The 101,920-nt window shown below is 66.6% G+C and carries 80 protein-coding genes and 1 riboswitch; of the genes, 63 read left to right on the forward strand and 17 right to left on the reverse strand.

The window, feature by feature from the left end; genetic code table 11:
* Positions 1–132 precede the first annotated feature (132 nt).
* The 12 genes from hutC to V9K97_RS21355 all read left to right on the forward strand — a co-directional run bounded on the left by hutC (position 133) and on the right by V9K97_RS21355 (position 12,759).
* On the forward strand, positions 133–870 hold the full coding sequence (gene hutC / locus V9K97_RS21300) for a histidine utilization repressor (protein ID WP_281149069.1): 738 nt from the start codon (positions 133–135) through the stop codon (positions 868–870).
* 59 nt (positions 871–929) lie between these two features.
* Positions 930–2,483: a histidine ammonia-lyase gene (hutH, locus tag V9K97_RS21305; RefSeq protein WP_337320471.1), complete on the forward strand. Its 1,554-nt coding sequence runs from the start codon at positions 930–932 to the stop codon at positions 2,481–2,483.
* A gap of 24 nt (positions 2,484–2,507) precedes the next feature.
* Positions 2,508–4,226 carry a urocanate hydratase gene (gene hutU / locus V9K97_RS21310; RefSeq protein WP_337320472.1) on the forward strand — a complete coding sequence of 573 codons (1,719 nt, stop codon included), beginning with the start codon at positions 2,508–2,510 and terminating at the stop codon, positions 4,224–4,226.
* Positions 4,227–4,367: 141 nt separating this feature from the next.
* The gene (locus V9K97_RS21315) at positions 4,368–5,099 is read left to right on the forward strand and encodes an IclR family transcriptional regulator (RefSeq protein WP_337320474.1); all 732 of its coding nucleotides are present in this window, start codon (positions 4,368–4,370) and stop codon (positions 5,097–5,099) included.
* Positions 5,100–5,151: 52 nt separating this feature from the next.
* The gene (locus tag V9K97_RS21320; protein ID WP_337320476.1) at positions 5,152–5,904 is read left to right on the forward strand and encodes a transporter substrate-binding domain-containing protein; all 753 of its coding nucleotides are present in this window, start codon (positions 5,152–5,154) and stop codon (positions 5,902–5,904) included.
* 12 nt (positions 5,905–5,916) lie between these two features.
* Complete coding sequence (locus tag V9K97_RS21325; protein ID WP_337320478.1) at positions 5,917–6,585, forward strand: amino acid ABC transporter permease; 669 nt, start codon at positions 5,917–5,919, stop codon at positions 6,583–6,585.
* Positions 6,586–6,727: 142 nt separating this feature from the next.
* Positions 6,728–7,300, forward strand: coding sequence for a HutD/Ves family protein (locus tag V9K97_RS21330; RefSeq protein ID WP_337320480.1), 573 nt, complete (start codon positions 6,728–6,730; stop codon positions 7,298–7,300).
* A gap of 24 nt (positions 7,301–7,324) precedes the next feature.
* Positions 7,325–8,575: an imidazolonepropionase gene (gene hutI, locus V9K97_RS21335; protein WP_337320482.1), complete on the forward strand. Its 1,251-nt coding sequence runs from the start codon at positions 7,325–7,327 to the stop codon at positions 8,573–8,575.
* Complete coding sequence (locus V9K97_RS21340; RefSeq protein ID WP_337320485.1) at positions 8,572–9,957, forward strand: formimidoylglutamate deiminase; 1,386 nt, start codon at positions 8,572–8,574, stop codon at positions 9,955–9,957. The genes hutI and V9K97_RS21340 overlap by 4 nt, the downstream gene beginning before the upstream one ends.
* Positions 9,958–9,961: 4 nt before the next feature.
* Positions 9,962–10,777 (forward strand): N-formylglutamate deformylase, encoded by an 816-nt coding sequence (hutG, locus tag V9K97_RS21345; RefSeq protein WP_337320486.1) that lies wholly within the window; start codon positions 9,962–9,964, stop codon positions 10,775–10,777.
* A gap of 48 nt (positions 10,778–10,825) precedes the next feature.
* Positions 10,826–11,875, forward strand: coding sequence for a homocysteine S-methyltransferase family protein (locus V9K97_RS21350; RefSeq protein WP_337320488.1), 1,050 nt, complete (start codon positions 10,826–10,828; stop codon positions 11,873–11,875).
* An 83-nt stretch (positions 11,876–11,958) separates the two neighbouring features.
* Entirely contained in the window at positions 11,959–12,759 is an 801-nt protein-coding gene (locus V9K97_RS21355; protein ID WP_337320490.1) for an SH3 domain-containing protein, read from the forward strand.
* Here the strand turns inward: V9K97_RS21355 and V9K97_RS21360 are convergent, their stop codons facing one another.
* Positions 12,760–13,677: a LysR family transcriptional regulator gene (locus V9K97_RS21360; protein WP_337320492.1), complete on the reverse strand. Its 918-nt coding sequence runs from the start codon at positions 13,675–13,677 to the stop codon at positions 12,760–12,762.
* A gap of 105 nt (positions 13,678–13,782) precedes the next feature.
* Between V9K97_RS21360 and V9K97_RS21365 the strand changes: the two genes are divergently transcribed.
* From V9K97_RS21365 to V9K97_RS21385, 5 genes are all read left to right on the forward strand, one after another.
* Positions 13,783–14,244, forward strand: coding sequence for a PACE efflux transporter (locus V9K97_RS21365; protein ID WP_337320494.1), 462 nt, complete (start codon positions 13,783–13,785; stop codon positions 14,242–14,244).
* Positions 14,245–14,292: 48 nt separating this feature from the next.
* A riboswitch (S-adenosyl-L-homocysteine riboswitch) is annotated at positions 14,293–14,399 on the forward strand.
* A gap of 60 nt (positions 14,400–14,459) precedes the next feature.
* The gene (gene metH, locus V9K97_RS21370; protein ID WP_443303915.1) at positions 14,460–17,174 is read left to right on the forward strand and encodes a methionine synthase; all 2,715 of its coding nucleotides are present in this window, start codon (positions 14,460–14,462) and stop codon (positions 17,172–17,174) included.
* A gap of 52 nt (positions 17,175–17,226) precedes the next feature.
* Positions 17,227–19,044 (forward strand): ArnT family glycosyltransferase, encoded by a 1,818-nt coding sequence (locus V9K97_RS21375; RefSeq protein ID WP_443303917.1) that lies wholly within the window; start codon positions 17,227–17,229, stop codon positions 19,042–19,044.
* A complete protein-coding gene (locus V9K97_RS21380; RefSeq protein WP_337320500.1) occupies positions 19,041–20,015 on the forward strand; it encodes a glycosyltransferase family 2 protein in 975 nt (324 codons plus the stop codon). The genes V9K97_RS21375 and V9K97_RS21380 overlap by 4 nt, the downstream gene beginning before the upstream one ends.
* The gene (locus V9K97_RS21385; protein ID WP_337320502.1) at positions 20,012–20,401 is read left to right on the forward strand and encodes a GtrA family protein; all 390 of its coding nucleotides are present in this window, start codon (positions 20,012–20,014) and stop codon (positions 20,399–20,401) included. The genes V9K97_RS21380 and V9K97_RS21385 overlap by 4 nt, the downstream gene beginning before the upstream one ends.
* A 123-nt stretch (positions 20,402–20,524) precedes the next feature.
* Here V9K97_RS21385 and V9K97_RS21390 read toward each other — a convergent pair whose 3' ends face one another.
* From V9K97_RS21390 to V9K97_RS21400, 3 genes are read right to left on the reverse strand one after another with little or no spacing between them, the layout of a single operon-like run.
* Complete coding sequence (locus tag V9K97_RS21390; protein ID WP_258503340.1) at positions 20,525–21,724, reverse strand: amidohydrolase family protein; 1,200 nt, start codon at positions 21,722–21,724, stop codon at positions 20,525–20,527.
* Positions 21,679–22,437, reverse strand: coding sequence for a TetR family transcriptional regulator (locus tag V9K97_RS21395; protein ID WP_337298696.1), 759 nt, complete (start codon positions 22,435–22,437; stop codon positions 21,679–21,681). Before V9K97_RS21395 ends, V9K97_RS21390 begins: the two co-directional genes overlap by 46 nt.
* Positions 22,438–22,456: 19 nt before the next feature.
* Positions 22,457–23,230, reverse strand: a complete 774-nt coding sequence (locus V9K97_RS21400) for a ferredoxin--NADP reductase (protein WP_258503341.1) — start codon at positions 23,228–23,230, stop codon at positions 22,457–22,459.
* A 315-nt stretch (positions 23,231–23,545) separates the two neighbouring features.
* Between V9K97_RS21400 and V9K97_RS21405 the strand changes: the two genes are divergently transcribed.
* The 12 genes from V9K97_RS21405 to V9K97_RS21460 all read left to right on the forward strand — a co-directional run bounded on the left by V9K97_RS21405 (position 23,546) and on the right by V9K97_RS21460 (position 38,755).
* A complete protein-coding gene (locus V9K97_RS21405) occupies positions 23,546–25,180 on the forward strand; it encodes a 6-hydroxynicotinate reductase (RefSeq protein ID WP_337320505.1) in 1,635 nt (544 codons plus the stop codon).
* A gap of 167 nt (positions 25,181–25,347) precedes the next feature.
* Positions 25,348–26,265 carry a UPF0280 family protein gene (locus V9K97_RS21410; protein ID WP_337320507.1) on the forward strand — a complete coding sequence of 306 codons (918 nt, stop codon included), beginning with the start codon at positions 25,348–25,350 and terminating at the stop codon, positions 26,263–26,265.
* 20 nt (positions 26,266–26,285) lie between these two features.
* Positions 26,286–26,927 carry an amino acid synthesis family protein gene (locus tag V9K97_RS21415; protein WP_126746691.1) on the forward strand — a complete coding sequence of 214 codons (642 nt, stop codon included), beginning with the start codon at positions 26,286–26,288 and terminating at the stop codon, positions 26,925–26,927.
* Positions 26,928–26,961: 34 nt separating this feature from the next.
* Complete coding sequence (locus V9K97_RS21420; RefSeq protein WP_337320509.1) at positions 26,962–27,546, forward strand: amino acid synthesis family protein; 585 nt, start codon at positions 26,962–26,964, stop codon at positions 27,544–27,546.
* A gap of 82 nt (positions 27,547–27,628) precedes the next feature.
* Positions 27,629–28,834 (forward strand): ABC transporter substrate-binding protein, encoded by a 1,206-nt coding sequence (locus tag V9K97_RS21425; RefSeq protein WP_443303919.1) that lies wholly within the window; start codon positions 27,629–27,631, stop codon positions 28,832–28,834.
* A gap of 23 nt (positions 28,835–28,857) precedes the next feature.
* A complete protein-coding gene (locus V9K97_RS21430; protein ID WP_337320514.1) occupies positions 28,858–30,780 on the forward strand; it encodes an ABC transporter permease in 1,923 nt (640 codons plus the stop codon).
* Positions 30,777–31,592, forward strand: a complete 816-nt coding sequence (locus V9K97_RS21435) for an ABC transporter ATP-binding protein (RefSeq protein ID WP_337320516.1) — start codon at positions 30,777–30,779, stop codon at positions 31,590–31,592. Before V9K97_RS21430 ends, V9K97_RS21435 begins: the two co-directional genes overlap by 4 nt.
* A 58-nt stretch (positions 31,593–31,650) precedes the next feature.
* A complete protein-coding gene (locus V9K97_RS21440; protein ID WP_337320518.1) occupies positions 31,651–32,385 on the forward strand; it encodes an ABC transporter ATP-binding protein in 735 nt (244 codons plus the stop codon).
* Between the two features lie 48 nt (positions 32,386–32,433).
* Positions 32,434–33,156, forward strand: a complete 723-nt coding sequence (gene pncA / locus V9K97_RS21445; RefSeq protein ID WP_258503351.1) for a bifunctional nicotinamidase/pyrazinamidase — start codon at positions 32,434–32,436, stop codon at positions 33,154–33,156.
* 65 nt (positions 33,157–33,221) lie between these two features.
* Positions 33,222–34,382 carry an ABC transporter substrate-binding protein gene (locus tag V9K97_RS21450; RefSeq protein WP_258503352.1) on the forward strand — a complete coding sequence of 387 codons (1,161 nt, stop codon included), beginning with the start codon at positions 33,222–33,224 and terminating at the stop codon, positions 34,380–34,382.
* Complete coding sequence (locus tag V9K97_RS21455; RefSeq protein ID WP_337298688.1) at positions 34,360–34,860, forward strand: (2Fe-2S)-binding protein; 501 nt, start codon at positions 34,360–34,362, stop codon at positions 34,858–34,860. Before V9K97_RS21450 ends, V9K97_RS21455 begins: the two co-directional genes overlap by 23 nt.
* A gap of 145 nt (positions 34,861–35,005) precedes the next feature.
* Positions 35,006–38,755 carry a molybdopterin cofactor-binding domain-containing protein gene (locus V9K97_RS21460; RefSeq protein WP_337320521.1) on the forward strand — a complete coding sequence of 1,250 codons (3,750 nt, stop codon included), beginning with the start codon at positions 35,006–35,008 and terminating at the stop codon, positions 38,753–38,755.
* A gap of 29 nt (positions 38,756–38,784) precedes the next feature.
* Here the strand turns inward: V9K97_RS21460 and V9K97_RS21465 are convergent, their stop codons facing one another.
* Complete coding sequence (locus V9K97_RS21465) at positions 38,785–39,606, reverse strand: alpha/beta fold hydrolase (RefSeq protein ID WP_337320523.1); 822 nt, start codon at positions 39,604–39,606, stop codon at positions 38,785–38,787.
* A gap of 346 nt (positions 39,607–39,952) precedes the next feature.
* On the opposite strand from V9K97_RS21465, the gene V9K97_RS21470 reads away from it, so the two are divergent.
* From V9K97_RS21470 to V9K97_RS21485, 4 genes are all read left to right on the forward strand, one after another.
* On the forward strand, positions 39,953–40,975 hold the full coding sequence (locus V9K97_RS21470; protein WP_337320525.1) for an alpha/beta fold hydrolase: 1,023 nt from the start codon (positions 39,953–39,955) through the stop codon (positions 40,973–40,975).
* A 13-nt stretch (positions 40,976–40,988) separates the two neighbouring features.
* A complete protein-coding gene (locus tag V9K97_RS21475; RefSeq protein ID WP_337320527.1) occupies positions 40,989–42,419 on the forward strand; it encodes an aldehyde dehydrogenase family protein in 1,431 nt (476 codons plus the stop codon).
* Between the two features lie 97 nt (positions 42,420–42,516).
* Complete coding sequence (locus tag V9K97_RS21480) at positions 42,517–44,049, forward strand: sensor domain-containing diguanylate cyclase (protein WP_337320529.1); 1,533 nt, start codon at positions 42,517–42,519, stop codon at positions 44,047–44,049.
* Positions 44,050–44,186: 137 nt separating this feature from the next.
* Positions 44,187–45,860 carry an alpha-amylase family glycosyl hydrolase gene (locus V9K97_RS21485; protein WP_337320531.1) on the forward strand — a complete coding sequence of 558 codons (1,674 nt, stop codon included), beginning with the start codon at positions 44,187–44,189 and terminating at the stop codon, positions 45,858–45,860.
* Here the strand turns inward: V9K97_RS21485 and V9K97_RS21490 are convergent.
* Genes V9K97_RS21490 through V9K97_RS21505 form a run of 4 tightly spaced genes read right to left on the reverse strand, consistent with a single transcriptional unit; the run spans position 45,845 to position 52,547 of the window.
* On the reverse strand, positions 45,845–48,106 hold the full coding sequence (locus tag V9K97_RS21490; protein WP_337320533.1) for a CocE/NonD family hydrolase: 2,262 nt from the start codon (positions 48,104–48,106) through the stop codon (positions 45,845–45,847). The genes V9K97_RS21485 and V9K97_RS21490 overlap by 16 nt on opposite strands.
* Positions 48,103–49,863, reverse strand: coding sequence for an ABC transporter ATP-binding protein/permease (locus V9K97_RS21495; protein ID WP_258503359.1), 1,761 nt, complete (start codon positions 49,861–49,863; stop codon positions 48,103–48,105). Before V9K97_RS21495 ends, V9K97_RS21490 begins: the two co-directional genes overlap by 4 nt.
* Before the next feature lie 3 nt (positions 49,864–49,866).
* A complete protein-coding gene (locus V9K97_RS21500) occupies positions 49,867–51,255 on the reverse strand; it encodes a glycoside hydrolase family 15 protein (RefSeq protein WP_258503360.1) in 1,389 nt (462 codons plus the stop codon).
* Positions 51,252–52,547: a glucoamylase family protein gene (locus V9K97_RS21505; protein ID WP_258503362.1), complete on the reverse strand. Its 1,296-nt coding sequence runs from the start codon at positions 52,545–52,547 to the stop codon at positions 51,252–51,254. The genes V9K97_RS21500 and V9K97_RS21505 overlap by 4 nt, the downstream gene beginning before the upstream one ends.
* 132 nt (positions 52,548–52,679) lie before the next feature.
* On the opposite strand from V9K97_RS21505, the gene V9K97_RS21510 reads away from it, so the two are divergent.
* Positions 52,680–54,824 (forward strand): glycoside hydrolase family 3 N-terminal domain-containing protein, encoded by a 2,145-nt coding sequence (locus tag V9K97_RS21510; protein ID WP_337320536.1) that lies wholly within the window; start codon positions 52,680–52,682, stop codon positions 54,822–54,824.
* A gap of 99 nt (positions 54,825–54,923) precedes the next feature.
* Here the strand turns inward: V9K97_RS21510 and V9K97_RS21515 are convergent, their stop codons facing one another.
* The gene (locus V9K97_RS21515) at positions 54,924–55,304 is read right to left on the reverse strand and encodes a VOC family protein (RefSeq protein ID WP_337320539.1); all 381 of its coding nucleotides are present in this window, start codon (positions 55,302–55,304) and stop codon (positions 54,924–54,926) included.
* 261 nt (positions 55,305–55,565) lie between these two features.
* Between V9K97_RS21515 and V9K97_RS21520 the strand changes: the two genes are divergently transcribed.
* The gene (locus V9K97_RS21520) at positions 55,566–57,212 is read left to right on the forward strand and encodes an ankyrin repeat domain-containing protein (RefSeq protein WP_337320541.1); all 1,647 of its coding nucleotides are present in this window, start codon (positions 55,566–55,568) and stop codon (positions 57,210–57,212) included.
* Positions 57,213–57,271: 59 nt separating this feature from the next.
* Here V9K97_RS21520 and oxlT read toward each other — a convergent pair whose 3' ends face one another.
* The gene (gene oxlT / locus V9K97_RS21525) at positions 57,272–58,630 is read right to left on the reverse strand and encodes an oxalate/formate MFS antiporter (RefSeq protein ID WP_337320543.1); all 1,359 of its coding nucleotides are present in this window, start codon (positions 58,628–58,630) and stop codon (positions 57,272–57,274) included.
* A 217-nt stretch (positions 58,631–58,847) separates the two neighbouring features.
* Between oxlT and V9K97_RS21530 the strand changes: the two genes are divergently transcribed.
* The gene (locus V9K97_RS21530; protein ID WP_258503372.1) at positions 58,848–59,309 is read left to right on the forward strand and encodes a carboxymuconolactone decarboxylase family protein; all 462 of its coding nucleotides are present in this window, start codon (positions 58,848–58,850) and stop codon (positions 59,307–59,309) included.
* A gap of 92 nt (positions 59,310–59,401) precedes the next feature.
* Entirely contained in the window at positions 59,402–60,487 is a 1,086-nt protein-coding gene (locus V9K97_RS21535; protein WP_337320546.1) for an alpha/beta fold hydrolase, read from the forward strand.
* A 33-nt stretch (positions 60,488–60,520) separates the two neighbouring features.
* On the opposite strand, the gene V9K97_RS21540 is transcribed toward V9K97_RS21535, so the two are convergent.
* Entirely contained in the window at positions 60,521–61,306 is a 786-nt protein-coding gene (locus V9K97_RS21540; RefSeq protein ID WP_337320548.1) for a hypothetical protein, read from the reverse strand.
* Positions 61,307–61,467: 161 nt separating this feature from the next.
* Between V9K97_RS21540 and V9K97_RS21545 the strand changes: the two genes are divergently transcribed.
* The 16 genes from V9K97_RS21545 to V9K97_RS21620 all read left to right on the forward strand — a co-directional run bounded on the left by V9K97_RS21545 (position 61,468) and on the right by V9K97_RS21620 (position 81,549).
* Positions 61,468–62,655: a fumarylacetoacetate hydrolase family protein gene (locus V9K97_RS21545; protein WP_337320550.1), complete on the forward strand. Its 1,188-nt coding sequence runs from the start codon at positions 61,468–61,470 to the stop codon at positions 62,653–62,655.
* Between the two features lie 134 nt (positions 62,656–62,789).
* Positions 62,790–63,872, forward strand: a complete 1,083-nt coding sequence (tssA, locus tag V9K97_RS21550; protein ID WP_337320552.1) for a type VI secretion system protein TssA — start codon at positions 62,790–62,792, stop codon at positions 63,870–63,872.
* Positions 63,873–63,979: 107 nt separating this feature from the next.
* Positions 63,980–64,549 (forward strand): type VI secretion system contractile sheath small subunit, encoded by a 570-nt coding sequence (tssB, locus tag V9K97_RS21555; RefSeq protein ID WP_126746717.1) that lies wholly within the window; start codon positions 63,980–63,982, stop codon positions 64,547–64,549.
* A gap of 27 nt (positions 64,550–64,576) precedes the next feature.
* Entirely contained in the window at positions 64,577–66,085 is a 1,509-nt protein-coding gene (tssC, locus tag V9K97_RS21560) for a type VI secretion system contractile sheath large subunit (RefSeq protein WP_337320554.1), read from the forward strand.
* Positions 66,086–66,132: 47 nt separating this feature from the next.
* Positions 66,133–66,615, forward strand: coding sequence for an Hcp family type VI secretion system effector (locus V9K97_RS21565; RefSeq protein WP_126746719.1), 483 nt, complete (start codon positions 66,133–66,135; stop codon positions 66,613–66,615).
* Positions 66,616–66,734: 119 nt separating this feature from the next.
* Complete coding sequence (locus V9K97_RS21570) at positions 66,735–67,601, forward strand: type VI secretion system accessory protein TagJ (RefSeq protein ID WP_258503380.1); 867 nt, start codon at positions 66,735–66,737, stop codon at positions 67,599–67,601.
* 29 nt (positions 67,602–67,630) lie between these two features.
* Positions 67,631–68,161 carry a type VI secretion system baseplate subunit TssE gene (tssE, locus tag V9K97_RS21575; protein ID WP_258508188.1) on the forward strand — a complete coding sequence of 177 codons (531 nt, stop codon included), beginning with the start codon at positions 67,631–67,633 and terminating at the stop codon, positions 68,159–68,161.
* The gene (tssF, locus tag V9K97_RS21580) at positions 68,161–70,032 is read left to right on the forward strand and encodes a type VI secretion system baseplate subunit TssF (RefSeq protein ID WP_258503381.1); all 1,872 of its coding nucleotides are present in this window, start codon (positions 68,161–68,163) and stop codon (positions 70,030–70,032) included. Before tssE ends, tssF begins: the two co-directional genes overlap by 1 nt.
* Entirely contained in the window at positions 70,029–71,177 is a 1,149-nt protein-coding gene (gene tssG / locus V9K97_RS21585) for a type VI secretion system baseplate subunit TssG (protein WP_337320558.1), read from the forward strand. Before tssF ends, tssG begins: the two co-directional genes overlap by 4 nt.
* A complete protein-coding gene (tssH, locus tag V9K97_RS21590) occupies positions 71,174–73,921 on the forward strand; it encodes a type VI secretion system ATPase TssH (RefSeq protein ID WP_337320560.1) in 2,748 nt (915 codons plus the stop codon). The genes tssG and tssH overlap by 4 nt, the downstream gene beginning before the upstream one ends.
* Positions 73,922–73,936: 15 nt before the next feature.
* Positions 73,937–76,327 (forward strand): type VI secretion system Vgr family protein, encoded by a 2,391-nt coding sequence (locus V9K97_RS21595; RefSeq protein ID WP_337320562.1) that lies wholly within the window; start codon positions 73,937–73,939, stop codon positions 76,325–76,327.
* A 2-nt stretch (positions 76,328–76,329) separates the two neighbouring features.
* On the forward strand, positions 76,330–76,728 hold the full coding sequence (locus V9K97_RS21600; protein WP_337320564.1) for a hypothetical protein: 399 nt from the start codon (positions 76,330–76,332) through the stop codon (positions 76,726–76,728).
* 10 nt (positions 76,729–76,738) lie between these two features.
* A complete protein-coding gene (locus V9K97_RS21605) occupies positions 76,739–79,384 on the forward strand; it encodes a DUF2169 family type VI secretion system accessory protein (RefSeq protein ID WP_337320566.1) in 2,646 nt (881 codons plus the stop codon).
* Entirely contained in the window at positions 79,381–80,442 is a 1,062-nt protein-coding gene (locus V9K97_RS21610; protein ID WP_337320568.1) for a pentapeptide repeat-containing protein, read from the forward strand. Before V9K97_RS21605 ends, V9K97_RS21610 begins: the two co-directional genes overlap by 4 nt.
* A gap of 45 nt (positions 80,443–80,487) precedes the next feature.
* Positions 80,488–81,135, forward strand: a complete 648-nt coding sequence (locus V9K97_RS21615) for a DUF3540 domain-containing protein (protein WP_337320570.1) — start codon at positions 80,488–80,490, stop codon at positions 81,133–81,135.
* 33 nt (positions 81,136–81,168) lie between these two features.
* Entirely contained in the window at positions 81,169–81,549 is a 381-nt protein-coding gene (locus tag V9K97_RS21620; RefSeq protein WP_337320572.1) for a DUF4150 domain-containing protein, read from the forward strand.
* Positions 81,550–81,558: 9 nt separating this feature from the next.
* On the opposite strand, the gene V9K97_RS21625 is transcribed toward V9K97_RS21620, so the two are convergent.
* The 3 genes from V9K97_RS21625 to V9K97_RS21635 are packed head-to-tail and all read right to left on the reverse strand — an operon-like array spanning position 81,559 to position 84,686.
* Positions 81,559–82,371, reverse strand: a complete 813-nt coding sequence (locus tag V9K97_RS21625; RefSeq protein ID WP_337320574.1) for a PP2C family protein-serine/threonine phosphatase — start codon at positions 82,369–82,371, stop codon at positions 81,559–81,561.
* Complete coding sequence (gene tagH / locus V9K97_RS21630) at positions 82,364–84,328, reverse strand: type VI secretion system-associated FHA domain protein TagH (RefSeq protein ID WP_337320576.1); 1,965 nt, start codon at positions 84,326–84,328, stop codon at positions 82,364–82,366. Before tagH ends, V9K97_RS21625 begins: the two co-directional genes overlap by 8 nt.
* 58 nt (positions 84,329–84,386) lie before the next feature.
* Entirely contained in the window at positions 84,387–84,686 is a 300-nt protein-coding gene (locus tag V9K97_RS21635) for a TssQ family T6SS-associated lipoprotein (protein ID WP_258503395.1), read from the reverse strand.
* Positions 84,687–84,923: 237 nt separating this feature from the next.
* Here V9K97_RS21635 and tssJ point away from each other — a divergent pair, with 237 nt between their 5' ends.
* From tssJ to V9K97_RS21665, 6 genes are all read left to right on the forward strand, one after another.
* The gene (tssJ, locus tag V9K97_RS21640) at positions 84,924–85,439 is read left to right on the forward strand and encodes a type VI secretion system lipoprotein TssJ (RefSeq protein ID WP_337320579.1); all 516 of its coding nucleotides are present in this window, start codon (positions 84,924–84,926) and stop codon (positions 85,437–85,439) included.
* A gap of 158 nt (positions 85,440–85,597) precedes the next feature.
* Complete coding sequence (gene tssK / locus V9K97_RS21645; RefSeq protein WP_157611342.1) at positions 85,598–86,977, forward strand: type VI secretion system baseplate subunit TssK; 1,380 nt, start codon at positions 85,598–85,600, stop codon at positions 86,975–86,977.
* 8 nt (positions 86,978–86,985) lie between these two features.
* Positions 86,986–88,383 carry a DotU family type VI secretion system protein gene (locus V9K97_RS21650; RefSeq protein ID WP_337296651.1) on the forward strand — a complete coding sequence of 466 codons (1,398 nt, stop codon included), beginning with the start codon at positions 86,986–86,988 and terminating at the stop codon, positions 88,381–88,383.
* The gene (tssM, locus tag V9K97_RS21655; protein ID WP_337320581.1) at positions 88,383–92,018 is read left to right on the forward strand and encodes a type VI secretion system membrane subunit TssM; all 3,636 of its coding nucleotides are present in this window, start codon (positions 88,383–88,385) and stop codon (positions 92,016–92,018) included. The genes V9K97_RS21650 and tssM overlap by 1 nt, the downstream gene beginning before the upstream one ends.
* Position 92,019: 1 nt before the next feature.
* Positions 92,020–92,742, forward strand: a complete 723-nt coding sequence (gene tagF, locus V9K97_RS21660; protein WP_258503400.1) for a type VI secretion system-associated protein TagF — start codon at positions 92,020–92,022, stop codon at positions 92,740–92,742.
* Positions 92,743–92,773: 31 nt separating this feature from the next.
* Entirely contained in the window at positions 92,774–94,858 is a 2,085-nt protein-coding gene (locus tag V9K97_RS21665; RefSeq protein WP_337320583.1) for a serine/threonine protein kinase, read from the forward strand.
* Here V9K97_RS21665 and V9K97_RS21670 read toward each other — a convergent pair.
* Both V9K97_RS21670 and V9K97_RS21675 read right to left on the reverse strand, forming a co-directional pair.
* Positions 94,851–96,083: an MFS transporter gene (locus V9K97_RS21670; protein ID WP_337320585.1), complete on the reverse strand. Its 1,233-nt coding sequence runs from the start codon at positions 96,081–96,083 to the stop codon at positions 94,851–94,853. The two genes, V9K97_RS21665 and V9K97_RS21670, sit on opposite strands and share 8 nt — an antisense overlap.
* A gap of 10 nt (positions 96,084–96,093) precedes the next feature.
* Positions 96,094–97,641 (reverse strand): YifB family Mg chelatase-like AAA ATPase, encoded by a 1,548-nt coding sequence (locus tag V9K97_RS21675; RefSeq protein WP_337320587.1) that lies wholly within the window; start codon positions 97,639–97,641, stop codon positions 96,094–96,096.
* 215 nt (positions 97,642–97,856) lie between these two features.
* Between V9K97_RS21675 and V9K97_RS21680 the strand changes: the two genes are divergently transcribed.
* The 4 genes from V9K97_RS21680 to V9K97_RS21695 all read left to right on the forward strand — a co-directional run bounded on the left by V9K97_RS21680 (position 97,857) and on the right by V9K97_RS21695 (position 101,828).
* Positions 97,857–98,681, forward strand: coding sequence for a TorF family putative porin (locus tag V9K97_RS21680; RefSeq protein WP_258503407.1), 825 nt, complete (start codon positions 97,857–97,859; stop codon positions 98,679–98,681).
* Positions 98,682–98,750: 69 nt separating this feature from the next.
* The gene (gene glnK, locus V9K97_RS21685) at positions 98,751–99,089 is read left to right on the forward strand and encodes a P-II family nitrogen regulator (RefSeq protein ID WP_007833403.1); all 339 of its coding nucleotides are present in this window, start codon (positions 98,751–98,753) and stop codon (positions 99,087–99,089) included.
* A gap of 21 nt (positions 99,090–99,110) precedes the next feature.
* Complete coding sequence (locus tag V9K97_RS21690) at positions 99,111–100,649, forward strand: ammonium transporter (protein ID WP_337320589.1); 1,539 nt, start codon at positions 99,111–99,113, stop codon at positions 100,647–100,649.
* 246 nt (positions 100,650–100,895) lie between these two features.
* Positions 100,896–101,828, forward strand: a complete 933-nt coding sequence (locus V9K97_RS21695) for an SMP-30/gluconolactonase/LRE family protein (protein WP_337320591.1) — start codon at positions 100,896–100,898, stop codon at positions 101,826–101,828.
* Positions 101,829–101,920 lie beyond the last annotated feature (92 nt).

Consider the following 101,920-nt stretch of genomic DNA (forward strand, 5'->3'; position numbering starts at 1 on the left):
GCAGCGAAATAAAGGAGGAGGGCGAAGCCCGGGGGACATTCGCGGAGGGGAGTACCCGGTGGCCTTTGCACGCGCCCTGAACAACAGCGCCAAAAACAGCGCCAAGAACAACAGCGTGGTTGGAGCGCCGACATGAAGCGCGACCTCCCCTCCCTCGCGCTCTATGCGCAAGTCAAGGATCACATCTCCCGCAAGATCCAGGACGGCACTTGGCCGGCCGGCCACCGCCTGCCCTCCGAGAGTGAATTGGTTGCTCAGTTCGGCATTTCTCGCATGACCGTGAACCGCGCGTTGCGCGAGTTGATGGAGCAGGGTCGCATCGTGCGCATGGCCGGTGTCGGCAGCTTCGTGGCCGAGAACAAACCCCAGTCCACGTTGCTGCAGATTGCCAACATCGCCAGTGAAATCCGCCAGCGGGGCCACGACTACCGCTGCGAAATGCTGGCCGTAGAACGCATTGCCGCCTCACCCGACGTGGCGGCCTGGCTCGACATGCGCGCGGGCACCTCGGTGTTCCACAGCGTGTGCCTGCACCTGGAGAACGACACGCCGGTGCAGCTCGAGGAACGGTACGTCAATCCGCAGGTCGTGCCCGACTTTCTCGAGCAGGACTTTGCCGCCGTTGCGCCCAGCGAATACCTGGTGCGCAACGTGCCCTTCGACCAGATCGAGCATGTCGTCGATGCCGTGCTGCCCACTGCCGAGCAGGCCGGCCGGCTGGCGATGGAACCCACCGACCCCTGCCTGTTGCTCACGCGCCGCACCTGGACGCGCAACACGCCCGTTACCTGGGTGCGGTGCCTCCATCCCGCCTCGCGCTACAGCCTGGGCAGCCGTTTCAAAGCCGACGGCAACCCCTCGTTCGGCTGATTTTTGTGTCGCGGAAACCGCAGGTCTTCTCTTGCAACCACTTGTATAGACAGGTTCATATGCCAACAAACAATCACACTCCCGCCACCCTGACTCTCACGCCCGGCAAGGTGGATCTCGCCATGCTGCGCCGCATCCAGGCCGGCGGCGTGCGGCTGGCGCTCGATCCGTCGGTGCAGGACGGCATGGCGCGCGCCGAAGCGGCGGTGCGCCACATCGTCGAGAACGACCAGGTGGTCTACGGCATCAACACCGGCTTCGGCAAGCTCGCGAGCACGCGCATCGGCAACGACCACTTGGCCGAGCTGCAGCGCAACCTCGTGCTTTCGCACAGCGTGGGCACCGGCGAGCCGCTGGCCGCGCCTGTCGTGCGCATGGTGCTGGCCACCAAGGCCGTGAGCCTGGCGCGTGGCCACTCGGGTGTGCGGCCCGCGCTGGTCGACGCCTTGCTGGCCCTGTTCAATGCGGGCGTGATGCCGCGCATTCCGTGCAAGGGCTCGGTCGGCGCCTCGGGTGATCTTGCGCCGCTCGCGCACATGGCCTGCGTGCTGATCGGCGAGGGCGAGGCGACCACTGCGGACGGTGCCGTGGTCAGCGGTGCCGAGGCCATGCGCCTCGTCGGCCTCGAGCCCTTCGTGCTCGGCCCCAAGGAAGGCCTGGCGCTGCTCAACGGCACGCAGGTGTCGACCGCGCTCGCGCTGGCCGGGCTGTTCGGCGCGGAAGACGTGTTCGCCTCGGCATTGATGTCGGGTGCGCTCTCGCTCGAGGCCATCCAGGGTTCGATCAAGCCGTTCGATGCGCGCATTCACGCCGCACGCGGCCAGCCGGGGCAGATTGCCGTGGCGGGCGCGGTGCGCGCGCTGCTCGAAGGCAGCGAGATCGTGCCGTCGCATGCAGCGTGCGGCCGCGTGCAAGACCCGTATTCGGTGCGCTGCATTCCGCAGGTCATGGGTGCCTGCCTCGACAACCTCGCGCATGCCGCGCGCGTGCTGGTGATCGAGGCCAATGCTGCATCGGACAACCCGCTGGTCTTCACCGACACCGGCGAAGTGATCTCGGGCGGCAACTTCCACGCCGAGCCGGTCGCCTTTGCGGCCGACATCATTGCGCTGGCCGTGAGCGAGGTCGGCGCCATTTCCGAGCGGCGCCTCGCGCTCTTGCTCGACACCGGAATTTCGGGCCTGCCGCCGTTCCTGGTGCGCGACGGCGGCCTGAACTCCGGCTTCATGATCGCGCAGGTCACGGCGGCCGCGCTGGCATCGGAGAACAAGTCGCTCGCGCATCCCGCCAGCGTCGACAGCCTGCCCACTTCGGCCAACCAGGAAGACCATGTGTCCATGGCCACGTTCGCGGCGCGGCGCCTCGGCGACATGGTCAACAACACCGCGGTCGTCGTCGGCATTGAAGCCATGGCGGCCGCGCAAGGCATCGAACTGAACCGAAACCTCAAGAGCTCGCCGCTGGTCGAAGCCGAGTTCGCCAACATCCGCAAGAAGGTCGCGTTTCTTGAAACCGACCGCTACCTCGCGCCCGACATCGAAGCCATGCGCCAGTGGGCGCTCAAGGCCGAGTTGCCCGCCGCGCTTTTGAACATCCTGCCCAGCCACGCCTGAACACCGATCAAGGAGAACCTCGCCATGAACGCACCCGAAAAGCTCCCGCTGCAAAACACCGACCCGCGCCATGACCCCACGCGCGTGATCCGCGCGCCGCGCGGCAGTGAGCTGAACTGCAAGAGCTGGCTCACCGAAGCCCCGTTTCGCATGCTGCAGAACAACCTCGACGCCGAGGTGGCCGAGCGCCCGCAAGATCTTGTGGTGTACGGCGGCATCGGCCGCGCCGCGCGCAACTGGGCCTGCTACGACCAGATCCTCGCTTCGCTGAAGGAACTGAACGACGACGAGACGCTGCTCATTCAATCGGGCAAGCCGGTCGGCGTGTTCAAGACGCACGAGAACGCACCGCGCGTGCTGCTCGCCAATTCGAACCTGGTGCCCAAGTGGGCCAACTGGGAGCACTTCAACGAGCTCGATCGCCAGGGCCTCTTCATGTACGGCCAGATGACCGCGGGCAGCTGGATCTACATCGGCAGCCAGGGCATCGTGCAGGGCACCTTCGAAACCTTTGTCGAAGCCGGCCGCCAGCACTACAACAACAGCCTCGCGGGCAAGTGGATCCTCACGGCCGGCCTCGGCGGCATGGGCGGCGCACAGCCGCTCGCGGCCACGCTGGCGGGTGCCGTGTCGCTCAACATCGAGTGCCAGCAGACCAGCATCGACTTTCGCCTGCGCACGCGCTACGTCGACAAGCAGGCGCGCGACATCGACCATGCGCTCGAGCTCATCAAGCAGCATTGCGACGCAAAGGAAGCCGTGTCGATCGCGCTGCTCGGCAACGCGGCCGACGTGTTGCCCGAGCTGGTCAAGCGCGCGAAGGCCGGCGGTATCAAGCCCGACCTCGTCACGGACCAGACCTCGGCGCACGACCTCATCAACGGCTACCTGCCTTCGGGCTGGACCGTGCCGCAATGGCAGGCCGCGATGAAGGACGCCTCGCAGCATGACGCGCTCAAGAAAGCCGCTGCGAAGTCGTCCGCCGTGCATGTGCAGGCCATGCTCGACTTCCAGGCCATGGGCATTCCCACGGTCGACTACGGCAACAACATCCGCCAGGTCGCTTTCGACGAAGGCGTGAAGAATGCGTTCGACTTTCCGGGCTTCGTGCCGGCCTACATCCGCCCGCTGTTCTGCGAAGGCAAGGGCCCGTTCCGCTGGGTGGCGCTGTCGGGCGACCCCGAAGACATCTACAAGACCGACGCCAAGATCAAGGAGCTGTTCCCCGAGAACACCCACACGCATCGCTGGCTCGACATGGCGCGCGAGCGCATCGCATTCCAGGGCCTGCCGGCGCGCATCTGCTGGCTGGGCCTGGGCGAGCGCCACATCGCCGGCCTGGCCTTCAACGAGATGGTGAAGAACGGCGAACTCAAGGCGCCCATCGTCATCGGCCGCGACCACCTGGACACCGGCTCCGTGGCCAGCCCCAACCGCGAGACCGAGGCAATGAAGGACGGCACCGATGCCGTGAGCGACTGGCCGCTGCTCAACGCACTGCTCAACACAGCGGGCGGCGCCACCTGGGTCAGCCTGCATCACGGCGGCGGCGTGGGCATGGGCTATTCGCAGCACTCGGGCGTGGTCATCGTGTGCGACGGCACCGATGCAGCCGCCAAGCGCATCGAGCGCGTGCTGTGGAACGACCCGGCCACCGGCGTCATGCGCCATGCCGATGCGGGCTACGACATTGCCGTGGCCACGGCAAAGAAGCAGGGCCTCAAGTTGCCGATGGTGCGCTGACCCGGAGCGAAGCAGTAAGACGAAGGTAAAAAGAAAAAACGCGCCGATTCCCACTCAGTGGGAATGAAGGCTTGGACGTGGGAACGGCCAACAAGATACTGCACGCCGCACCCACTTTTCGACCTCTCGCCGCCGCTCCCGATGACGCCGCCCGAAGCTTCCGCCCACAACGACCGAGCCCTGCTGGTGCTGTCGGTGCTGGCGCAAAGCAAGGCGGCCATGTCGGCAGCTGAGCTGATGCAGGCCACCGGCCTTTCGCAGAGCACGCTGTACCGGCAGATCGCAACGCTGCGGCGCTGGGGCTTCGTCATGGAGGCCGAAGGGCGCTACTCGCCCGGGCCCGTGAGCGTGCAGCTTGCAACCGGCTTCGACGGCAACTCCGACCTCGTGATGGCGGCGCGCGCCGACATGCGCGCGCTCGCACAGCAGAGCCGCGAAAGCGTGGCGCTGGTCACGGCCGTGAACGATCGCGTGGTGTGCCTCGAGATGATCGACAGCGAACAGTCGCTGCGCTGTTCGTTCGACCGGGGCCGCAGCGTGCCGGCCCGTGACGGCGCCAGTGCCAAGTGCCTGCTGGCCCACTTGCCGACCGACCAGCGCGATGCATTGCTCGACGCATTCGGCGAAAGCGCCGAGCGCCGCGCACAGCGCGCCGCAGAGCTCGACGCCATCCGCGAAGCCGGCCATGCCGTGACGCATGGCGAGGTCGACGCCGGCGTGTGGGGCGCGAGCGCACCGGTGCTCGCATCGGGCCGTCGCCTGCGCGGCGCGATCACGCTCATGGCCCCGCTCACGCGTGTCGAAGGCATGGAAGCTGCATTGCTGCACATGACCGTCGTCACGGCGGCGCGCATTTCACGCGCGCTGCAGTAGCCAGCCATTGCGCACGGTTTTCTTTTCTTTTTCAACCCACGGAAGCTTTCACATGAACACCCGCCGCACCCTCATTGCCGCCGCACTCTCCAGCCTTGCCTTCTTCGGCTTTGCCGCCACCGCGCAAGCGCAGGGCGAGCCCCTGCGCGTGGCCACCGATGCCACCTTTCCGCCGATGGAGTTCGTCGAGAACGGCAAGCGCACGGGCTTCGACGTGGAGCTGGTCGAGGCCATCGGCAAGACGCTGGGCCGCAAGATCGAATGGATCGACATCGACTTCAAGGGCCTGGTGCCGGGCCTCATCTCCAAGCGCTTCGACATGGCCGTCTCGGCCATCTACATCACCGACGAGCGCAAGAAGGTCGTCGACTTCACGGTGCCCTACTACGCGGGCGGCCTGGTGGTGATGGTGAAGGACGGCAACACCGCCATCAAGACGCCGGCCGACATCAACGGCAAGAAGGTCAGCGTGCAGGTGGGCACCAAGTCGGTCTCCTACACCAAGGAAAAGTATCCGCAGGTGCAGCTGATGGAAGTAGAGAAGAACCAGGAAATGTTCAACCTGGTGGACATCGGCCGTGCCGATGCGGCCGTGACCGGCAAGCCCGCCGCCTACCAGTACGTGCGCACGCGCGGCGGCCTGAAGGTGCTGCCCGAGCAGATCACCACCGAGGAATACGGCATGGCCATCCGCAAGGACACGCCCGAGCTCACCAAGGCAGTGAACGGCGCCATCGAGAAGCTCAAGGCTGATGGCACCTATGCGCAAATCGTCGCGAAGTGGTTCAGCGCGAACGCGAAGTAACCCGGTCGGCTCATGGATCTCGATTTCTCGCCGATCTGGCAAGGCTGGCCCGACCTGCTGCGCGGCGCGCTCGTCACGGTGGAAATTACCGCCTGCGCGCTCGCCCTCGGCTGCGTGCTGGGCCTCGTGGTCGGCATAGGGCGGCTCAACCCGAAGCGGCGCTGGCTCTACGGCCTATGCACGGCGTATGTGGCGGCGATTCGCGGCACGCCGCTGCTGGTGCAGCTGTTCATCTTGTTCTTCGGCCTGCCGCACTTCGGCATCTTGCTGCCGGCCTTCCTGTGCGGCGTGCTGGGGCTGGGCATGTATTCGGGCGCGTATGTGTCGGAGATCGTGCGCGGTGCCATCCAGTCGATCGACAAGGGCCAGACCCTCGCGGCCCAGTCGCTGGGCATGACACCCGCCACGGCCATGCGCGAGATCGTGCTGCCGCAGGCGGTGGTGCGCATGATCCCGCCGTTGGGCAACGAGTTCATCGCGCTCATCAAGAACTCGGCGCTGGTGTCGCTGCTCACCATTCACGACGTGATGCATGAGGGGCAGAAGATCATCAGCGTGTCGTACCGCTCGCTCGAGGTGTACCTTGCCATCGCGCTCGTGTACTTCGTGCTCACGGGCACGATGACGCTGGTTCTCAGGCACTTCGAGCAGAAGCTGCGGCAGGGCGGGCTGACGCGATGAACCTGCATTTCGTCTTTCTCCCTCCCCTGTCGGGGGAGGGTTGGGGTGGGGGCACGACGGCCTCGACCCGCGCTCGGCGCTCGCCGGGCACCGCCCCCATCCCGGCCTTCCGCCGGAAGGGGAAGGAGCAAGAGGGCCGGCCATGAATCGCGTGCAGCGCTTCTCCCGCGCATCGCTCCCAGCCAAACCATGGAAGAACGGCGGCGGCACCACGCAGGAAATCATCAGCTGGCCCGAGGGCGCGGGGCTCGACGACTTCAGCTGGCGCGCGAGCATCGCCACCATTGCGGCACCCGGGCCGTTCTCGGTGTTCGAAGGCGTCGACCGCAGCATCATGCTGCTCGAAGGCGACGGCGTGCGGCTCTTCACGCCCGACGGAAGAACGGACCACCGGCTCGACGCGCCGCACCGGCCGTTCACTTTCAGCGGCGACGAGGCGATCGATTGCGCGCTGCTCGGCGGCGCATCGAACGACTTCAACATCATGGCGCGGCGCGGCCGGTGGCGCGCTGAAGTGCAGGTGCTTGCCGAGCCCTCGGTGGTGGAGCCCGCGCCGCACGGCGTGCTGCTTGCGCTGCGCGGCACATGGCGCCTGAACGGCGAGGCGCGCGCCGAGGGCGAGGGCGTGTACTGGGCCGAAGACGCGCAGGCGTGGCAAGCCGTGCCGGAGGACGAAGGCGCGCGGTTGGCAGCGGTTCGCATCGTGCCGGCGTAAGCTCTGGAATACCGAAAGAGACCCATGACATCCGCAACCTCGTTCCCCTCGGCCGATGGCCTCTGGACTGGCCTTCGCCTCGCGCCCGATGCGGCGCCGGGCACCGCACCCGAAGCGGCTGCCGATGCCGCCATTGCGGTGGCCGGGGGCATGGTCCGCTGGGTAGGCGCACGCCAGGCGCTGCCCGCCGAATTTGCCGGCCTTGCACCGCACGACGGCGGCGGCGCGCTCGTCACGCCGGGGCTGGTCGATTGCCACACCCATCTGGTCTACGGCGGCCAGCGTGCCAACGAGTTCGCGATGCGGCTTGCAGGCGCGAGCTACGAAGAGGTGGCCAAGGCGGGCGGCGGCATCGTCTCGTCCGTGCGCGCCACGCGCGAAGCCGATGAAGACACGCTCTTTGCGCAGGCCGCGCAGCGACTCGAGCAATTGCTGGCCGACGGCGTCTGCGCCATCGAGATCAAGTCGGGCTACGGCCTTTCGCTCGAGCATGAGCGCAAGCAGCTGCGCGTGGCGCGGCGCCTTGGCGAGGTTTACGGCGTGACCGTGCGCACCACCTTTCTCGGCGCGCATGCGCTGCCGCCCGAATACGCAGGCCGCAGCGGCGACTACATCGACCTCGTCTGCAGCCAGATGCTGCCCGCGCTTGCCGCCGAAGGGCTGGTCGATGCGGTGGACGTGTTCTGCGAACGCATCGCGTTTTCGCTGGCTGAAACCGAGCAGGTCTTCAAGGCCGCGCAAGCGCTGGGCCTGCCGGTCAAGCTGCATGCTGAGCAGCTTTCCGACATGGGCGGTGCGGCGCTGGCCGCGCGCTACGGCGCGCTCTCGTGCGACCACATCGAGCACCTGTCGGCCGAAGGCATCGAGGCCATGCGCCGGTCAGGCACCGTGGCCGTGCTGTTGCCCGGCGCCTACTACACGCTGCGCGACACGCACCTGCCGCCCATCGAGGCGCTGCGCGCCGCCGGCGTGCCGATGGCCGTGTCGACGGACCACAACCCCGGCACATCGCCGGCGCTGAGCCTGCTGTTGATGATGAACATGGCGTGCACGCTGTTCCGCCTGACCGTGCCCGAGGCGTTGGCCGGCGTTACGGTGCACGCGGCGCGCGCGCTGGGCCTGCAGGACACGCACGGCGCCATCGCCGCAGGCATGCCTGCCAACTTCGTGCTGTGGAATGTGCGCGAAGCGGCCGAGCTGGCCTACTGGTTCGGCCAGCGCCCGGTGCGCACCGTCGTGCGGCAAGGCCGCATTGCCGTGGGAGCGGCCGCATGACGCGCACACTGTTCGCGGCCGATGCATTGCTGCCCGGCGGATGGGCCAGCAACGTTCTCTTGTCGTGGAACGATGCCGGCCAGCTCACGCAGGTGCAGTCCGCAGCTCAGCCGGCAGCCGGCGCGCAGGTGGCAAACGGCCCCGTGATCCCCGGCATGCCCAACCTGCATTCGCACGCCTTCCAGCGCGCCTTCGCGGGCCTCACCGAACACCGCGCCGAGCAGCACGACAGCTTCTGGAGCTGGCGCACGCTGATGTACCGCTTTGCCGCGCGCCTTGGTCCGCAGCACATGGAAGCCATTGCCACCTGGCTCTATGCCGAAATGCTCGAGGCCGGCTACACCAGCGTGTGCGAGTTTCAATACGTGCATCACGATGCCGACGGCCGCCCTTATGCGAACGACGCAACGCTGAGCCTCGCGCTGCTGCGCGCCGCGCAAAAGGTGGGCATCGGCTTCACGCTGCTGCCCGTGCTCTACCAGACCAGCGGCTTTGGCGGCCTGCCGCCCAACGAAGGGCAGCGCCGCTTCATCCGCTCGACCGACTCGATGCTGCGCCTGCTCGATGCGCTCAAGCCCGTGTGCGACGCACAGGGCGCTCGGCTGGGCCTTGCGCCGCACTCGCTGCGCGCCGTGCCGCCTGATGCCCTGCGCGAAGCCGTGGCGGGCCTCGAAGCCATCGAGCCCGCCGCCCCGATCCACATCCACATTGCCGAGCAGACCAAGGAAGTCGACGATTGCATGGCCTGGAGCGGCCAGCGCCCGGTGGCCTGGCTGCTCGACCATGCACCGGTCGATGCGCGCTGGTGCCTGGTGCATGCCACGCACATGGACATGGCCGAATACGAGCGCGGCGCAAAGAGCGGCGCGGTGGCCGGCCTGTGTCCCACCACCGAAGCCAACCTCGGCGATGGCATCTTCGACTTTTCGGCATGGCGGCACCATGGCGGCGCCTGGGGCGTGGGCTCCGACAGCCATGCCACCGTGAACGCGGCCGAGGAACTGCTGATGCTCGAATACAGCCAGCGCCTGGGCAAGCGGCAGCGCAACGTCGGCGCCAGTGCCGCGCAGCCGCACGTGGCTACCGCGCTCACGCTCGAAGCGGTGCGCGGCGGCGCGCAGGCCTCGGGCCGGCCCATCGGCGGGCTGGCGGTGGGGCAGCAAGCCGACGTCGTCGTGCTCGATGCCGCGCAGCTCGCGCTGCAGGGCTTGCCAGCGCCCGACATGCTGTCGTCGCACGTCTTTGCCAGCCACCGCACGTCGGCCATTGATACCGTGTGGGTGGCGGGCCGGCCGCGCGTGGAGGCGGGCCGCCATTCATTGCACAACGAGGCCGCCGCCGCTTTCGTCGCGGCGCGCAGTCAACTTCTTTCGGACAATTGAGCCCATGAGTTTCACCACCACCGAACCCGCATTCCGCTTTCGCCAGGGCACGCGTCCCTTGCTCATCTCCATGCCGCACGTCGGCACCTACGTGCCGCCCGCGCTGGCCGCCCGCTTTACCGAAGAGGCGCGCCATGTGCCCGACACCGACTGGCACCTCGAGCGGCTCTACGACTTTGCCGACGAACTCGGCGCCTCGGTGCTCGTTGCCACGCATTCGCGCTACGTGATCGACCTGAATCGTCCGCCGGACGGCGCGAGCCTGTACCCGGGCCAGAGCGTCACTGGCCTGTGCCCCGTCGACACCTTCGACGACACGCCCCTCTACGCGTCCAGCGACGATCTACCGGACGACGAGGAAGTCGCCGCGCGGCGCGAGGCAATCTGGCGCCCGTACCACCAGCAGCTGCAAGCCGAGCTCGACCGCCTGAAGGCGGCGCACGGCACCATCGCACTGTGGGACGCCCATTCGATCCGCTCGGTGCTGCCGCGCTTCTTCGAAGGCAAGCTGCCCGACCTGAACCTGGGCACCGGCAACGGCACCAGCTGCGACCCGGCGCTCGCAGCCACGCTGCTTGGCATCGCCGAATCGGCCCCCGGCTATTCCGGCGTGCTCAACGGCCGCTTCAAGGGCGGCCACATCACGCGCCAGTACGGCAACCCCGCGGCGGGCGTGCATGCGGTGCAACTGGAAATGACGCAGTCGAGCTACATGCAGGAGAAGCTGCCCTTCGACTACCTGCCCGAGGTGGCGGCGGGCGTGAAGCCGCATGTGCGGCGGATGATCGAGGCGGTGCTGGCTTTCGTCGAAAGCCGCTAAAGCACCGACGGCCGCGAGGGGCAGCCCCGCTTCCTACAATCGGGGTCTATGAAGCCCGTCATCTACACCCGCGGCCAGGCACTCGCCGGCATCCTCGAAAAGCGCATCGCCATCCTCGACGGCGCCATGGGCACGATGATCCAGCGCTTCAAGCTCACCGAAGAGCAGTACCGCGGCGAGCGCTTCAAGGACTTCGAGCGCGACGTGAAGGGCAACAACGAGCTGCTCTCGCTGACGCGGCCCGACGTGATCCGCGACATCCACGAGGGCTACCTTGCGGCGGGCGCCGACCTCATCGAGACCAACACCTTCGGCGCGACCACCATCGCGCAGGAGGACTACAAGATGGCGCACCTGGCGCGCGAGATGAACCTCGAATCCGCCAAGCTCGCGCGCGCGGCCTGCGACAAGTTCAGCACGCCCGACAAGCCCCGCTTCGTGGCCGGCGCCCTGGGCCCGACGCCCAAGACCGCGAGCATCAGCCCCGACGTGAACGACCCGGGTGCGCGCAATGTCGACTTCGAGCAGCTGCGCGCGGCCTACTACGAACAGACCGAGGCGCTGGTCGAGGGCGGCGCCGACGTGATCCTGGTCGAGACGATCTTCGACACGCTCAACGCCAAGGCCGCGCTGTTCGCGGTGGACGAGTACTTCGACAACAGCGGCCAACGCCTGCCGCTCATCATCAGCGGTACCGTGACCGACGCCTCGGGCCGCATCCTGAGCGGCCAGACCGTGACCGCCTTCTGGCACAGCGTGCGCCATGCGCAGCCGCTGGCCGTGGGGCTGAACTGCGCGCTGGGTGCGGCGCTGATGCGCCCCTATATCCAGGAACTGGCCAAGGTGGCGGGCGACACTTTCATCAGCTGCTACCCGAACGCGGGCCTGCCCAACCCGATGAGCGAAACCGGCTTCGACGAGACGCCGGACGTCACCTCGCGGCTGCTGCACGAGTTTGCGGCCGAGGGGCTGGTGAACATCGTCGGCGGCTGCTGCGGCACCACGCCGGACCACATTGCGGCCATCGGCCAGGCCGTGGCGCCAGTGCCCGGCCGCTTGTTGAACAGCAACGCCCGCTTCTACCGCGAAGCGGCCTGACCAGGCGCCCGGGGCTTCGCGCCCCCGGCTGATTGACGGCATCCGGGCCGCCGCCTAGGCTGGCGGCGCAAAGGAAGCCATTCATGAACAACAAACTTTCCATGCGCTGGGTCGGCATCGGCGCGCTTGCCCTGGCGCTGCCCCTGGCGGCCTCGGCGCAGCAGGCCTTCACGCGCGGCACCGTCAACATGCGCGCGGGCCCCTCAGGCGACTACCCGCTGGTGGCACGCCTCGCGCCGGGCCAGCCGCTCGATGTGATGGGTTGTACCGGCGGCTACAGCTGGTGCGACGTGGTGCTGCCCGACGGCGGGCGCGGCTGGGTCTGGGCGCGCAGCCTCGACTACGCCTACCAGGAGCAGCGCGTGCCGCTCTCGACCTACGCGGCCGTGATCGGCGTGCCGGTCGTGACCTTCGTGATCGGCAACTACTGGTCCAACTACTACCGCGACCGGCCCTGGTACGGCGAGCGGCGCTGGTGGGGCAGCCGGCCGCCGCCTCCGCCGATGCCCGGCTGGCGTCCGCCGCCGCCGGTGCGGCCGGCTTGGCAACCCAAGCCGTGGCCGGGCCCGGGCTTCAAGCCCGCGCCGGGGCCGGGCGTTCGCCCGCAGCACGCACAGGGCCACCGGCCACCGCAGCCCCGGCCGGACTTCCGCCCACCGTCGGACCCCGGCTTCAAGCCGCCGCGGCCGCAGCCGGCCTTCCGACCCGGACCGCCGCCCGGCCAGCCGCAAATGCATCCGGGCGGAGGCGGTGGCCGGCATGGCCGTGGTGACGGGGGCGGTGGTGGCGGAGGGGGCGGTCGCCACGGAGGCGACGGCGGCGGCAAGGGTGGAGGCCACGGCGGAGGCGGCGGCAAGGGCGGCGGACACGGCCACCGCGACTAGCTAGCCCGCGGACGGAATCCCCGCCGCGGCCTGCCGGTCACGCGCAATCAGCGCCACGAAGCGCTGCGCGCCCAGCCCCAGCGGCCGCTCGCGCGACCACACCACGTCGACCCACAGGTCGAGCCCGTTGCTCAGGTTTTCGAACGGAATCTCGACCAGCGCGCCGGCGGCCACGTGGGGCTTGGCAAAGTTGCGCGGCAGCCAGCCCCAGCCGAGCCCGGCGGTGATCAGGCTGAGCGCGGCCAGCGCGTTGTCGGTGCGCCAGACGTGGCGCGCGAACACGAAGCGCGGGTCGCTGGTCGCCAGGTCGCGCCCGGCCACCACGATCTGCCGGGTGTTGGTGAGGTGTTCTTCGCGCAGGCGCTCGCCGGCGGCCGCAAGCAGCACGGGATGGTGGGGCGCCATCACGGCCACCATGGTGTCGCTGCCCACTTCCTGAAAACCCTCCCGGCCGTCGAGGCTGGGGCGCTCGAACACCAGCGCCAGCTGCGCGCGCCCGCTGTGCAGCAGCGCCAGCGCGTCCGCCTGCGGAGCAGCCAGCACCTCGACCTGCAGCAGCGGATATTCCTCGGCCAGCGCAGCCAGCGGCGCACTCCATGGCGCGGCCAGCAGCTCGGGCGCAATGGCCAGCGTGAGGCGGTTCTCCAGCCCCTGCGTGAGCGCCAGGGCCTGCACCTGCAGCTGCTTCAACTGGGCCGCCAACAGCCGCGCCTGAGGCTCCAGCGAGCAGGCCGCCGCGGTCGGCTGAGGCTCGCGGCCGCTGCGGTCGAACAGCGGCAGCGCGAGCTCGGCCTCCAGGTTGGCAATGGCCATGCTCACGGCGGAGGGCACCTTGTGCAACGCGCGCGCCGCCGCCGAGAAAGAGCCGTGGTCGATCACGGACAGGAAGACTTCCACGGTGTCGCTGGAAAAGGCCATTCAGCCGCTCCGATCTATCAATTAAATTGAAATAACTTAACTTTTTATATCAGCACGGGGCAAATAAAGTCCAGCCATCACCTTCATTTGCCAGAGGAAACGTTCATGCAGGGGTTTCAGCGCCGCGTTGTCTACATCACTCTCTACGAGGGAATCGCCATCGTGGCCGCCAGTGCCGGCCTGGCGCTGATGACGGACGCCGGCCTGGGCCATTCCGGCGTGCTGGCGGTGGCGGCCTCGGTCATCGCGGTAGTCTGGAACCTGGCTTTCAACGCGTTGTTCGAGCGCTGGGAGTCGCGCCAGGCGGTTCGCGGGCGCAGCGTGCGCCGGCGCATTGCGCATGCCATCGGCTTCGAGGGCGGGCTGATCGCCTTCCTGGTGCCGCTCTTTGCCTGGGGCCTGGGCGTCTCGCTCTGGCAGGCGCTGGTGATGGACCTGGGGCTGGTGGTGTTCTTCCTGGTCTACACCTTCGTCTTCAACTGGGCCTTCGACCGGGTGTTCGGCTTGCCGGCCTCGGCCGCGCCCGTCAGCACTGCCGCAGCCGCCGCGGCCGGGCAAGGGGCCTGAACATCCCCCATGGCCGCGGCCCTTGCCGCAGCCGGTAAAATTGCGCTCCCTTCCAAGGAGCGTTGCAGCGGCGGCCCACGATCAATCGGCCCGCCGTCAGGCTTGGAAGGCGCCCCGTTGGCCGGGGCGCAAGCCGCAAACGACGCTCACCTGACGTTTTTTCCTGCACAGGTGAGCCCCCCATGAGCGATGTTCCCGCGCCCTCCGTTCCCCCGATGAAGTTGTCCGGCCTCGAACCGGTCGCCATCGATTCGGGGTCGCTGTTCGTCAACATCGGCGAGCGCACCAACGTCACCGGCTCCAAGGCTTTCGCGCGGATGATCCTGAACGGCCAGTTCGAAGACGCCCTGGCCGTTGCGCGCCAGCAGGTCGAGAACGGCGCCCAGGTGATCGACATCAACATGGACGAGGCCATGCTCGACAGCAAGGCCGCGATGGTCCGCTTCTTGAACCTGATTGCGAGCGAGCCCGACATCGCGCGCGTGCCGGTGATGGTCGACAGCTCCAAGTGGGAAGTGATCGAGGCGGGCCTGCGCTGCATCCAGGGCAAGGGCATCGTCAACTCCATCTCCATGAAGGAGGGCGTCGACAAGTTCAAGCACGAGGCCAAGCTGGTGAAGCGCTACGGCGCCGCCGCGGTGGTGATGGCCTTCGACGAGAAGGGCCAGGCCGACACCTACGAGCGCAAGATCGAGATCTGCGAGCGGGCCTACCGCATCCTGGTGGACGAGGTGGGCTTTCCGCCCGAGGACATCATCTTCGACCCCAACATCTTCGCGATTGCCACCGGCATCGAGGAGCACGACAACTACGCGGTCGACTTCATCAATGCCGTGCGCTGGATCAAGGCCAACCTGCCGGGCGCCAAAGTGTCGGGCGGCGTGAGCAACGTGAGCTTCAGCTTTCGCGGGAACGACCCGGTGCGCGAAGCGATTCACACGGTGTTCCTGTACCACGCCATCAAGGCGGGCATGGACATGGGCATCGTCAATGCCGGCATGGTGGGCGTGTACGACGACCTGGAGCCGACCTTGCGCGAGCGCGTGGAAGACGTGGTGCTCAATCGGCGATCCGATGCGGGGGAACGGCTCGTCGAAGTGGCCGAGACCGCCAAGAGCGGCGCCAAGGACGACAGCAAGAAGCTCGAGTGGCGCGGCACGCCAGAGAACCCGGTGCACGTGAACCAGCGCCTCTCGCACGCCATGGTGCACGGCATCACCGACTTCATCGTCGAAGACACCGAAGAGGCCTACCAGCAGATCCTTGCCAAGGGCGGGCGCCCGCTGCACGTGATCGAAGGGCCGCTCATGGACGGCATGAACATCGTGGGGGACCTGTTCGGCCAGGGCAAGATGTTCCTGCCGCAGGTGGTGAAGTCGGCGCGCGTGATGAAGTCGGCCGTGGCCCACCTCATTCCCTATATCGAGGAAGAAAAGCGCCAGGACGAGGCCGCGGGCCGCGACGTGCGCACCAAGGGCAAGATCATCATTGCCACGGTGAAGGGCGACGTGCACGACATCGGCAAGAACATCGTGACCGTGGTGCTCCAGTGCAACAACTTCGAAGTGGTGAACATGGGCGTGATGGTCCCGTGCCACGAGATTCTGGCCAAGGCCAAGGTCGAGGGCGCGGACATCGTCGGCCTCTCGGGCCTCATCACGCCCAGCCTCGAAGAAATGCAGTACGTGGCCGGCGAGATGCAGAAGGACGACCACTTCCGCATCAAGAAGATTCCGCTGCTCATCGGCGGCGCCACCACCAGCCGCGTGCACACGGCCGTCAAGATTGCGCCGCACTACGAAGGCCCGGTGGTCTACGTGCCCGACGCCTCGCGCAGCGTGAGCGTGGCGCAGAGCCTCTTGAGCGACCAGGCCACCGCGTACATCGACGAGATCAACGCCGACTACGAGAAGGTGCGCACGCAGCACGCCAACAAGAAGCAGGTGCCGATGTGGCCGCTGGCCAAGGCGCGCGCCAACAAGACGCCCGTCGACTGGACCCACTACACGCCGCCCGTGCCCAAGTTCATCGGCCGCCGCGTGTTCAAGAACTTCGACCTCACCGAGCTCGCGAAGTACATCGACTGGGGCCCCTTCTTCCAGACCTGGGACCTGGCCGGCCCGTTTCCGGCCATCCTGAAAGACGAGATCGTGGGCACCGAAGCCGTGCGCGTGTACGCCGACGGCCAGCGCATGCTCAAGCGCCTGATCGAGGGCCGCTGGCTCAGCGCAAGCGGCGTGGTCGGCTTCTGGCCGGCCAACACGGTGAACGACGACGACATCGAGCTCTACACCGACGAGACGCGCAGCGAAGTTGCCATGACCTGGTACGGCATGCGCCAGCAGACCGAGAAGCAGGTGATCGACGGCGTCACCCGGCCGAGCCGCTGCCTGGCCGACTTCGTCGCGCCGAAAGACAGCGGCCTGAAGGACTACGTGGGCGTGTTCGCGGTGACCGCGGGCCTGGGTGTCGAAAAGAAAGAAAAGTATTTCATCGACGACCTCGACGACTACTCCGCCATCATGCTGAAGGCGCTGGCCGACCGGCTGGCCGAGGCCTTTGCCGAGTCGCTGCACCACCGCGTGCGCACCGACCTCTGGGGCTATGCGCCCGACGAGGGACTGAGCAACGAAGACATGATCGCGGAGAAATACCGCGGCATTCGCCCCGCGCCCGGCTACCCGGCCTGCCCGGACCACAGCGTGAAGCGCCCGATGTTCGACCTTCTGAACTGCGCGGACATTGGCATGACCCTGACGGAAAGCCTCGCTATGATGCCCGCCGCCAGCGTCAGTGGTTTCTACCTGAGCCACCCCGACTCGACGTACTTCAACGTCGGCAAGATCGGGCACGACCAGCTGCAGGACCAGGCCGCACGGCGCAAGGAAAGCGAATCCGATCTCGAGCGCCTGCTGGCGCCGAACCTTTGAACCTGCCGGCCGGCATGGCCGACCGGCGCCGGGAGTTGTTATTCAGAAGTTGATATTTGCTGCCGCGCACTACGCGGCGCTGGCCGTCTTTGTCGTCGGCTGCTGGGGCTTTGGGCGCGCAGTGCTGGCGCGCCTTGCGCCGCCGACGCGTCGGGACGCCTGGCTCGAAGCCTCGATGGCCGCGGCCCTGGGCGTGGGCATCTTCATCTGCGGTTTCCAGGCACTGGCCATCTTCGGTGCCTTCAAGGTGGGCGCCACCGTCGCGCTGATTGCCGCCGGCGTGCTCGCAGCTGCCTTGCAGTTGCGGCCCTGGCTGCGCGAACTGCGCACGCTTCGGGCCGGCACCGCGCCCGCCGCGCCGTGGACCCGCGCCGACAAGATCGCCGCGATGGCATTGGCGCTGGTGGCGCTGCCCGCGCTGGTTGCGCCGCTTGCACCGCCCGCCGCCTTCGACGAGCTGATGTACCACCTGCCCTATGCACGACAGGTGGCGGAGCAAGGCGTATTGGGCATCCACGAGTGGCTGCGCTACCCCTGGTTTCCGTACAACTACAACCTGCTCTATGCCGCCGCGCTGCAGGTGGGCGACGACGTGCTGCCGCACTTCCTCAATGCGCTGGCCGGTGCGTTGTCGGTGGTGATGGTCTTCCGCCTTGGCATGCAGCATGCCAACCGGCTCACTGCCTGCGTCGGCGCGGCCATCTGGCTCGGCATTGGCGACTATTCGAATGCGCTCATCGACATGGGCGTGGCGCTCTTCGTGCTGGGCGCGTGCGTGGCGCTGTGGTGGTGGCGCGAATCGCAGCCGGTGCACAGCGGCATGCGGTGGCTCGGCGTGGCGGCGTTCTGCCTTGGCGTGGCCGCGGGCTCCAAGTACCAGGCGCTCACCTTTCTGCCGCTGGTGGCGCTGTTCGTCGTGTGGCATGAGCGCCGGCCCAAGGCCTGGGCGCTCGCGCTGCTTTGCTTTCTGATTCCGTGCGTGTACTGGTATGCGCGCAACGCCATCATGACCGGCGACCCGTTCAACCCGATCGGGGCGCGCGTGTTCGGCTTTACCGACTGGATTCCGGCCGACTATCTGCAGCAGCTGGCCGACGTGCGCGATCACGCCGCGCGGCCGAACGTGCTGATCTGGTCCGTGGTGCTGCTGCCTTTCAGCGCCATGTGGAAGCGCTCCGCCGCGGTGCGCGCCGCGGGCTGGTTCTGCTTCTACTCCGTGGCGGTGTGGCTTGTGACCTCGCGCTATCCCCGCTACCTCACAGCGTCGTTTCCGTTGCTCGCGTTCACGGCGGCGATCGGCTGGCAGGTGCTGTTCGGCTGGATTGCCACGGGTTTGCGCCGCGTGTTCGGCCCCAAGGCCGGGCAAATCGCCAACCCCGTCGTCAACCCCGTCGAGGGGGCTCCTTCGGGCCGCGCGGGCCTGGTCGGCGACTGGGTGGCCGTGCTGCTGCTGGCCGTGCTGGCCGCGGTGTCCGTGCGCCAGACTGCGGGCAAGGTTGCGATGATTTCGCCCACCCAGGAGCAGCGCGAGGCCTTCCTGCGCCAGCACGTGCCGGGCTATGCGGTCATGGACTACCTGCGCCGCACCGCCACCGGCCGCGTCTACCAGATCAACCTCAACGAGGCGATCTACTACGGCCCCAACCCCATCTGGGGCGATACCCTCGGGCCGTGGCGCTACACCGACTTCGGCCGCCTGTCCGGCAAGGACCTGGCGGGCAAGCTCGGCGGCCTGGGCTTCGTGGCTGTCGTTCTTCCGAATTCGGTGGTGCCGGTGTTCAGCGGCCGAACCGACTTCGACAAATATTTCGCCCTGCAGTACGAGAAAGACGGCAGCCGGGTCTACCGTATTCTTCCTCCCGCACCATGACCGATCTCGACCAACACGCGGCAGCCCGCGCGCCGATGCGCATTGCGGCGGTGATCCCCTGCTACAACGAGGCACTGTCCATTGCGCAGGTGGTCGCGCAGTTCCAGGCGGCGCTGCCCGAGGCCGAGATCCACGTCTTCGACAACAACTCGACCGACGACACGGCCGCCATCGCGCGTGCGAGCGGCGCATTCGTGACGCACGTGGCCGCGCCGGGCAAGGGCAATGTGGTGCGGCGCATGTTTGCCGATGTCGAGGCCGACGTGTACGTGACCGTCGACGGAGACGCCACCTACGACGTGGCCAGCGCGCCCCGACTTGTGAATGCGCTGGTGGCAGGCAACCTCGACATGGTGGTGGGCTGCCGCGTGGACGACGGGCAGAACGCGCTCACCTACCGCGCCGGCCACCGCTTCGGCAACCGGCTGCTCACCGGGGCCGTGTCGCAGCTCTTCGGCGGCGGCCTGACCGACATGCTCTCGGGCTACCGCGTGTTCTCGCGCCGCTACGCCAAGTCGTTTCCGGCGCTTTCGCACGGCTTCGAGATCGAGACCGAGCTCACGGTGCACGCGCTGGAGCTGCGCATGCCCTATGCCGAACTCGACACCGCCTACAGCACGCGGCCCGAAGGCTCGCACAGCAAGCTCTCGACGTACCGCGACGGCTGGCGCATCTTGAAGACCATCTGCAAGCTGTTCATCAGCGAACGGCCGCTGCAGTTCTTCTCGATCATTGCGGCGTTGCTGGCGGCGGGCGCCATCGCGCTGGCTTTTCCGCTGCTGCTCACCTACATGCACACCGGCCTGGTGCCGCGGCTCCCCACGGCGGTGCTGGCCACCGGTGCCATGCTGGCCGCCATGCTGTCGATGGTCTGCGGCGTGGTGATGCACGCCATCCGGCTCGGCCGCCGCGAGGCCAAGCGCCTGCGCTACCTTGCCACACCGGGCGTGCGCCACTGCGCACCCAGATGAAGCTCGGCCGGGAGTTCCTGTCGTTCGCCGTGGTGGGGGCGATCGGCTTCGTGGTCGACGTGACCGTGCTGTACCTTGCGGCGCCGCTGCTGGGTTGGTACGGGGCGCGGGTGCTGTCGTTTCTTGCGGCTGCCACCGCTACGTGGGCGTTGAACCGCCGCTATACCTTCGGCGCCCGAAGCGCCAATGCGTCCGTGCTGCGCGAGTACCTCGGCTACCTCGTGACGATGCTGGGCGGTGCGGTCGTCAACTATGGGGCGTATGTGCTTGTGCTGCATTGGTTCACCGGCCCTTGGGCACCGGCTGCCGGCGTGGCGCTGGGCAGCTGCGCGGGGCTGGTGGTGAACTTCCTGTCCGCGCGCTATCTGGTGTTTCGCGCGAAGTAGAGGTGTTGCTGCCTCCCCCTCTGGGGGAGGGCAGGGGTGGGGGCTCGCGGCGCATCCATCGGGCGCTCTGCCTGCCCCCATCCCGACCTTCCCCCAGCGGGGGAAGGAGCAAGAGAGCGTTGTTCAGTGCGCGCCGGAGACGACGACCGGAATCTCGGTCGCGGGCGGCGTGTTGCGGCTGCGGCCGCAGCGCACGATGCCGTCGATCATCACCATGCCCACGCCCGGAATGTCGCCGAGCTGCACGCTCTCCAGCAGGCCGGGCGCGGGCGAATGCTGCGCGCGGTCCATGAAGACGAAGTCGGCATCGCGGCCCACTTCGATGAGCCCGCAGTTGAGCTTGCGGATGCGCGCCGTGTTGCCCGTGGCAAAGCAGAACACCAGCTCGGCCGGAATGTTGGCAATGGACGAGAGCATGGCCACCATGCGCAGAATGCCCAGCGGCTGCACGCCCGAGCCGGCCGGCCCGTCGGTGCCCAGGATCACGCGGTGCGGGCACTTGAGTTCGAGCGCCGCCTTGGCCGCCGCAATGGCCACCTTCTCGTTGCCGTTGTGCACGATCTCGATGGCGCGCGAGCTTTTCTCGCACAGCTCGCACACATGCGCCTCGGGCAATGAGGTGTGGCCGCCGTTGATGTGGCCGATGATGTCGGCGTCGGCCTCGAGCACCACGTCCTTGTCGATCAGGCCCGAGCCTGGAATGGACGGGCCGCCCGTGTGAATGGTGCTCTGGATGCCGTACTTGCGCGCCCAGGCCACCATCTCCTTGGCTTCGTAGCCGGCCTTCACCGAGCCCAGTCCCACTTCGCCGAGCAGGCCCACGCCCGCTTCGGCAAGCTCCTTGAAGTCGCTCTCGACCATGCCTTTCTCGATGACGGGCGCTCCTGCCAGCACCTTCACGCCGCCGGGACGGAAGTTGTCGAACGCGCGCTGCGCCGTGATGGCCAGCGCCTTCAGGCCCACGATGTCTTTCGGGCGGCCCGGCAGGTGCACCTCGCCGGCCGAAATCATGGTGGTCACGCCGCCGTTCATCGTGGAATCGATCCAGCCGATCTGCCCCTGGCGCGGAGTCCAGTCGCCGAACACCGGGTGCACGTGGCTGTCGATCAGGCCGGGCGCCACGCAGGTCTTCTTCGCGTCGATGACGGTCTTCGCGCCTTCGAGGTCGCAGTCTTTCTCCTTGCCCACTGCAACGATCAGGCCGTCGTTCACCACGATGGTGTCCGCGTCGAGGATGGGCTTGTCGATGTCGCCCGAGAGCAAGAGCCCGATGTTCTTTATGACGACTTTGCCCGACTTGCCGCCGGCTGCGATTTCTGCCATTTCGTGTGGTCCTGGTCGTGGGGTGGGATGTTGTTGTCTTGCGCCTCGTCCGCGCGCACGGTGCGCAGCAGGGTCTCGATCACGAAGTCTTCCCAGTGCGTGATCGCCTCGGCCGATTCCAGCGGCTCGCCCAGAAACGCGGTGAGCGTGTGCCGGTTGGAGGTGTAGAAGTAGCCGGTTGATGCAATCAGCAGGTAGATGTCGCGCGCAATCAGGTCTTTGCGGAACAGCCCCTGCGCGGCGCCGCTCGCGAGGATCTCCGCAATGATCGCCACCGCCCGCGACGAGTATTCGCGCGCCCTGAGCGACTTGGAAATGTGCCGGCCCTTGTGCAGGTTCTCGGTGTTCAGCAGCGTCACGAACTCGGGGTTCTTGCGGTAGTAGCCCAGCACGAAGCGAATGACTTCGGTCAGCGCCTCCACGGGCCGCGAGGCGTCGAGCGCAATCGCGGCCTCGGCGTCGTCCATGCGCTGGTAGATGCCCTCGAGCACCGCAATGAAGAGGCCTTCCTTGCTGCCGAAGTAGTAGTAGATCATCCGGTCGTACGACTTGGCGGCCTTCGAGATCTTCTCGACGCTGCCGCCGTCGTAGCCGTACTTGGCGAACACCTTGGTCGCCGCCTTCAGGATGCTGTCGCGCGTGGCCTGCGCCGCCGCCTCGCGCACGCCGGTGCGGCGCTGGGGCTTGGTGCTGGCGGAGCGGCTGTCGGCCATTGTGCGCGTGAGGCTTGGCTTATTTTTCAGCGAACGCGCGCTCGACCACGAAGTCGCCTGGGGTCGAAGTGTTGCCTTCCTTGAAGCCGCGTGCCTCGAGGATGTGCTTCAGGTCGACCAGGAGGCCGGGGCTGCCGCACAGCATTACGCGGTCCTCCGCGGGGTTGATCGGGGGCAGGCCGAGGTCGTCGGTGAGCTTGTTGCTCGAGATCAGGTCGGTGATGCGGCCCTGGTTGCGGAACTCCTCGCGCGTGACCGTGGGGTAGTAGAGCAGCTGCTTCTCCACCATTTCGCCAAGGAACTCATGCTTGGGCAGGTGGTCGGTCACGAGGTCGTGATAGGCCAGCTCGTCGACCTGGCGCACGCCGTGCACCAGGATGACCTGCTCGAACTTCTCGTAGGTGTCCGGGTCGCGGATGATGCTCATGAACGGTGCGAGCCCCGTGCCCGTGCCGAACAGGTACAGGCGCTTGCCCGGCAGCGTGTAGTCGATGAGCAGCGTGCCGGTGGGCTTGCGGCCCACGATGATGGTGTCGCCCACCTGGATGTGCTGCAGCTTCGAGGTGAGCGGGCCTTCTTCCACCTTGATGCTCAGGAACTCGAGATGTTCCTCGTAGTTCGGGCTCACGATGCTGTACGCGCGCAGCAGGGGCTTGTTGTTCACCTTCAGGCCGATCATCGTGAAATGGCCGTTCGAAAAACGCAGCGCCGGGTCGCGCGTGGTGGTGAAGGTGAACAGGCGGTCGGTCCAGTGGTGGACGCTCAGGACGCGTTCTTCGCTGAATGCACTCATACGGAACTCAAGAGTTGGTTGGTAACTGGGGAAGGTGGCTGAGCCGAAATGCACGCCTTTGGGGCGCTAGCCGTCGGCCGGCTGCGAACTCTCCATTGTCGTTGGTCGGAAAAACCCCGATGAACACCGCGAGAAAACACCATTGCAAGCATCGGGCCTGTTTGCTACATTGACCGCGAATGTAGTGAACGCAACATGAAAGTGTAGGGAATGCTACACAAACGGCAGACGGGGCACAAGCGGGCAGACGGCACGTTTGTTGCAAACCCCGCCACACCGGATTGCCCCACACACACTGCCCACGAGATCGCCCCGATGACCGAACACACCAAGACAGACGGAATGCCCGGCATGGACATGCCGGTGGTCGCAGAAGCCGGCAGCAGCGCCTTCGGCAAGGCGCCGCCGCGCAACGAGCGCATGAGCACCGCCAAGGTCGAGTGCAATGCCTGCCCCGTGCTGTGCCAGATTTCCGACGGCCGCACGGGCGCCTGCGACCGCTATGCCAACCGCGAAGGTGTGCTGGTGCGCGTCGACCCCGTGGTGCTGCTGCGCCGCGAGATCGCCGGCGAGGCGCCCAAGCTGGTGCCCTTCGACCGGCCGGCCGCCGACAAACCGGAAACAGCGGAAGTGGCCGAATCAAACGCCCCCGACTGGAACGGCAACCTGCTGCACGCCGACGAGGTCTTCGTCACCGGCGTGGGCTCGTCCACCACCTACCCCGACTACAAGCCGGCCCCCTTCATCGTGGCCTCGAAAGCCCAGGGCGTCGACATGGTCACGGTCGTTACCGAAGGCATCTTCAGCTACTGCAGCTTCAAGGTGAAGATCGACACCGACCGTTTCCTGGGCTCCGAACAGGCCAACGTGCGCTACCGCGGCGAGGTGGTCGGCCACGTCACCACGGCCGAATACGGCTCGCAGATGCTCTCGCTAGGCGGCGTGCACCACCTCACCGGCGGCAGCAAGAAGGAAGGCCGCATGACGGCCGAGCTGATGCAGCTGCTGGGCAACAAGAAGGCGGTGGAGTGCACCATCGACGGCGGCTCCACGCTCGTCATCCAGGCCGGCAAGGCGCCCATCGTCAACGGGGTCGAAGAGCAACGCATGCGCGTGGGCTGCGGCTCGGCAGCGGTCGGTATCTTCGCGCGCCAGTTCGCGGGCGTGGCCGACGAGGTGGTGGTGGTCGACGACCACATCACCGGCGTGCTGACCGAGCATCAGGCCGGGCGCTGCCTCGACATGGCGCCTTCGGGCATCCAGATGCTGGGGCGCAAGTCCACGCCGGGGCGCTACTTCCAGGTGGCGAACCCAGGCAACGGCTGGGGCGGCACCGACATTGCCGATCCGCTCTCGATCATCGAAGGATGGGAAGAGGGCGTGGCGCGCCCGGGCCTGCGCCTTCTGATGACATCGACCACCGGCGAGCACGCGCAGTGGTATGTGCTCGACGAGGCACTGAAGCCCGTCGAACAGGAAATGCCCGCCGAAGTGAAGCGCATCGTCGAGCGCATCGGAGAGAACTGCGAACCCTCACTGTGCACGGTGCTGTTCCTCGGCGGTGCGGGCGGTAGCCTGCGTGCGGGCGTCACCGAAAACCCGGTGCTGCTCACGCGCGCCATCAAGCGCGCGCTTGTCAACGTGACCTGCGGCGGCGCGCCGGCCTATGTGTGGCCCGGTGGCGGCATCACCGTGATGGCGGACGTCATGCGCATGCCCGACAACAGCTTTGGCACCGTGCCCACGCCGGCCATCGTGGCGCCCATCGAGTTCAGCATGCGGCAGGACGACTACGCAGCGCTCGGCGGCCACATGGAGCACATCTTCTCGCTCGAGCAGGCGCTCGCCCGCGGTGCGTGGCAAGAAGACGGCGCACCGCTGGCGCGGCAGTGGCTCGTGATGGACGACGCCAACCCGTGGCCGCTGGGGCATGCCCCGATGCTGGGCTGAGCGATGCCCATGTCGATGTGCGCCGTGACCGTTGCTCCTTCCCCCCCTGGGGGAAGGCTGGGATGGGGGCGGGCAGAGCGCCCGATGGATGCGCCGCGTGCCCCCACCCCGACCCTCCCCCGGAAGGGGAGGGAGAAACACCGCGCCGTCCCAGCGCGCTTGCTGCCATGACCGCCCAACGCAGCGCGCTCGACGCGAACCGCTGGCATTTCAACCATGGCCCGATCGACATCGTGGCCGAGGCGCATGGCGACCCGTACGCCGTCGCGGCCGCGCACGACGCGGCCTGGGCGCGCTTCGTCCACGTGCTCGACGAATTGGTGCGCGAGCTGCCGCTCTTGCGCCTGCCCGCAAGCGACAACATGCGCCCGCGCGGCGTGATTGCCAAGCGCATGTGGAATGCGTGCGCCGCGTTCTCGCCGATGTTCGTCACGCCCATGGCGGCGGTGGCCGGCTCCGTGGCGCAGGAACTCATCGTGTTCTACGACCGGCCAGGCATCGAGCGCGCGTGGATCAACAACGGCGGCGACATCGCGCTGCACCTCGCGCCCGGCCAGTCGGCGCGCGTGGGCGTCTACTCCGACCTGGCGCGCTTCGATTGGCGCAAGCATGTCGATGGTGAAAGCAGCATCCTCACCACCGACGGCCAGTTCGAGATCAAGGCCGATCAGCCGGTGCGCGGCGTGGCCACCAGCGGCTGGCGCGGCCGCAGTTTTTCGCTGGGCATTGCCGACAGCGTGACGGTGCTTGCCGCCACGGCGGCGCAAGCCGACGCGGCCGCCACTGTGATTGCCAATGCCGTCGACGTGGACGATGCAGCCATCCAACGGCGCCCGGCGAACGAATGCAAGGACGATAGCGACCTGGGCGACATCCTGGTCACGGTCGATGTGCCGCCGCTGGCGCCTTCGCAGGTACAAAGCGCGCTCGATACGGGGGCGGTCTGCGCCAAGGTGCTGCAAAAAGGCGGGCTCGTCTGGGCCGTTCTGCTCGTTTGCCAGGGGCAGTGGCGACTTGTCGAACCCTTATGCTCGAAGGCGCTGCCGGCGGCGGCCTCCGTGGCAGTTGGTTCAGTATTTGCTTAACGAAAAGCAAGGTTCCTTTCATGATCGATATACGCCGCGTCTTCACCCATGTCGAGCACATCCACCACGAGTTCGGCCCGCGCGCCGACACCCCGTTGGTGCGCGGTGCCATCGGCGCGGTGCTGACCAATCCTTTTGCGGGCCGCTACGAGCCCGACATCCTGCCGATGATGGCGCTGCTCGACCCCGTGGGCGTCGACATGGCGCACCGGCTGCATGCCGCCATGGACGTGCCCCTGGAGCAGATTGCCACCTACGGAAAGGGCGCCATCGTCGGTGCCGCGGGCGAGCTTGAGCACGGCGCGCTCTGGCATGTGCCCGGCGGCTACGCGATGCGCGAGCTGCTCGGCTGGAAGGGCAGCCGCGCCGCCTACACCGCGGGCAAGGCCGAAGAAAAAACCGGCCAGCCCGGCAACGCGCTTTCCATCGTGCCCTCGACCAAGAAGGTCGGCCCGCCCGGTGCGGCGCTCGACGTGCCGCTCACCAACATCAACGCCAGCTATGTGCGCGGCCAGTTCGACGCCATTGAAGTGCGCGTGCCCGGCGCGCCCGCGGCCGACGAGATCGTCTTCATCCTGGCCATGAGCACGGGCTACCGCGTGCATGCGCGCGTGGGCGGCCTGCTCGCCAAGGACATCAGCAAGTGGGACGGCCTGCGCTGAGCCGCCCCAGAAGAGACAAGAAGGAACACAAGACATGACCGCCAACATCCGCAAGCTCGTCGTCCAGGTCGACGAAACCCGCAAGGAAATGGGCCGCGACATCACGCCGCCCACGCGCCGCGCGGTGGCCATTGCCGTGATCGAGAACCCCTATGCGGGCCGCTTCAGCGAGAACCTCGACGAGCTGATCGCCATCGGCGAAGAGCTGGGCGCGCTGCTCGGCCAGAAGGCCGTGAAGGCACTCGGCATCGAGCCCGGCCAGGCGCAGAGCTACGGCAAGGCCGCCATCGTGGGCGAGAACGGCGAGCTCGAGCATGCGGCCGCCATCCTGCATCCCAAGCTGGGCGCGCCGCTGCGCGTGGCCGTTGAAAAGGGCGCGGCGCTGGTGCCTTCTGCCAAGAAGCGCGGCACGCTGGGCACCGCCATCGACGTGCCGCTCGGCCACAAGGACGCCGCCTTCGTGCGCAGCCATTTCGACGCCGTCGAGGCCCGCGTGTCCGATGCACCGCGCGCCAACGAGATCGTGGTGGCGGTGGCCGTCACCGACAGCGGCCGTCCGCTGCCTCGCATCGGAGGCCTGCAGGTCGCCGACATCAAGGGCGAAGACGGCCTCAAATGACGCTCATCCCAGGGCTTGCAGCTTGCGCCCATTGCATTTATTCGGTTCCATTGACCATTTCAACGAGGAGTTCCCCATGACCATGCGTTTTGCCTTCAACGTGGTGTCGCTCGCTGCGCTCACCGTCGCACTGATTCCGGTCGCGCAGGCGCAAGGCGTCATCAAGATCGGTGAGATCAACAGCTACAAGGCGCAGCCTGCCTTCCTCGAGCCCTACAAGAAGGGGATGGAACTCGCCGTCGATGAAATCAATGCCGCGGGCGGCGTCAACGGCAAGAAGATCGAACTGATCACGCGCGACGACAACGCCAACCCCGGCGACGCCGTGCGCGTGGCCGAAGAACTCGTCTCGCGCGAAAAGGTCGACATGCTCGCCGGCACCTTCCTGTCGAACACCGGCCTGGCCGTGACCGACTTTGCCAAGCAGAAGAAGTTCTTCTTCCTTGCCGGCGAACCGCTGACCGACAAGATCACCTGGCAGGGCGGCAACCAGTACACCTTCCGCCTGCGCCCCGGCACCTACATGCAGGCCGCCATGCTGGTGCCCGAGGCCGCCAAGCTCAAGAAGAAGCGCTGGGCCATCGTGTACCCCAACTACGAATACGGCCAGTCGGCCGTGGCAGCCTTCAAGCAGTTGCTCAAGGCCGCGCAGCCCGACGTGGAGTTCGTGGCCGAGCAGGCCACGCCCCTGGGCAAGGTCGACGCGGGCAGCGTGGCGCAGGCGCTGGCCGATGCCAAGCCCGACGCGATCTTCAACGTGCTGTTCGGCGCCGACCTTTCCAAGTTCGTGCGCGAAGGCAACACGCGCGGCCTGTTCAAGGACCGCGAGGTGGTGAGCGTGCTGACGGGCGAGCCCGAGTACCTCGATCCGCTGAAGGACGAAGCGCCCAACGGCTGGATCGTGACCGGCTATCCCTGGTACGGCATCACCACGCCGGAGCACAAGAAGTTCGAGCAGGCCTACCAGGCCAAGTTCAAGGACTATCCGCGCCTGGGCTCGGTGGTGGGCTACAGCATGATCAAGTCGGCCGCGGCGGGCATTGCGAAGGCCAAGAGCACCGACACCGAGAAGCTGGTGGCCGCCTTCAAGGGCCTGCAGGTCGATTCGCCGTTCGGCAAGATCACCTTCCGTCCCGAAGACCACCAGTCGACCATGGGCGCCTTCGTGGGCCGCACCAAGAACGAGGGCGGCAAGGGTGTGATGGTGAACTACACCTACCTCGACGGCGCCGATGCCAAGTACCAGCCGTCGCCGGCTGAAATCAAGAAAACCCGCGCAGCGGACTGAACGGGCAGCAAGGTGAACGGGTCATGAGTTTTTCAGGTTTCATCGTCCAGCTGCTCAACGGGCTTGCGAGCGCGTCGTCGCTCTTTCTCGTGGCAGCCGGCCTGTCGCTGATCTTCGGCGTCACGCGGATCGTGAATTTCGCGCATGGCTCGTTCTTCATGGTGGGCATCTACATCGCCTACACGCTGGTCGAGAAGCTCGGCGGCAGCCTGGGCTTCTGGCCCGCGCTGCTGCTGGCGGCGCTGGCTGTCGGCATTCTGGGCGCCGTGATTGAGGTGGTGCTGCTGCGCCGCATCTACAAGGCGCCCGAGCTGTTCCAGCTGCTCGCCACTTTTGCGCTCGTCCTCGTCATCAAGGATGCGGTGCTCTGGCTCTGGGGCCCGGACGAACTGCTCGGGCCGCGCGCGCCGGGCCTCTCGGGCTCCGTCATGATCCTGGGGCGGCAGTTCCCGTCCTATGACCTGTTCCTTATCGTCGTCGGGCCGCTGGTGCTCGGCCTGGTGTGGATGCTGCTTACGCGCACCCGCTTCGGCACGCTGGTGCGTGCCGCCACGCAAGACCGCGAGATGGTCAGCGCGCTCGGCGTCAACCAGGCGTGGCTGTTCACGGCGGTGTTCGCTCTCGGCGCATTGCTTGCGGGCCTTGGCGGTGCGCTGCAGCTGCCGCGCGAGCCCGCCACGCTCGAGATGGACCTCAACACCATCGGTGCGGCCTTCGTGGTCGTGGTGGTCGGCGGCATGGGATCGATTCCGGGCGCCTATGCGGCAGCGCTCTTGATTGCCGAGATCAAGGCCATCTGCATCTGGCTGGGCGTGGTCGATGTGTTCGGTATCAGCGTTTCGTTTTCCAAGCTCACGCTGGTGGTGGACTTTTTGGTGATGGCGGTGGTGCTGGTGTGGCGGCCGTGGGGCCTCTTCGGCCGGCCGCAGGCGCCCAGCCGGTACGTCGGCATGCAGGAAGAACCGCTGCGCCGCGCCAGCAAGACCTACGTGGTGGCCGCGGCGGTGTTCGGCCTGGTGCTGGCGGCGGCACCGTTGCTCACCGCGGACTCGCCCTACACCACGGTGCTGATGATCGACCTGCTCATCGCCGCGCTGTTCGCGGCCAGCCTGCACTTCATCATGGGGCCGGCCGGCATGCATTCGTTCGGGCATGCGGCGTACTTCGGCCTGGGGGCGTACGGCGCGGCGCTGCTGGTGCGCGCAAGTGGCATGCCGATGGAGCTGGCGCTCGTGGTCGCGCCGCTGGTCGCAGCCATCGGCGCCTTCGTCTACGGCTGGTTCGCCGTGCGGCTGTCGGGCGTGTACCTTGCCATGCTCACGCTGGCCTTTGCGCAGATCACCTGGGCCATCACCTACCAGTGGGACACGTTCACCGGCGGCAGCAACGGGCTCACCGGCGTCTGGCCGGCCGAGTGGCTGTCGGACAAGCGCGTGTACTACTGGCTCACGCTTGCACTGGTAGCGCTGGGCGTGCTGGGGCTGCGCCGCGTGCTGTTTTCACCGTTCGGCTATGCGCTGCGGGCGGGGCGCGATTCGGTGCTGCGCGCCGACGCAATCGGCATCGACGTCAAGCGCATGCAGTGGGTCGCCTTCGTGATCGCAGGCACCGCCGCGGGCCTGGCCGGCGCGCTCTACGCTTTCTCCAAGGGAAGCATCTCGCCGGAATCCCTGAGCGTCGGCAAGTCGGTCGACGGCCTGGTGATGGTGCTGCTCGGCGGCATCCAGACGCTGGCGGGGCCGGTGGTCGGTGCCGTCACCTTCACGTGGCTGCACGACACGGTCGCGCGCAACACCGACTATTGGCGCGCCATGCTCGGCGCCATCATCCTGCTGCTGGTGCTGCTGTTCCCGCAAGGCATTGCGGGCTTCGCCAAGCAGCTGTCCGAGCGCATCCGCACCCGCGGCGCGCGCGAAACAGCCAAACTCGAGGAAGTGAAAGCATGAGCGCGCACGCTCCCCTGCTCAAGGTCGAGAACCTGGGCAAGTCCTTCGGCGGCGTCAAGGCTGTAGACGGCATCAGCTTCGATCTCGCGCCCGGCGAGCTGCTGGCGTTGATCGGCCCCAACGGCGCCGGCAAGTCGACCACCTTCAACATGGTGAACGGCCAACTCAAGGCCGACCAGGGCTCGATACGCTTCGGCGGCGAGGAACTGATAGGCCGCAAGCCGCGCGCCATCTGGCGCATGGGCGTGGGCCGCACCTTCCAGATTGCCGAAACCTTCGCATCGCTCACCGTGGTCGAGAACGTGCAGATGGCGCTGCTCTCGCACGACGGCAAGCTGTTCTCGATGTGGCGCCGCGCCGCCGACCACCGGCGCGACGAGGCCCTGGCGCTGCTCGAGCAAGTCGGCATGAAGGCGCAGGCCGATCGCCCCTGTAGCGAGCTCGCCTACGGCGACGTCAAGCGCGTCGAGCTCGCAATCGCCATGGCCAATGCGCCCAAGCTGCTGCTGATGGACGAACCCACGGCCGGCATGGCGCCCAAGGAGCGCAATTCGCTGATGGCGCTGACCAAGCAGCTGGTCATCGACCGCGGCATGGCCGTGCTCTTTACCGAGCACAGCATGGACGTGGTCTTTGCGTACGCCGACCGCATGATCGTGCTGGCGCGCGGCCGCCTCATCGCGCAAGGCAAGCCGCTCGAGATCCGCGACCATCCGAAAGTGCAGGAGGTGTACTTCGGCAGCGGCAAGACCTTCGAGAAGATTGCAGAAAAAGCCGCCGAGGTGAACGCGGCGGTGGGAGCCGCGGCATGAGCGCCGCACGGCCGCCCGAAGGCGCTCGGCACCGCAGCCTGCTGGGCGGAGGTATTCAATGAGCACGCATGAAACACTGTTGAAGGCCAGCGCGCTGTGCGCCTGGTACGGCGCCGCGCAGATCCTGTACGACGTCGATCTCGAAGTGCGCCGGGGCGAGGTCGTCGCGCTCATGGGGCGCAACGGCGCGGGCAAGTCGACCACGCTGAAGACGCTGATCGGCATGCTCCCCAAGCGCAAGGGGCAGGTGAGCTTTCTGGGGAACGACATCTCGAAGAGCGAACCCCATCACGCGGCAAAGCTTGGCCTCGGCTTTGTGCCCGAAGACCGCCGCGTGTTCACCGACCTCACGGTGATGGAAAACCTCGAGGTCGGCAAGCAGGCGCCGCGCCGCTGGGCCGACGGCAGCGAGGCGCCGCTGTGGACCCCAGAGCGGCTGTTCAAGCTCTTTCCGAACCTGGGCGAAATGCCCAACCGCCCCGGCGGCCGCATGAGCGGCGGCGAGCAGCAGATGCTGACCGTGGCGCGCACGCTCATGGGCAACCCGTACCTGGTGCTGCTCGACGAGCCTTCGGAAGGCGTGGCACCGGTCATCGTCGAGCAGATGGCCAACATGATCCTGGAGCTCAAGGCGCAGGGCGTGAGCATCCTGCTGTCGGAGCAGAACATGCATTTTGCCGAGCTGGTGTCCGATCGCGCCTATGTGCTCGAGAAGGGCCAGATCCGCTATCACGCCACCATGGCGGAGCTTGCGGCCAACGAGGAAGTGCGCCGCGCCTACCTGAGCGTCTAGCCCGCGGGCTCCTTCGTTTTTTTGTCATCAACCACCGGAGCACACACCATGCACGACACGCAGCGAAGATACCTTCTCAAGTCCACGGCTGCATTGAGCATGCTGGGTGCGGCCGGGGCGCTGTTCGCGGCGCCGAAGATCAAGCCGAACGACAAGTCCGCGCTGATCGTCATCGACGTGCAGAACTGCTTTGTCGACGGCGGCACGCTGCCTGTGAAGGGCGGCGCCGAGGTGGTGCCGGTGATCAACAAGCTGGCCGAGTCGTTCGAGAACATCGTCGTCACGCAAGACTGGCACACGCAGGGCCATGCGTCCTTCGCGAGCGCGCATGCGGGCCAGAAGCCGTTCAGCAGCATCAAGCTTTCTTACGGCACGCAGGTGCTCTGGCCCGACCACTGCGTGCAGGGCACCGACGACGCGGCCCTGCACAAGGACCTGAAGCTGCCGACCGCGCAGGTCATCATCCGCAAGGGCTTCCACAAGGGCGTGGACAGTTATTCGGCCTTCGAGGAGGCCGATCGCAAGACCGCCACGGGCCTGGGCGGCTATCTCAAGCAGCGCGGCATCAAGACGGTGTATGTGGCCGGCCTGGCCACCGACTTCTGCGTGGCCTGGACCGCGCTCGATGCGCGCAAGGCCGGCTTCGAGGTGTATGTGATCGAAGACGCCACGCGCGCCATCGACCTCAACGGCTCGCTCGCCGCGGCATGGAAGCAGATGACCGCCAAGGGCGTCAAGCGCATCCAGTCCGCCGACATCCAGACCGCCTGAACGCACGTGCCGCCATCGCGTTCATTCTTCCAACGGCAACAACAACCACAACAAACCGACGACGCATGAAGACTTCCATTTCGAGGCGCTCCCTCGTGGCGGGCGGCGCAGCCCTGGCAATCGGACCCGGGCTCCTGCGCCCGGCGCGGGCGGAAAACGGCGTCACCGACAGCATCATCCGCATCGGCCAGTCGGCCGTCTTCAGCGGTCCGGCCAAGGACTTCGGCATCGACTACCGCGCGGGCATCAAGCTCTACTTCGACCGTGTCAACAAGTCCGGCGGCATCAACGGACGCAAGCTCGAGCTGGTGACGTACGACGATGCCTATGACCCCGCGAAGACGGCCGTCAACACGGCCAAGCTGATCGACGAGGACAAGGTGTTCGCTCTGGCGGGCTACGTGGCCACCGGCAACCTGGTGGCCGCAATGCCGCTGGCCGAGAAGGCCGGCGTTCCCATGTTTGCGCCGCTGGTGGGCACCAGCTCGTTCCGCGCCAAGGTCAACCGCCTGCTGTTCCACGTGCGCGCGGGCTACGACCTGGAGCTGCGCAAGATCATCAGCCATCTCTCGACCATCAGCCTCTCGTCGATTGCGGTGGTCTACCAGGACAGCGCCTTCGGCAAGTCGAACCTTGCCACCTGCGAGCAGCTTGCGGCCGACTACAAGGTGCAGGTCGTGAAGACGCTGCCGCTTGCCATCACCGCCGAAGACGCCAAGCAGGTGGTCGCCGGCCTGGCCGAGGCCAAGCCCGGCGCGGTGCTGATGATCATGGCGGGGCGCATGGTCGAGGTCTTCATACGCGACTACCGCGCGAGCGGCGGGGCTGCGCCGCTCTACACGCTGTCGGTGGGCATTACCGATGCGGCAGGTTCCGCCAAGCGGCTCGAGGGCAAGCTGGCCGGGCTGGTCACGGCCAGCATCGTGCCGCCGCCGGAAGCCGTTCGCGTGCCCATCGTGGCCGACTACCAGCGCGACCGCGCGGAGTTCGGCGAGAAGATCGACAGCTACACCACGCTCGAGGGCTACATCGCCTCACGCGTGATGGTCGAGGGCCTGCGCCGCGGCGGCAAGACACTCACGCGCGACAGCTTCATCGCGGGGATGGAGAGCATCGGCAGCACGCGCTTCGGCGATTTCCCGGTCGAATACAGCGCGAGGAACCACAACGGCTCGACGTTCGTCGACCTGGAGATGTACACCCGTGACGGCCACTTGCGGCGCTGAGCCGCTGAAGCTGCAGGTCAACGGACAGGCCTGTTCGATTGCGGGCGTGCCGCGCGAGGCCACGCTGCTGCACCTGCTGCGCAACGACCTGGGCCTGAATGGGCCCAAGTACGGCTGCGGCCTGGGCCAGTGCGGCGCCTGCACGGTGCATGTGGACGGTGTGGCCGCACGGGCCTGCGTGATTCCCGCGCATGGCGTGGCGGGCCGTGCTGTCACCACGCTCGAGGGCTTGGGCACGCGCGGCCATTGGCATCCGGTGCAGGCCGCTTTCGAAGATGCGCAGGCTGCGCAGTGCGGCTATTGCCTCAACGGCATGGTGATGCAGGCTGCGGCGCTGCTTGCGCGCGACCCGCATGCGAGCGAGGCGCGCATTCGCAGCGAACTGTCGGGCAACCTGTGCCGCTGCGGAACGCATATTGAAATTCTGGATGCGGTGCAGCGCGCTGCGCTGCGCATGCAAGAGGCGATCCGTCCATGAACGCCTCGTCTTATCCCCTCTCCCTCTGGGAGAGGGCTAGGGTGAGGGCATCGGCCTTCGCACAAGCACAGCCTTCGCCACCGCCGCCGGCCCTCACCCCAACCCTCTCCGGGTGGGAGAGGGGGCAATGCGGGGAGCAAAGACCATGACACGGCGCGCCGACCTGCCCCGGACACGCGCGGAGTTTCTCGCCGCCACCGGCGTGCTGCTGGTAGTGCGCGAAACCCCACCCGCGCCCCCACCCGCCAAGGGCCAGCCCACAGCCGTAGCGGGAAACCCCATCGAAGGCGACGAGATCCTGCTCGCGGTATGGGACGACGGCAGCGCCTCGGCGCTCAACGGCCACGTCGACCTGGGCACCGGCATACAGACCGCGCTCGCGCAGATCGTGGCGGAAGAACTCGACCTGGGCATGCCCTGCGTGCGCATGATGCTCGGCGACACCGCGCGCGCGCCCAACCAGGGCGCGACCATCGCAAGCGCCTCGATCCAGATCCATTCGCAGCCGCTGCGCCTGGCTGCCGCGCAGGCGCGCGCATGGCTGCTGGCGCGCGCCGCCGAGCGCCTTGGCACGGCCGCCGACGCACTGCAGATTCGCAATGGCATGGTGCGCGTGATCGAAGAGACCGACCGCCGGGTGACCTATGCCGACCTGTTGGCAGGGCAGCGTACCGTGCTGCGGCTCGACCCCGGTGCGCAGCCCAAGAACCCGGCCGACTACCGCGTCGTCGGCACGCGCCAGCCGCGCGTGGACATTCCCGCCAAGCTTGCGGGCGAGAGCATCTTCGTGCACGACATGCGCGTGCCGGGCATGCTGCATGGCCGCGTGGTGCGTCCGCCGTACGCCGGCGCGGACCACGGCGACTTCATCGGCAACACGCTCGAGTCGGTCGACGAATCGTCCATTGCGCACATACCGGGCATTCGCGCGGTCGTCGTGATCCGCGATTTCGTCGGCATCGTGGCCGAGCGCGAAGAGCACGCGGAGCAGGCACTGCGCGAACTGCGCGTGGCGTGGAAGCCGTGGCCCGGCATGCCGGACCTCTCCAACCTGGCGCAGGCCTTGCGCGACAACCCGTCGACGCAGCGCCTGCTGGTGGACGAAGGCGACGTCGACGGTGCGCTTGCCGCCGCCGCGCAGCCGATGCACCGCACCTATGTGTGGCCGTACCAGATGCATGCGTCCATCGGCCCTTCGTGCGCGCTGGCCGACTGGCAACCGCGGGATGGCAGCGGCACGCAGCTTCGCGTATGGGCCGGTTCGCAGAACCCGCATGTGCTGCGCGCCGATCTCGCCAGGCTCATGGGCGTCGACGACGTGCAGGTCGACCTGGTTCGCATGGAAGCCGCGGGCTGCTATGGCCGCAACGGTGCCGACGACGTGGCCGCCGATGCGGCGCTGCTCGCGCGTGCAGTGGGCGCCCCCGTGCGCGTGCAGCTCACGCGCGAACAGGAGCATGCCTGGGAGCCCAAGGGCGCCGCGCAGCTCATGGAAGTGGATGGCGGCCTGATGGCCGACGGCCGCATCGCCGCCTACGACTTCGAGACCTCGTATCCATCGAACGGCGCACCCACGCTCGCGCTGCTGCTCACGCGCACCATCGAGCCGGTGGCGCAAGCCTTCGAAATGGGCGACCGAACGGCACGCCCGCCCTACGGCTACGACAACCTGCGCGTGAGGGTCAACGACATGGCACCGATCGTGCGGGCCTCGTGGCTGCGCGGCGTGTCGGCGCTGCCGAGTTCGTTCGCGCACGAGTCGTACATCGACGAGCTTGCCACCGCGGCGGGCGTCGATCCGGTGCAATTTCGCCTGCGCCACCTGAGCGATCCGCGTGCCGTCGAGCTGGTGCAGGCCACCGCGCAGAAGGCCGGCTGGCGCATGCGCACCGGCCCGCAGGAAAACGCCGACGGCGGGCTCGGCGCGGGGGGGGACATTCTCTTTGGTCAGGGCTTTGCCTACGCACGCTACATCCACAGCAAGTGGCCCGGCTTCGGCGCCGCATGGGCTGCATGGGTGGCCGACGTCGAGGTCAATCGCAAGACCGGCGAAGTGCATGTGCGCCGCGTGGTGGTGGGGCACGACGCGGGGCTGATGATCAACCCCGCGGGCGTCGAGCACCAGGTGCATGGCAATGTGATCCAGACCACCAGCCGCGCATTGAAGGAAGAGGTGCAGTTCGCACCGCCGCAGCAAGGCGAAGGCTCTAGCGGTGGCGCGCAGCTGCCGGGCGTGTTGCCCACCGGCGTGGTCGCAAGCCGCGAGTGGGGCAGCTACCCGATCATCAACTTCCGCGAAGTGCCGGTGATCGAGATCATGCACATGCCGCGGCCCGGCGAGCCTTCTCTGGGTGCGGGCGAATCGTCTTCGGTGCCGGGGACTGCGGCCATTGCGAATGCGATTTTCGATGCGACGGGGGTAAGGTTTCGCGAGCCGCCGTTCACGCCGGAGAAAGTGCTGGCCGCGTTGAGCCGGGAGTTTCTCCCTCCCCCTCCGGGGGAGGGCGGGGGTGGGGGCGAGCGGCGTGCAAGTGGTGACGCTGCCGTGCCCCCATCCCAACCTTCCCCCGGAGGGGGAAGGGGCAATGCACCTTGGCCTCGGCGCAAGGGCCTCTTCGCCACCGGCGCCGCCCTCTTCATCGGCGGCATCGGCCTCATCGCCGGCCTGCTCGGCTGGCGCTCCGCCATCGCCCCCGTTTCGCTCAGCGCCCCGGTCTACAGCGAAGCCACCATCGAACGCGGCCGCGTGCTCGCCGCCCTCGGCGATTGCGCCGTGTGCCACACCGCACCGGGCGGCGTGCCCAACGCAGGCGGCCGCGCAATGGAAACGCCGTTCGGCACGCTCTACACCACCAACCTCACGCCCGATGCCGACACCGGCCTGGGCCGCTGGTCGTTCAGCGCTTTTCAGCGTGCGATGCGCGAAGGCGTCTCGCGCGACGGCCACCACCTGTACCCGGCCTTTCCGTACACGGCATTCGCCAAGACGAGCGACGACGACCTGCAGGCGCTCTACGCGTACTTCATGTCCATGCCGGCCGTGCGCGCCGAAACGCCGAAGGCCGAGTTGAAGTTCCCGTTCAGCATGCGGCCGTTGATGGCCGGCTGGAACGCGCTCTTTCATGACCCGGCGCCGCTGCAGCCGGTGGCCACGCAAAGCGCGGAGTGGAACCGCGGCGCCTACCTGGTCAACGGCCTGGGCCACTGCGGCGCCTGCCACACGCCGCGCAACGCACTCGGTGCGGAGCAGGGCGGCAGTGCATTCCTCTCGGGCGCAATGATCGACGGCTGGGAAGCGCCCGCGCTCACCGGCCTTTCAAAATCGGCCGTGCCGTGGGACGCCGACGAGCTCTATCGTTACTTGCGCCAGGGCCACACGCAGCGCCACGGCATCGCGGGCGGACCCATGGCGGAGGTGGTGCGGGAACTGGCGCAGGTGCCCGATGCCGACGTGCGCGCCATGGCCACCTACCTTGCGTCGTTCAACCCGGAGCCCGTGGCGCAACCGCAAGCCGCGGCGCAACGGGTTGTTGACACCGCGGCGCGCGCGCAGGGTCAGTTGCTCGGCCCCGCGCAGCGCATGTTCGACAGCGCCTGCGCGTCGTGCCACCACGATGGCGACGGCCCGACGCTGCTCGGCGTGAACACGCCGCTTGCGCTGAACAGCAACCTCACGAGCACGCGGCCCGACAACCTGCTGCGCACCATTCTCGATGGCGTGCGCGAACCCGCGAGCCGCGACATCGGCTTCATGCCGGCGTTTCGCGACGCGCTCGACGACCGTCAGATTGCCGAACTTGCCGGCTACATGCGCGCACGCTTCGCACCGCAGGAGCCGGCGTGGACCGACCTGCAGGCGCAGGTGGCGCGCGTGCGGGCCGCATCGGGGCGATGACGCCGCCGGACGCGGACCAGGCGCCTTCCTCACCGCGCCGATGCCGCCTCGGCAATCAGCTTTGCCACCGCATCGGGATGCGACGTCATCACGACATGCGACGCACCCTTGACCACGACGGTCTTCACTGACTTCGCGCGCTCGGCCATGAAGGCCAGGGCCGCGGGCGGAATGTTCTTGTCGCCGCTGCCGTAGACAGACCACGAGGGCACCGACTTCCACGCCGGTGCCTCGGAAGAAGGCTCGTTCAGTGCCGCCTCGGCAATGGGGCGTTGCCCCACGGCCATCAGGCGCGCTTTGCCAACGGGCACGTCGGCTGCGAACTGCGCGGGAAACTTGTCCTGCTGGATGTACAGGTCCTTGCCGCCGTCGGGCAGCGGCACCGGCAGTGCGAGCGTCGGGCCGAGCGTGCTGCCCGGAAATTTTCCGGTGAGGCCGAGCGCCGTCTCGCCCGCATCAGGCGCGAACGCCGCGACGAAGACCAGCGCCTTCACATTGGTCTTTCCGCTGGCGGCCGCCGAGATGACCGATCCGCCATACGAATGGCCGACGAGAACGACGGGCCCTTTGATCGAATCGACCACGCTCGCGACGGCCGCTGCATCGAACTTGGGGCCACGCAGCGGGTTCGCAGCGGCAATTACCGGGTAGTGCCGCGCCTGCAGGCCGCGCACTACGCCGTCCCAACTGGACGAATCGGCGAACGCCCCATGCACGAGCACCACCGTGGGCTTTGCCTGCTGCTGCGCGCTCACGGCCGGCTGCGCAAGGGACTGAAGTGGCACGAGTACGGCCAGGCCTGCTGCGCCGGCGATCAGGGCCATGCCGATGCGGCGGGAGAACTTTGTCATGACGATTTTTTCCTTGCTCGACGTTGAATAAAAGGTCGGCTGGATAGCCGGCCGCGTCGAGTCTAGGAGCGCATGCAGCCCGGCAGGCGTTCTCTGTATGCCTGTGTGTCTACGGAGGGATTTGCGACATTACCTTGCGAACGAGTGGCGCATCACTCCTCGCCCGGTTGCGGCGGTTTGAAATTTATTGTTGGCAAAACCGGCGTGGATACAGAGGCATACGAAAGCCACTCGCACCGCGACCTCAGCGCCGAACAATCGCTTTCATCAGTTGGGAGATGCGCATCGATCCGGCTGACAAACCCTCTTCCAGATTGCCATCACCTACCCCTGAAAGGAATTTCAAATGACCGCTTCGCTCCAGCTGCCCCGCCGCTCTTTTCTTGCCAAGGCCGCGTTCGGCATGGCCGCCGTGCAGCTGACTTCGATGGTGCCCGCATTCGCTCAATCGACGGGCGCAGGCAGTGCCAGGCGGCTCGAGCCACTCAAGAGCATCGAAGCCGGCAGCCTCAACATCGGCTACTACGAAGCCGGGCCGGCCAACGGAGCGCCGGTGATCCTGCTGCACGGTTGGCCCTACGACATCCTCATGTTCGTGGACGTTGCACCGCAGCTTGCCGCCGCGGGCTTCCGCGTGATCGTGCCGTATCTGCGCGGCTACGGCACCACGCGCTTTCTCTCGGCGGACACACCGCGCAACGGGCAGCAATCGGTCGTCGCCGTCGACATCATTGCGCTGATGGACGCCCTGAAGATCAAGACCGCCACGGTGGCGGGTTGCGACTGGGGCGCGCGCACGGCGTGCATCATGGCCGCGCTGTGGCCCGAGCGCGTGAAGGCGCTGGTGTCGGTGAGCGGCTATCTCATCGGCAGCCAGGCGGCCGGCAAGAACCCGCTGCCGCCCGAGGCCGAGCTGCAGTGGTGGTACCAGTACTACTTTGCAACCGAGCGCGGCCGCGCGGGCTACGAGAAGAACCGCCACGACTTCGCCAAGCTCATCTGGCAGCTTGCATCGCCCAAGTGGAACTTCGATGCGGCCACGTTCGAGCGCAGCGCCATGGCGTTCGAGAACCCCGACCACGTGGCGATCACCGTCCATAACTACCGCTGGCGCCTTGGCCTGGCCGATGGCGAGGCCAAGTACCAAGCGCTCGAGGACCGGCTGGCCAAGGCACCGGTGATCGGCGTGCCGACGATCACACTCGAAGGCGATGCCAACGGCGCGCCGCATCCGCAGCCGAGCGCCTATGCGAGCAAGTTCTCGGGCCGCTACGAGCATCGGCTGGTCAGCGGCGGCATCGGCCACAACTTGCCGCAGGAAGCGCCCGAAGCCTTTGCCAAGGCCGTGATCGACGTGGCGCGCGGGTGAAGGAGCGGACCCCATGTGGAGCATCGACCGCGCATACATCGACGGCGCCTTCGTGCCCGTGCAGGGCAGCGAGCGGCTGGAGATCGCCAACCCGGCAACCGAGCAAACCATCGGCACCGTGACGCTCGCCAACCGCGAGGATGCGAAGCGCGCGATTGCCGCCGCGAACCGCGCGCAGCCCGTGCTTGCGGCCAGCACCAAGGCGCAGCGCATCGAGATGCTCAGGCAGCTCGAAGCCGCCGTGCTGGCGCGCACGGATCAGATCCGCGATGCCACCATCGAGGAGTACGGCGGCCCGCTCGCCCGTGCGCAGTGGGTGAGCAACTACGCGTCGCAGTGCTTTGCCACCACGGCGCAGGCGCTGCGCGACTACGCCTTCGAGCGCCGCCTGGGCGAGGCCACTGTGGTGATGGAGCCGGTCGGCGTTGCCGGCCTCATCGCACCCTGGAACGCCGCCGCCGGAAGCATCTGCAGCAAGCTGGCATCGGCCGTTGCCGCGGGCTGCGCCTCGGTCATCAAGCCGAGCGAGCTGGGCCCGTTGCAGGCGCAGGTCGTCACCGAGGCGCTGCATGACGCGGGCTTGCCGGCCGGCGTCTTCAACGTGCTGCTCGGGCGCGGCAACGACGTGGGCGACGAGATTTCCACCAGCCCGGACATCGCGAAAATCTCGTTCACCGGGTCCACGCAGACCGGAAAGCTGATTGCGCGCGCGGGGGTAGACACCATGAAGCGCGTGAGCCTCGCGCTTTCGGGCAAGTCGGCCACCGTAGTGCTCGACGACGCCGACCTGGCGGCGGTGCTGCCCATGGCGCTGAATGCCGCTTTCATGAACAACGGACAGGCTTGCGTGGCCGGCACCCGTCTGCTGGTTCCGCACGTGCACATGGCCGAGGCCATCGAACACTTGCAGGCAGCCGTGGCCGCCATGCGCGTGGGCGACCCGCGCGACCCTGCCACGGCCATCGGGCCGCTCGCGAGCAAGGCGCAGTTCGAGCGCGTGCAGCATTTCATTCGCCGCGGGCTCGCGCAGGGCGCAATGCTCGTGGCCGGCGGCGAAGGCCGCCCGAACGGCCTTGGCAGAGGCTGGTTCGTGCAGCCCACCGTGTTTGCCGGTGTGCACAACCACATGGACATCGCGCGCCAGGAGATCTTCGGCCCGGTGCTCTCGGCGATCGGCTACGGCGACGACGACGAAGCCATTGCCATCGCGAATGACTCCGCATACGGCTTGCAGGCGTACGTGTTCTCGTCGCAGCCGGAGCGCGCTCTGCGCGTGGCTTCGCAACTGCGCGCCGGCACCGTGCTGGTCAACCGCATCGTCCCCGAGTTGAGCGCACCGTTCGGCGGCGTCAAGCAGTCGGGCATCGGCAGGGAGTTTGGCGTCTTTGGCATGGAGGCCTTCCTGGAGCCCAAGACCATTGCCGCCGCAAACAACTTTGCTTGAAAAAATGAAAGGACGATGAAAGCAATGGAGCAGTTTCAATTCTGGTGCATATGTGTCAAAGTGCGACCAAGGCTCGGCGGTCGACGCCGCTGCACGAATGCTCCATCCACTTTCAATCGCCTTTCGCACGACCGCCTTCGTGGTCGTCGTCTGCGCCATCCTGCTGGCGATCGACGGCTGGAACAGCTGGCAGTCGCGCTCCGATCAGCTTGAGCAGATGAGGGTGGCCACGTCGAATCTTGCGCGGGCCATGTCGCAGCAGGCAGACGACGCGATCAAGAAGGCCGACACGGTGCTGGTCGGCGTGGTCGAGCGCGTGGAGCACGATGGCACCGATCCAGAAGATGTGGCCCGGTTTCGCAAGGTGCTTGCCATGCGTGTCGCCGAACTTCCGCAGCTCGACGGCGTACACATCTACGACAAGAATGGCGACTGGGTCGCGAACTCGCGTCGCACCGCGCCAGAGAACCTGAACAACGCGGACAGGGAATATTTCGTCTTCCATCGAACGCACGAGTACCGCGGTCCCCACATCGGTATACCGGTAAAGAGCCGAACCACCGGCAGGTTGCTGCTTCCGGTTTCCAGGCGCATCAACCATGCGGACGGCAGTTTTGCCGGCGTGGCGCTCGCGACGATCCACGTGGGCTTTTTTTCGAAGTTCTACGACAGCCTCGACATCGGGAAAGCCGGCGCTGTTGCCCTGGTGCATGAGAACGGAACCATGATGACGCGGCGGCCCTACAGCTCCGACGCCGTGGGCCGAGACATGCGCGAAACCGAACTCTTCCGCACCTACACCACGCAAGGCCCGGTTGGCATCGCCTACATCAAGTCGGTGCAGGATGGGGTCACGCGATTGAACAGCTTCCAGCGCCTGGACAACTATCCGCTCTTCGTCGTCGCAGCGCTGTCCAAGGACGAGATCCTTGCCAACTGGTGGCGCGAGACGCTTTGGCATTCGGGTGGCGTCTTTCTGCTGACCCTGATCATCGGCTTCATCGGCTGGCGGCTTGTGAGGCAGTTCCAGCTCCAGATCCGTACTGAGGCCGAGTTGCGGCAGGCACGCGATGCACTGGAAACCTTGAACAAAACGCTTAACGCCCTTGCCATGGAAGACGGCTTGACGGGGCTCGCGAACCGCAGGCAGTTTGACGTGGCGCTGGACAACGAGTTCAGCCGCGCTGCACGCAATGCGAGCACCCTCGCGTTGATCATGATGGATGTGGATTGCTTCAAGCAGTACAACGACATCTACGGCCACGCGGCAGGCGATGAGTGCCTGCAGACCATCGGCCGCACAGTCGCCAAGATCGCAGGTCACCGTCCGGGTGACCTCGCGGCGCGCTATGGCGGAGAGGAGCTCGCGGTGCTGCTGCCGAACACCGATGTGGCCGGAGCCGCGGTTCTGGCCGAGCGCATCCGCAGCGCCGTGCGAGATCTGAACATCGAACATGCAGGCACCACGGATGGATTCGTGACGTTGAGCGCCGGCGTAGATGCGCTCAGTCCCTCAGCCAAGAAAGAGCAGCCCAAGGAATTGATCCAAGCCGCGGACAAGGCGCTGTACGCGGCCAAGGCGGGTGGCCGTAATCGTGTGTGCTCGGCGATCTCGCCAGCGGCTGCGTGAGGGGATCGCGAACACCATTCCGATCTGATGGCTTTGATTGCGGTGGTTCGCTGAAAGGTCTGGGTCACAGCGTCGTGATCCCCAGCCCACTTTGTAGAGACAATAAACCCGCTCGAAACCGACATGAGGGGATCAAGATGTCAGCCGACGATTGGTGGAAGTGCGGAATCGTCTATCAGGTCTATCCGCGTTCGTTCCAGGACAGCAACGGCGATGGCGTCGGAGACTTGGGGGGAATTCGCGCCCGGCTGGATCATCTGGTTTCGCTCGGCGTCGATGCGGTCTGGATCTCGCCGATCTATCCCTCGCCGATGGCTGACTTCGGGTACGACATCTCCGATTTTTGCGACGTCGATCCGCGCTTCGGGACGCTGGACGGCTTCGATGCGCTGGTGCAGGAGGCGCACGCGAGGGGGCTCAAGATCATCCTGGACTTCGTGCCCAACCACACGTCGGACCGTCATCCGTGGTTCGTGCAGAGCCGCAGCGCGCGCAGCGATGCGCGACGCGACTGGTACATCTGGCGCGACCCGGCACCGGACGGCGGGCCGCCCAACAACTGGCTCAGCAATTTTGGCGGGCCGGCCTGGGCTTTCGATCCGGCCACCGGCCAGTACTACGCCCATTCGTTCCTGAAGGAGCAGCCCGACCTCAACTGGCGCAACCCCGAAGTGCGAGCCGCGATGTACGAGGTGCTGCGCTTCTGGCTTCGGCGCGGCGTCGACGGATTCCGCGTCGACGTGCTCTCTCAGATCATCAAGGACGCGCAGTTCCGCGACAACCCGCCGAATCCGGACTTCGTGGAGGGCCAAGACCCGTTCTTTCGCTGGTTGATGCTCTACAACACGGACCTGCCGGAGGTGCAGCCCATCGTGGCCGAGATGCGCCGGGTGGTCGACGCGTTCAGCGACACACGCTCGTCGCGCGTGCTGATTGGCGAGCTCTACCTGCCGCTCGCGCGCCTGGTCGCCTACTACGGACTCAACGCCGAAGGTGTGCTCGAAGGCGTGCAGCTGCCCTTCAACTTTCAGCTGATTGCGACCGAGTGGCAGGCGGCGCGCATCGACCGCTTCGTGCGCGACTACGAAGCCGCCCTGCCCGCGGGTGCCCAGCCGAACTGGGTGCTGGGCAACCACGACAGATCCCGCATTGCGAGCCGCGTCGGGCCACAGATGGCGCGCCTCGCGGCCATGCTGCTGCTCACGCTGCGCGGCACGCCAACGCTCTACTACGGCGACGAGATCGGCATGACGGATGTTCCCATTCCCACCGATGAAGTGCAGGACCCGTTCGAGAAGAACAAGCCCGGCATGGGCCTGGGCCGCGACCCGGAGCGAACACCCATGCAGTGGAGCGCCGAAGGGCACGCGGGCTTCACGACCGGTACGCCGTGGCTGCGCCTGGCGTCCGATTGGCCCACGAACAATGTGGAAGCGCAATCACGCGACGCAGGGTCGATGCTGACGCTCTACCGCCGCCTCATTGCGTTGCGCCGCAGGCAGCCTGCGCTGAACCGGGGCAACTATGAAGCGCTTGAAACCGAGGGCGAGGTGCTCGCCTATGCGCGCAACGGCGAAGGGCAGCGGCTGGTGGTGCTCCTCAACTTCGGTACCAGCTCGGCGCCGATCTCGCCGGCGTTGACGCCGCGCCAGCCGATCGTGCTGGCATCGACCGATGCTGCGCGCGCCGGGTTCATCCAGGGGCCTCTGGTGCTGGCGCCTTGCGAAGGCGTCGTTATCGGCACCGCGAGCGACAAGGGCCCCGACGACACGATGGGCAATCAAGGCTTGCCGGTCTATATCTCGACGTAGCTGCGCGCGTGCCAACGCACGCGCACAGGCCACTTCGCGTCGGCGATGGTTTCCGAATTCACGTCCTTGCCGCTGCCGTAGTTGACCTGCCGGTCGGCGCGCCTGTTGAGGCCAATCAGCAGCACGATGCGGCTGCCTGCCGCCAGCCTGCACGCCGTCACGCGTTCGGCGGTGAACGCAAGCAGCTGACGTTCGCCGGCCCGCAGAAGCCTGCGGCGCACGCGATTGGCGGCGTAGCTGGCGCGGAAGTCGTAGGGATCGAACAGCAGCCGGTATTCGCCGCTTGCCGTCTGCTCGTACACCGAGACGTTGAAGTCCACGTCCTGGCGCGAGGGCGTGATGTCGAACACGCCGCGCAGGCTACCGACGATCTCGGTGTCCTCCAGGAGCGGATCACTGGCAAAGCTGATGCGGTTGCGCGTCGGCAGTTGGTTTGCGCGCAGCGCGTCCGGCCACGGGATGCGCACGTCACGCCGATCGGCCAGATCGACCGAAAGCCGCGCGTTGCCACCGCCTTCGGACGCCGTCGGCAACAGGCGGTGCGGTTCGTCGCGCTCGCGGGTGTCGAGGTAAAGGCGTAGCGGGGTGCGCTTCGGCGCGTCCAGCGCCGGCACATGGCGCCACTGGTCCGCGCCCATCACCTGGTAGTTGACGCGGTCCATCAGCAGAGAAGGCTTGTTCGCGCCCTTCAGGATGTGGTCGAACCATTGCAAGCGCAGCTCGGGCAGGTCGACGCGTGCGGCGGGGTCCAGCGTGTAGCCACGCAGCGTCGGCGCCGTGCCGAGCCGGACCGAGGCCGCGTCGTAGGGGCCGAGCAGCAGCGTCGTGTCGGCCTGCGGGCGGTTGCGAAGATGCTCTTGGTGGAAGTAGAGCGCGCCGGCGTCGGCGCCGTAGTAGCCGGCAAAGCTGAGCACCGGGATGTCGATGCGCGCAAACTGCTGCGCCGACGGCAGGAACTTCTGCCAGTAGCGATCGTGGCTGGGGTGCGTCAGCCAGGTGCGGATCAGCCTGCTGCGCTTGCCGATCAGGACGCGGTCGATGTCCCAGTAAGGGCGATTGCCTCGATACCACCGCGCGTCGAGTGCCTGCCATGTCGCGTCCGGGTTGGCGTCTGGGCCGGCCCGCAGCGGCTCGGCATTCGCATGCTCCTGTGCCCAGCGGACCATGGCGTTGCGAAAGATTTGCCCGGCCTTCGGAAAGTCGATGCCCGGCGCCATCGGCGCGATGGTGGCGATGGCCTTGAGGGCGGCCGGTCTCAAGCGGGCGGCGGCCCAGGCGGCGTAGCCGGAGTAGCCGTCGCCGAGCATGCAGACGCGGCCGTCGCTCCACGCCTGCTGGGCAATCCAGTCGATGACGGCGGCGGCGTCTTCGCCGTCGCGGATGAACGGCCACACGGCGCCCGTGCCGTCGGGCATGCGTCCGCGCACGTACGCCGTGACGCCGACGTAGCCCTTGACGGCGCTGCGATGGGCGTCGTCCTCGGCGGGGTCGAGCGTGAAGCGCAGCAGCGTCGGCAGAGCATCGCTCGTGCGGCCGGGCCGAACCAGGCTCGCGAAGATGACACCGCCGCGCACCGGAATCCTGAGGTCGGTCTCCGCCACGTAGCGGGCGCGGTTTTCCGCCGCGAGCAATTCGGGCAGCAGCGCAGCGAAGCTGCGGCGCGACTGGTACGAATGCCAGGTTCGCACGAGCGCCAGCGCATCGGCCTGCGGGAGGCTGCCCTTCGCGCGCCACAGATCGAAAGCTTGGCGCAGCGGCTCTCTGTACACGGCCGCCGGGATCTCGAGCCGCGCCATGATGGCCTGGGCTTGCGCGTTGTCGAGCGGCGACACCAGTTCCTGAAACGCGCGCGCGAAGGCTTCGGCAAAGCCGAGACGCGCGTCCGCTTCGAGTGCGCGCGCACGCGCATAGATACCGTCGAGGATCGCACGCTGGACCAGGTCGTCGAACGGCTTGCCTTTGCGGCGGCTGCGAAGTGACGCGCTGCTGTCGGAGGCTGCACGATAGGCACCGCTGACGATCTGCAGGGCGGCCAGGTTGGCCAGAAAGACGTCGGTGTCCGCCTCCTGGTACACAGGCAGGATGCGCTGGGCCAGGTCGCGCATCAGGTCCGCCGCGGTGGCATCCTCAGGATCGCGCGGTGGCCGGAAGCCGAAATCCGCGGCCCAGGCCCACGCGGGCAGCGCAGGAATCAGCCGCATGAGGGCGCGACGCGCACGACTGAAGGTCGACTCGGGGCGTCTCATGGTAGCTGCTCCTCGGGCACGGCGTTGGGTGCCTTGACCAGATGCACCACCTGCGTGAACAGCCGGTCGTGCGCTTGTCCGGCCGAGCCTATGTGGACAACGCCCGTGTGCGTGAGCTTGCCCAGAACATCGATGATGAGTTCGAGCGTGTCGTCGTCGAACGCGCCGAAGGCTTCGTCCATCACCAGCCAGGGCGGTGCCTGCAGCGCCACCCGGGCGAAGCCCAGGCGCAACTGCTCGTCCATGCTGAGCTCACGTTCCCAGCGAGCTGTCTTGTTCAGCAAGGGTTCCAGGCGCTGGAGGCCCACACTCGCCAGTGCGGCCACCATGGCTTCTCTGGGGTAGCTCGACGGTTCCATCGCATACGACAGCACCTCGGCCAGCGTGCCGCGGGGAATGTAGGGCGTGCCGCGCGGCATGTAGTGGATCGCTTCGCCGGCAGGCCGGCGTACGGTGCCGGAGCCCCAGGGCCAAAGGCCCGCGAGCGCCCGGAACAGCAAGGTCTTCTCGGTGCCCGGTGTGCCGAGTATCAAGACGCGTTGGCCGCGGTGCACAACGAGCTCCGGGGCGTCCAGCCGGTCGTGGCCGCTCCAGGAGCGAACCTCGAGCGATTCGATCGCGAGCGCCTCGGCTTCGCCCTCCTCATAGGCGATGCGGCTGCCGCCTGCCTGTGCCTCCAGATCGGACGCCAGCATCCGGCGCAGGTCGGCGACTCGCAGCAGCGTGGCGCGCCAGTCGGCAATGATGCTGAAGTTGTCGACAAACCAGCGCAGCGACGACTGAGCCTGCGTGAAGGCCGCGGCGGCCATCATCAGGCCACCGAACGAAACCTTTCCGGAGAAGTAGAGGGGGGCGGCCACCAGCGTCGGCGCGATGATGGTGACCCAGCCGAAGCCTGCGGTGACCCAGGTCAGGTTGGTCAGGCCGAGCACCACGCGAGAGGTAGCGCGCAAGACGTCACCGAAATGCATGGCGACGCGGCGCTTCTCGTCGGCCTCGCCGCCCGCCAGGGAGATGCCGTCGAGATGCTCGTTGATGCGCGTCAGCGAAAAGCGCAGTTCGCCTTCACGCGCGTAGCGCTCGGCGTTGCGCGCGATCAGGCCGTTGCCGACCCAGTAAGTGACCAGCGACCCGGCGATCGCATAAGCGATGGCCGCCCACAGCATGAAGCCCGGCAGCACGTGGTCCCTGCCATCGAAAAAGAGACTGAAGTCCTTGGAGAGGACCCACAGCACACTCGCAAAGCTGCCGAACAGCATCGCTGCCTGCAACAGACCTACGCCGAGGGCGACCGACAGATCGCACAGCTTCAGCGTGTCGTCGTGCATGCGCTGGTCGGGGTGGGCCCCCATCGGTCCGCTGGCCTGGAGCCAGAACGCACGGCGGGGCTGCAGCCACAGCCCTACCAGGTCCTTGACCACGGCCTCGCGCAGCTTCAGTTGCAAGGTTTCGCCCAGCCATCTCTGCGCGACATTCAAGACCAGCAGCACACCCGCAATGATCGCGAAGACGCCGACCTGCACCACGAATTCGTTCAGGTCGCGACGCGAGATTGCATCGTAGAACGGCTTGTTCCAGCTGTTGAGCTCGATCTGCCCATACGCCGTGAGCGCGACGACCACGACGATCGCGGCCATCAGCGCGACAAGCGTCCTCGCGACCGGGGACACGCGCAAGGCGCCGAGCAGCTCGCTGACCTGGCGGAAGAAGCCGGTCCTTGCGGCCGGCTCGACGCGGTTCTCCGGCCTCGCGCTCATTGCCTACTGCGACGCCTCGCAGGCAGCGGCCGCGATGCGACGCGCCGAGACGCACGAAATGAACGCGGCGTGGCTCCATGCCAGTTGCTTCGCAGAGGTCTGCGCGCCGCTGCGTTGGTCGAACTGTTCCGACAGATCGCCGCCGGCGGGCGTGTACGCGCGCACGGTGGCGAGGTAGGCGTCACCGCGCCCCATCCACTCGTTCCAATGGCGTGCATCGCCGCCCATCGCCGCCGCGGCGCGGAAACAGAACTCGGCGGCGCCGAGGGTCGAGAAGTAGTACGCGCCGCCCGAGTAGTACACGTCGCCGCCGTAGCGACCCATTGCCGCACCGCGGCCTGCGCCCCGGCCATGGTTGATCGGATAGGCCGCATCGAACAGCGCGTCCAGGCGCACCAGCGTGTCCTGCATGCGCGGGTCGGACGGTCCGTGTGCGTCCCCGGTGCCGGAGCTGTGGATCGCCGACAGGATCACCGCGATGTCCAGCGCCTTCGGACCGGGCCGCCCATCCACCAGTGCGCGTGAGCGGTAGTAGCCGTGCGCCGCGCCGTCCCGTTCATCGACCCAGTAGTCGTCGAGCAGCCGCAGCACGGCCTGCGACTCATCCCGGCAGCGCTGCGCCAGCGCCGTGTCGCCCAAGCCCTCCAGCCATGCCGCGCCTTCGGTCAACGCGGCCCCTGCAACGCGCAGTGTGTAGTAGTGGTGGCCGAGTTCTTCCTCCCAGATGTCGTATGACGGCTCGCGCCAATAACGCAGCGTGAAGTCGAGATCGAAGCGGATCAGCTTGGAAACCTCCGCCAGCAGCGGCGCGTCGAGGTGCCCGCCGGCTGCCCAGCGCAGCAGGGCCAGCGCGCGCAGCGGCGCGCCGTCATGCTGGGGGCGATTCCATCGGCAGACGTCGAGCGTGCCGTCGGGGTTCACCCGTGTCTCGGCGGTCACCAGGTCGCCGAAAGCTTTCGCAAGGTCATGGTCCTCGCGCAGGTACTGCAGGAGCTCGGGGGCCACGCACGCGCTGCGGTCCTCCACCGCGGCAGCCGCGCGGCCGTCGAGCCGGTTCAAGTCGAGGCTGAAGCGAGTGAAGTCGCGCAGGTGCTGCAGGGCTTCATCGCCGACGCGCCCTTCGGCGTAGAGCAGGCGCAGTGCATCGATGACGACCGCGGAATCGCGGAACCAATGAAAGAAGTAGTCGGGGTCCGGGTTGTAGTCGGCGAGGATGGGCGAGGCGACGATGGCGCCGGCAAGCGGGCGTATGGTCTGGCCGAAGCCCGGGCGATGCTTGACGATCGACACCGGCGAGATGCTGGTCAGCATCGCCGCCGCCGAATGGCGCAGCTGTGTTTCGAGCCAGGACTCGAAAGCCGGGTCTTGCAGGCTCGACGCCCTGGACTTCATGCTTCCGGCGGCACGAGATGCGGGCTGCTGAAGTCCAGGCGCCGCAGCCCGGCCTGCACTTCAGGCACGCTCATGAACAGTTTCCACAAAAGGCCCGTGCGATGGTTCTCCATCATCACGACGATCGGCCCCTGGTCGATCGCAAGATAGGTGTCTGCGAACCATCCTCGCTGCTCGCAGAACGCATCGACGAAGCCGTAGTCTCTCCACACCCGCTCGCCATGCGCGGTGAGGAAATGCCGCAACACCCGCATGACCTCGGCCGGCGCGTACGGCAGGCTGGCCAGTGCGGCCGTCGGCGAGATGGTGCCGTTGTCGTTGTTCGGATCGTGCGCAAGGTAGCCGTCGGGGTCGTCGCTCGCGGTCAGTCCCCAGCACGATTCGCCGTAGCCCGCATAGCCCCGAGGATTGGCAACGCAGTGGGCGCGGTTGATCTGCACGTGGCGGCTGTTCAGATCCCAGTAGTCGGCATAGCGATCCTTCAGGCCGCGTGGATCGAGGCCGCAGAACGAGTAGTGCGCAAAGAACAGCGGGCCGGCGTTCGGCGGGCCCAGCGGCAGTTCGATGCCGTGATACGAGTGGCCGTTGAGGAAGTCGGGGCCGGAGGCGTAGCCGCGGTGGTAGACCTTCGGATCGATCGCATGGCGTGGCGCGGCCGCCGCCAGAAAGTAGGTGATGAGGCACTCGTTCCAGCCGTGCACCTGATGGTTCATGGCCCAGCCGTGGTTAGGGCTCCAGTGCCAATACAGCACATCCTGTCCGCCCTGGGTAAACCAGTTCCATTCGACCTCGTGCCACAGCGTGTCGATGTCATCGCGCAACCGGCGCGCCATGGCCGTGTCCTCGCTGAAATACTGGCGCGCACACAGCAGGCCCATGCAAAGGAACGAGGTTTCGACGAGATCGCCCGCGTCGTCCTTGGGGCTCATCGGGATCGTCGCGCCACTCGCCCCGTCCATGAAGTGCGGGAAGGCGCCGTGGTAGCGCTTGGCGCGCAAGAGCGCGTCCCGCATGCGCCCCAGGCGCTCCAGCGCTGCGTCCCGCGTGACCCAGCCGCGCTCCACCGCGACGATCAAGGCCATGATGCCGAAGCCCGTGCCGCCGATTGCGACCCTCTCGTCCGCCAGGTCTTCGCCCGTGGCGCCGACGAGCGTGCGGCGGTCGAGCGCCAAGCCACTGGCGGCATCCGCACCGTCCCAGAAATAGCGGAAGGTCTGCCTCTGCACGGCGTCGATCAAGGCTTCATCGGGCAGGGCTGCCAGTGCCCTCGGGTTCCTGTCATCCTTCAGCACGAACGGCTCCTTTCGTTGTCGTCTCGGTAACACGTTTGGTTTCACCGAATTGTCGGCAGCGCAACGCGGCCGAGCACTCTCCGCCCGCAGCATGCCATCATTAAGGCCCCTGGGTTCTATTCGAAATCCCTGATGAGCCGCATCGACACCCTCATGGCCCGGATGACGCTAGCCGAAAAGCTGGGTCAACTGACGATGACTGCCTCCAGCTACACGGTCACCGGGCCGGTGCTCGCGGGAGACTCCACGCAGTCCATCATCGACGGCACCGTCGGCAATCTGCTGAACATGGTCGGCGCCGGTCCCACGCACGAAATGCAGCGGCTGGCCGTCGAGAAGTCACGGCTTGGCATTCCACTGCTGATCGGCCTGGACATCATTCACGGCCATCGCACGCTCTTCCCGATTCCGCTTGCCGAGGCCGGCACCTTCGACGAAGACCTCTGGGAGCGAACGGCGCGCGAGGCCGCGCGCGAAGGCGCTGCCGACGGCCTGGCGATGACTTTCGCGCCGATGCTCGACGTATCGCGCGATCCACGCTGGGGCCGGACCGCGGAAGGACCCGGCGAAGACCCCTGGCTGAACGCACGCATCGCACAGGCGAAGGTGCGCGGCTTCCAGGGGGCCGACCTGTCATCGGCCGAATCGCTGGCCGCTTGCGCCAAGCATTTCGTCGCGTACGGCGCAGTCAACGCGGGGCGGGAGTACGCCGCCGTGGACATCTCGGAGCGCACCTTGCGCGAGGTGCATCTGCCGGGCTTCGCAGCAGCGGTGCGCGCCGGCGTCGCGACGCTGATGCCCGCCTTCACCGATCTCAACGGCGTGCCGATGACGGCGCACATCCCCTTGCTGCGCGACTGGCTGCGCGGCGAGATGGGCTGGGACGGCGTCATCGTCAGCGACTACAACGCGATCGCGGAATTGATCAAGCATGGCGTCGCGGCCGATCTCGTCGATGCCGCGGTCCTGGCGCTGAAGGCCGGCGTCGACATGGACATGATGGCCGACGCGTATCGCAAGGGCCTGCCGATCGCGCTCGAGCAGGGACGGGTGACCATCGAAGAGATCGACGCGAGTGTGCGCCGCGTGTTGCGGCTCAAGGAGCAGCTCGGCCTGTTCGACGACCCCTACCGCCGCGGCGCGACACCGGAGCCTGCGGCGGTTGTCGCCGAGCGGCACACGCTGTCGCGAGACGCCGGGCGCAAGGCCATCGTCATGCTGAAGAACGAGCGGGACACTCTCCCCTTGGCTGCTGCACCGAAGGCACTGTGCGTCATCGGTCCGCTGGCCGACGCAAGCACCGAGATGAAAGGCCCGTGGTGGGGTGCCGGCGAACACGAGCCGGCCGTCAGCGTGCTTGCCGGCTTGCGGGCCGCGCTTCCGCACACCGACATTCGCCATGCACCCGGCGTCGCCATCGAAGGTGGTGACGACGGCGGCATCGAAGCTGCCATTGCGCTCTGCGACGGCGCCGACGCCATCCTGCTGTGCCTGGGCGAGCGTGCCACGATGAGCGGCGAGGCGGCGAGCCGCGCGACGCCCGCGCTTCCCGGCCGGCAGCAGGCCCTGGCAGAAGCGGTAACGGCACGCGCACACGCGCTCGGCATACCCGTCATCGCGATCTTGTTCTCGGGCCGCCCGCTGGTAATCCCCTGGCTGGCCCAGCACGCCGATGCGCTCCTGGCTGCGTGGTTCATCGGCATCGAAGCCGGCCATGCGATCGCCGATGTGGTCACGGGCCGGCTGTCGCCTGGCGGTCGCACGCCGATGAGCTGGCCGCGCGCCGTCGGGCAGGTGCCTATCTACTTTGGCCAGCGTCCCACCGGCCGTCCAATCAACCCTGCCGACTACTTCACGAGCAAGTACCAGGACGTCGAAAACACGCCGCTGTATGCCTTCGGCCACGGCTTGACCTACGGCCGGTTTATCTACGAAGAGCTTCAGGTCGAGCCGCGCCGCGTGTGCGAGCAGGACACGCTGAAGATGAGCGTCAAACTGCGCAACGTTGGCGCGCGCGAGGCTGAAGAAACAGTCTTCCTGTTCATTCGTGGCAAGCGAAGCCGTGTCACGCGGCCGTTGCTGGAACTCAAGGGCTACGCGAAGCTGCGATTGATGCCTGGCGTTGCCGGCTCGGTGAACCTGGAACTGCCGGCGGCCGAGTTGCGCTACCTAGGGCCGGACCTGCAGCCCTTGTTCGAGTCAGGAGAGGTCGAGATCTTTGTCGGGCCGAGTGCTGAGGAATCAGGGTTGCTGCGCCAGATCATCGAGTTGTGTTGAAGCACTGCGGATTTCGTCGTCGATGTCGGCGAAGGTGAACGGCGGCAGCCAGTCTGAAGCGGTCGTTTGGCTCTCTGCCTAAAGGACCGTTTCTGGCCGTCAGCCGCCCTTAACCGCAGTAGCACGATGGGCCCGGCTCGAGATGCTGATGGAGTTCTTGTCGAGGTCCTTCGCATTCGCAAACGCATAGCCGTTGGCTTCGTGCACCGTACCGAATACCAGACCGTCAAGCTTGGCTTGCGCGGCGAAGGCTGCCACGTCTTTCACGTGGAAACTGAGCTTTACGCCCACTTGCCCAAGCTTCACGGACTTGGCTGCCTGATGGATGAGCATGCCGGCGCCGCCGCCCGGATGCTTCAGCTCGATCAGGCCCTCGACGACCTCGCCATCTGTCACGAAGCCGAAATGGCGGGCATAGAAAGCAGCCGCCTTTTGCATGTCCCTGGCGTAGATGATGACGGTTCCTAGCGGCGAATCCATACGTGCCTTTTCATGTGGATCGGACGCTCGACGTCCGGCTTTTTTTGCCGACTGTAACCTCAGGGTTCGACACAAGAAATGCCTGCTGCAGCGGCAGGCACGAGAAGTCCCGCGCCGCACCAGCATGTTTTATGATCTCCCCGCGTGCAAGACGCGCCCGGGCCCGCGGGAAGGGTTGAACCCACTTGCCTCGATCTCCCATCCACGCCTTTTGTGCAGCCGACACTGCGGGTCATCGGCATCTGATGCACGGAGGTGTCCATGAAGCGCGTTCCCCCTCGTCCCGACATTGGCCAGCTGAAGAAGCAGGCCAAGGAATTGCTCACCCTTTATCGTCGTGAAGATGCCGCGGCGATGCAGCGATTCCGCGAATCTCTGCCCGCGGCTCGCGGCAAGGAGAACAAGGACCTGCTCGCCATGTCCTTGCGCCTGCACGACGCACAGTCGTGCCTGGCGCGGGAGCATGGCTTTCCCTCTTGGGCCGACCTGCAGCTCTTCGTCCATGCGCGCCGCGCGCTCGCCGACGATCCGAACCTGGCGGTGCGCCGATGGCTGTCCATGGTCTATGCCGGCGATGTCGCTGGCGGCAACAACGCCCACCGGCCCGCCGTGGCCGAACGGTTGCTCATCGAGAACCCCGCGCTGCCCGGCGACGATCCGTACCTGGCTTGTGCTGTCGGGGACGAGGCTGGCTTGCGTCGCGCGACATTGCAGGATCCCGCATGGGTCCACCGCGAAGGTGGGCCGCTGCGCCTGCCTCCGCTGGTGGCGGCGACTCATTCGGGGCTGGCAAGCCGGCCGGGCTTTCGGGAGCGGTTGCGCAGTTGCGCAAGTTTCCTGTTGGCCGCCGGCGCGTCGCCCGGCCAGTCCGTCGGCAACCGTTGGCCTCCGGCTTCGCTGGAGGCGCCTTCGGCCACCGAGCGGCTGTCGGCGCTCTACGGCGCCGCGGGCAAGGCTTTCGATCCGGAGCTGACCCGCCTTCTGCTCGAGGCCGGTGCCGATCCGAACGATGGCGAGTCTCTCTATCACTCACTCGAAGCGCCCGCGTGCACCAAGCTGCTGCTCGATGCCGGCGCGCAGATTACCGGTTCGAACGCGATGTATCGCGCGCTCGATCTCGACGACGCCAGCGTATTGCAACTGCTGCTCGATCACGGTGGCGATCCCAACGAGCCACCGCTGGGTCCGCCGACATCCGATTGGGGATCGCCGCTGCTGTGGGCGATCCGCCGCCGCCGTTCGCCTGCTCATGTCCAAGCCCTGCTTGCGGCCGGCGCGAAGGCGGACGCGTGCACACCGGATGGCGTTCCGGCCCGCACACTGGCGCTTCGCTTCGGGCAAGCCGAGGTTGCCGCGCTCCTGGAGCGTGCAGGCGCGGACCGTGAGCCGCTTGCAGTGGCTGAAGCCTTTGTGGCTGCCTGCGCGAGCGGCGACACGGAAACAGCTCGCGCAATTCAGGAGGCCCATCCGGGCGTGATCGACGCTCTTGACGATGCCCGGCTGCGCATGCTTCCCGAACTCGCTGCGCAGGGGTGCGTTGCCGCGGTCAAGGCGATGGTGACGTGCGGTTGGCCGATCGAGATTCGCGGTGGCGACATCGACGCCTCAGCGCTCAACCACGCTGTTTTTCGTGGCGATGCGGCGCTCACGCACTTTCTGCTGGAGCACGGCGCCGATTGGCGGACGCTGCACGGCTTCGGCGACAACGTTTGCGGCAGCCTGTCCTGGGCATCGCTCAACGAGCCGGTCGAAGGCGGCGACTGGGCCGGCTGCGCAAGGGCCTTGTGCGCACATGGCCTGCCACCTGCACGGCCGGACCCGACCGGCTCGGACATCGTGCTGATCGGGGAGAAGCGCTATCGGTTCGCGGACGACGTCACGGATGCGCTGCTCGGCGCCGCTGCTTAGCGCTCTTGGCGATTGCCGCAGAAGCAAGTAGCCGTTCTCACCGCAGAGGTGCACAGCAATCAGCGCCTTCGTCCCAAGCTCTCATTCCCCGCCTCGATCGTCCTCCGGCGCATCGGCGCGAGGAGGAGCTTGGCTGCAATGCCGGCGCCGATCGACACGACGGCAGCCACCAGGAATACGCGGTCCCAGTTGCCGCCCGCGGCGAGTACAGAGCCCAGCGGCACGAACAGCGACGCGGTGCCCTTGGCCGTGTACATGGTGCCGGCGTTGCTCGCGGCATTCTTGCCGCCGAAGGTGTCGGCCACCAATGCCGGAAAGATCGAGTAGATCTCGCCCCAGAACAGGAACACCAGCGCCGCAAAGGTCATGAAGGCCGCAGGTTCATGGCCGTACAGCTTCAAGCCGAGCAGCGCCAACCCTTCGCCGACGAAGACCAGCAGCATCGTGTTCTCGCGGCCGATCCTGTCCGAGACGAAGCCGCACAACGGCCGGGTGAAGCCGTTCGCCAGGTTGTCGATGGCAAGCGTCACGGTCAGCAGCGGCATCGACATGCCGAGAAAGTGCATGGGCAACTTGTCGATGTGAAAGTCTTTCGCAATGGGGCCGATCTCTGCCGTCGCCATCAGTCCACCGGCGGCCACCAGCACGAACAGCAGGTAGGTGAGCCAGAAGACGGGCGTCTTCATCATCTGCGCAGGCGTGTAGTCGACCTTGGTCATGACCAGGCGTGTTTGCGCGGCCACGCCCTTGGGGGCGAAGGGCTTTGCCATGAACATCGCGAGCACGAAGATGCAGCCTCCCTGGAGGATGCCGAAGTACACGAAGGTATGTTCGTAGCCCGTGCTCTGGATCATGTTCGCAATCGGGATCACGGTGAGCGCCGCGCCGGCACCGAACCCGGCCGCCGTGAGCCCCGCGGCCAGGCCGCGCTTGTCAGGAAACCACTTCAGCGCGTTGCCGACGCAGGTGCCGTAGACGCAACCGGCGCCAATGCCGGAGATCACGGCGGCCGTGTAGAGCATGGCCAGCCCGTCGGCATAGGCATTGAGAATCCAGCCCAGTGCGGCGAGCACGGCGCCCGCGGCTACCACCGGACGCGGGCCGAAGCGATCGACCAGCCAGCCTTCGACGGGTACCAGCCAGGTCTCCACCACGACGAAGATCGAGAAGGCAATCTGGATCGCGCCCAGCCCCCAGTGATGCTTGGCCTCCATCGGGGCGACGAACAGGGTCCAGCCGTACTGCACGTTGGCGATCATCGCCATGCAGACGATGCCCAGCGCGAGCTGCACCCAGCGCAACGATCTGCCCGGGGCTGTAGTGGTGGGGGTGGAGGTGGTAGCGGCCGTGGCGGCCACGTGGGGGGTGGTTGCGATGGCTGCGCGCGAAGGCGTGCCATCCCTGGTCTGAGGGATCATGACAAGAACCTTTCCTTTGTCTCTTTTGTGGAGTCTGTAGTTGTGGAAAGCCATCGGATCGCCGCACTCGCGTGCGATCGATCCGAAGGGGCAATGTCCGGGCGATCGCAGGAAAAACTCTTGACCTGCGTCAAGATTGCCGTCGCCTGTCACAAAACAATGTGCCCGCGCGTCTAAGAGGTGTTTCCCCCAACCCTCAAGCTACAAGGAGCTCACAATGTCCTCAGCCCGACTCGACTACCACGCCCTCGCGCCCGCCGCAGCACGCGCCGGCGCACAGTTTTCCCACGCCGCCGGCAGCACGCTGGACAAGCGCCTGCGTGAATTGGTGAACTTGCGCATCAGCCAGATCAACGGCTGCGCTTTTTGCATCGACATGCACTGGGCCGACCTGATCAAGCAGGGCGTGGACCCGCGCCATGTCAACGCTGTCGCCGGTTGGCGCGAGGCGGCGCGCTTTTTCAGCGAAGCCGAGCGCGCCGCGTTCAACTGGGCGGAGGCCGTCAATGCGGTGCCGCAGCGCACACCCAGCGACGCGGACTTCGAGGCCGTGAAGCGGCACTTCAGCGATGCGCAGATCGCGGACCTCACTTTCGCGGTCTGCGCCATTCGCTCGTGGAACATGCTCAATGCCAGCTTCCACATGCAGGTGCCCGAGACGCCATACACGGCCGGTTGAATTCGCCCGGGCGGCGGCGACGGCCGCCGCCTCCATCGCGCGGCAGAGGTGGCTTTCGCGGTAAATTGCGTTCAAACCACAGGAGACAACGCATGCCCGCCAATCCGCAGTTCAATCGGTTCGCCCTGCGGGCCGCCTTGTACTCCTGCCTCGCGATGCTCGCGTTGGCGAGCAGCGCCGCCGACTATCCGCCGCCCAAGGAGGGCAGCTGGATCGCGAAGGACTTTCGCTTTCACACCGGCCAGGTCATGCCGGAACTGCGCCTGAACTACGTCACCATTGGCGCACCCAGCGGCGAGCCGGTGCTGATCCTGCATGGAACCGCCGGCTCGGCGGCAAGCATGCTGACGCCCGCATTTGCCGGCGAGCTGTTCGGCGTGGGCCAACCGCTGGATGCCACCCGCTACTACATCATCATTCCCGACGGTCTGGGAACCGGCAAGTCGGCCCGGCCCTCCGATGGCCTGCGTGCCAAATTTCCCAGCTACAACTACGACGACATGGTGGACGCGCAGTACCGGCTCGTGACCGAGCACCTCGGCGTCAAGCACCTCCGGGCGATCGTCGGCAATTCAATGGGGGGCATGCACGCGTGGACGTGGGGCGTGAAGTACCCGAACGCCATGGACGCGCTCGTGCCGATGGCGTGCCAGCCCACCGAGATGTCGAGCCGCAACTGGATGATGCGACGGCTCCTGACGGAGTCCATCCGCAGGGATCCGGAGTGGAACAACGGCAACTACACCGTCCAGCCTCGCAGCGCGCAGTTTGCCTCCGTGTTCTTCGCCACGGCCACCAACGGCGGCAACCTTGCCATGTACAAGGCCGCGCCGACGCGCACCCAGGCCGACAAGCTGCTGGAGACGCGCCTGAGTGCACCTTTTGCCGCGGACGCAAACGACATCCTCTACCAATGGGAAGCGTCCGCCGACTACAACCCGTCACCCGGGCTGGAGCGCATTCAGGCTGCCGTGCTTGCCATCAATGCAGCCGATGATGAACGCAACCCGCCCGAGACCGGCATCATGGAACGTGAAATGAAGCGCGTGAAGAATGGCAGCTACTACCTGATCCCCGCCAGTGACCGGACGACCGGGCACGGAACCACAGGGCAGGCAACGTGGTGGAAGGCACAGCTTTCGGAACTGCTGCAAAAAGCGCCGAGACGAGGGCTGTAGTCAGTCGTGCTCCATGAGAAGCGCGCGGGACGCCTATCCGGCATGAACGCACTGGCGCAGTTTTTCGCGCGCGTCATGCCCGCCGTTCCATCCAATGTTGGAAACAGTCCTGCCGTCGATCAGCAGTTCGAAATGCTCGACATCGAGCATCGTATCGATGGCCCTGTCGATGTCGGGCACTGTGAGCGCGATGGCTCCGAAACGAAGTCCCGGCATTGAATAGTTGACCGCTTTCACTGTTTGTGCCGGATAGCGCGACTGTTTCATCGTGACCGTGATCGTCTGGATATCCGCCGGCTGCGGAATATCCGCGCCCCAGAAGGTCAGCATTCCGCCGTCATGTTGGGGGCCTGGCCCCGAGATGCTCACCAGCTGCCCCTGTTTCTTCCAGGCGGCGGTGCAGGTCTTGCCGGGCCTTGCCTTCGGATCGACCCGGAAGACCTCCCACCCGCCCAAGTACATTCGCTTGAACGCCGGATCGCGCGCCATCTTCTCTTCGATCGCGGCCATTCGCGCCTTTTCAGTAACGACCGCGTTGTGCTGCGCCTTGATGCTGCGGACCATCCGCTCCATCTCCGCGTCATAGAAGGACGTGGTGTCGACCGATGCGGCATAGGCGTCGCGTGGAGCGCTCGGCGCGGGCGCGGGGCCCGCAACGCAGAGCGGGAACGGGCCGACGCCGTGAGAGCCGCCTGCCATGCCCACACGCCGCTCGCCTGGCGAGCCGTTGCACGGATAGGCCGCCGCCGCCAAGCCGGGCAGCAGGAGGATTGCCGCGGCCGCACCGGCCGAGGAGAGGAAGCGAAGGACAGCGTTCATCTCGAATTCTTATAACGTGTGGCGAAGCGCGAACGGGCAATGGCAGTTGCTGCCTTCACGGCGTCTCAAACGCAGCCCGGCGCCTGACGCGCCGCATTCTTGCATCAAAGCATGGCGCTACGATCACCCATCTACCGACAAACCCAAGAGAGACAACTCCCATGCCATTGAACCTCGACACCTCCTCGAGCCTCCCGCAAGACGCCGCGCGTGCCACGCTGGTCGGCCGCCTCTGGCAACCCGGCGTCGGGCCGGTGCTGGTGGCCGTCCATGAGGGCGGGCTGCACGACCTTTCCAAGCTCGCGCCCACGATGAGCGACCTGCTCGAAGCGAAAGAATCGCCCTCCGAGGCGGTGCGGCGAGCGCTGCAGGGCGGCCAGGCGCCGCGCATCGCCTCGCTCGACGACGCCATTGCCAACAGCGACGCAACGGCGCGCGACGAATCCAAGCCCTGGCTGCTCGCACCTTGCGACCTGCAGGCGATCAAGGCCAGCGGCGTGACCTTCGTCGAAAGCCTGCTCGAGCGCGTGATCGAAGAGCAGGCGCGCGGCGACGCATCGCGGGCCGAGGCCACGCGCGCCGCGCTGGGCGGTGTGCTCGGCGACAACCTCGCGGGCATCGTGCCGGGCTCTGCCGAGGCCGCAAAGGTGAAAGAGGTGCTGCTGGCGCAGGGCGCATGGTCGCAGTACCTCGAAGTGGGCATCGGCCCCGACGCGGAGATCTTCACCAAGGCTCCGGTGCTCTCTTCGGTGGGCACCGGTGCCGACATCGGCATTCACTCGGCGTCGGTGTGGAACAACCCCGAGCCTGAAGTCGTACTGGCCGTGAACAGCCGCGGCCAAACGCTGGGCGCGGCGCTCGGCAACGACGTCAACCTGCGCGACTTCGAAGGCCGCAGCGCACTGCTGCTCGGCAAGGCGAAGGACAACAACGCTTCCTGCGCCATCGGCCCGTTCATCCGCTTGTTCGATGCGCACTTCGGCATCGACGACGTGCGCCGCATCACGGTTGCGCTCGAAGTCACGGGCCCTGAAGGCTTCAAGCTCGAAGGCTCGAGCTCGCTGTCGAAGATCAGTCGCGATCCGCTCGACCTGGTGTCGCAAGCCATTGGCGTGCACCACGACTACCCCGACGGCCTCATGTTGTTTCTCGGCACGATGTTCGCGCCGACACAAGACCGTCATGGTCCTGGGCAAGGATTCACCCATGTCGTCGGCGATCGCGTCCGCATCGCCGCGCCGGAACTCGGCGCACTTGTGAATCGCGTGGTTCATTCGGACCAGGCGCCACGGTGGACTTTTGGGTTAAGCGCGTTGATGCGCAATCTTGGTGGGCGCGGATTGCTGTAATCGTTCTTTCTACGCTTTAAAAGGAGTTGTACTCCTTTGTAATTCATAGGCAGCACGTAGCAATGTGTTGCTGTTGACCGCGCTTCGCGTTCCCCTCAAGATAACCATTGTTGATGGTTGTTAATAAAAGGGAGATGGCGTTGCCGCCAAGCGAGATCGAACTACTGCAGTCGCCTGTTGAAGGCCCGCTTCCGTGCGGCGAAGACCTCGAATACGACCCCGACTTCATGGCGTTGCAGCAGGCAACGACCGGAAAGCGGGAGCAGCAGTTCGGCTCGACCATCATTCCGGCCGAGCCGCCCGACTGGGCTCGCGTCGAGCGCATCGCAAAGCAACTGTGCCAACGCACGCTCGACCTGCGCGTACTGGTTCCGCTCACGCTGGCGTGGACCGAGAGCCGCGGGCTGCCCGGTTATGTCGACGGCTTGCAAGTGGTCGACGGCGTGCTGCAAAAATTTTGGGACGACGTGCATCCGCGCGTGGTCGATGATGGTTTCGAAGACCCGCTGCCGCGCATGAATGCGTTGGCCGCATTGGCCGAAGCCGAGGGATTGGGACGCAGCGTGCGCGATGCGCGCCTGCTCGAAGACGCCGGCGTGTCGATGAGCCTGCGGCAGGTCGAGGCGCTGCTCGATTCGAGCAAGGCCGACCAGATCGACTACCCGGGCGGCATCGGCCGGCTGCGCGAAGTGGCGCGCCGTGCGCAGGAAAAGTCGGCGCCGCCGGTGCTGGCATTGCATGCGGCGCTGGAGCTGCTGCAACGAATTCGCGAGACCTCGGAGCGGGCCTTGGGGCAAAGCTGGGCGCCCGATTTTTCCAGGCTCGAACGTTCTCTTCGTACCGTGGTGCAGCTGCTGCCTGAGCAGGCCCAGCAGGCACCGGCCGAAGCATCGGAAGTCGCGCAAGGCAGCGAGGCCGGGCCATCGGCCTCGCCGGGGCAAGGCTCTGCCAGTGCTGCCAATGGTGCGAGCGGCCAGCGCGTAGCGGGCATTAAAGATATTGAAATATCGAATCGTGATGATGTGCAGCTGTTGCTGGAAAAGGCGTGCCAATACATGGAACGCACCGAACCCAGCCACCCGGCACCCATGCTCATCCGAAGAGCGCAAAGACTGCTGGACCTCAACTTCTTCCAGATCATCGAAGAACTCGTACCCGAGGGCTTGCAGAAGATTGAAAGCCTGGCGGGGCGCTCGCTGAGTACCGGCACCGAATAGAAGTGCCGACAAAAAAAGTGGCAGGGCGGCAAGCAGCGCGGGAACGCAAGGTCAGATTGGTCAGAGGCAACTCCGACCCACACGCATAGAGATTCAAGAGGAAGCTTATGGCAGACAACCGTGTCAGAAACAGTGGTCAGAAGTTCATTGCGCGCAACCGCGCGCCGCGCGTGCAGATCGAGTACGACGTCGAGATCTACGGCAGCGAACGCAAGATCCAGTTGCCCTTCGTGATGGGCGTCATCGCCGATCTCGCGGGCAAGCAGGTCGATCCGATGCCCGACCTGGCGGAGCGCGACTTCATGGCTGTGGACATCGACAACTTCGATGACCGCATGAAGGCCATCAAGCCGCGCGTGGCCTTCCAGGTGCCGAACACGCTCACGGGCGAAGGGCAGATGAACGTCGACATCACCTTCGACAGCATGGACGACTTCTCGCCCGCGCGCATTGCACGCCAGGTGGGCGCGCTGCAGCACCTGCTCGAGGCGCGCACCGAGCTTTCCAACCTGCTGTCCTACATGGACGGCAAGAACGGCGCCGAGCAGCTGATTGCCCAGGCGCTGCAGAACCCGGAGCTGCTCAAGTCGCTCGCGTCCGCACCCAATCCCGCCGTTGCCAAGGCGGTGGAAGCGGCAAACGAGAAGTCCGGCGGCCCCGGCACCTCTTCCGAATAAGCAGCGCAAGCCGACAGGACGTCCATCATGAGCACCGCACCCAAACAGACAGCGCGCGCACAAGCCGCCACCATCGAAGCGCTCGAGCCCAACGAGTTCTCCGACCTGCTGCAGCGAGAGTTCAAGCCCAAGACCGACCAGGCCCGCGACGCGGTGCAAAGCGCCGTCAAGACGCTGGCGGTACAGGCGCTCGAAAGCACCGTCACCATCTCGAACGACGCCTACCGCACCGTGCAGGCGATCATCACCGAGATCGACCGCAAGCTCTCCGAGCAGATCAACCAGATCCTTCACCACGAAGAATTCCAGCAGCTCGAAGGCGCATGGCGCGGCCTGCACTACCTGGTCAACAACACCGAGACCGACGAGCAGCTCAAGATCCGCGTGATGTGCGCATCCAAGCGCGAAGTGGCGCGCTCGCTCAAGCGCCACAAGGGCATCGGCTGGGACCAGAGCCCGCTGTTCAAGAAGATCTACGAGGCGGAGTACGGCCAGTTCGGCGGCGAACCGTTCGGCGCGCTCATCGGCGACTTTCACTTCGACCACAGCCCGCCCGACGTGGAAATGCTCGGCGAAATGGCCAAGATTGCCGCGGCCGCGCACTGCCCCTTCATTGCCGGCGCATCGCCCACGGTGATGCAGATGGATTCGTGGCAAGAGCTTTCGAACCCGCGCGACCTGACCAAGATCTTCCAGAACACCGAGCACACCGCATGGCGGTCGTTGCGCGAATCGGAAGACGCGCGCTACATCGGCTTGGCCATGCCGCGCTTTCTTGCGCGCCTGCCGTACGGTGCGCGCACCAATCCGGTCGACGAGTTCGAGTTTGAAGAAGAAACCGATTCGGCCCTGCACAACCGCTACACATGGGCCAACTCGGCCTATGCCATGGGCGTGAACATCAACCGCTCGTTCAAGCAGTTCGGCTGGTGCACGTCGATTCGCGGCGTGGAATCGGGCGGCGCGGTCGAGAACCTGCCCACCCACACCTTCCCGACGGACGACGGCGGCGTGGACATGAAGTGCCCGACCGAGATCGCCATCAGCGACCGGCGCGAGGCCGAGCTGGCCAAGAACGGCTTCATGCCGCTGGTGCACCGCAAGAACTCCGACTTTGCGGCCTTCATCGGCGCGCAGTCGCTGCAGCAGCCGGCCGAGTACTACGACGCCGACGCCACGGCCAACGCCAACCTGGCGGCGCGCCTGCCGTACCTGTTTGCATGCTGCCGCTTCGCGCACTACCTGAAGTGCATCGTGCGCGACAAGATCGGTTCGTTCCGCGAGCGCGAGGACATGGAGCGCTGGCTCAACGACTGGATCATGAATTACGTGGACGGCAGCCCAGGCACGTCATCCCAGGATACGAAGGCAATGAAGCCGCTGGCGGCGGCTGAAGTCCAGGTGGAAGCCATCGAGGACAACCCGGGCTACTACGCCGCCAAGTTTTTTCTCCGGCCGCACTATCAGCTCGAAGGGCTGACGGTGTCGTTGCGGCTGGTTTCGAAGCTGCCATCCAACAAGAAGGACAGCAGCTAGTTCAACGGTGTCCCGAAATCGGGCATATATAACTTTGGGGGTTAATCATGGCAGTAGACATGTTCATGCGCGTCGAGGGCGCAAACGGCGAATCCAAGGACTCGAACCATAAGGACTGGACGGATATCAAGTCGTTTGCATGGGGAGCGACGCAGCCTGGAAACATGGTCAGCGGCGGTGGCGGCGGTGTGGGCAAGGCAAGCTTCAACGACCTGCAGGTTCTTGCGCGCATCGACAAGGCGGCCCCGTCCGTCATGAAGAACTGCGCAAGCGGCAAGCACCTGAGCAAGGTCGAAGTGTCGGTGTGCAAGGCCGGCGGCTCGCAGATCGAATACACCCGCGTCACGCTCGAAGAAGTGCTGGTGACCTCGGTGCAATACACGGCCGAGCAGGGCAGCGATGCGGTGCTGGTGCAGTTCGCCTTCCAGGCCGCCAAGGTGAAGCAGCAGTACTGGGAGCAGACGGACAAGGGTGGCAAGGGCGCCGAAACCGTTCTGGCCTGGAACATCAAGGAAAACCGGGAAGCCTGATTTCCGTTTTTGCCTGACCGGACCCGCGCGCGCCGCATGGCGGCGTGCCGCGGGGCTCCGGTCACCCGCAGATATTCACCGGCGGCCCACGGCCGCATGCGAGTCAATGAGGAAGTTTCATGGGCGATGGGTTTGCAGTGCTGGGCGAGCGCTCCGTGGCCGAGCACACCGAATGGGTACAGCGGCAGATTCGCGCGCAGCCCCAGAACGCCAGCCTGCGGCTTGCTCTCGGCCACTTTCTTGCGTTGCGCGGCGAATGGCAGCGGGCTGAAGACCAGCTCAAGCTCGCCGCGAAGATCGATCCTTCTTTTGCTCCTGCCAGCGCCACCTGTGCGATGGCCCTGGCAGCCGAGCGCCACCGAACCGAATTCTGGAACGGCGGCCGTGCGCCGGCCGTCATTGCCGGCGATGCAGACTGGGTCGCGGGGCTGATCGCCGCCGCGGCGCTGCCGCCCGATCAGGCCGCGCAAGCGGCCGACCTGCGCGAAACCGCGCGCCAGGCGGCACCCGCCTTGCAGGGCACCCTGAGCTGTGTCGACCGGTCCGATTCGCGCGCCGTGCAGGCCCTCGACGGCGAGCCGGTGCAAAGCATCGAGTTCGCATGGCTTTGCGACGGCGACGTGCGCATTGGCGCCGTGCTCGAACTGCTCACGCCTTCGGGCTACGCGTGGCTGCCGCTGTCGGCGGTGCGGCGCCTCAAGTTTTCGCGTCCGCAGCACCTGGTCGACCTGCTGTGGGCGCCAGCCGAAATCGTGCTGCACGACGGCCGCGGGCTCAACGGCCTGGTGCCGGTGCGCTATCCCGGCGCGCTCGAGGCGCTGGAAGACGGGCTGGCACTGGGCCGCCGTACCGACTGGCTGCAATTGGCCGGTGAAGAGCAGTACGCCGGCGTGGGCCAGCGCACGCTGATCAGCGAAGCCGGCGACCATTCGCTGCTCGACATTCGCCTGGTCGAGTTTGCCGCCGCGGAGAGTGTTGCCCAGTGAGTTCACTCCTGCCAGCCAGCCGCTTGCCCGTGGAGGCCGAGGGCGATCACCAGCAAGAAAGCGTTGCACGCGACCGCCTGCAGCCGGTGCTGCTCGACCGCCTGACCGACAAGCAGCCGCAGACCCGCCAAGAGCGCGCGGGCGCGTTCCTGATGAGCGGCAAGCTGCTGCGCGATTCGGTGCTGCGCGACTTGCAGTGGCTGCTCAACACCACCAACTTCGGCGCTGACCACAACATCAACGCCATGCCGCGCGCGCGCCGCTCGGTCGTGAACTACGGCGTGCGCGGCTGGGCCGGCGGGCGCATGTCGGAGGTCGACTTTGCCGACGTCGAGGCCGCCATTCGCGCGGCCATCATCGACTTCGAGCCGCGCATCATGAAAGACAGCATCGACGTGCGCTGCGTCACCGACTCCACCGACCTGGAGCACCACAACCTGCTCGCGCTCGAGATCCGCGGCACGCTGTGGTCGGTGCCTTACCCCATCGAATTCATCCTGCGCTCAGAGCTCGACCTCGAAAGCGGCCACATGGTCCTTCGCCCGACGGGAGGGCTCTGATGGACGCGCGGCTGCTCGACTACTACAACCGCGAACTCACCTACATGCACGAGCTCGGTGCCGAGTTCGCGCAGCGCTATCCCAAGATTGCCGGCCGGCTGGGCATGCGCGGCATCGAGGTGAGCGATCCTTACGTGGAGCGCCTGCTCGAGGGCTTCAGCTTTCTTACGGCACGCATCCAGCTGAAGATGGATGCGGAGTTTCCGCGCTTCTCGCAGCGGCTGCTCGAAGTGGTGTACCCGAACTTTCTTGCGCCGCTGCCGGCCATGGGCGTGGTGCAGATCGACGGCAACCTGAACGAAGGTTCGCTGAAGGCCGGATACGAGCTGCCGCGCCACACCATCCTGCGCGGCCGCATGATCAAGGGCGAGCAGACGGCCTGCGAATTTCGCACCGGCCATGCCGTCACGCTGTGGCCCATCAAGATCGCCGAGGCGAGCATCGGCCCCGTGCCGGCAGAAATTGCGCACGCCATGCCAGTGGTCGCACGCCAGGCCAAGAGCGCCATCACCATCAAGCTCGAAGCGGTGGGTGGCGCCCGGTTTGCAGAGATGCCGCTCGACCGGCTCGAGTTCTTTCTTTCGGGCGCCGAGCTGCATGCGCTGCGCGTGCTCGAGCTGGCGGTTCACCACAGCGTGGGCACCGTGTGCCGCAGCGGCCCAGGCAGCACCGCGCGTATCGTGCCATTGGGCGACGAGGCCATTCGCCACGAGGGCTTCGACCCCGACCAGTCGCTGTTGCCGTATGACGCGCGATCGTTTCAGGGCTACCGGCTGCTGCACGAGTACTTCGCGTTTCCTGATCGCTACCTGTTCTTCAGCGTGAAGAACCTGCGCGCGGCGGCCGCCGCCATGAGCGGCAGCACGATGGAAATCGTGATCCTGCTCGACCGTGCCGACAGCGACCTGGAACGTGTGGTCGATGCGCGGCACTTCTCGCTCTTCTGCACGCCCATCATCAACCTGGTGCCGCGCCGCAGCGACCGCATTCCGGTCGGGCCGGGGCAGCATGAGCACCATGCGGTGATCGACCGCACGCGTCCGCGCGACTTCGAGATCTTTACCGTCGAGCGCGTCACGGGCCACATGAGCAACGGCTCCGAGGAGCGGGAGTTCAGGCCGTTCCTAGGCTCCTTCGCCGCCGACGACGGCGACTTCGGTTCTTATTTTTCGCTGCGCCGCGAGCCGCGCCTGGTGTCCGACCGCGCCCGCGCGCAAGGCACGCGCACCAGCTACACAGGCAGCGAGGTGTATGTGTCGCTGGTCGACCAGCACGATGCGCCGTTTCCGCACAGCCTGCGGCACATCACCATCGATGCGCTGTGCACCAACCGCGACCTGCCGCTGTTGCTGCCCACCGGGCTCGAATCCGATTTCACCCTGCGCGTCTCGGCGCCGGTGCGCGCGGTGCGCATACTGCGCGGCCCGTCGCGGCCGTATCCCGCATTGGCGGAAGGCGCGCTCACCTGGCGCCTCATCAGCCACCTGGGCCTCAACTACCTGAGCCTGACCGACGTCGATGCCAACCAGGGCGCGGCCGCGCTGCGCGAGATGCTCGACCTGTACGGCAACCTGGCCGACCCCGCGGTGCGCCGGCAGATCCAGGGCGTGCGCTCGATGGCGCTGGCGCCCGTGTTCCGCCGGTTGCCCGAGCCGGGGCCGATCGTCTTCGGCCGCGGCGTGGAGGTGGCGCTGAAGATCGACGAGGTCGCGTTCTCGGGTTCGAGCCCTTATCTTTTCGGTGCCGTGCTGGAGCAGTTCTTCAGCCGGCATGTGTCGCTCAACGCGTTCACCGAGTTCGCGCTCTCCAGCCTGCAGCGCGGAGAAATCGCGCGATGGGCGCCCCGCATCGGACGCCGCCCCGCCGTATGAGTGCGCTTCACGTTACCCACGATTCATCGGCACCATCGGTCGTTCCCGATGAGCCGGCTGCGGTGGCCCAGCCCGCGCGGCGCGGCGCGCCGGAGGCCGATCCGGTGTTGTGGGCCGGCCTCGTCGACCAGCCTTTCGAGCATGACCTCTTCATGCTGCTGCGCCGGCTCGACGCGCAAGGCGGCCATCCTTTGCTGGGCCGCGCGCCGCGCCCGCTCGACGAGCCACTGCGCCTGGGCCAGGAGCCCTCGATGGCATTCGCGCCGTCGAACGTCTCGGGCGTGGATGTGGACGGCGATGGCCCGCCGCGCATCTCGATCTACGGCTTCGGCCTGTTCGGCCCCAACGGGCCGCTGCCGCTGCACCTGACCGAGTACGCGCGCGAGCGCAAGCGCCATCACAGCGACAACACGCTCAGCGCCTTTGCCGACCTGTTCCATCACCGGCTGATCCTGCTGTTCTACCGCGCCTGGGCCGATGCGCAGTCGGTCAACAGCCTCGACCGTCCCGACGGCCACCGCTTTGTCGACTACGTGGCCAGCCTCATGAACATGGGGCAGCCGGGCCTCAAGGAGCGCGACCGCATTGCCGACCATGCGCGCACCTTCATGGCCGGGCACCTGGTGCGCCAGACGCGCAACCCCGAAGGGCTGATCCAGATCCTCAAGCTGTACTTCGGCGTGCCCGTGCGCGTCGACGAATTCGTGAGCGGCTGGGTGATGATCGACGACCGGCAGGTGAGCCGGCTCGGCCTCTTCGGGCGCAACCACCAGCTGGGCGGCGGCGCGACCATCGGCCTGGCGGTGCGCGATGCGCAAAGCAAATTTCGCCTGGAGCTGGGCCCGCTCTCGCAAGACGAGTTCCGCCAATTCCTGCCGGGCAGCAAGCGGCTGCAGCAGGTGGTCGACTGGGTGCGCCAGTACGTCGGCATCGAGTTTGCCTGGGAGCTGCGGCTCGTGCTCAAGAAAGAGGAAGCCCGCGGCATGCAGCTGAGCGGCGGGCAGCGCCTGGGCTGGGGCAGCTGGCTCGGCACGCGCCTTTCAGACACCGATGCAGGCGACATGGTGTTCCAGCCCGAAGCATTGTTTTCCCGTTCCGCATCGGCAGCTTCCGTGGCGGCTGAAGTTTCTTCCATGGCCTTATGACCGATATTCGCCGCGTCTCTCTTTTTTCCAAACTGAACCCGATGCTCTACAAGGCATTGGAGACCGCCACCGCGTTTGCCAAGCTGCGCGGCAATGCCTATGTGGAGCTGGTGCACTGGCTGCACCAGATATTGCAACTGCAGGACAGCGACCTGCTGCGCATCGTCAAGCGCGCAAGCCTCAACATCGATGCGGTAGAGCAAGACCTGGTGCGGGCGCTCGACCGCCTGCCGCACGGCGCCACGTCGATCAGCGACATTTCCGAGCATGTCGACAACGCGGTGGAGCGTGCCTGGGTGTATGCCAGCCTGCGCTTCGAGGCCACGTCGATCCGTGGTGCCTACCTGCTTGCGGGCATCGTGAAGACGCCGGGGCTGCGGCAAGTGCTTTCTGGCATTTCGCGCGAGTTCGACAAGATCGTGCCCGACGTTCTCATCGCCCAACTCCCCGCGTGGACCGAAGGTTCGCCCGAGGATGATTTCGACGCCGCACCGCAAGGGCAGGGCGCCGGCCATGGGGCCCCTGCGGCGGCTCACCAGGGCGACGGTGCGGCGGCCGGCGGCTCCGCGCTGGCCAAGTACGCAAGCGACCTGACGGCGAAGGCGCGCGCGGGCGAGCTCGACCCCGTCTATGGCCGCGACGACGAGATCCGCCAGATCATCGACATCCTCATGCGCCGGCGCCAGAACAACCCGCTGCTCACCGGCGAGGCCGGCGTGGGCAAGACGGCCGTCGTCGAGGGACTCGCTTCGCGGCTTGCGGCAGGCGATGTGCCGCCGTCGCTCAAGGACGTGTCGCTGTGGGTGCTCGACCCCACGTTGCTGCAGGCTGGCGCGGGTGTGAAGGGCGAGTTCGAACAACGCCTGCGCCAGGTGATCGACGAAGTCGAGAAGAGCCCCAAGCCCATCGTGCTGTTCGTCGACGAAGTGCACACGCTGGTCGGCGCGGGCGGCACCGCAGGCACCGGCGACGCGGCCAACCTGCTGAAGCCGGCGCTCGCGCGCGGGCGGCTGCGCACCATCGGCGCCACCACCTGGTCGGAGTACAAGAAGTACATCGAAAAAGACCCGGCCCTCACGCGGCGCTTTCAGACCATACAGGTGCACGAGCCCACCGAGCCCAAGGCCGTGGTCATGCTGCGCGGCATTTCGGCCGAGCTCGAAAAGCACCACGGCGTGCTCATCCTCGATGCCGCGCTCGAAGCGGCCGTGAGCCTGTCGCACCGCTACATTCCCGCACGCCAGCTGCCCGACAAGGCGGTGAGCCTGCTCGACACGGCGTGCGCGCGCGTGGCGCTGAGCCAGCATGCGCTGCCCGCCGCCATCGAAGACCTGCAGCGCCGCATCGAAGTGCTGGGCATCGAGCGGGGCATTGCGCAGCGCGAGGCCGCCATTGGTGTCGGCGAGGCGAAGCGCGTCGACGACATCGCGGGCGAGGTGGCCGCCGCGCAGGCGGAACTCGACTTGCTGGAAAAGCGCCGCGTGGAAGAAGCAACGCTGGTCGAGCGCATCGTCGCGCTGCGCAAGCAGCTGTCGCCCGCCGCCGTGCCCGTGCAAGCAGAGCTTGCGCCGGAGGACTTGGAGGGCGACGACGTCGACGCCTCGGCGCAGGTCGAAGCCGCGCTGTCCGAGCCCGAGCGAGCGCCCGAAGAGATTCGCGCCGAACTCAACCAGGCGCAAGACAAGCTTGCGCAGCTGCAGGGCGAATCGCCGCTCATCCTGGCCGCAGTCGATGCGCAGGCCATTGCCACAGTGGTGGCCGACTGGACCGGCATCCCCATCGGCCGCATGGTGCGCGACGACGCGCAGTCGGTGCTGCGCCTGGGCGAGATTCTCTCGGCCCGCGTGGTGGCGCAGCCCGATGCGCTCGAAACCATTTCGCGCCGCATTCGCACCGCGCGTGCGCGGCTGGACAACCCGAACAAGCCAGTCGGCGTGTTCCTGCTCTGCGGCCCCTCTGGCGTGGGCAAGACCGAGACCGCGCTGGCGCTGTCAGAAGCCTTGTACGGCGGCGAGCAGAACCTCGTCACCATCAACATGAGCGAGTTCCAGGAGTCGCACACCGTCTCCACGCTCAAGGGTGCGCCGCCTGGCTACGTGGGCTACGGCGAAGGCGGTGTGCTGACCGAAGCCGTGCGCCGCAGGCCCTACAGCGTGGTGCTGCTCGACGAGATCGAGAAGGCGCACACCGACGTGCACGAGATCTTCTTCCAGGTGTTCGACAAGGGCTGGATGGAAGACGGCGAGGGCCGGCACATCGACTTTCGCAACACCGTGATCATCATGACCTCGAACGTCGGCACCGACCTGGTCATGCAGCTGTGCGAAGACCCGACCCTGCGCCCCGACCCCGAGCCGCTGGCGGCCGCGCTGCGCGAACCGCTGCTCAAGGTGTTTGCGCCAGCGCTGCTCGGGCGGCTGGTGGTGGTGCCTTATTACCCGTTGCACGCCGATGCGCTGCATCGCATCATTCGCCTTCAGCTCGACCGCATTGCCGCTCGCCTCGACGCGAATCACGGCATTGCCCTGCACTACGACGACAGCGCCGTCGAACTGGTGGCGCGCCGCTGCACCGCCATCGAGTCGGGCGGACGGATGATCGACGCGATCCTCACGCACACCATCCTGCCCAGATTGAGCGAGGAAGTCATTGGCGCCACCGTCAGTGCGCGCAAGCTCGCCGCCGTGCAATTGAGCGCGGCGGGCGATGACTTCCAGTACGAGTTTTCAGAACGCCCCGCGTAGACAAGGGAGAGCCGCATGAACAGAGTCGTCAAAGCCCACACCCCGCTCGGAGATGAACAGTTGCTGTTCCGCTCGATGCACGGCAGCGAAGGGCTGTCGCAGTTGTTCGAGTTCGAGGTCGACCTGTTGAGCCCGAACACATCCGTCGACATGAAGGCGCTGCTCGGCAAACCGCTCGCGCTGGAGATACAAACGCTCAGCGGTACGCCGCGCTTTCTCAACGGCCAGATCACGCGCTTCACGATGATCGGCCGGGAGGGTGGGTCGTCGCGCTACACCGTGTACCGCGCATCGGTGAGGCCCTGGCTCTGGTATCTCACGCGCACCAGCGACTGCAAGATCTTCCAGAACAAGTCGGTGGTCGAGATCCTCGAAGACGTGCTGGGCGAGTACGGCTTCGCCTTCGAGAAGAAGCTCAGCGCGTCGTACCGCCAGTGGGAGTACTGCGTGCAGTACCAGGAGACCGACTTCGCCTTCGTGAGCCGCCTCATGGAGCACGAGGGCATCTATTACTACTTCAAGCACGAAAAGAACCAGCACACGCTGGTGCTGGCCGACGACATGAGCGCTCACGAGACGCTGCCCGGCTATCCGAAGATCGGCTACCTTGCGAGCGACCGCGCAACCGACCCCGGCCGTGAGGTGATCGACCAGTGGGAGGTGACCGAAGAGATCCGGCCCGGCACCTACGTGGTGGACGACTTCGACTTCAAGAAGCCGAAGGCCGACCTGCTCAACACGCGCAGCCAGCCGCGTGGCAATGACCACGGCCGCTACGAGATGTACGAGTGGATGGGCGGCTACAGCGATGCGGGGCAGGGCGAGCACTACGCGCGCATCCGCCTCGAGGAAGCGCAGGCTCAGGCCGAGGTGGACACCGGCCACACCAACGTGCGCGGCATGGCACCCGGCTACCGCTTCACCATGCAGAACGCGCCGCGCGACGAGGACAACCGCGAGTACCTTACCGTCTCGGTGATGTACAGCCTGCGCGAAGGCGGCTACGCCAGTGGCGATACGACGGGCGAGTACAGCTTTCATTTCGGCGTGCAGCCCACCTCGATCCCATTCCGCGCGCGGCGCATCACCCGTGTGCCGAGCACTCAGGGCCCGCAGACTGCTACGGTGGTCGGGCCACCCGGCGAAGACATCTGGATCGACAAGTACGGCCGCGTGAAAGTGCAGTTTCGCTGGGACCGGTACGGCCAGCGCAACGAAGACAGCTCGTGCTGGGTGCGCGTGTCGAGCGCATGGGCGGGCGCGAACTTCGGGGCGGTGAATCATCCGCGCGTGGGCCAGGAAGTCATCGTCGACTTCATTGCCGGCTGCCCCGATCGGCCGATCATCATCGGCCGTGTCTACAACGCCGACCAGATGCCGCCACTCGAACTGCCTGCCAAGGCAACAGTCAGCGGCTTTGTGAGCCGGACCATCAAGGGCGATGGCGGCCTGGCAAACCACTTCGTGATCGATGACGATCCGGGCTGCGAGTCGATCAAGATCCATGCCGAGAAGGATTTCGTCATCGAGGTGGAGAACGACGAGACGCACACTGTCGAGGGCGACCGTACGACCACCATTCACGGCAACGACACGCTTACCGTGGGTCAGGCCCGCACGACCACCGTGGAGGACGGACTCGATCACGCGATCTACAAGTCGGGATCGAAGCTCGAGGTAACGAAGAAGGCCGAGCACTTCTTCAACAACGCCATCGAGATCACGACGAACGAGGGCGCTATGGAAACCGTCCAGACGGGCGAGTCGCACGTGCATGTGATGGCCGGCCTGCGCCACGAGCAGTTCGACAACGCGCTGCACGTGGACGTGAAGAACGGGATGATCGAGCACGTGTACACCGGTGACTCGACGCTCGAGGCATGGGCCGGCAAGCGGTACGAGAGCTACAAGACCGGGTGGGATCGGAAGATCCTGGGCGGTGGCGGCAAGGACGACGTGAAGGGCGGACTGAACGAGACCATCGATAGCTTTCACAACTCCACCGTCACCGGCCCTTATGTGGGCAAAGCCAATAGCATCCGCATCGAATCCACAGAGGGTGACATCAACATCGTTTCCGCGGGGGATGTGCTGCTCGAAGGCAACAACGTCAGGCGGACCAACCGCACACACGTGATCGACACCGCGCCTTCGCGAGAGACGAAAACAGAGGGCCTGAGTTGGTCGAAGAATGGCTCCATGGAGCTGTACAACGGCTATGCCGAGTTTCACAACGACAGGCAGACGGCGTTTAGCTGGGTAAAAGCGGATTTCACCTATATCCACTCCTATACGTGGGCTACGACTTCCTTCACCATGGCTGGATTCACCACAACGCAGTCGTTCTTCCATCTCTCGAACCAAGGCATGGATCTGGAAACGCCACTCCTCAAGTTGATCACTTAGGCGTGACTGAACCCCACTCATTGAAAAAGCGGAGGAGCGAAATGCTGGAGGCGATGAAATGGGGCGTTCTTGCCTTGGCAGCCGTGGTGGCGTTCTTCGTCCTCCAGAGAGCAGTGGTCCGCAAGCTTGCCGGAGAGGGAAAAGCCGAAGAAGTGCGCCGCAGCGGTGAGCCTGCGACGGCGCTGGTGCTCGATACCTACGACACGGGCAACCGCGTCGCGAGGTACTTCATCATGACCCGGCTGACGCTTCGGGTGGATTGCTCGACCGGTAGTTTCGAGACGACGGTCACCACGCCGATCAGTCCTGTGAAGCAGGCCGAATTCTCGCCGGGACGCACGATCAAGGTCCGCGTGAACACAGGGACGCGCGAGGTCGCCGTGGACCAGCCGCGCCGGTGAGCGACACACCATGAAGACCATCAAACCCCTGCGGCTGAGCCTGCTGAATCGCCCCTACGCGCGGGCCGGAAGAAACTACCTGGGTGTGGCGGCACTGGGGCTCGTGGGCCTGGAGCCCGAACCCAAGCTCTACTCGGAACAGGATCTCTGGCGAATCGCTTCCGAGGAAATCGGCACCGGCGGTGTCCTGGATCTGGGCTTGCCGAAGCTGGTGCCGGAATGGCTGTTGAGCGGCTATGGCCATACCGCCCACCAGGCCGAGAAGACGACCTGCGCCGTGCAGGCGCGAATCGGCGGAATGGAGAAGTCGCTGATCGTTTCCGGCGATCGGTACTGGCTGGATGGCCGGGTGACGGAGCCGCAGGCATTCGACCGCATGCCCTTGGACTGGACGCGCGCATTCGGTGGCCCCGGTATTCCGGAGAATCCGCTCGGCACAGGCGCCGAGGAGGAGCAGGTCAATGGTGTGCGCACCCGTCGGCTGCCCAACGTGGAAGCGCCGGACCAGCGCATGCGTTCACCGCGTGATGTCGTCCGCCCTTCGGGTTTTGGCGCCATTCCGCCGGATTGGCCGCAGCGCCTGTGTTTGCTTGGTAGCGAGTACGGTGAGCAATGGCGCGAACAGGACTTCCCCGGACTGGCAAGAGACGCGGACTGGCGCTACTTCAATGCCGCGCCTGTCGATCAGCGATGGGAAGGGCTGCAGGAAGTGCCGCGAGGCCTGCCCTTCGAACTCTGGAACATGCACCCCGCCCAGCCCGTTCTGCGGGGATGCCTTCCAGACTGGCGCGTGCGTGCATTCGCCAGTTGGAACAAGGATGGCAGCGAGCTGAATGAATCCGGCTTGCGGCTCACCACGGTCTGGTTTTTTCCGCACCTCGAACGGGCCGTGCTGATCTGGCACGGTGTTTTCTCGGTCGTCGAGGACGACGCGGCCGATGTGCGTCATCTGATGGCGGCCATCGAGATGCCGGATGAGCCGCGGCCGATGGACCACTATGCATCGGTGCTGGCCAAGCGCCTGAACCCCGAGACCGCGATTCATGCGGTTCGCGATAGTGACCTGGCTCCCAAATCGATTCTGGGCACCTTGGAGCTGGACGAACAGCTGCGGGCCGCGGAGCGCCCGTCAGTGCGAAACGCCAAGGCTGGGGCGCGCCGCCAGTATGAACAGAGAAGGCAGGCGCTCCTGCAGCGGGGACTCGACCCCGAGGTGCATCTTCCGCCTTTCCCGGAGTCGGAGGAATTGCCTGATCTTGACGACTTGCCCATGTACCAGGAGCGATTGAAGCGGGAGTTCGAAGACCTGCGGCGCACCAAGGGCGAAGCGGGTAGCCTCGTCGCCGGCGGCGCGGAACAGGGACCGTCCGTGGCATCGGGTTCGCAGGCGGCAACTGCGGCTGCGCCCGCGATCGCCGAAGACCTGCTCGCGCAAATGCCCGAGGGAGGCGCCAGGCTCGACCCCGGCGAAACCATCGCCCGCTTGCGCGCGCACCGCGCGGCGAAGGCAGGCGCCGAAACCCTTTCCCCCGACGAAGCCCAAAGCCGGGCCGCGGAAGACGAGGCCGAGGTGCAGCGGATCCGCGAGTCTCACCGGCACATGGCTCACCTGCAGCCGGCCCCACCGCAGGCAACGAGCTTCCGCTCCGCCAAGTGGCGTCGCCGGCTGGACCGCGCGCGCGACGGAGCGAAGCAATTCGCGGGAGCCAACCTGTCTGGCGTGAACCTCTCCGACATGGACCTGCGAGGCTATGACCTGTCGCATGCCAACCTTGAAAGCGCCAATCTCACCGGGGCCCGGCTGGACGGGGCCAACCTGAGCGGCGCGGTCCTGGCGCGGGCTACCCTGGAGCAGGCGACCTTCGTCAATGCGCGGCTGGACGGCGCCAGCCTTGCCAAAGCCCAGTGCAGGCGCTGCGACTTTACGGGCGCGAGCATGGACGGCACGAACTGCCAGGCTGCCGTGTTCGATGAAGCGGTGTTCCGCCAAGCCCGGTTCCGTGCCAACGAATTGCGAGACAGCCAATGGCGCAGTTGCGATCTGCGCGAGTCCCACTGGTCGAACCTGGTCTTCTGGAAAGTCCGTATCGAGCACCTGCGCTTCGATGCAGCTCAGTTCAAGCAGGTGATATGGATCGAGTGCGCGTTCGATCAGGCGGCCTTTGTGGGCGCACGGCTGGACAGCTGCGGTTTCATCACCGCCGATGCCAGCGCAGGCGTGGATTTCAGCAGCGCTTCTCTCGAAGCCTGCAGCTTTGCGCACGGCACGTCTATGCCGGGTGCGATATTCCAGCGTGCCCGCCTGAAGCAATGCGGCTTGAGGACAACGCGGCTGGAAGGCGCAGATTTCACGGGCGCGTGTCTTGAGAACTGCGATTTCTCCGAGTGCGACCTGACGCGAGCGCGCCTGGACGGACTGATCGGAGGCGAGAGCCTTTTCGTCCGCACCAATCTGACCGCCGCTTCCCTGAAGGGGGCGGACCTGATCGATGCCAGTTTGGCGAAGGCCGATCTGAGGTTTGCGAACCTCGAGCAGGCCAACCTCTACCGGGCCGACGTTTCACAGGCATTGATCGATGCCACGACCCTGCTGGCAGGCGCATACACGCAGCACGCCAAGCTGTGGCCGAAACGCCGTGAAGAGGCGGGTGCATGACGCACGAGCAGTTGCTGGATCGCATTCGCAATGGCTTGCCGTTGATCAATGTGGATCTCAGCGGTGAGAACCTCGAAGGGCTTGATCTCTCGGGTGCGCAGATGCACGGCGTAAACCTCGCGGGTGCGAGGATGTCCGGCGTGAACCTGGAGGACGCCGGCCTGATCGGTTGCAGGCTGTCGCATGCGGATGTTTCCGGCGCTCTCCTGAAGGATGCGCGCTTCGTCCGCTGCGAGCTTGCCGGCGCCCGTTTCGAAGATACGAACCTGTCAGGCGCGCAGTTCTCGGAGTCGAATCTGGATGGCGCGATGCTCAATCGGGCGGACGTTTGCGGCAGCGCCTTTTACAAATGCACGGCCAAGAACGCGGAATTGAGCTTCGGCCGTTGCGACCGGATGGCGGTCTTCGAGACCAGCCTCGATGGCGCCAGGTTGTCCGACGTGCAGATGAGCTTCTGCGTCTTCATGAAGTCCGATCTGCGTGCCATGGCATGGGAGGGCGGTTCATGCGACAGCTGTGTGTTCAACGAGTGCATTCTGGACGGCATGGATCTCTCCGGTCGCACGCTGGTGCGCTGCCAGTTCATCGGAAGCCGGCTGCAGGGCGTCGACCTGTCCCGCGCCCAACTCACGCAGAGCAACTTCAAGGGGGCGGCGATGCAATCGGTCCAGCTTGCCGATGCCCGCGGGGAGGCTGCCTTGTTTCCCGAGGCCGATCTCAAAGGCGCGAATTGCCGAGGCGCGCAGTTTCCGCGATCCGTGTGGGTCGGGGCGTGCCTCGAAGGGGCAGACTTCAGCCAGGCCCAGCTCGATCTCTGCGCATTGCACCGGACCCGATGCAACACTGCGGTGTTCGAGCGTGCCAGCCTGTCCGATGCGGACTTCTCGTACGCGGACCTGAGAGACTGCAACCTGCGAGGCGCGATCTTCCAGCGAACGCGCATGCACCACGCGCAGATGGCAGGTGCGGTGCTTTCCGCGCGCAGTGGAATCATCGAGGTCGACGAGGGCTTGCACAAGGCGCAGCAATGGTCGGCCTCACGCGCGCATCCCGAATAGGGCATGCGAGGATATTCCGGACACTTCCATTCAGAAGGGACAGCCATGAACGTTGTATCACTGCATCCGAACCTGCCGAGGGAACAAACCCCGATCCACGTCCTGGGGCATCTCGTCGGCAGCACGCCTGACGGCCAGTGGAAGGTCACCGATGAAAGCGGCGCGACCTGGACCTGCCGCCGGGCCGCGAGCTGCCTGCTTCGACCCGAGCCGGGGGACACGGTGATGGTGTCGGGACCGGACCGATATCGGCTTTACCTCATCGCGGTGGTCGAAAAGGCCGATCCTTCGGCAAGCCGCATCGAGGCCGCCGGCGATGTCACCCTGACCGCCATGACAGGCGGACGCGTCAGCCTCGAAAGCAGTTCGGAATTGCGCCTGCATGGCGGGCGCATGCTGAACATGACGGCCTCCAAGGCCAGCTGTGCAGTGACCGAGATGGACTTCTCCGCACAAACGACCGAGGCCAGCGTGGGGCACCTGCGATTCTTCGGGAAGGCCATCGAGTCGGTGGTGGATCGAATGGTGCAAATGGCTCGCACGGCACTGCGCATCGTCGATGAAACGGACCAGCTGCGCGCCGGACACGTGGACCATGAAGCAAAGGAAACAGTGCGTGTCCATGGCAGGCACACCGTGGTCACCGGGCAAGACCTGGTCAAGGTCGACAGTGCACAGATCCACATGGGCTGACAGGCCCCGGATCAACAATCAACAGGAGCTCCCATGTTCGCAAACTGTCAATTGATGGGAATGGACCTCGCTTTTCCCGATGTGTGCAAGACGCCAGTGCCCGTGCCTTTTCCAAACATGGCACTGGGGCCCATGGCGATTCCGAACGTTCCCAACATCCTGCTCATGGCAATGCCCGCCCACAACCTGGGAACGGTCACGCCCATTACCTTGGGCGATCAGCCGGGAGTTCTGGGAGGCATCATTTCGCAGACTTTCATGCAGCAGTCGCGTCACCTCACAGGCGCGTTCACGGTTCTGACGAAGGCGCTTCCTACGACGCGGGTAACCAGCCTGTCTTTGCAGAATCGCATGAATATCGTCGGCATGCGGTTGATTCCGAGCCAGTTCAAGGTGCTGGTCCTCGCGCCCTGACGGGTCTCGCTAGACGGCTGCGCGCACCGTCGCCGTCCCAGCCAGCGTCACCTGCTGCGGAAACCCCACCCACACGGCCAGCGCCGAGTAGTTGTCGCGCGATTCGTCGGCCTTGGCTTCGGCCGCGCGCCGCAGCAGTGCGAGCCACTCTTCGGCGCTGTCGGCGAGCTGCAGCGAGCGTTCCATCACTTGCTGCGAAATAAGCTGCCACAACCCGTCCGTGCACAGCAGGAATGCATCGCCGTCGGCGAGCCGCTGCGGCGTCGACACAGTGGTTTCCGCCGTCGCCCTTGCGCCGAGCGCGCGGTACAGCAAATTGGTTTTCACCAGCCGCTCGCCGCCATTGGCTCCGTTGCCCAGCGCAGCCTCGCCGGAGCGCTCCGACAGGCTGTGGTCTTCGGTGCGCTGCATCAGCGCGCCGCGGCGAAACCAGTAGAGGCGGCTGTCGCCCACGTGGGCCCAGCAGGCCTGGCCGCTGGTGCGGTCGACGAAGAGCGAGACGATGGTCGCGCTCATCTTGCTCTGGTCGGCAAGCTCCCGCTGCTTGGCAAGGATGGCGTCGTTGGCGGCTTTTACCGCGTGCTGGATGTCTTCTTTTTCGACCGACGGGTTGTCGACGAAGGTGTTGAGCGCGGTGTCGACCGCAATGCGCGCGGCCAGCTCGCCGCCCGCGTTGCCGCCCACGCCGTCGCTCACGACGAAGCAGGCGTTGTATTCGTCGAGGTGATAGCCGATGGCGTCCTGGTTGCCGCTGCGTTCGCCCACGCAGGAGAACTGCGAGGTGGAAATTGGAACCGCGAAAGCACGGGTGGTTTCAAGCACGGCGTGCCTCCTTCAGTCGTTCCATTTCCTTGTCGTAGGCCTGCTGGAAGGCGCGGCCGAAGACGGCCTGGAAATCATCCTCGACCGCCGCCGTGGTTTCCGCATGCAGCTTTTGAAGCTGGCGCCACAGGCGCGCCTCGCGGCCACCGGGCAGCAGCTTTTCGCCAAGGCCGCCGTCGTGCGGCGTGGCGTCGTTCAGTGCGGTGGGGTCGAAGCGCTTGAGCACGGTGAGCAGCGCGGCGCGCATGCCAGCCACCATGCCGAGCTGGTGCGACTGCAGGTCGCCGAGCGCGTCGTGCACGGCGGCTTCGGGCGACAGGAAGCCGGGCATGCGGGCGCCGAACATCTGCATCAGTACGGCGCGGCCGTTGGGAAGAATCTTGAACGGGTTGTTTTCCTCGTCGACGATCATCGTGATCTCGGCACGCACTTCGCGCTTGAGCATGGCGCGCGACGAGAGCAGCTCGATGGTGCCGTCGGTGAACGCGCGCATGAGCCGGCCGAGTCGCCGCATGGCTTCCGCGTCCAGCGGCTGCTGGCCGGCGACGTCGGGTACGCCGGCGCCTTCGAGAAAGGCCCTGAAGAGATCGTCCGACGAGGATGACGGCGATGTGGGCGCTGCCAGCGGCGCAGCTGCGGTGGCCACCGGCGAGGGGACAGCCAGCGGGGGAGCGACAGCCTGGGGCGGCGGCATCGTCGCTGGCTCAGGCGGTGCGGCAGGTTTCGATGCCGATACTGCTGGTGCTGGTGCTGGTGCTGGTGCTGGTGCTGGTGCTGGTGCTGGTGGCGGCGCCTCCACCGGCACTGCAGCCACCTCCGCTTTCTTCGGCTTCGCGGCAGGCGGCGGATCGAAGGCCACCGGGTTCGGCGGCCTGAACTGCGCGGACACTTCGCGCGCATGGTTCGAATGGCTGTGTCCTTGCGGCGCGGCGACCGGCCTGGCCAGCAGGTCGAGTGCGGGATGCACCTCGCGCAGCGGGTCTTCTTGGGTCAGCGCGGTCGGGCGCGGATCGGAAAGCGGCGAGGGCGCGTTGCTGTCGGCGGCAAAGAAAGAGAGCGGGTCCACGCCGCGCTTCAGCGCCACGTCGGACATGTCGGTGGCCGCGTGGGGATTCAGTTCGGAGAGTGGATCGACCGGGTTCCTGCGCGCCTGCGAAGGCAGCTCGAAAGGTTCGTGCGCCATGGGGTCGGGCATCGGCTCGGGCGCGCTCTTTTCGCGGCGCGGCGCATTGGCGAGGATGGCGTCCCAGTCAGCCGCGGAGGGAATCTGCGAGGCGCTCGGGCGAGCACTCACCGGCGATGGCGATGGCACCGGTACAAGCGGTGCAAGCGGTGAAGCAAACGCAGGTGCGGCAGCAGGCATCGCCGGCAACGGCGCGGCCACAGGAGCCTCAGCGCGCGGCGGTGGCGGCGGTGGTGATGTGGGCGGCGGCATTGCCACAGTGACAGGTTGTGCATCGCCGATGGGCAGTGCGCCCGCGCCGAAAAGGTCGGAGAACACGTCGGAAACCGGCGCCGCCGGCAGCAGCGAATCCATGGGCGCCTGCGCCATTGCACTGGGCGCGGGGACATCGCGCATCGGCGCGGCGGGTGGAGATGGCATGGGCACCGCAGCCGCGACAGGTGCGACTGCGGCCGTGCGATGGCCGCTTGCCGCTTCGAGCACGTAGCTCCCGATGGTCACGCGGTCGCCATCGGCCACTGGCGATTCTTCCTCGTGCTGCAGCGTGCGTCCGTTCACGCTGATGGGCAGCACCGCGCTCATGTTGCGAAGCACCTCGACGCCCTGCTCGTCGAAACGCACGGTGGCCTGCAGGCGCGAGATCTGACGCTGCTCGTCGGGCAGCACCAGGTGGTTGTCGGGGCTGCGCCCGATGGTTCCGCCCGGCGCAGCGAGCAAGGCCGAAGGCCCTGATGTCACCGGCTTGCCGGCATGTTCGATCACCGTCCAACGCATGGCATCTCCGTGTTCATGTCGAGCTGCGGTGTGCTGCCGCTCAGAGCGCTGCAGGCGCTCAACGCTTCATCCGCTTGGCAGCCTCGAACGCGGGGCCCCACACCGGGTGCTTGCGTTCGGCAACGCTCAGGTCGAAGTTGGGAAAAGCATCAAGCAGCTTGCGAAACTGCGTGCGGCATTCGGGCACCTGGTTGGCCACACAGTAGCTGAACGCCTCGAGCTTCATCGCGTCGAGCCGCGTGCCGGGCTCTGCCGCGTCGAACACCGAGACGCCGCCGCTCTTCAGCGTGGTCACGGCCTTGGCATAGTCGCCTTCGTCATACGCCTGCTGGGCGCGTTCGAGCGTGGTGCGTGCCACTTGCTGGCTCAGGCGTTCGGGTTGCGGCGGTTCGGGCGGAGGCGTGGTGGTGCAACCGGCAGCGACAAATAAGGTGAGCGCCAAAGCAGGCAGACATGACTTCAATCTTCTCTCCAACCTTGCGAAAGGCAATGAAAGGCAATGCTTGATAAGACTCGCGATGTTGCACGAGATATGCGACTCCGTACGTGCGCACGACTTCGATAATATAGGCCGCGAACCATTGAGGGAGATCCCATGCATCGACGAACCTTGCTTCAAGGCGCACTTGCAACCGCACCGTTGTTTGGTGGCCTCAGTGGATGCGCATCGACGGCGAAGTCATTGCCCACACCCTATGCAGTCACCATTCGCATCGACGATGGCGTCAACCCCGACGGGCGCGGCCAGCCGGCGCCGATTCTCGTCAAAGTCTTCGAACTGAAATCTTCCGGTAACTTCGAGACGGCAGACTACTTTGCACTACAGGACCGTGACCGCGAAACGCTTCTGACAGAGCTCGTGAACGCCGACCAGGCCATCATGCGCAGCGGCGAAGAGCGTGTCTTCAAGCGCGAAGCAGGACTCGACTCGCGTGCCATCGGCATCATTGCCGGCTATCGCAAGCTGGAGACTTCGCGCTGGCGAATCGTCTTGCCGCTCAAGGAGCCGAAGCAAACCAATCTCTACAAGGTGTGGCAGTTTTCGCCGAGCGAGCAAAGCGTGCGCGTCGCCATTCGCAAGACGGGCATCGAGTTACTACCAAGTCGTTAATTTCTCTGCTTTGTAGCTAAAAAGTGCGAGCAATTCGCACGAGAAATTCGGTGCAAAACGTAAGAAGCGCCGTGTAGCATCAGAGAAAAATAATGATCAATCGGGAGGGCGTCAGCAAGCGCCTCCCGCTTCAGTGTGGGCACTCCCCAGGAGGTTCTTTGGTGACAGTTCGCAATCCGGGCGCCGGCAGGCAGGGCGCCCATCCGCAGGCGTTGGCGAATCGTGTGGTGTGGTCCGAAGGCATGTACCTGCGGCCCCAGCATTTCCAGCAGCTGGAACGCTATGTCGAGCAGTACGTCACTCGCCGCACGGCGGGCCTGCAAGGTGCCTACTGGGGATGGCTTCACCTGGACATCGACCGCGATGCCTATGCGCTCGGCCGCGTGTCGTTGCTTGGCGGTGCCGGCGTGCTGCCCGACGGCACACCGTTCTCGTTCGGCGCCGAAGATGCGCCGCTTCCTTATGAAGTGCCGAGCGACCTGACCGACGAACTCATCGTGCTTGCATTGCCGCTGCGCCGCACCGGCAGCGAAGAAGTCATCTTCTCGGAAGACGAAGGATCGGCCGCGCGTTTCGGCGTGATCGAGCGCGAAGTGGCCGACGGCAACGCCGTGGCGCTCGGCCCCGCGGTGCTGCAGCTCGCAAAGCCGCGCCTGCGCCTGGCGCGCGCATCGTCGCTGTCGGCGGAGTGGCAGGCCATTGGCGCGGTGCGCGTGATCGAGCGCCGCACCGACCACAAGCTGGTGGTCGATGCCAACTACATTCCGCCGGTGCTCGATGCCTCGGCCCACGCCATGCTGCGCAGCATGATCGCCGAGCTGCATGGCCTGCTCACGCAGCGCTCCGAAGCCTTGGCATCGCGCCTTTCGCAGCCCGGCCGCGGCGGCGTGAGCGAGGTGTCGGACTTTCTTTTGCTGGAGCTGGTCAACCGCTATCTCGCAACCACCTGGCATGCGCAGCAGGCGGTGCAGGTGCACCCCGAGCAGCTGTTCACCGATTGGCTCAAGCTGGCCTGCCACCTGGCCACGCACACATCGCCCACGCGGCGCCCTGTGGTGTGGCCGGTGTACGACCACGACAACCTCAATGAAAGCATCCGGCCGTTGATGGAAGAGCTGCGGCGCTCGCTCTCGGCGGTGCTCGAGCAGAGCGCCATCGCCATCGAGCTCGAAGAGCGCAGCCACGGCGTGCGCGTGGGCCGCATGCCCGACCCGGTGCTGGTGCGCAACGCGGGCTTCGTGCTCGCGGTGCATGCGGACCTGCCCGCGGACGCCATCCAGCAGCGCTTTCCCACGCAGGTCAAGATCGGCTCGGTCGAGCGCATTCGCGACCTGGTGCAGCTGCAGCTGCCCGGCGTCACGGTGCGGCCGCTGCCGGTGGCGCCGCGGCAGATTCCATACAACGCGGGCTACCACTACTTCGAGCTCGACAAGACCGGCGACATGTGGCGCCAGCTCGAGAAATCGGGCGGCGTTGCAATGCACCTGGCCGGCGACTTTCCAGGCTTGGCCATGGAGTTCTGGGCCATTCGTCCGTGAGGGACCCTATGAACGGTGTCAACGACATGGCTGTCGGTCCGGGTGGCTTCGTGCCTCCGAACCCGGGCGGCGGCAACAACGGCAATAGCGGCCACGGTGGCGGCATTGGCAATGGAGACGCAGCGGGCATGTCCCCGGCATCGCGCGGCCTCGGCCAGCAGCCCCAGTCATTCACCGCATGGCACGACGCGCGGCGTCCGCATGCGGGCGACACGGCGCTCGCGGGCAACAACCCGCTCGTCGCGGCGGCCAACCCGCTGCTCGACCTGATTCCACAGATTCGCGCCACGGGCCACCACGACGCGCCCGCGCAACTGCGCGAGCACCTGGTCGACGAAGTCAGGCGCTTCGAAACACGCGCGCAGCAAAGCGGCATTGCGCCCGAGGTGATCATCGGTGCGCGCTACTGCCTGTGCACCGCGGTCGACGAGGCGGCCGCGCTCACGCCGTGGGGCGGCAGCATCTGGTCGTCGCAGAGCCTGCTCGTGATGTTCCACAACGAGACCTGGGGCGGCGAAAAGTTCTTCCAGTTGCTGTCGCGCCTGGTGCAGAACCCCCAGCAGCATCTGCAGCTCATCGAGCTCATCTACTTCTGCCTGGCCATGGGCTTCGAAGGGCGTTTCCGCGTCATCGACAACGGGCGCACGCAGCTTGAAACGCTCAAACAGCGCCTGCTGCAGATCATTCGGCAGACGCGCGGAGAAATTGCCGTGCCGCTGTCTCCGCACTGGCAGGACGCAAGCGCGCCGGTGCGCCGCACGCGCAACTGGCTGCCGCTGTGGGCCGTGGGCGCCGTGGCGGCGGTGCTGCTGGTGTTGGTGTTCGGTGTGCTCACCTTCAGCCTGGCCGGCCGCTCCGACGGTGCGTTCTCGGCCGTGAACGCGGTGCGCCTGCCGCAGACCGCGCGTGCGGTCGCCTTGCCGGCGCCGCAGCCGCGCCTGCAGCGTTTTCTCGAACCCGAGATCCGCGACGGTTTGCTGACCGTGCGCGACGAGGCCGACCGCAGCGTGGTGGTGCTGCGCGGCGACGGCCTGTTCGCATCGGGCTCCGACCGCGTGCTCGACCGTTATGCGCCCGTGCTCGCGCGCGTGGCCGATGCGCTCAATTCGGTGGAAGGCAACGTGCTGATCAGCGGCTTCAGCGACGACCAGCCGATTCGCAGCGTGCGCTTTCCGTCCAACTGGCAGCTCTCGCAGGCGCGCGCCGATGCCGTCAAGAAGATGATTGCCACGCGTGTCACGCGGCCCGAGCGCCTGCGCGCCGAAGGCCGGGGCGATGCCGACCCGCTGGTACCCAACGACTCACCCGCCAACCGTGCACGCAACCGGCGTGTGGAAGTGACGCTGCTCGTGGCGCCCGTGGCAGGCGGTGCCAACGCCACAGCGCCGCAGGGAGGAGCCCGCTGATGCTGCGCGCGATTTTCCGTTTTCTCGTGAGCCGCGACCTGTGGGTCTTTTTCGGTCTGCTGGCTGTCGCGTTCCTGATCTGGGTCATCGGCCCCGTCATTGCGGTGGGCCGCTACCGGCCGTTCGAAAGCGAGTTCGTCCGCATCGTGGTCATCGCGCTGATGTTCACGATCTGGATTGCGCGGGTGCTCTACCGCAAGTGGCGCGAGCGGCGGCTCAACGCGCAACTGCTCAACCAGCTGCGCACTCCCACCGCGAAAGAAAAGGCTGCCAAGCCCGAAGACGCGCCCGAGATCAAGGAGCTGCAAAGCGGCTTCACCGATGCCACGGCCATATTGAAGAACATGCGCTTCGGCTCGGGTGCCGAAGGCAAGGCCGCGGGCCGCTTTGCGGTGTTCGACCGGCAGTACCTGTACCAGCTGCCCTGGTACATCTTCATCGGTGCGCCGGGCTCGGGCAAGACCACCGCGCTGGTCAACTCCGACCTCGACTTTCCGCTGGCCGACCAGCTCGGCAAGGCCGCGGTGCGCGGCATTGGCGGCACGCGCAACTGCGACTGGTGGTTCACCAACGAGGCGGTGCTCATCGACACCGCCGGGCGCTACACCACGCACGAGAGCAACCGCGAAACCGACGAGAGCGAGTGGAAGGGCTTTCTCGACCTGCTGAAGAAGTTCAGGCCGCGCCAGCCGATCAACGGCGCGATTCTCACCATCAGCATTGCCGACCTGCCCCTGGCCGACGACGCACAGCGCGCGCGCCACGCCATGGCGCTGCGCAAGCGGCTGCTCGAGCTGCGCAACGACCTGGGCATCAACTTTCCGGTGTACGTGCTGGTCACCAAGACCGACTTGCTGGCCGGCTTCAACGAGTACTTCGGCTCGCTGGGCCGGGCCGAGCGCTCGCAGGTGTGGGGCTTTACCTTCCCCATCGATGCCAACCCGGCGGACCCGGCCAAAGCCGACCTGCGCGAACGCTTCCACCAGGAATACAAGCTGCTCCACCAGCGCCTGGACGAGCGCCTGCCCGAGTTGCTGGCGGCCGAGCCCGACCAGATGCGCCGCGCGCAGGCCTACCTGCTGCCGCAGCAGTTCGCAAGCTTCGAGGACATCCTGGGCACCTTCCTGGCCGACGTGTTCAACCCCTCGAAGTTCGAAGTCGCGCCGATGCTGCGCGGCGTGTACTTCACCAGCGGCACGCAGGAGGGCACCGCCTTCGACCGCGTGATGGGCGCCATCAAGCGCTACCTGCAGGTCAACGCGCCGCCGGCGCCGCCGCCGGGTCCTGGAAAGAGCTACTTTTTGAAGGAGCTGCTGCAGCAGGTGATCTTCCGCGACGCGGGCGTGGCCGGCACCAACCTGAGCTGGTATCGGCGCAAGCGGGCCATCGACCTGGCCGGCTACAGCCTGATCGGCGTGCTGCTGGTGGTGTTGCTGGGCGCCTGCGTGAACAGCTGGCGCAACAACAGCGACTACGTGGCCGAGGTCGACAACAACGCGAAGGCCTTCAACAAGGCCGCGGCCCGTGGCGAGCTGCCGACGGTGGTCGATTCGAACAGCGACATCGCCAGCTCGCTGCTGGTGCTCGACCGGCTGCGCGACCTGCCCAAGTCGAGCCAGTTCGACATCGGCGATCCGCCGGTGAGCTACCGCTTCGGCCTTTACCAGGGCGACAAGCTGCAGGCCGCAACCGATGGCGTCTACCAGCGCGCGCTCGAAAGCGTGCTGCTGCCGCAGGCGGCCCAGCGCGTGGAGCAGGCGCTGCGCGAAGCCTCGAAGACCGATGCCGAATACAGCTACGAGGCGCTCAAGGCCTATCTCATGCTGTATGACGCCGAGCGCTATGACGCCGACTTTCTGCAGGCCTGGCTGCTCACCGACGTCGACCGCAAGATCGGCGCTGCCCTCACGCGCGAGCAGCGCGCCAATCTCGAGACGCATCTGCAGGCGCTGTTCGCGGGGCGCGTGGTGACATCGCCCTTTGCCAAGGACGACCGGCTCGTGATCGAGACGCGCGACCGCCTGGCCGGCGTGCCGCTGGCGCAGCGATCCTATGCGCGGCTGCGGCGCATCCTGCTGCAGACCAGCCCGCCCAACGCGTTCAGCATTGCGGAGGCGGCGGGGGCCGAGTCGGCGCTGGTCATCAAGCGCGCAAGCGGCAAGCCGCTGACCGACGGCATCCCGACGCTGTTCACCTACCGCGGCTACTGGGACATCTTCGACAAGCGCATGGCGGAAACCACGCTTGCGCTCGAGCAGGAAGACCGCTGGGTGCTGCAGATCCGCGCACCGGGCATGACCGACATCACGTCGCGCGAGCTGCTGCTGCGCGAGGTGCGCCGGCTGTATCTCACCGACTACATCCGCATCTGGGACGAGTACCTGGCCGACGTCCGCCTGGCCGACAGCCGCTCGCTGCTGCAGAGCATCCAGATGACGCGCGTGCTCTCGACCTCGGAGTCGCCGATGTCGCGCCTCATTCGCGGCGCAGCGCGCGAGACCGACCTGCTGCGCAACCACGACGAGGCCGCGCGCAGCCTGCTCGACCAGGCGCAGAACCGTGTGGCCAGCACGCGTGAGCGCATCGAACAACTCATCGGCCAGCCCGACGGCAGCCAGCGCCGCAACACCGCGCCGGACCGGCCCGAGTCGCTGGTGGACAACCACTTTGCGCCGCTGCGCCGCATGGTGACCGCGCCCAAGGCCGGCGGTCAGGCGCCCATCGACGCGACCGCGGCGCTCATCAACGAACTCTACACTTTCCTTACCGCCACCGACACCGCCTTGCGCAGCGGCAACATTCCGCCGTCGGGCGACGCGGTCACCAAGGTGCAGGCGGAGGCGGGCCGCCTGCCGGTGCCGTTCCAGGGCATGCTGAACGATCTCTCGGCCACCGCGTCGTCCAAGGCCGCGGCCGTGACGCGGCAGAACATCGGTCAGAGCGCGGCGGCCACCATCGGCCAGTTCTGCAACCAGGCCATTGCGGGGCGCTATCCGTTTTCGCGCGGCTCCAACCGCGATGTGGCGGCCGGCGACTTTGCGCAGCTGTTTTCGCCGGGCGGCATGATGGACGACTTCTTCCAGAAGAACCTCGCTTCGCAGGTCGACACCTCCGTTAACCCATGGGCCTTCAAGAAGGGCGTGGACGGCAGTTCGCCGGGGCGCTCGTCGTATCTCGACTCGTTCCAGAAGGCGCAGGCGATCCGCGATGTGTTCTTTACCGGCATGGCCGGCGGACGCACGCCGTCGTTCACCATCGACATCCGGCCCGAGGACATGGACGCCGCGCTCACCCAGTTCACGCTCGACATCGACGGGCAGACGGTGCGCTATGCACATGGCCCGCAGGCGCCCAGCACCGTGAAGTGGCCCGGCCCGCGCAACAGCAACCAGGTGCGGCTGCAGGTGACCACCGCCAACGGCACGCCGGCCGGCGGCATCGTGACCGAAGGGCCGTGGGCGCTGCACCGGCTTTTCGACAAGGCCTCGGTCTCGGCCGGCAGGTCGCCCGAGTCGTTCAATGCGACCTTCGACATGCAGGGCAAGAAGGTGGTGCTGGCGGTGACCGCGAACAGCGTCTACAACCCGCTGCGGCTGAGCCAGATGAGCGGATTCTCATGCCCGGGAAAGTCGTGACATGAACAGCGGCTTTCCTTCGCCGCACGCGTGGGTGCCGGCCGACGAGCAGATCGGCTGGTACGGTAAGCTGCCCGCGGCGGGTGACTTTCTTTATCGGCGCATGCCACGCGAGCTGCAGGCCTGGTGGGACCGCTGGATGCAGAACGGACTGGGTTCTTTCAAGCGCTGGCCCGACGCCATGACGCGGCACTACGTTGTCGCGCCAGTGTGGAACTTTGCGATTCCGGCCACCCAGGGCGTGGACGCGGTGCAGTTCGGCTGCATTGCGCCAAGTTGCGACCGGGTGGGGCGCTACTACCCCGTGTGCGTGACGGTGCAGGTGGCGGCATCGGGCTATCGGCCTTCCATGCTCGAAGGCTCGGCCGCGTGGTACTGGCAGTGCGGCACCGCCTTGCTGCAGGCCATTCGCCACAGCGTGGCGCCCGACCAGTTCGATCAGCAGGTGCTGGCTGCCGCACATGGCGGGTTCCAAACCGCGAGCGGCGGCTCGGACGACATCCTGTCGATCCTCGGGCCCGCGGCCGGCGGCGCCGGCGCAGCGGCGCAGCAGCGGCTGGGCTGGCCCGAGCTTCCGCTGTGCTTTGATGCATTCGGAAGCACCAGCTACTGGTGGACCAACCAGGCGGATGGCTCGCCGCTGCGCACCGCCGCGCATGGCGGGGGCCTGAACACGCCATTGTTTTCGAAGTTGTTTTCACAGGGGCATGTGCCATGGGCATGAGTAATGAGACCCCCGCCGCGGGAGGAGATGCATGACGACCAACGCCAGCAGCAGCGCGCCGGCCGATCCACAGGAGCGGCCGCATCCGCTGGGCACGGGCCACAGGCTGGACGAGTTCGAGCTGCTCGAAGTGATCGGCGAAGGCGGCTTCGGCATCGTCTACCGCGCCTACGACCACTCGCTGCAGCGCGAGGTGGCCATCAAGGAATACATGCCTTCGATGCTCGCGCGCCGCGTGGGCGACGACAGCGTGCATGTGCGTTCCGACCGGCTCACCGCCACCTTCCAGGCGGGACTGCGCAGCTTCATCAACGAGGCGCGCACCCTCGCGCAGTTCAGCCATCCGGCGCTGGTGCGGGTGCATCGCTTCTGGGAGGCGAACAGCACCGCCTACATGGCCATCCAGCTGTATCGCGGCCGCACGCTGCGCCGGCTGGCCGAGGAAGAGCCGTCGAAGATCACCGAGGCCTGGCTGCTCGGCATGCTGGGCCCGCTGCTCGGCGCGCTCGAAACGCTGCACCGCAGCCAGTGCTTTCACCGCGACATCGCGCCCGACAACATCTTCATCCAGCAGGACGACCTGCCGGTGCTGCTCGACTTCGGCGCGGCGCGCAAGTCGATTGCCGACCTGGTCGACGAAGTGGCGGTGATGGTGAAGTCGGGCTATTCGCCCATCGAGCAGTACGCCGACGACAACACGTTGCTGCAGGGCGCGTGGACCGATCTTTATGCGCTGGGCGCCGTGCTGTACCGCGCGGTCACGGGGAATCCGCCGCCTTCGGCCGTGGTGCGCAGCGTGCAGGACGCGTATGTGCCGCTGTCTTCGCTCGGCCGCAGCGACCTGAGCCCGGCGTTCTGCGCCGCGGTCGATCACACGCTGGCGGTGCACAGCAAGGACCGCACGCAAACCGTGGCGGCGTTCGCGGCCGAGCTGGGCCTGGCCAAGCTCGGCGACACCTATGTGAGCGGGCTGGCGGCGCCGAGGGTGATTGTTCCTCCACCTGCCAAGGGCGCGCCCGCGGTGGTGCCGGAGCCGCAAAGGGCCGCGCCCGCACCGGCGCCCGCCGTTGTGAAGGAGACCGCTGCATTGGCCGGCACGGTACGCGCCGAAGCCGCCTCGCCCGAACCGGTCAAGCCCAGGCCGCCGCAGCCCGAGGCCAGCCCGGAGAGGGCTCCCGTGCCTCCACCCAAGGCCGCCGCACCGCGCGAAACCGCCCCCGCGCGCGCGGCAACGGCCGCTGCCAAGCCGCCGTCTTCGCCCGCCAGGAAATCGTCGCAGCCGCCATGGAAGCTGGTCGGCGTGCTGGTGATCGCACTGGTGGCCGTGGGCGGCTGGATCGGCCTGCACCTGAGCTCCGGCCGGCAGGAAACATCGACCGCCATGGTGCCGGTGCCGCCGCCTTCGGGGCCGATGTCCGCCGACGCACCCCCCCCGGCCGTGCCGCCGGGCGAAAGCGCGCCGGGTGGAAACGTGGCGACCGCACCTGGTGGCGCCACGCCGCCCGCGCCGGCGGCCAGTGCGCCGGCCGGTTCGCTGACACCGCTGGACAACGTGCCGGTGATTGCGCCCGTGCCTGCGGCCCCTCCCACGGCGGCCGTGCCGCCCACGGCCACTACCCTGGCCGCACCGACCGCACCGACCACACCGCCGGAGCCCGCGCTCGCCACCTCCGAAGTCGAAGACTGGAACCTGGCCCAGGCCGAGAACACGCGCGAAGGCTACGAGGCTTACCTGCGCCGGTACCGCCGCGGCCTGCATGCACGCGAGGCGCGCAACGCCATCGCCGAGCTGAACCGGCTCTCGCCCACCATCCCCGCAGCCCCCGGCACCACGCCGACCAATGCGGTTCCCACCGTGGTGGCTGGTGGCGCCACGCCGCCTGCGCCGCCGGCCGCTCCGCCCGGCAACGGGCGCGTGGTGCTCAACATCCGTCCCTGGGGCCAGGTGTTCGTCGACGGTGCCGACCGCGGCGTGAGCCCGCCGCTCAAGTCACTGTCGTTGCGGCCAGGCATCTACAACATCGAAGTGCGCAACGGCGACCTCGATGTGTACCGGCAGCGCGTGACGGTGCAGGACAGCCGCTCGGCGCCCGTGGTCAGCCACGAGTTCAAGTAGCAGGCGTGCCCGGCACGCGGCGCCAGCGCTGCGCGCCGACCAGCGCCAGCACCGCGACGACGCTGGCCGCCAGCAGCACCCAGAGGCCCAGCGTGTAGCCGGTGCCCGGCTGCCACAGCACGCCGAGCATCAGCGGCGCCAGGGCGCGGGCGATGGCGCTCGGCAGCCCCAATGCACCGTTGAGCGTGGCGACGTGATCGCGGTTCACGTATTGAGCAATCGCGGTGCCCTTCACGATGGTGAGCATGCCGTTGCCCATGCCGTAGAAAAACACGAACAGCAGCGCCGCGCCCGGATGGCCCGCGCCCGCAAGCAATGCGAGCAGGCCGAGCGGAATCAGGCAGGGAATCAGCCGGTTCGCCAGATGCAGGTCGAAGTGGTGCTCGAAGAAATAAAGTAACGCGCGCCCCAGCACCTGCACCAGCCCGATGCTCGCGGGCACGGCAATGGCCCACGATTCGCTGAGCCCCGCGCCGCGCAGCAGGCTCACCATGTGCGGCGGCAACGCGGCCGTGACCGCCATCAGCAACACGGTGAAAACGCCCACCAGCAGGAACGGGGCGGTGCGCATGTAGTGGCTTGCGGGCGCAACGGCCGCCGCTTCGCCTGCGCGGGGCCGCCCGGCTTTCGAACCCGCCGCGGGAGCGGGCGCATGCCGCAGCACCCGCGCATGCAGCGGCGCGCAAATGAAAAGGTGAATGGCCGCGAGCACCCACAGGGCATGGCGCCAGCCGAGCTCCGCTATGAGCCAGGCCACGAGCGGAATGAACACAGTGCTCGCCAGCCCGCCGAGAAAAGTCAGCGTGATGATCGCGCGGCGAAAGTCATGCGGAAAGCGCCGCGTGACGATGGAGAACGCAGGGCTGTAGAGCGTGGCCGCCAGCCCCGCGCCGAGCAGCGTCCAGGCCGCGTAGAAGCCCAGGGCGCTGTGCACCATGCTCTGGACCAGCAGGCCGGCCACGATGACCAGCGAGCCGCCCGTCATTACCGCCCGCTCATGGCCGCGGTCGATCCAGCGGCCCACCGGCCATGCCAGTGCGCCTTCGGCCAGCAGCGCAAGGCTGAACGCCAGCGACGACTGCGCCCGGCTCAATCCCAGCTCGCGCTCGACCGGCTCCATCAGCAGCGCGAAGCCATAGAAGACGCTGCCCCAGGTGATGAGCTGGCCGAGCGAAAGCCACCCGACCATGCGGCGGTCGTAGGGCGTTGGGGCGGGTGTATTCACTGCTGGAGAGTCAGTTTCGCAACCCCCGACGGTACTGCACCGCCTCCGCCACATGCACAGCCTGCACCGATTCGGCGCCAGCCAGGTCAGCCACCGTGCGCGCCACCTTGAGCGCGCGGTGCGTGCTGCGCGCCGACCAGCCGAGCTTGGCTGCGGCGTTGACCATGAACTTGCGCGCGGCCTCGTCCAGCGCGGCGTGCTGGTCGATGGCGCCGGCCTGCAGTGCCTGGTTCGGGCTGCCTTGGCGCTGCACCGCAAAGTTGCGCGCGGCGACCACGCGGGCGCGGATGCTGCCGGTCGCCTCGCCGGCCGGCGCACCGAGCAGTTGGTGCGCCGATACCGCGGGCACTTCGATGTGCAGGTCGATGCGATCGAGCAGAGGGCCGCTGAGCTTGCTCTGGTAGCGCGAAACTTGGTCTGGCGTGCAGCGGCAGGCTTTCAGCGCCGAACCCTGGTAGCCGCAAGGGCAGGGGTTCATGGCCGCAATGAGCTGGAAGCGCGCGGGAAACTCGGCGCGCCGGGCGGCCCGCGCAATGGTGATGGTGCCGGTTTCGAGCGGCTCGCGCAGCGCCTCGAGGGCGGACCTTGCGAACTCCGGAAACTCGTCGAGAAAGAGAACGCCGTGGTGCGCCTGCGAGATTTCGCCCGGCCGCGGAGGGGAGCCGCCGCCCACCAGCGCCACCGCGCTGGACGTGTGGTGCGGCGCAGAAGTCGGCCGGCTCATCCAACGCTCGGTCGAGAAGCTGCCGCCCAGGCTGGCGACCGCCGCGGTCTCCAGCGCCTCGTCGATGCTCATGGGCGGCAGCAGCCCGGCAAAGCGCTGCGCCAGCATTGACTTGCCCGAGCCCGGCTCGCCGACCATCAGCAGGCTGTGCCCGCCTGCGGCGGCGATTTCGAGCGCGCGCTTGGCGCTCGCATGGCCTTTTACGTCGGACAGGTCGGCATACAGGGGCGCGGCCCCGGCCGCAGCGGCGTGGATGCGGGCCCAGCCGTCCGCGCCGGGCGGCCCGGCTGGCTCGGCCTGCTGTGCGGCGGCGTCTGCCGGCATGAAGCGCTGCACCACGTCCAGCAGGTGCCTGGCGCCGTACACCTCGCCGCCGGGCACCAGGGCCGCTTCCTTCGCGCTTTCGGTGGGCAGCACCAGCCGTGTCGCGATGCCGCGGGTGTGCAGCGCAAGCGCCATGGCCAGCGCGCCGCGCACGGGCCGAAGCTCGCCTGAAAGGGAGAGCTCGCCGGCAAACTCGTGCCCCGCGAGGCCGGCGGCCTGGATCTGCCCGCTGGCGGCCAGGATGCCGAGCGCGATGGGCAGGTCGAACCGGCCGGAGTCCTTGGGCAGGTCTGCCGGCGCGAGGTTGACAGTGATCCGTTTGTTATTTGGAAACTCGAGGCCGGCGTTCTGGATGGCCGAGCGCACGCGCTCGCGCGCTTCCTTGACTTCGGTTTCGGCCAGCCCGACCAGCGTAAAACTGGGCAGGCCGTTCGCCAGATGCACCTCGACCGTGACACTGGCCGCTTCCAGCCCAAGCAAAGCGCGGCTTTGCACCAAAGACAAGCTCATTCTTATTACTCTCCCCATTATGGTGCGCCCGTTTTTGGTCGGGCTTGTGCACCGCGGCGCCCGGAAGGGCGTCGCACCTGAACACTCTTGTAACTTTTCAAGCGGATTGCGGATGACGGGGCCGCCGCCTCTCGGCTGGAAGAACGAGCACTTTGGCACGCTCCCTGCTATGAGACGGTGTCCCCCAACTATCCAACCAACTCCGAGGAGTCTCGATGATGCACCGTAAATTCGCCCAGGCAGTGGCCGTGGCCGGCCTTGCAGTCCTGCCGATGCTGGCGAGCGCCCAGCTCTCGGGGAATGTGGCCCTGACCAGCAACTACAAGTTCCGCGGCCAGGACCAGGACATGATCGGGAACAACGACTACGCCAAGACCAAGGGCTTCAAGCCCGCCATCCAGGGCGGCTTCGACTACGCCTTCGGCGAAAGCGGCTTCTATGTGGGCAACTGGAACTCCAGCGTCAACTGGCTCCAGGGCAACAGCATCGAGAGCGATCTCTACGGCGGCTACAAGTTCAAGGCCGGCCCGTTCGACCTGGACGTGGGCGCGCTGACCTACATCTACCCGGGCAACTCCATCGGCAACACCACCGAGCTGTACGGCGCGGGCACCTGGGCCGACGAAGCCATCGGCTCGTTCACCCTGAAGTACTCGCACACGGTCTCCAAGGACTACTTCGGCTACGCCGGCTACAAGTCGGGCTCGGGCCTGAAGGGCCGCAACACCGGCTACCTGAACCTGGCCTACAGCAAGGAAATCGTGCCCAAGCTCACGCTGAAGGCGGCCGTGGGCTACACGCACATGTCCAGCGACATTCGCAGCCTGGGCTACAAGAGCTACGTGGACTACAACGTGGGCGTGTCGTATGACTTCGGCAACGGTCTGGCACTGGCCGGCTCGGTGCAGGGCGCCAACAAGAAGAGCTCTTACCTCGCGCTGAGCAACCCGGGCGTGGACTTCGGCTTCGGCCCGATCGGCGAGCAGTACTACTCGCCCAACAAGGCGCGCTTCATCGTTACGCTCAGCAAGACCCTGTAAGCAGGCACAAGAACAAGGTGCGGCCCAAGCTGCCGCACCATTCATCCATCCAAGAAGGAGAAAGTCATCATGAAGCTGGTCACAGCCATCATCAAACCGTTCAAGCTCGACGAAGTGCGCGAAGCACTGTCGGCCATCGGCGTGCAAGGCATCACGGTCACGGAGGTCAAGGGATTCGGTCGCCAGAAGGGCCACACCGAGCTGTACCGCGGCGCCGAGTACGTGGTCGACTTCCTGCCCAAGGTCAAGATCGAAGCGGCGGTGTCCGACGACCTCGTCGACCGCGTGATCGAAGCCGTCGAAGGCGCTGCCCGCACCGGCAAGATCGGCGACGGCAAGATTTTTGTCTACAACCTCGAGCAGGTCGTTCGCATCCGCACCGGTGAAACCGGCCGCGAAGCCCTCTGATCAGCCCGGAAAAAAACAACCATGAAAAAACTGCTTGTTTCTCTTGCGCTCGGCTTGAGCGTGCTCGCTGCCGGCACCGCCTCGTTCGCACAGGCGCCGGCGGCTGAAGCGCCGGCTGCCACGGCACCGGCTGCAACCGCCCCGGCTCCCGCTGCAGCCCCCGCGGCCGCGGCACCTGCCGCCGCCCCCGCTGCTGCTGCTGCCGAAGCAGCACCCGCCGCGGCTCCCGCTCCTTCGTTCAACAAGGGTGACACCAGCTGGATGATGCTGTCCACGCTGCTCGTCATCATGATGACCATTCCCGGCCTGGCGCTGTTCTACGGCGGCCTGGTCCGCAGCAAGAACATGCTGTCGGTGCTCATGCAGGTGATGGTCACCTTCTCGCTGATCGTCGTGCTGTGGCTCATCTATGGCTACAGCCTGGCGTTCACCGAGGGGAATGCCTTCATCGGCGGCTTCGACCGGCTCTTCATGAAGGGCGTGTTCGATCCGGCCACCGGCGTGTTCGCACCGGGCGCCACCTTCAGCAAGGGTGTGTATATCCCCGAGCTGCTGTTCGCCGCCTTCCAGGCCACGTTCGCCGGCATTACCTGCTGCCTGATCGTGGGTGCCTTTGCAGAGCGCGCCAAGTTCTCGGCCGTGCTGCTGTTCATGGTGATCTGGTTCACCTTCAGCTATGCGCCGCTGGCCCACATGGTCTGGTTCTGGCTTGGCCCTGACGCCTACACCGCCGCCAGCGTGGTGGATGCCAACAACGCCAAGGCCGGCCTGATCTGGCAATGGGGCGCGCTCGACTTCGCGGGCGGCACCGTGGTGCACATCAATGCGGCCGTTGCAGGCCTGGTCGGCGCGTACGTCATCGGCAAGCGCGTCGGCTACGGCAAGGAAGCCTTCACGCCTCACTCGCTCACGCTCACCATGGTCGGCGCCTCGCTGCTGTGGGTCGGCTGGTTCGGTTTCAACGCAGGTTCGGCCCTCGAAGCCGGCACCAGCGCCGTGCTCGCCTTCATGAACACCTTTACCGCCACCGCAGCAGCAGTGCTTGCATGGTGCATCGGTGAAGCGCTGATGCGCGGCAAGGCCTCGATGCTGGGTGCCGCTTCGGGCGCCGTGGCAGGCCTCGTGGCCATCACCCCGGCCGCCGGCAACGTCGGCCTGATGGGCGCCATCATCATCGGCTTCATCGCCGGCTTCGCCTGCCTCTGGGGCGTCAACGGCCTCAAGAAGCTGCTCGGCGCGGACGACTCGCTCGACGTGTTCGGCGTGCACGGTGTCGGCGGTATCGTCGGCGCGCTGCTCACCGGCGTGTTCAACACCCAGGCTCTCGGCGGCCCCGGCCTCGTGGGCGACTGGGTCACGGCCAGCATCGTGTCCAACGGCATCGGTGCGCAAGTCTGGATCCAGCTCAAGGGCGTGCTGCTGACCATCGTCTGGTCTGGCGTGGTGGCGTTCATCGCCTTCAAGATCGCCGACCTCACCATCGGCCTGCGTGTGTCGGAAGAAGAAGAGCGCGAAGGCCTCGACATCTCCTCGCACGGCGAGACCGCATATAACCGTTAACCCCCCAGTCTTCGCGCACTTCGTGTCGCTTCGCCAACCCCCCTGCTGGGGGCAACACCAGAGGCCCGGCAAAGCCGGTTCCTCGGTGTTCCACGAAGGGGGCATACGACGCGAAGACTGCTTATAAGAACTACACGGACAAATTTTTTCAGCAAGGTCTCCTTTGGATGTTCAGCCCGCGAGCGCTTCGGCGTCAGCGGGCTTTTTTTTTGGCCTGCGGGGGAGCGGATGCACAATGCCGGGATCATGTGGACCACCCTCGAAGACAGCCTTTGCGAGCTCGGCGAATCGCCGTTCTGGCACCCGAACGAACGCTCGCTTTACTGGCTCGACATTCCGGGGCGCGCGGTGCTGCGCACGCGCGGGGAAATCGGCACGCCCGGTGCCAAGGTGGAGCGCTGGGCCCTGGCCACCGAGCCAGGTTGCATGGCTCCGGCGCGAAGCGGCGGGTTGGTGATTGCACTGCGCGACGGCATTTACCGCGCGCGCGAATGGGGCGGTGAACTGGTTGCGGTGGCGCGTGTGGAGCACGACGCGCGCACCATGCGCTTCAACGACGGAAAATGCGATGCGCTGGGCCGCTTCTGGGCCGGCTCGCTCAACGAGGCCAAGGACAAGGCCAATGCCGCGCTCTATTGCTTCGATGCCCGCACCGACACCGGTGTGTCGCCCACGTTGACGCAAATGGCCAACGAGTCCACCACCGGCAACGGGCTCGCGTTCTCGCCCGACGCACGCACGCTCTACTGGGCCGACACCGCCGCGCATGTGGTGTGCGCCTGGGACTGGGACACCGAGGCCAATTCGCTTTCGCGTGCCCGCGTGTTTCATCAATTCGAGCACAAGCCCCAAGGCTGGACCCCCGATTCGCCCGTGCGCTACCAAGGCCGCCCCGATGGCGCGACGGTCGATTCGGAAGGCCACTACTGGGTCGCGATGTTCGAAGGGGCACAGCTGCTGCGCTTCGCGCCGTCCGGTGAAATCGTGGCTTCTGTTCCCGTTCCTGTTCAGTGCCCGACCATGCCGTGCTTTGGCGGCGACGACCTGAAGACGCTCTTCGTCACCAGCGGGCGCAAGGGCCGGCCTGCTGCAGAGATCGAGCGGTTGCCTGCATCGGGTACGGTGATTTCCATGCGCGTCGATGTGCCTGGATTGCCTGTCAGCTTCTTTGAGGACTGAGATGGGTCATTCAGTGGGCGCACCCGCCGACGGGGTACCTTTCTCCGCGAATGTCCCCCGGCCTGCGGCCTCCTCCTTTATTTCGCTGCGCA

The organism is Variovorax sp. CCNWLW186, from assembly GCF_037203865.1.
GTDB lineage: Bacteria > Pseudomonadota > Gammaproteobacteria > Burkholderiales > Burkholderiaceae_C > Variovorax.

Bases quoted from the DNA above. Each gene is read 5' to 3' on its own strand.
- V9K97_RS21385 (WP_337320502.1), top strand. From the start codon at position 20,012: ATGAAGCTCGGCCGGGAGTTCCTGTCGTTCGCCGTGGTGGGGGCGATC.
- V9K97_RS21330 (WP_337320480.1), top strand. From the start codon at position 6,728: ATGAATCGCGTGCAGCGCTTCTCCCGCGCATCGCTCCCAGCCAAACCA.
- V9K97_RS21410 (WP_337320507.1), top strand. From the start codon at position 25,348: ATGACCGCCCAACGCAGCGCGCTCGACGCGAACCGCTGGCATTTCAAC.
- V9K97_RS21315 (WP_337320474.1), top strand. From the start codon at position 4,368: ATGACGCCGCCCGAAGCTTCCGCCCACAACGACCGAGCCCTGCTGGTG.
- V9K97_RS21610 (WP_337320568.1), top strand. From the start codon at position 79,381: ATGACGCACGAGCAGTTGCTGGATCGCATTCGCAATGGCTTGCCGTTG.
- tagH (WP_337320576.1), bottom strand. From the start codon at position 84,328: ATGCGTTGGACGGTGATCGAACATGCCGGCAAGCCGGTGACATCAGGG.
- V9K97_RS21350 (WP_337320488.1), top strand. From the start codon at position 10,826: ATGAAGCCCGTCATCTACACCCGCGGCCAGGCACTCGCCGGCATCCTC.
- hutC (WP_281149069.1), top strand. From the start codon at position 133: ATGAAGCGCGACCTCCCCTCCCTCGCGCTCTATGCGCAAGTCAAGGAT.
- V9K97_RS21360 (WP_337320492.1), bottom strand. From the start codon at position 13,677: ATGGCCTTTTCCAGCGACACCGTGGAAGTCTTCCTGTCCGTGATCGAC.
- tssG (WP_337320558.1), top strand. From the start codon at position 70,029: ATGAGTGCGCTTCACGTTACCCACGATTCATCGGCACCATCGGTCGTT.
- V9K97_RS21565 (WP_126746719.1), top strand. From the start codon at position 66,133: ATGGCAGTAGACATGTTCATGCGCGTCGAGGGCGCAAACGGCGAATCC.
- V9K97_RS21605 (WP_337320566.1), top strand. From the start codon at position 76,739: ATGAAGACCATCAAACCCCTGCGGCTGAGCCTGCTGAATCGCCCCTAC.
- V9K97_RS21500 (WP_258503360.1), bottom strand. From the start codon at position 51,255: ATGAAGTCCAGGGCGTCGAGCCTGCAAGACCCGGCTTTCGAGTCCTGG.
- V9K97_RS21320 (WP_337320476.1), top strand. From the start codon at position 5,152: ATGAACACCCGCCGCACCCTCATTGCCGCCGCACTCTCCAGCCTTGCC.
- V9K97_RS21520 (WP_337320541.1), top strand. From the start codon at position 55,566: ATGAAGCGCGTTCCCCCTCGTCCCGACATTGGCCAGCTGAAGAAGCAG.
- tssC (WP_337320554.1), top strand. From the start codon at position 64,577: ATGAGCACCGCACCCAAACAGACAGCGCGCGCACAAGCCGCCACCATC.
- V9K97_RS21465 (WP_337320523.1), bottom strand. From the start codon at position 39,606: ATGACAAAGTTCTCCCGCCGCATCGGCATGGCCCTGATCGCCGGCGCA.
- tagF (WP_258503400.1), top strand. From the start codon at position 92,020: ATGAACAGCGGCTTTCCTTCGCCGCACGCGTGGGTGCCGGCCGACGAG.
- V9K97_RS21395 (WP_337298696.1), bottom strand. From the start codon at position 22,437: ATGGCCGACAGCCGCTCCGCCAGCACCAAGCCCCAGCGCCGCACCGGC.
- V9K97_RS21690 (WP_337320589.1), top strand. From the start codon at position 99,111: ATGAAAAAACTGCTTGTTTCTCTTGCGCTCGGCTTGAGCGTGCTCGCT.
- V9K97_RS21420 (WP_337320509.1), top strand. From the start codon at position 26,962: ATGACCGCCAACATCCGCAAGCTCGTCGTCCAGGTCGACGAAACCCGC.
- metH (WP_443303915.1), top strand. From the start codon at position 14,460: ATGAAGTTGTCCGGCCTCGAACCGGTCGCCATCGATTCGGGGTCGCTG.
- V9K97_RS21400 (WP_258503341.1), bottom strand. From the start codon at position 23,230: ATGAGTGCATTCAGCGAAGAACGCGTCCTGAGCGTCCACCACTGGACC.
- V9K97_RS21325 (WP_337320478.1), top strand. From the start codon at position 5,917: ATGGATCTCGATTTCTCGCCGATCTGGCAAGGCTGGCCCGACCTGCTG.
- V9K97_RS21545 (WP_337320550.1), top strand. From the start codon at position 61,468: ATGCCATTGAACCTCGACACCTCCTCGAGCCTCCCGCAAGACGCCGCG.
- V9K97_RS21405 (WP_337320505.1), top strand. From the start codon at position 23,546: ATGACCGAACACACCAAGACAGACGGAATGCCCGGCATGGACATGCCG.
- V9K97_RS21615 (WP_337320570.1), top strand. From the start codon at position 80,488: ATGAACGTTGTATCACTGCATCCGAACCTGCCGAGGGAACAAACCCCG.
- V9K97_RS21440 (WP_337320518.1), top strand. From the start codon at position 31,651: ATGAGCACGCATGAAACACTGTTGAAGGCCAGCGCGCTGTGCGCCTGG.
- V9K97_RS21510 (WP_337320536.1), top strand. From the start codon at position 52,680: ATGAGCCGCATCGACACCCTCATGGCCCGGATGACGCTAGCCGAAAAG.
- V9K97_RS21570 (WP_258503380.1), top strand. From the start codon at position 66,735: ATGGGCGATGGGTTTGCAGTGCTGGGCGAGCGCTCCGTGGCCGAGCAC.
- hutG (WP_337320486.1), top strand. From the start codon at position 9,962: ATGAGTTTCACCACCACCGAACCCGCATTCCGCTTTCGCCAGGGCACG.
- hutH (WP_337320471.1), top strand. From the start codon at position 930: ATGCCAACAAACAATCACACTCCCGCCACCCTGACTCTCACGCCCGGC.
- V9K97_RS21495 (WP_258503359.1), bottom strand. From the start codon at position 49,863: ATGAGCGCGAGGCCGGAGAACCGCGTCGAGCCGGCCGCAAGGACCGGC.
- V9K97_RS21380 (WP_337320500.1), top strand. From the start codon at position 19,041: ATGACCGATCTCGACCAACACGCGGCAGCCCGCGCGCCGATGCGCATT.
- V9K97_RS21680 (WP_258503407.1), top strand. From the start codon at position 97,857: ATGATGCACCGTAAATTCGCCCAGGCAGTGGCCGTGGCCGGCCTTGCA.
- V9K97_RS21490 (WP_337320533.1), bottom strand. From the start codon at position 48,106: ATGAGACGCCCCGAGTCGACCTTCAGTCGTGCGCGTCGCGCCCTCATG.
- hutI (WP_337320482.1), top strand. From the start codon at position 7,325: ATGACATCCGCAACCTCGTTCCCCTCGGCCGATGGCCTCTGGACTGGC.
- V9K97_RS21355 (WP_337320490.1), top strand. From the start codon at position 11,959: ATGAACAACAAACTTTCCATGCGCTGGGTCGGCATCGGCGCGCTTGCC.
- V9K97_RS21475 (WP_337320527.1), top strand. From the start codon at position 40,989: ATGTGGAGCATCGACCGCGCATACATCGACGGCGCCTTCGTGCCCGTG.
- V9K97_RS21470 (WP_337320525.1), top strand. From the start codon at position 39,953: ATGACCGCTTCGCTCCAGCTGCCCCGCCGCTCTTTTCTTGCCAAGGCC.
- tssF (WP_258503381.1), top strand. From the start codon at position 68,161: ATGGACGCGCGGCTGCTCGACTACTACAACCGCGAACTCACCTACATG.
- V9K97_RS21450 (WP_258503352.1), top strand. From the start codon at position 33,222: ATGAAGACTTCCATTTCGAGGCGCTCCCTCGTGGCGGGCGGCGCAGCC.
- tssJ (WP_337320579.1), top strand. From the start codon at position 84,924: ATGCATCGACGAACCTTGCTTCAAGGCGCACTTGCAACCGCACCGTTG.
- V9K97_RS21675 (WP_337320587.1), bottom strand. From the start codon at position 97,641: ATGAGCTTGTCTTTGGTGCAAAGCCGCGCTTTGCTTGGGCTGGAAGCG.
- V9K97_RS21435 (WP_337320516.1), top strand. From the start codon at position 30,777: ATGAGCGCGCACGCTCCCCTGCTCAAGGTCGAGAACCTGGGCAAGTCC.
- V9K97_RS21665 (WP_337320583.1), top strand. From the start codon at position 92,774: ATGACGACCAACGCCAGCAGCAGCGCGCCGGCCGATCCACAGGAGCGG.
- V9K97_RS21480 (WP_337320529.1), top strand. From the start codon at position 42,517: ATGCTCCATCCACTTTCAATCGCCTTTCGCACGACCGCCTTCGTGGTC.
- V9K97_RS21390 (WP_258503340.1), bottom strand. From the start codon at position 21,724: ATGGCAGAAATCGCAGCCGGCGGCAAGTCGGGCAAAGTCGTCATAAAG.
- V9K97_RS21515 (WP_337320539.1), bottom strand. From the start codon at position 55,304: ATGGATTCGCCGCTAGGAACCGTCATCATCTACGCCAGGGACATGCAA.
- V9K97_RS21540 (WP_337320548.1), bottom strand. From the start codon at position 61,306: ATGAACGCTGTCCTTCGCTTCCTCTCCTCGGCCGGTGCGGCCGCGGCA.
- V9K97_RS21365 (WP_337320494.1), top strand. From the start codon at position 13,783: ATGCAGGGGTTTCAGCGCCGCGTTGTCTACATCACTCTCTACGAGGGA.
- hutU (WP_337320472.1), top strand. From the start codon at position 2,508: ATGAACGCACCCGAAAAGCTCCCGCTGCAAAACACCGACCCGCGCCAT.
- tssH (WP_337320560.1), top strand. From the start codon at position 71,174: ATGACCGATATTCGCCGCGTCTCTCTTTTTTCCAAACTGAACCCGATG.
- tssM (WP_337320581.1), top strand. From the start codon at position 88,383: ATGCTGCGCGCGATTTTCCGTTTTCTCGTGAGCCGCGACCTGTGGGTC.
- V9K97_RS21340 (WP_337320485.1), top strand. From the start codon at position 8,572: ATGACGCGCACACTGTTCGCGGCCGATGCATTGCTGCCCGGCGGATGG.
- V9K97_RS21650 (WP_337296651.1), top strand. From the start codon at position 86,986: ATGAACGGTGTCAACGACATGGCTGTCGGTCCGGGTGGCTTCGTGCCT.
- V9K97_RS21695 (WP_337320591.1), top strand. From the start codon at position 100,896: ATGTGGACCACCCTCGAAGACAGCCTTTGCGAGCTCGGCGAATCGCCG.
- pncA (WP_258503351.1), top strand. From the start codon at position 32,434: ATGCACGACACGCAGCGAAGATACCTTCTCAAGTCCACGGCTGCATTG.
- tssA (WP_337320552.1), top strand. From the start codon at position 62,790: ATGGCGTTGCCGCCAAGCGAGATCGAACTACTGCAGTCGCCTGTTGAA.
- V9K97_RS21460 (WP_337320521.1), top strand. From the start codon at position 35,006: ATGACACGGCGCGCCGACCTGCCCCGGACACGCGCGGAGTTTCTCGCC.
- tssB (WP_126746717.1), top strand. From the start codon at position 63,980: ATGGCAGACAACCGTGTCAGAAACAGTGGTCAGAAGTTCATTGCGCGC.
- glnK (WP_007833403.1), top strand. From the start codon at position 98,751: ATGAAGCTGGTCACAGCCATCATCAAACCGTTCAAGCTCGACGAAGTG.
- V9K97_RS21415 (WP_126746691.1), top strand. From the start codon at position 26,286: ATGATCGATATACGCCGCGTCTTCACCCATGTCGAGCACATCCACCAC.
- V9K97_RS21485 (WP_337320531.1), top strand. From the start codon at position 44,187: ATGTCAGCCGACGATTGGTGGAAGTGCGGAATCGTCTATCAGGTCTAT.
- V9K97_RS21595 (WP_337320562.1), top strand. From the start codon at position 73,937: ATGAACAGAGTCGTCAAAGCCCACACCCCGCTCGGAGATGAACAGTTG.
- V9K97_RS21425 (WP_443303919.1), top strand. From the start codon at position 27,629: ATGCGTTTTGCCTTCAACGTGGTGTCGCTCGCTGCGCTCACCGTCGCA.
- V9K97_RS21620 (WP_337320572.1), top strand. From the start codon at position 81,169: ATGTTCGCAAACTGTCAATTGATGGGAATGGACCTCGCTTTTCCCGAT.
- V9K97_RS21430 (WP_337320514.1), top strand. From the start codon at position 28,858: ATGAGTTTTTCAGGTTTCATCGTCCAGCTGCTCAACGGGCTTGCGAGC.
- V9K97_RS21530 (WP_258503372.1), top strand. From the start codon at position 58,848: ATGTCCTCAGCCCGACTCGACTACCACGCCCTCGCGCCCGCCGCAGCA.
- oxlT (WP_337320543.1), bottom strand. From the start codon at position 58,630: ATGATCCCTCAGACCAGGGATGGCACGCCTTCGCGCGCAGCCATCGCA.
- V9K97_RS21535 (WP_337320546.1), top strand. From the start codon at position 59,402: ATGCCCGCCAATCCGCAGTTCAATCGGTTCGCCCTGCGGGCCGCCTTG.